Below are 115,343 nucleotides of genomic sequence, written 5' to 3'. Positions count from 1 at the left end.
AGCCTGGATGTTTCACGCGAAACATCCGTCAACGGGGCAACGGAAGAGCGCAGACAGGGAACCGGGATCGAGGGATCGGGATGGGGAGCCGGAATCAACAAGCTGGGAGCCGAGATCGAGGGATCGGGATGGGGAGCCGAGATCGAGGGACCACGGTTTTGAAAGTCGAGCCCGGGAAGCCGGAGTTCGAAAACCGAGATCGAGGGCCGGGGATCTGAGCCGGAAACCGGGGTCGAAGGCCAGGATCGAGGGACAGAAGCTCGGGAGCCGGGATTGGAGGGAGGTCGGAGCATCTCCCCACACAAAAACGAACGGCCCTCCCATCCCTTAGCGTTGGCCCCAAGAAAGCGCGGCGAAAGGACCGAGCATGTCGACGCCGGCCGCACGAGAAGCCGCGAAGGTGCGCCTCTTCGCAGATCGCCTCCCAGTTGGTCGAGAACGCGAACCGAAACGCCTTGCCCAAAAAGGAGTCGAGGCGGTGGGGGTTGCCCCCCACCGCCTCGACTCCGTCGCCCGCTGTCCGTTCTTGCGTCGCGCTCGCCTCGCAAAAGACCACTTGCCCGCCCGCACCCCGCTTCTGCCTCGGCAACACCTGCAGAAAGCAACCGGCAGAAGAGTTCGACTCATCCGGAAACGCTAGATCAGCTTCATCTGGGAGAGCGTGGCGCTGAACCAGTGATCGGCGTTCGGCGGGCAGTACTTCGTAGCGGACGCATAAGTGATGGAGTAGCCGTAACTGGATGCGAGCCCCGCCACGTGCGCGTTGATGGCCTCTTCCCAGCTGCTCCAGCCCGAGCCGCCCCAGCCCCAAGCGTTGTAAGGGGCGAAGCAATGCGCACCCTTTGAACTCTCGGTGTTGGATATAGCGGGCGACCATCGCGGATCTACGCCGTTGTTCCAAGCGGCCTCCGCAAACGTCTTTCCCTGCCCCGCCAATGGCGACCCCGCGAGATACGCATCGATGCGGGCCGTCCACGCCGACACGAATTCTTCCTCGCCTACGCTCCAATCGACATCGGGCAATCCGGCCAGCGCATCCGCGGCAGCCTCTCGCGCCGCTTGAGCCTGCTGCCGGGCTTTCGCAGCCTCAGCAGCAGCAATGCGCGCCTCCTCTTCAGCGCGGGCAGCCTCCTCGGCGGCGATGCGGGCGGCCTCCTCTTCCTCCTCAATGGCGGCGATGCCCTGGGAGATATCGCGAACGGAGGCGCTTGCCAGCACATTCGCCTCACGAGAAGCCTCCTCGGAAGGCTCTGGGTCGGAAGCAGCCTCGTCATTTTCGATGCGCGTCATGTCGATGCCAAACGAATCGACATCGGAATCGGCAGCGACGCCTGCGGAGGCGATTCCGATCCCGATGCATCCGACAACAAGGCATGACGCGCATCCAACCGCTAGCGCTTTCGCGGCAAGGCTCGTGTTCCATTTTACTGGACGCTTGGCGACCAAAATACCGTACCTTTCGTTTCGCAGCACACGACTCCATACCGCCGAAGCGGTTGACAGCGTGGTTGATTGTTAGAGGGATTGCTGCCGGAAGGGCGTTATGCTGTTGTGACCGCAGATATTCTAGCGGAGAGTGCCCCTTTAGGGCAAAAAAGTGTGAAGAGGCCCTTCATGGTTTGTTCGCTTGACAGATGAATTCATTTTGTTTCCGCAGATCGTAACACCCTCAATGCAGCAGCCGGAACAGCGAACGAATTGTGCAGATCGCCTCGCGGCAAACGCACCTGAAACAAAGGAGGGCGACCCAAGCCGGCCGGCGGCCAAAACCAGGCCGATCATCTGCTCCTCGAGCGCTCGCGCACCGCTCTCGATGCTTCGTCACCCGGACGCCGCCTTGCCGCCCTCACGCATCGAGCGTGCATACGACGAGCGAAGGCGCGTCTAGCCCGCGCACGATGCCATCCCGCCCATCCGCACGCATTCAGGGTGGATGTCCTTTCCGCCACGACGTCCAAGTTTAGCGCAGGGGACCGAGACTTCAGTCAAGCCACGGGAGAATATCAATGTAGTAGCTGCGACCGTATGGCGCAGAGATCACGATCTGCTCAGTCGCACCGGGCACCGCATACCAGACGAGACCGGCCACGCAAAACGCCGCGAAAAACGCACCCGCAAGCAACGTGAGCAGGGGAGACTTAAGCGCGCATCCCAGTATGAACAATCCCGCCACCATGAGCAGCACAGGCCATAGGCCCACTAGCATTAGCCCGAGCGACTGCCACCCTGCCACGCCGAGACTCATAGGCAGCAACGTTCCGCCCACGCAGAAGCACACCAAGCCGCCGACGAAATGCCGCGCCCGACGCCCCGGCTTGGCCGGCACCACCATGCGCACGATACCCAAGATGACGAAGATGAGCGGCCAATACTGCCACCACGACACGCCCTCCACGAACGTGACCACCAAAGATGTCACACCGAAGAACAGCAGGAACGACCCCAGCCACAACGCCCCCTTCACAGCTGCCGCCGATGGCTCCTTAGGAGGAGAAACGGGCCCCGTCGGGGCCGCAACGGGCTGAGGAGGGGCGCCGACGGGGGCTGTTGGGGCGCCCGTCGGCTGCGAGGGCGTCACCGAATACGGCATCGCGCCCGCAACGCCACCACCCGCAGGTGGCATCGCCCCTGCGGAGATAACTGCAGGAGGCGGCGGGGGCGACACGTGCGCGGCGCTCGTGTAACGCCATGCGGCCAGCTGAGCCGGACTCATCTCCTGCGCGTCCGTACCTTGATCGGCACGGCCGCGAGCAACAGACGCATCAACCTCTCCGTACGTTTCGGAGCGCACCGACTGCGGTTCCACCTCAACCGGAGCAACCTTCTCGGGCTCCTTTGGCAAAACCGCCCACATCGCCACATACGCCACGCCCAGAACTCCGGCCGACGCGATCGCGAACACCACCGCGAGAATGCGGGTGACCACCGGGTCCACGTCGAAGTACTCGGCCACGCCAGCGCACACGCCTCCCAAAAGCGCGTCACGCGAACGATAGAGCCGTTTCTCCTGAGTCACTCATCCCCCCGAACAACCGCGTCATCATCAGCGCATGAAGCATCTGGGCAGCTCAAACGTTCCACGCGCACCGTCAGAATGCGGCGACGGCGCATGGACTGGATCTTGAAGCAGTATCCACCGATACGAAACTCGTCGCCCATCTGGGGAACCGAATCGAGCATGCTCATGAACCAACCGGCGATCGTCTCGTAATCGGGCGATTCCGCAACGGGCCATCCCAGCTCTTCGGCGTCCTCGACGGCAAACCTTCCGTCCACCACCCACGCCGTGTCGCTCACTTGCTTGACGAACGGGCTTTCGCGATCCGTCTCGTCCACGATCTCGCCGACGATTTCCTCAAGGATATCCTCGACGGTAATTAAACCATCGGTGCCGCCGTACTCGTCCACGACGATGGCCATCTGTTGCCGATTCGTTTGCATCTCCGCCAGAAGCGGGAATATGTCCTTTGTCTCGGGCACGAACATGGCCTCGTAAGCATGTGCCGCAACCGGCTCATTCTCCCGTCCGTCCATAAGCGGAGCGATGAGATCTTTGTAGGTGACAATGCCCACGATGCGATCGATATCCTCATGGTACACGGGAAGGCGCGAATAGCCCGTGCCGCGCATGCGCTCCATGGCTTGGCGCACCGTTTCGACGTCCTCGACGAGGATCATGTCCACGCGCGGCTGCATGATCTCGTGAACGGACATGTCGCCGAGATCGATGATGTCATGGATCATGCGCTTCTCGTCGTCGAGCAACTCGTCGTTGTCGGTGACCATGAACTTGATCTCCTCTTCGGACACGCTCTGGCGCTCGTCGGCATCTTTGATGCCCAGCGCACGCGCAAGGCCGTTCGCCGAAACCGAGGTGAGGGCCACCAACGGAGAGGCGATCTTTTGGAACACCATGAGCGGGCCGGCCACCGTTTTGCTCACGCGTTCGGCGTCGGCCAGCGCGATGCGCTTGGGCACGAGCTCTCCCACGACGATGCTCAAATACGACACCACGAGCGTGATGAGAACAGGTGCCAGCCCAGGAGCGATGACCGCGAGCCACTGCACCCCCAAACCTGACAGCCAAGCGGAAAACGGTTCGGAGAGGTTCGTGGCGGCAGCAGCCGAGGCGAAGAACCCGACGAGCGTGATGGCCACTTGAATGGTTGCAAGGAACTGGCCGGAGTCGGCTGCGAGCGAAAGCGCGCGCCCTGCCCGCTTGTCCCCCTCCTCAGCCTCGTGCTGCAGCAACACCTGCTTGGCGTTGACCAGCGCCATTTCCGACATCGAGAAGTACCCGTTAACCAAGACGAGTACGACCGTTACGACGATGCTTATCCAAATGTCCATGAGCGATTCGTTCATCTCCTTCGTGAGCGGACGGAGCGCCCCCTTCGAGCGCTTACGTCGCAGCGGCCCCCTGCCTCTGCGACGGTCGTGGGGCTGTCATGCCCGCGCGCTTGCGCACGCACCCGCTCACATAACGTACAACGCGATGGCCAAAAACTGCAAGATGCTTCCGGCCAGAACCCAGAGATGGAATATGGAATGCATGTAGGGAAACCTCTTCAACACGTAGAAGACGCACCCGATGGAGTAGCACACGCCGCCAACTACGAGCAGCCACAACCCCGTCGCTGGAACAGCCTCCAAAAGCGACGGCAAGAACCACACGACGCACCAGCCCAGGAGCAAGTACAGCACGGCCGATATCCAACGCGGGCGGAACACCCAGAACGCCTCGCACGCCACCCCTGCCAGCGCAAGCGCCCACACGATCAGGCACAGCCACCCGCCGCCGTACGGAGCGAGCGAAATGAGGCAGAACGGCGTATACGAGCCTGCGATAAACAAGTAAATGCAGCTGTGGTCGAGCACCTTGAACACGCGCTTCGCCTTGTCCGCCGCTATGGCATGATAGAGCGTGGACATGGTGTACTCGAGCAGCATCGTGAGCGTGTAGACAAGCGCGGCGAACAAGTAGACACCGCCCCCGCTTTCCAAGGAACGCACCACGAGAACGGGGATGGCGGCGATGGCCAAAAGCGCGCCTAGGCCATGCGTCACGGAGTTAGCCACCTCTTCGCCCAACGTGTACTCGCGCACGTTGCGCTTTTTGTTCGCAGCGCTGGCCGAAGCGCTCGCCGTCTCGCGGCCCGCCGCGCGCATACCGGCGCCGTCGCGCGGCTTGAACTGGGAAGGCGTCCAGCCATGCGCAAGAGCGGGAGACGACACGGAGGGAGAAGGTTGCACTGTCGCAGCGGATGCGGGCGAAGGCGCGGAACGTGCGAAGACCTCAGATGGGGAAGAAGCCGCGGAAACGACCGAATCAGAGCGCAGAGCGCCGGACGGGCGCGCGCCCGTCCGGCGTCGGTAGGATGCTGCGGCGAGATGGGCGCTGGGAGCGTCCGGCAATGTGTCTGCTTCTTTCATGATGCTACTGTATCACATTTCCGCGAGGCTTCATCCACTCCAACCACGCACGCGCGTCGTCCTCCGTCGCATCGATGAGCCTGATGGTGGTGCCACCGATGCCCGCTGCAGTGCGCACGTTGATAGTCGCCGTTCCCGCAATGCGTTGGAAAGGATTTGTCTTCGTGTAACCGAACTGTATCTTTCCGCGCGGAAAGCTCACCGTCTCACGCGAAAGACCGCCGTTGCTCACCTGCATGAAGCGACGATTGTACGAGAATCCAGAGCCCCGATACCACAGCACGGCACCCACGACATCGGCCACGAACAACACAAAAGCGAATGCGTATCCAACGACGGCGCACGCATTCATCACGCCGAAAGCGAACGGATCGTCGAACGCGTGCGCCGCGTACATCAGATGCACCACCACCTGGAGTGCAGCCACGAACACGGCTAGCCAAAGGCCCAATCCCTGAATGAGGCATCGCCGAATGAAAGCGCGACGCAAGGCGACACGGGCCACCGGTTTGTTGTCGGCGGGAACGTCGGCGAACTCCGGCACGAGACCTGCGAGGATCTCGGGCACGCGGTTAAGCTTGACGAAGGGATGGACGACGATGCCCTGGTGCTTAACACCCTGCTGCTGCCCTTCTTGGCCTTCGGCCGCCGCATCGATCTTGCCAAGCGACACCTCGCAGTATCCCAACAGGCGACGGATGAGGGTCTGACGCACCACCACCGACTGCACGCGATCGATGTCGACGCCTTGGAACTGGTGCTGGAGCAGCCCACGCTCCACTTCGATGCGGCTGTCGCGACGACGAGCGCGAAACCCGCCGTACGCAACGCACGTGCCAATCGCCGAGAGCGCCCAGAGCACAACAGACGCAAGGACGAACACGACAATGCCGGCTACGACCGCGTTGCCGCCAAACAGGCCGACCCCCGTTGACACAAGCGAGTTCATCATCTGGTCGGACGAACCTACGAACAACGGAAGGATTCCATCAACGAACTGGGAGAACGCACCAATAAGACCGATCATGACCACCAGGAAGGCAGTGTTGTTGGAAAGACCGGTGAGCACGAGCTCTTTGTTGCTCAGCCCGTACTCGTACGCGACGCGCCCCGTGTCGATGAAAACGCCGCCAAACACCCCGCGCACATCATCCCAGATGTCAGCCGGCACGTCGAGGACGTTGCCCGTTTCCGGCGCGCCGGAAACGGAAGGAGCGCCGTGAGCGACCGCGGGCGCGCTACCGGGGACAGGAGCCGCCGGCGCGCCAGTCGATGCAGAGGCCCCTGCCGCGACGGCAACGGCGTGCTGTTTTCGGGCAAACAGCTCACGACGCAGCTCTTCGGCCCTCGTTTTCTGCATGTAAGGAATTTGCACAGCCTTGTTCGAAGCGCCCCCTGCGGTGTCGATGCTCACCGTGCACACGCCGAAGATGCGCTGCGGCAACGTCGCACGCTGGTCGACCGATTGAATACGCTGATAGGGCACGTGCACGCGCTTCTTGTTGAAGATTCCGGAGTAGAAGTTGAGCTCCTCGTCCCCCAGCTCGTAGTACAGATGTCGATACGACCACCACTGCACGAGGAACACGAGACCCACCAGCGCGATAAAACCAAGCACCGACACGACGACCACCAACAGGACGCCGGGCATGCCGTCGATAGCCCGCGGAGCGTCGCCATCGACAAGCGCCCCCGCGAGCGACGAACCACCGGCGAACAGCACAACCACGAGCGCGGTGAAGGCCGTCTGAATGCCCCCTAGCCAGATGTAGCTATGGTGCACGCGATGGCGCACGAGCTGCCGAGGCGACTGGCCGTCGGCTTGCCGGGGCGTCACCTGAGATTGCCGAGGCTCAAAGTTCTGCGGAGCGTTCGTCATCACACATCCTCTCGAGCGAGACGGGCCAGTTCGGCCGCATGGTCGCGCAGCTGCTCGGCCACGTCGAAAGCGAGACCGGGAATCTCATGCTCTCCTGCAGCCGTAGCCACCGTCACGCTGGCCAGACCGAACAAACGCAGGATGGGCCCTTGGCGCGTATCGGTGTTCTGCACGCGAATGAAGGGGATCACAAAGCGCTTGCGCCACACGATGCCCTTCGCGATGTCCAAGTAGTCATCAGACAGCTCGTATCGCCACCGAGCAAATCGGATGACCGGCAGCACGACGAGCCACAGCACCAACGCGAGCACGTACACAGCAAAGGTGATCGCCGCGCCAACAACCGCCGCCGAATTCCCGCCCGCCGCGAGAATCGCGCAAGGAGCGAACGCGCACACGAACGCAACGGTGAGCCAGATGGCATCGTTGATGCGCCAAACCATCTTGATTCTGGGATTAAGCTGATGCGCCGGAAGTTCTTTCATGACAAACCTCATCATCGATGGATTTCGGGCAATGCGCGTACATCATACCAAAGGAACGCACCTCCCTCTCCTGCGCTTTCCCAAGTACGCTTTTTGCGCATCCCTGTTTTCACGGCGATTCCCAAACCGCGCGGCACTCGCCGGACACCTCGATCACGCCCCCAACGAGCCTGCACTTCAACTCGAGGCAAGCCGCACCTCCCGCTTGCCTCGGCTCGTGCCAAGACGGACTCGCCCGGCACGCTGCAACTTAGCTCGAGCCGCAGTCCGTCCATGCCACGCAGCTCCAACCAAGCCGCAGATCGCCCCAGCTCGAACCCGGTAGTGATCGTTTAGCCCTGTTGCCCGAACCAAACCGCGGCCCAGCACGCTAGCCTGAACCTAGCTGGAAGTTGCCAGTTCGCCGCAGGTTGGGACAGGCCGCGGATGCAAGCTTTCCGCAGCCCAAACCGAATCGCGATCCGAGAACGCGCCGCAGCCTGCGTCCCGCACGACCCGCCAGTTTTCCGCAGCATGGGATGGGCCTCCTTGAACCGCCCTGCATGCTTTACAGTAATGTGCCCATACGTTTTACTTGGCATCGCTTCGCAACCATCGCCAACAATCCTTAGGGCGGTCTTTCGGATGCGCTTCGACGATGAGCGAGTAAGATTTCGCCCATCTTTAGCCTCCGCTCCCTCCGAAAAAGATTCCTACCGATCATCTCGGTGCGAGATCGAGAAAATCTCTCACGCGCGTTACCGCAGAGCCGCGAAACATCGCCAATGAGCAAGGAGGCGCGTTGACGAGCGCGCAAAGATCAAATCGTTCGCAGTTTCCGCGCTTTCAAATGCTGTGAAGATCGGATGGCGGTATACTCGCACCACGTTGGCATTCAAAGCGAAAGCGAGGCCGCATATGAGATACGATGAGTTGAAAGACGAGATCAAAGCCGCTCTGAAGGCGAAGGACAAACCGCGGCTGTCCATTTTGCGTCAAGTGCACGGCGAGATCAAGAACATCGAGGTGAACGAGCGCCGCGAAATCACCGACGCCGACGTGGACGCCATGCTCAAGCGCCTTATCAAACAGACGAAGGAAACCCTCGACGGCTCCATCAAAGCCGGCAACGACCAAGAGCGCACCGACACGCTGACCGCACAGGTTGCCATTTTGGAAAGCTACCTGCCCAAGCAGGTGTCGGGCGACGAACTGGCCGCCCTTGTGGACGAAGTGCTGGCCGAGACGGGTGCGTCGACGAAACGAGACATGGGACGCGTCATGGGCGCACTCGCCCAAAGAACCGGCGGTAACTTCGATAAGGCAGAAGCTGCGGCTTTGCTCGGTCAGAAGCTGGCATAACGCTCTCAAAGCAAGCTGTCGCACGTCCTGATGCGTGCGTTAGCCCGTAGCAAAGCCCCGTCGGACCCCCGGTGTCGGCGTTTACGCACGACCCACACTGAACGAATGGATGATCGAAAAAAGGGAAAAGGGAGGGAGGTCGCTCCCCCCTCCCTTTCCGAATCGAACTGCGCTCTCATCGACTCCCGCCAAGGCCTGTCCGCAGCTAGTTCGGTTCCCGTTCCGACCGAATCGAGTCCGGCTCAGGCGACGATCGGTCGTTCGCCAGGTTCGATCCCGCGTTCAGGCCATCCCCGCACCCGAGTTGCCACCCCGAGGCCTACGGACATCCGTCCGACGCGAAATTAAGGCGTTCGGGCCATCTCCGCACCCGAGTTGCCATCCCCGTCCGAATCGGATTCGAGTCCGACCCCGTCATTCCCATCCCACCCGAACCGCCCCCTATCTGGATCGAGCCGCAACCGCCTCGATCCTCTCTTTCTTAGATCGGGCTGCGCCCTATCCCCACGGCCGTCGTCCATTTGGGCCCCAGGCCAAACTGCGACCCACCAGCCACCCCACTCGGATCACCCTTCCCCCAACTTGGCCGGGCGCTCCCAGAGTGCAGCTGCCGAACGCAATGATCGACCCTTGCACCGCACCGCGATCATGCAGTCCCACCCGTTCGACGCAGGACAACCTGGTAATCGATTGCGTTTTGCATACCGCATTCGACCCGCCGCCCCCCCCTCGCCCCCGGACGACAAGCATGTCCGCACGGTCCGCCACAACCACGAGGAAAAGATTCGGCGCTTGGGGAAGAGCGCGCATCGGCCACACCCCGTTCGGCGCATTCATGTAATTCGCGAAAACACCGGAGACGCAGAAGAACAAGGCTCGATCAGAACGCCCCTTGTCGGACAATCCACATATGCGAATCGCCGGCAACGTACGAAACGCGAAGGCGGGTAACGCGAGAAGGGCCGCCGATCACTCGGCGACCCCTCTCGCTTTCGGTACGCAGCATCGATCAGCCGCGCTCTCTCGCAATCGAACGATCAGCGCATCGCGCAAAAACCGGCCTAATAGTGGGCCAGATCCTCGTCCTTCACGCGCCCACGGAACATGCGATAGATGATCACATGGTAGGCGAGCACGAGCGGCAGGCCCACGCACGTGATGATGGTCATCCACATGAGCGTGAGGTCGGACGACGCGGCGCTCATCGCCGTGATGGCAGGACCCGCGCTGTCAGCCGAAGCCACCACAAAGTTCGGGAACATCGAGGCTGCGAGCAGCAAAACGAGCATCATGCACGACGCGGACTGCGTGACAAACGCGGCTAGGTCGCTACCCTTCGCCTTCGCGAAGTACATCGACGCGACCACGGCGACCACAAACAGGATGGCCAAAAGCCAGCGCGCAATGTTAAGCGCGGGATCCATCGGCGTCTGAATGCCAAGGAGCGCGTACACGCTCACAACGACGAACAGCGCGAGCGACGCCACCTGCAAAGGGAGGCGCAAACCGGCCGCACGCTCCTGCACCTTGCTCGGCTTCGGCGCCTTGAGAGCCAGCCACGTCGCGCCCTGTGCCAGGAACATCGACAAGCCAAGCAGGCCACACAGCAGCGTGAACGGCGTGATGAGGCCCAGAAGCGGAACGCCCGCGTAATCGCCATTGGCATCCATCGGAATGCCCGCATAGACGTTGCCCACCGCAACGCCCAGCAGAAGCGCCGGCAGCAGCGATCCCACGACAAAGCATGCGTCCCACGCCTTGCCCCACTTGGGGTCGTGGCCGCGGTATTCGACGGAAACCGCTCGAACGATCAGGCCGAACAGCACCAGCATGACCGCCAGGTAGAAGCCCGAGAACGTGGTGGCGTACGCTGCCGGAAATGCCGCGAACAGCGCGCCGCCTGCGGTGAGCAACCACACCTCGTTGCCGTCCCACACCGGACCGATGCTCGTACGCACAATCGCCTTCTCCTTGTCGTCCTTCGCGACGAGGGGATAGAGCACGCCAGCGCCCAGATCAAACCCATCGAGCACGAAGTAGCCGGCAATGAGCACGAAGATCAGAAGGAACCAAAGTCCTTGGAAGAACGTGATATCCATGACTACTTCCCTTCCTTCGCAACGGCGGCCGCACCGACAGCGCCAGCGGTCGTCGCGGCGTTCTCAGCTTCGACGACGGGCCCTTCCTTGATGAAACGCCCCATCGTGCGCGCCCACGCCACCATGAGGAACGTGTACACCACCAAGAACAGCACCATGGTGATCATGAGCTCGGGGCCACTCACAGACTGCGACACGCCGTCGTTCACAAGCAGGTTCACGCCCTCGGGGCTGGTGGTCGAGGGATACACCACCCAAGGCTGACGGCCGAGCTCGGCCGTGAACCAGCCGCACTGGATGGCGATCAACGGGAAGACCGGCGAGATGAGCGCAAGGCGCTGCAGCCATTTCATGTTCTTGATCTTGCCCCCGCGCAGCGTGAACACGAGCACGAGGATCACCGTGAGGGCGATGAGGCCGAACATGGCCACCATGAGGTGGTACGTCTGGAACACCGCGTTCACCGGCGCCGTCTCGGGATCGAGCGCGCCGTACTCTTCGGTTTGGGCAAGATCGTTGAGGCCCTGATACTCGGTATCCCATGTGCCCGTGGCGAGGAAGCTCGTGCCTCCGGGAATGGAAAACGGCGTGATGACCTCTTGGCTCTCCTCGTCGACCCAGCCAAACAGGTACAACGGGGGAACCTCGGAATCGTACATGCCCTCCATCATGGCCAGCTTCGAGGGCTGCTCCTCGGCCACGGTAACGGCAGAGGAGTGCGCGGTGGCGAGCATGACCACAGTGGTCACGACACCCACCACAGCGCCGATCTTCATCGTCTTCATGGCGAAGTCGGTGTGGCGCTTCTTGATGAGGTACCACGCCGACACGGCTATCGCCACGAACGCGCCCATGATGAGCAGCGCGACCACGGTGTGCGAGTAGCGCGACCACACCGACGGGTTCAGAGCCGCGGCGAAGAAATCAGTGATAACAGCCTTCGAACCGTCGGCGGAAAGCTCGGCGCCGGCCGGCGTCTGCATCCACGAGTTCGCGATGAGGATCCACAGGGCCGACAAAGCCGAGCCAAACCACACGAGCCACGCCGACACCATGTAAACTTTCGGCGAGACGCGCTTGCGACCGAACAGCAGCACGCCCAGGAACGTGGACTCCAGGAAGAATGCGAGCAGCGCCTCGGCGGCCAACGGCGCACCAAAGATGTCGCCGACGAACCTCGAGTAGTCCGCCCAGTTCGTTCCGAACGAGAACTCCATCGTGATGCCCGTGGCCACACCCAGCACGAACGTCGCGGTGAAGATCTTCACCCAGAACTTGGTTGCCGCCGCGTCCTTGGGATCGCGCGAACGGTAGTACCGTGTCTCGTTGATGGCAAGGATAAGTCCCAACCCGATGGTCAGCGGCACGAAAATGAAGTGGTACGCCGCCGTGCAAGCGAACTGAATGCGCGCCAACAGCACGGGATCGGAGAAAATATCCATCGCACACCCCCTTACTCTCGTCTAATCTAACAAATTCTCACCGTTTTGCATTGTAGCACGCTGCAAAACAAAATGCTATGAAATCGATACCAATTTTGACGATACCGATTTTTGACGAGAGAGGTCGGTTAATTACACAGAGAGGCGGGACGGGGGTTCGAAGATGCGCCTCGCCCGCTTCGCACATCACGCGACGCCGACTCAAGGTGCGGCAAGACCGCGGAAAACAGAGCGCCGTGACGCCGACCACGCTCAAAGCAGCAACCTCCGTAGAGCCCCCGGCCTGCAACAGGGCAGGGGCTCCCAAAGCTCAGAGGGCAAAGAGCTCAAAACGCAGGGGCGCACGATACGGAAGAGCGGCGCGGGACGAGGCCAGCCACGGCACTCGGCGATCAGGCCTGCGCTCCCACGTCCTCCACCGCGCCAAATCGACCATGATAATCAGAGCCGCCTGTGCATATCAGGCCGTACCGCTCGGCCAGATCGGCGCAGCGCGCATGGTCGTCGGCGGTATGATCGGGATGGAATCGCTCCACACCGCCAAGCCCGCAATCCACGAGGTCAGGCAGAAGATCATAGCTATCAAGCTGGCCGGGATGCGCGAGCACGGCCACGCCTCCGTCCTCCACGATAGCGCGCACAGCATCGCGGGCGTCCACGTACTCGATATCGCGATCGCATATGCCCCCGTTCTTGAACAGGCCGCGATACAGCGCACGATAGCGTGCGCTCGAGAACGGCTCGTCCGTGAGAGCCGCCATGAGGTGCTGCTTGTAAAGGCACGTCGATGCGCGCCCCAGCTCGAGCGCACGCTCGACGTCCACCTCGTAGCCAGCATCCACCAACCGGTCGAGCTGCCACAGCGTGTTCGCGTTGCGGCGTTCGAGCAGCGGCTCGCATAAAGCCGCAAGCGCAGAAGCGCCCTCCTCGACGCCCAAGCCCAGCACGTGCACTTTGCGACCGCGCTCGAAATCGAAAGCGCTCACCTCGATGCCACCCACCACCTGCACGCCAAAGCGCTCGCCCAGCGCGACAGCCTCGCCCAAACCGCGCGTGGTGTCGTGGTTCGTGAACGCGAGAAGCGCGACACCACGCTCGCGCGCTCGGTCGATCACCTCCTCGAACGTGTCCGATCCGTCGGACATCGTCGTGTGCACATGGAAGTCGACGCTGCCAACGCGCTGGGCAACAGCCCCGGCGTCAAACACCCCATGCATGTCATTCATCGCGCTCCCACCCCTTCTCCGACTGGTTTCGCGCAGCTGCAGAGCGCCCGTGCGCAGCGGCCTTTTCCGGAAGCGCGTGATCGCTTTGCAGCCCTCCCGACGAACCGAAAGAACACTTCGTCACGGCCGCTAAACACGCGCCGACCGAGGACCCCCCCTTCCCCATGCGCCGCGTTACGGAGCCGCCGACGGCACCTCCCCGTCGAAACACGCCGCGCATTCGCAGCCCTTTCGCGTCCCGTCGGCCCGCCCATCAACCCCGAAACAGCCCCCTTCGAGCCTCCAAGCGCATCCGTCACGCCATCATCCCTTCCTGCATGTTGAACTCATGATCGCACAACCCTTCCATGAATTCGAGATCGTGGAAGATGCCGAGCATCGTGGTGCCCTCGGCTTTCAATTGTTCGATAAGGGCACGTACCTTGAGCTTCGACGCGTTATCGAGCGAAGCGGTGGGTTCGTCCAAGAGCAAAAGGCGCGGATGCTTGATCATCGCCGCAGCGATGTTGAGGCGCAGCTTCTCACCTCCCGAGAAGGTACGCGGATACAACTCCCATAGGTTCTCGTCGAGATCGAAATGGCGCAGCATGCGCTCTGTTTCGCGCTCGGCGCGAGATCGAGCAGCGCAGCCGTGCGTCTCGAGCGCGCTTTTCAACACGATATCGTAGGCCGTCTGGCGAGGCAAGGCGTTCAGGAACTGCGATACATAGCCCAGCTCGTAGGTGCGCAGGTACAGCATCTGACGCTGCGTGGCCTGCGCCAAGTCCAACATTCCGAAGCGCGCCGAATCGTAGAGGATGCGACCGCGCTCGGGAAGGTTCGTGCGCCAGATGCAGCGCAAAATGGTGGACTTCCCGCTGCCGCTGCGCCCGGTGATGCCTACGAACTGGCCCGACTCGAGGGATAACGAGATGTCGCGGCACCCCTGCACGCGGCGGTTCACACGATGGAGCAAAAACGACTTCGACAGGCCGTCTATCCTGAGAAGCGGGGGCGCCATCGACTTCGAGCATGCCTCGCTGCGGTTTTGCCGAACGTCAACCTCGGAGCAGAGCGCCTCGACCATGCTACCTCACCTCCACAGCGCCTGGATAAAACGCGCTAGTCGCAGGCGCACCGCCGAAAGCCCGCGCTTCGTCGGCATCTCGTCCGTAACCCAACGGTTGGTCGGGGTAGTGCGATCGGAACACGGAGTGGCCGCCCACGAACGCTCGCGTCACCGTGGGCATCGTGCGCTCGCCCACAGCACCGGCAGCGCCTTGCGAACCACGCGCGCCGACGGAGTCCGCAGGCGCCTCGTCGGTAACGCCGCACGATATCTCGCGCACCAAAAGCACATCGGCTCGCTTGCCCACCGCGAGCGACCCCACCTCGTCGGCGATGCCCGCAGCCTTCGCCGGGTTTACGGTGACCAGCGCAAAGGCCTCGGCGATATCCAAACCGCACGCATCGCGCAGCGCGAACACGGCGTCAAGCAGCGCCGCCGGGTAGTAATCGCTGCACAGCACGTCGATCGCACCGGCGGCCACCGCCTCGCGCGCCGAGAGGTTGCCCGAGTGGCTGCGGCCCAGCATGACGTTCGGCGCGCCCGCGACAGCGTGCATCCCACGCGCGCGAGCCTCGCGCGCAATGTCAAGCGAGATGGGAAACTCCGAGATCGTAGCTTGGAGACCATCCATGAACGCAAGCTTTTCGGCGCTGTCGTCATCATGCGAGGCGATGGACACGCCACGCTCGCATGCGACATCGGCCAGCTTCGCTATTTGAGCGTAGGAAAGCTTCGCGCTCTCCTGCTGCTGGCGAATGATCTCGCGCACCTCCTCGTCTGTCACGTCGCGATATCCCTTGATCGTTTCACCGAACACCAGAAGATCGCGATATTGTCCCTGCCCCGGCGTATGGTCCATGAACGACACGAGGTCCACCTTGCCGGAGCGCAAATAGCGTTCGATGTCGTCGTACAGGTCGACCGAGTCCAGCTCGACGCGCATGTGAAGACGATGCCGGATGAGATGGTCGCGTTCCTCGCCGCCTCGCATGGCCGCCACGCGGTCGATGAGGGCGCTCACGTTGCCGAAATCGCGAATGGGCTTGTGGTCGAAAACGCGCGCACCGTACACCGAAAGCGAGTGGAAGATGGTGGTTATGCCATGTGACACCAGCTCGCGGTCAGCCTTGTACAGCGACGTGTTCAGATCCATCACCACGCTCGGACGCGGAGAGGCCACGTTCTCAACGTAGTCGGAATGGATGTCGATGAGACCGGGGGTCACGTAGGCGCCGCGCGCGTCCACCACGGGCAGCGCGCCCAGCGCAGCGTCGGGCTGCACGTCGAAATCGCATGCGCCGACAGGCTCGATGGCGGCGATGCGCCCGTCGACGACCACGACGTCGTGATCGGGCAGCACGCGGTCGGCGCACACCACCGTGCCGCCGCGGATGATGCAAGAGTTGTCGTTCATGAGGCGGTTCCTTTCTCGGGTTGATCGGATAGGAGCGAAACGGCCTGTCCATGCCGCTAGGCGGCATAAGGGGCGTACCGGCTGGCACAGCAAGTCGACAAGGGGCGTTGGGACGTCCCGAATTCGCGGGATGACGAAGGCGCCGCACGCTTCGGCACGCAAGCCTTCGGCATCGCATGAAAGCGCGCTGCCCCAACGTGCCGTTGCGTCGACGTCATTCGCTGATCGTCAGAGCAGCGAATACACCAGCTGCTGGGTGTAGGCATGCTGGGGATCCTCCAGAATCTGGTCGGTCAGACCGCTTTCAATGACGCGGCCGTCCAGCATGACGAGCGTGCGGTCGGCCAGCATGCGGATGACACCAAGGTCGTGGCTCACCACGAGCATGCTCACGTTGAAGTCGCGACGAATCTGCTGGATGAGGTCGAGCACGGCGGCCTGCACGGACAGGTCGAGCCCCGTGGTCACCTCGTCGAGCAGCAGGATGGGCGGATTGTTCGACAACGCCTTGGCAATCTGGACGCGCTGCTGCATGCCGCCGGAGAAGTTGCGCGGCGGCTCGGCGGCGCGCGAGAGCGGGATGTTCACGCGTTCGAGCAGCTGCTCGCCGCGGGCGCGCATGGCGCCCACGCTGCGGCTGCCGGAGGCGATCATCTGCTCGGCGATGTTCGACAGGCTGGAGAAATCCATGCGCAGTCCCAGGTAGGGATTCTGGTACACCATACCGAACACCGTGTTGCGCACGGCGCGCCGCTGCTGCGAGGACAGCTCCAAGAGGTTTGCCGCACCGCCATCGTAAGGAAGGGCCCGCACCTCGCCTTCGGTGGCCTCCTCGTCGAAGAACAGGCACTTCATGAACGTGGACTTGCCGCTGCCCGATTCGCCGACGATGCCGACGATCTCACCCGGGAACACCTCGAGGCTCACGTCGCGCACCGCATGCACGGTGCCGCAGCGCGGGCACACGTTGCGGTTCAGCGACGCGCCCGGCTCCGCGCATTGCGGACAGGCGGTTCCGAAGCGCTTCGACAAGTGGCGAACGGACAGGCACGGCGCCTCGTCAGCACCGAACCGCTGGTCATCGAGCATGGGAGGCTCCTTCCCGGTCAGAAGATGGGTCGCCGGTCGTTCGTAGAGTCAGCGAGGGGGCTTCTGGTGCCGAAGATTGCGGTGAAAGGCCGACGAAGCGTGCTTCCGCACGTGAGGAGGCCTTGGAGCCGCTAGATTCGGCGCCAGAAGCCACCGCAGCGTCGGCTGGCTTCGTCGGCTGACAAGCCGACGAAGCACAATAGCTGGTGTCGTTGCACTGGTAGTACGTCTCGCCGGTGGACTCGTCCACCAGCTCGTCCAAATAAACCCCCTCGGCTCCGCACAGGCGGCAGCGCTTTCCGTCGAAGCGCTCCACCGCGAACGGATGGTCCTCGAAATCGAGCGGCACCACGTCAGTGTAAGGGGGTACGGCGTATATTTTCTTCTCGCGCCCCGCACCCAGAAGCGTGAGGTGATCGGCCTGGTTCAGCTTCAGGTTGTCAAAGCGCGGAATGGGCGAGGGAGCCATCACGTAGCGGCCGTTCACAAGCACGGGATGATCCGCCCCGGTGGTCGTCGTGCCGTGACGCACGATCTGGTCGAACAATTCCAGCCACGCGCCGGTGTAGTCGGCCTCGGCGTGCAGGCGCCTCGTGACGGCCTCCCGAGGCTCGAAACTGCGCAACGGCTCGGGCGTGGGAACTTGCAGCACCAGAATCTGGTCGTCGCGCAACGGGCACTCAGGAATACGATGGCGCGACTGAATGAGCGTGGCCTCCTCTGTGGCCTCGGTCACCTCCACGTCGGTGGTGTCGGCCACGAGCCTTTTGATGTTGACCGCGTTCACGCTATCGTCGCTTCCCTGGTCGATCACCTTCAGCACGTCGCTTCTGCCGATGAGACTGAGCGTGATCTGCAAGCCGCCCGTGCCCCAGCCGCGTCCGATGGGCATCTCGCGCGAAGCGAACGGAACCTGGTAGCCTGGAATAGATACGCCCTTGATGATGGCGCGTCGAATCTCGCGTTTCGACGCCTCGTCGAAGAACGCATAGTTATAACGTTGCTGCATGGGAGGCCTCCTTCGGATCGGCTGCATCGCAGGCAGAAGGGGCGAGATGGGCGGAATCGCCATCGAGGCGAACGCTTTCGCCATCGCCATCGGAAGCGTCCTTGCAAGCGCCATCGAGCCCATCACCGCAAGCGGCCACCCGACGCGTCTCGCGAACGCTGGACAGCTTCGATTGGAACGTCACGTAGTGCGGAAGCTTGAGGTGCGAGATGAAGCCCGCAGCCTCCACGCCGTCCACGTGATAGAGCACGAACTCCTCGTCTTCGGTAGGGAACCGCGCGTCTCCGTGCTCGAGGCAATGATCGAGCACGCTCATGGCGATAGCCTTCGTCTCGGCGCGGCCGAACACGAGACCATAGCCAATGGTCAGCGCAAGGCCCGCACCGCCCCCGACAGAGCCGCCGCCGACGCCCGCTTCCGCGCCGTCTTCCCCCTCGAACACGCTCTCCACCTCGGTCACCGGAACAGATCCCAGGTAGTAGGCGTCCTCCGGGCCTCCCGTCTGCAGCGGATGGTCCACCGCCACGGGCACGCGACCTTGCCGCAGTTCGCCCACCGTGGGGTGCGCGGGGCCGAAACCGCGGATGGCGGCGTAACCCAGCGCTTCGACCGCTTGCGTCATGCCGCGCGCAAGCGTTTGCAAGCGCACCGAGCGCGGAGCGGGAAACGACAGCGGCGCCATCGTGGCGTCCACCGGCTCGGCATCGTCGTTCTCAACCTGGGCGATGAGCCCCTGCGCACGCAGATGGTCCAGCACGCGCGGCATGACCGCAGGAACGCCATCACGCCCGGACACCTCGACGGCCTCGTCGAAATGAGCCTCCAGATCGGCGCGCTTTTCAGCCAGCTCCTCGGTGCCTTCGGTTTCCAAATCGAACGCGAGCAGCCGGTGACTGTAGTCGCGCGTAGCTCCGAGCACCTGACCGCCGGGGACGTCCTTGAAAGCAGCCGATACGCGGCGCGCGACGCGCATCCGGGCCGTGTCCACCGGACGAGATACGTAGGGACGCTCGAGCGTGGAACGGAACGCCCGCAGCAGGAACACCGCCTCGTCAGGCGAACCCTGGGCCTGCTTGAGCGCAAGCGCGGCCAAACGCGGCGCGTATAGCGAGGCTTCGCCCATCACCTGGTCAACCAATTCGGGGAACGTGCCCTCGATCTCATCGGTGCTCCACGCCGCCGACGCACGCACACGCTCTCGCTCGAGCAGCTTGAGGCTCTCCTCGATGGCTTTTCCGCCACCGCGTACGGCCACGTAGCCCATTTAGCTCACCTCCTCGTCCATAGGGAAGCACGACGCCTCCTCGCGCAACGGCTCCCCGGAGCGCTTCGCGTCAAACGCCCGCTCTCCCAACGTGCTGCGGCGCAACGATCGCCTTTCGTGAACCAGCGGCGAGGAATCGCCGAGGAGGGTTGCGCTGGCGCTGCGCGGCACGGCCACCACATGGCCATCGGGATCAACCAGCACGATCTCGATGCCGCATGGAAACTCGTCGCCACGCTGTGCACGGGCATTGAGCCAATCCACGCGATCGACCGCGAAGCTGTTCACGTCGCGCACACCCGGCCCGCGCAGCGCCACGACATGAACAGCCTGCTCCGCGATCTCGCCGAGTTCTCCCCTGTCACCGGCCATGCCGACCCCGCCGCTCTCGGGCGCTTCAGCCAGCCGAGAGCAGCCGACAAGCACGGTCGCCCCCTTCTCCGGAGCGATCAGCGTGCCGCAGCACGCCTCGACCACCGCCTCGTGAGCCGCCCGCGCGTCCGCACGGACGGGCACCACCACGAAGTCGGCCTCACGCAAAGGCGCACAACGCGCACGCGTCTCACCCGAAAGGTAGGCCGTAACCGCATCCGTTTCGGAATCGACGACGCAAAACGTCACCGCTTGGTCTACAAACAACCGCGCCACTTGCTCAAGCGAAGCATCGAGAGACGCAGGTCGACCGGAATTCTCCGGCGCCAACTCCACCTCGTGCACCACGCCCGGACGGGCAAATGCGTCGAGGACGCTCCGAAACGCGCGTTGAGCGCGATGCGGCTCCTCGGAACCCCGCATCATCGTCCCTCACCCCCGTCCGCAGGTTGAGGCCGCTTGATTCGCGCCTCGTCCACCGCGCCGTTCGTCGTCCTCGACGTTCCGTCCAACTCCGAGCAGGAGGTCAGGACGTCCATCGTCGAGAAATCGACTTTCGTCGTCGCGATGCGGCGCGCATCGAGCTCGTCGCGAGCTTCGATGCGGGCGAGCTCCGTACGCAGCGCCGCGTCCCAGCGAGAAGCCCATGCGTCACCATCCGCGCCGGAGAACGCCGCATCCACCACAGCCAGCTCGTAGGCGCGGCAACGGTCGCTGCCCAGCACGAGGCCGAGGCCCACTTCGTCGCCCACCCGCACGCGGCACGACGTCATGAGCGCCTCGCCGAGGAAGAACAGGCTACCCTGCGCCGTTTCGCGCGCCTGCACCATTACCAGTTCCTCGCGCGGCTCGTCGAGCACGACGAGCGCTTCGGCGCCCTGTTCGCGCTCCACCTCGCACACGATGGCCCGCGCCAGCGCGGGATCGCCCTCCACGAGGGCGCGCGTGCGTTCGTATCGTTTCAACATGAGATCCTTTCTTCAAGGTTCGATCAGTTCATCAAGAGCGGCGTCTCGCGGACGGCGCGGGACGAATGGCTACCTCTGCACGATGTAGCGCTTGCGCAACTTGGTGGCCACCACCTCGAGCACAACGGCCACCGCCAGGCACAGGTACACGATCAGGCCCACCTCGTGGATGTTGTAGTAAAAGCTTCCCGCCAAGAACAGCTGGTAGCCGATACCGCCCGCGCCCGCCACGGCGCCCACGGCCACGGCGTTCACGAAGTTGATCTCGAAGCGGATGAACGTCCACGACAGCATCTCGTTCACCTTCTCGGGCACCACGCCTTGAAACACCACCTGCCACCACGATGCGCCGCTGGCGCGCAGGGCCTCGATCACGCCGGGGTCCACTTCCTCGAAGCTCTCCGAGTACGCCTTCACCAGGTACGCCACGCTGTGGAAGAGCAGGCCGGTCACGGCCGCCTCCGGCCCCAGCCCGATGGCCACGCTGAACACGAGCACCCACAGGATGGTGGGCACGGCGCGCGCCACGCTCATTAACACCTTGATGGCGTTGCTCGCGGCGCGGTTCGACAGGTTGGACGCAGCCACAAGCCCCAGCACGAACGCGATCACAGCGCCGATAAACGTGGTGAGCAGCGCCAGCGCCAGCGAGACGAGCAGGCCTTCGACCACATCGGGCAAGGTGAAGTGGCCGCCCAGCCCCGGTTGCGTCATCATCGTGACGAAATCGCCCGTCGCTGCGGCCATCGCCTCCGGAAACGGAACCTTCCCGTAGTCCATCGTCGCAAGCGCGAACACCGTCACCAGCGCGAACGCGCCCAGCACCGCGTACAGCGACACGTTTGACCTGGAGGCGACATGCACCTTGATCCTTCCCGACCGCGACGTGCGCACGCCGCGCGGCCCGCCCGCTACGCTAGAGCACGCCTCCGCAGGGCCGACGAGCTCAACCTTCGGCCCATCCGTCATAGAATCCTCCTTCTCACGAAGTTCGACACCAGCTCGCAGACGATGACCACGAGGATGATGCACAGCAGTACGAGGCCCGCGACGTCGTAACGGAAGCTTTTGTAGTACACGTCAAACACAAAACCGATGCCGGTGCCGGTGAGGATGCCCACGAGCGTTGCGTCGCGGATGTTCGTCTCGATCATATACAGCACCCAGCTGACCACCGAGGTGATGCTCATCGGCACCACCGCCTGGGCCACAATCTGGCCGTAGCTCGCACCGCATGCGCGCAGCGCTTCCACCGGCCCGGCGCTCATCTCGTCGACGCTTTCCAAAAAGCAACGGGTTAAGTAACCGAAACTCGTGAGGAACAGGGCGAAGAACCCGGTGAACTCGCTCTGCTTGAACGAAAACAGCAGGATAAACGCCCAGGCCACTACCGGGATGTTGCGAAACAGCGACGCGATGCCCCTCACGAACTGGGGAAACGGTCCCCCCACCCCGACGGTCCGCGACCCCAGCACCGCGCAGACATACGCCAAAGCCGCTGCCGTGCAGCTCGAGGCGACCGAGGCGAGGACCGTCGAGCCTAAGGCGGGCAGGATGGCGTCCAGCTTTTGAAGGGAGGAGGCGGAGGGAACGAACTGGGTTGCCATCCATACGAACCCGCCCGGGACATCGAGGATCGCCTGAACGAAATCGAAGCCGACGTACACGCCCGACAGCACGCCGAGCGCCGCGACCGCAAGCGCCGCCGCCGCGACGGCCAAAGTGCGTCGAAGGAAAAACGAGCCATCGTAGGAGCCGCGCGGGGCAGAAGAGCGAGCGTGCAGTCCTTCCGGCAGCCCCACCGTCCGCGCCACTCGCTCCGTCATGCCGCCACCACCCCGGAAGCCGTCGGGCCGTCGGAGGTTGCGGCCGGACCGGCCGCGGCGACCGAAGCGGGAGCGGCGGACGGCGCGCCCGGGCGCTCCGCAGAGCGAACGGCGCCCGCGGCAACGCCGAAGCCCTCGGCATCCTCGGCATTCGCGCCGTAGATACGCGCGATCATGGCCTCGTCCAGCTCGTCGGGCGCTCCGTCGAACACAAGCCTGCCGCCTGCCAGCCCCACGATACGATCCGAGAATTCCAATGCGAAATCCACCTGATGCAAGTTCACGAGGCACGCCACGCCCAGCTCGTCAGCCGCCCAACGCAGGTGCTCCATCACCGTGCGCGACGACTTCGGATCGAGACTGGCGATGGGCTCGTCGGCCAGCATGAGCAGCGGGTCCTGCACGAGCGCCCGAGCGATGCCCACGCGCTGCTTCTGACCGCCCGACAGCTGATCAGTGCGGGTATACGCGAAGTCGGCGAGACCCACCTGATCGAGAATCTCGAACGCACGGCGCTTTTCCTCTTCGCTGAACAGGCCCAACATGCCCGCAATGGTGGACTTGTAGCCCAAACGCCCTTGCAGCACGTTCTCTATTGCCGTGGCACGGTGCACGAGGTTGTAGTGCTGAAACACCATGGCTATGCGACGACGGCATGCGCGCAAAGCGCGCCCGCGTGCACGCACCATGTCGTCTCCATCGAACGCAACCGACCCTTCCGTGGGGTCGACAAGGCGATTCACGCAGCGCAGAAGCGTCGATTTGCCTGCTCCCGACGAGCCGATGACGCTGACAAACTCGCCGCGGCGCACCTCAAGGCTCACGTCGTCAAGCGCCCGTGCCCGGCCGTCGTAGCTTTTCGACAACCCGCGCAGCTCAAGCAGCACGCCGCCCATCATTCGGCTCCGTTCAACTTGCGCACAGGCTCGTACCACGCGTCGTCGACCTCCACGAAGCACGTCTTCTCGGAGGCCTTCTCGAAGATGCCCTTTGCACCTTCGTCCTCGGGATCAACGAAGATCTGCGGATCGTCCGCCACCGCATCGGAACAGAAATACTCGACGATCTTCTTTCGATCCTCCTCAGAGATGGCCTCCTCGTTGAAGCACACGGGAGCGTTCAGCACCGGCGTGACGGCAATGATGACGAACTGTTTGCCTCGCACGGTATCGAAGGGAGCCTCGGCGTCCGTCCTCACCTGGTACACGGCGCCCACAGAGTTGGCATCGCCCGACACGAGGTCGAAATACATGTCCACATCCACATCGTCGAACGCTGCCGCATCGGCGTCGCCGGACAGCAGGTTCACCGCCGAGCCCTGGTGCGAATTGCCGAACAGCACCTCGGAGAAGAATGCGCCTCCTTCCAACAGCTCGTCTGAGCTTTCGAGGCCGAACTCGCTGACGATGTCGTTCGAAGGCACCTTGAATCCCGAGGTGGACGTAGCGGATACGAACGAGAACGATTTGCCCCTTATATTCTTGATGGAATAGGAGTCGCCGTCTTTGTACTGATCGGCATTCTCCGCAAGAACGCTGATACGGCTGTAGTAGCACGCGCCGTCAAGGCCACCCTCCTCGTCGCTGTTCGTGAACGCGGCCAGAACCATCGGATTCTTCTTGTTGGCCTGCACATAACCTTCGGCCCCCAGGTACGCCATCTGAGCTTTACCCGACGCAATGGCCTCGATGGCCACGTTGTAGTCGGTGGTGGTCAGAAGCTCGACCTCGCGTCCGCACACAGCCGTGATGGCTTTGCCCATAGCCTCTCGGGCAGCACTGAGGTCGGCCGACGAGTTGTCGGGCAGCCACACCATGGTCAAAACATCGGACGGGGCCGTCGAAGAGCTCGTGCCTGAGCCAGACGCGCTCGCCCCAGCCGGCGCACCCGAGCCGCTTGCTGTGCACCCCGCCAAGGCGCCGCATACGCCCGCCATTGTCAACGCAGCCGCACCAGCAACAAATTGGCGCCTGCTCAAAAAGCTTTCTCTCATGCTTGCGTTCCTTCCGTGTCCCCGGTGTCGTTCGCCGGGATCGCGTGCGTTTCCGCATGCGGGCCGCCGGTGCGACCTGCGTGCGGAAACCATCGTAAGAAAGGAAGGTAAGAACGAGTGAAAGGACGGGTAAAGATGCCCCCAAGTTTGGGAAAAGTCGAGATCAGAATGATGAAAGGAACACGTAAAGCCAGATCAGAGCGAGGTAAAGCCCCTTTATGAACGCATGCGGCGCTCGATCTCGACCGCGTCGATGACCTCTTGCTTCGAATGAACGCCCAACTTCGCGTAGATACGTTTCGCATAGCCTTTGACGGTGTTGCGGGCCAGGTACAGCTCCTCGCAGATAAACGCCACATCGCGCCCGCGGGCGAGGAGATCGAGGACCTCCGTCTCGCGCTTCGTCAACCCGCAGCGACGCCCGATGGCCCGGCACGCTTCGGCGTGCTCCTCCTCCGAAGCGTCCGCCAACGCGCGCCTAAGCCGCTCCTTCTCCTCGCGCTGGCGGTTCAAAGCCTGCTCCATCTCGCGCAGCTCGCGCTTGCGGCTTCGCTGCGTGACGAACAGCAGAGCCGCGAACACCACATAAGCCAAAAAGATGACGAGTGGCATCGAGTAGTGGAACGCATCGTAGGAGCGGACGCCGAACGCGCCCGGCACGTACAACCCCGCCAAGAACGCCGCATGCGAAAATGCGTACCCGACCGAAATGAGCATGATGGCGAGCGAACGCCGGCTCGACAGCTCGTCGATAACAAGGGAATAGAACAGAAGACCGCATACCTGGTATCCAGCTCCCATGAAGAATATGAGCGCGTCGAAAGGCACCAGCACGAGCACAGCCGCGATCAGGCAGAGCACCACTTGCAACGCGGCTGCGTAGCTGCGGCGCCTGCCGAACCGGGCCCACAGGAGAAACGCGCACGCTCCCACAGGCGCACCCCAGCTGCTCGCAAGCCCGCCCCAAGGAGATCCCTCCGGGGCCATCGCAATGGCCACGAGCGCTCCGTGCAGAAACGACACGACCACGAAACCCGCCACGGGAAGCGCGACAGCCTGCAGCGCGTCCGAGATGCCATCCGACGCGCCAAGGCCCACGCGCGCTTCGCCTTGGAAGAAGGGGCGCTCCTCGCGCGACCATGTCATGCGACGGACAACCACTGCGCACAGGCACGATGCCGGCACGCACATCGAAAGAACCGCCTGCCCTGCACCCGCCGCCATCGAGAACACGGCCGCGAACAGACTCCCCCCGACCAAGGCCTGCCACCCCTGCGCAAACAGCGCGCGCCGCTCGGGCAGGAAGGTGAGCATGCCAAACCAAAACACCATCGCCGGCGCAAGGCCGACCCCGCTCAGCGCGCCCGCCACGCCCGCCAGCACAACCCCTCCCCCCTGTCCCGTCGCGAACGCAAGGGCCAGTCCGCACGCAAACACACCGTATCCCGCCATCGCCCCCGCGAAGTACACCTCGTCCACGGCGCGGCGAGAACGTGCGACAGCCGCGCCGTAGCACAGCGCCGACGCCGATGTCGCAACGCCGAGCGCCATATTGAACGCACGGTACACGTCGCTAGACGCCTCGTTCGATATGAGGAAGTTCGGGAAGACGCACGCGACGCTCGCACAACACAGCAGGCCGAATCCGACCAGCATCACCGCGAAGCGCCCACCTTCGCCCTTCCCCTGACGCATCGAACTCCCTCCTTTCCTTCCGCAGCAGTATACCCGCACCATGCAGCAAAATCGAACGGGAGGCGCATCCCTCATCTGGCGATTTGGAAAAACCCCACCGGAGGGGTCTAGCCTGCGGCGCGCCCGGACGGCAAGATCGCCGATGCGCGCCGCGCGCCGGAAGCGCCGCAAGGCGAAGGCGGCGAGACGCCGAACCGCAAGCCACAAGCAACGGCGAAACGACGAGCGGAAGAACCGCGGGCGGCGAGCGCACGGTCGAACATCCGACGCAAGGGAGGACCAATGGAAGAAGGAATCATCTCGAGAAGGGGCTTCTTGGCGGGAGCAACCTCGGCAGGAGCGCTGGCAGCGCTCGGTCTGGCGGGCTGCGCGCCGAGCGGGACCCCTGCGGCCGACAGCGACAACGGCAACGCGGGCGAAGCGGAGTCGTGGGCGCAGCGTCTCAACATCGACATCGCCTCCGCGCTCCCCGGCAACACGCGCGAGGAGGTGGACGTGCAGGAGACGAAGACGTGCGACATTGCAGTGATCGGCGGCGGATGCTCCGGAACGAACACGGCCGTGCGGGCGGCTGAACTGGGGCTGAACGTCATCCTTGTGGAAAAGACGTCGTCGATCGGCGGTGCGAGCCTGAAGTCGTGGGCCCCCTCGGCCCCCAACAGTTCGTACGCGAAGGCGGCCGGCGTCGTCACAGACACCGACCCCGTCATCGAGCAGTGGGTGGCCGACTCGCACTGGCGCGTTGACGCGGCCGCCATCCGCCAGCTGGTGAACAGCTCGGGCGAAGCCATCGACTGGATGTCCCAGAACGGCTGGGAGTTCACCTACCTGGGGATGGGCTCCGACATCACGCAGCTGCCCGACTACGACCAGCGCGAGCCCCTGTTCCAAGCCATGCTCGAAAAGCACGTGGCGCCGAACGGCGAGGTTCTGCTCAATACGACCGCAAAGAGGCTCGTGACGGACGAGACGGGCGCGGTCACCGGGGTCATCGTCGTCGACGGCGACGGAACGGGAATCCAGATCGACGCGAAGGCCGTGGTCATCGCCACCGGAGGATATGGCGCCAACGCAAACATGGTCAAAACCGCGTTCGGATTCGAGGGCGTGTTCGCCGGACTGCCCCAGAACATCGGAGAAGGCCTCGAGATGGCCTGGCAGGCAGGCGCGCAGAAGCCGCAGAACTTCGGCGGGCAGATGCTCCACCAGACGCTCGCGCGGACCACGGATGCGCTCGTGGGACAGTTCGACGACTTCCCCTGCAAATACCCGATGATCTTATGCTACGTGGCGAACCTCCTCAACGTCGAGGCCACGGGAACCCGCTTTCGAAACGAGGCGCTCGTGCTGGACGCGGTTCCTGCCGCGAACTCGAGCGCCTACCAAGGGTCGTTCCATTACGTCGTCGTCTCGCAGGACATCATGCGCGTCCTCGAGCAGGAGGGCCTCGCCGGCCTGGGAGTGGACTACAGCCCCGGCCTTCCCCCCGAGTACAAGCCCGTCTTCGAGCTCAACACGCCCTGGGCCGGCATCGGGGAGGTGTTCGATGCCATGGTTGAAGCGGGCGGCGGCTACAAGGGAAGCACCCCTGAAGAGCTGGCCGAGGCCGCAGGGATGGACGTCGAGCTGTTCGCCGACCAGCTCGCCCGCTACGAGGAGTTCTGCGCATCGGGCGCCGACACGCAGTTCGGCAAGAGTCCGAAATACCTCAACGCTCTGGGCGAAGGCCCCTACTATCTCATCATCGCGGAAGAGAACAACCTATGCTCGTGGGGCGGCCTGCTTGTGAACACCGACTACCAGGTGCTCGACGACAGCCGCATGCCCATCGAAGGCCTGTACGCCGTTGGCAACGAGGCGGGCGGGAACCTCTACAACGACACGTACGTGGGCTTCGGCTACGGCATGGCGAACACCATCACGTCCGGCTACCTCTGCGGAACGAAGCTGGCCGAAAGGTTGTAAGCCCTTCGAAGCTCGCCGCGAAAGAGCGGATCTTGCGATCAGGGGATGCTCGGATGGAGGCGCGAGGCGTCTCTCCATCCGAGCCGAGGAGGCGCTCCGTGCGGATCCCCTCCTCGAAAGCTTCGCGAACGCCACCCGCAAGAGAGTTTCAAAGCAGATCGTCGGCACCGCGCTCAAACCGTCCGGATGTCGCGCCCTCCCCTCCGGACGTGACATCCGGACGGGCGCTCGGCCATGCGGCGGGCGCCCGTCCGACGCTCGGCCGGCCGCCGCGGCCCTCAGCCGGCCGACCGCCGCGACCTCGCATGCCATCGCCTCGGCAAAGTCCGCAGACTGCCGCCTCCGCCGAGCGGCCCGGCAAATCCGCACTCCCGTCCACGGCGTCTGCGGAAAACAAAGCGGATGGCACGTCCTTCCGTTTGCCGAGCGAAGGCTCCAACGGCTACTCGAAATGCTCGGCAGCCACTCCGAGCTGATGGATGATGTCGATGCCCTGAGGGCACATGCTCTCGCACGAGCCGCATGCAACGCACTTCGAAGCGGGCCCGGGAGCGGCCTGCCACGAGTAGAGGCCCTTCGCGAACTCACGGTTCTCGGTCATGAGCTCGAGGTTGATCAGACCGAGGATGGTTGGGATGACCACGCCCTGCGGACAGTCCTTCACACAGTAGCGGCAGTTCGTGCACGGAACGTTCGCCATGCCGCGCAGCGTCTCCACAGCTTCGTCGAGGGCGCGTTGCTCTTCGGGCGAGAAGGGACGGTTCGCTTGGTAGTCGGCCACGTTCTGACGCACTTGGTCGAGGCTCGACATGCCAGAGAGAACGGTGAGCACGTTCGGAAGGTTGTAGCAGAAGCGGTACGCCCACGAGGCCAAACTCGCATCGCCGTTCGCGGCGCGGAGCACATCGGCCGCGCGCTCGGGCAGCTCGACGAGGCGACCGCCGCGCGCCGGCTCCATGATGACCACGGGGACGTCGTGCTTCTGCGCCACCTCCATGCAACGCCGCGCCTCCACCACCGGATCGTCCCAATCGAGGTAGTTAACCTGCAACTGCACGAAATCCATCTGCGGATGCGCTGCCAGCAGCGCGTCGAGCGCGTCGGCCCCATCGTGCATGGAGAAGCCCACATTCCTGATGAGACCGCGTTCCTTCGCTTCGAGGGCAAAGTCCCACATTCCGTACTCGTCGAACTTCGCGGTGCGCTCGCCGCCCACGTTGTGCAGCAGATAGAAGTCCACATAGTCCAGCCCCATTCGCTCAAGCGATGTGGGAAGGTTGGACTTCGCCGTGCGAGCATCGGGCGAGGCCCAGGCCAAGCATTTCGTGGCGACGGTGAAAGCGTCTCTCGGGTAGCGCTCCACGAGCGCTTCGCGCAACGCAGCCTCGGACGCACCTTCGTGGTAGACGAACGCCGTGTCGAAATACGTGCCGCCGCCGGCGATGAAGGCATCGACCATCTGCTTGAAATGCTCGATGTCGATGCTCTTCTGGTCGTTCGGATCGATAAGCGGCAAGCGCATGCAGCCGAAACCCAGCTTGGGCGTGGACGCGAATTCTGACCTCATGGGGAAACTCCTCTCGATAGATTCGCGTGCTATCATAAATGCTAGAGCATGCTCCAAGTCAAGAGGTCCATTAGCGAAGGACGGGATTCTCGACGGGTTAGCCGGGGCCATCAGCCCATCCCCTAAAGCCCATCGAACAGTGCCTGAAACTCCCGTTCGAAAACGCTGCCTTTCAGGCGCACAAAGGAGATGTCATGCTCGATCGGCGGACCTTCGAACTCGACGATGCGCAGCGTGCCTGCGGCCACCTCGCGCGCGACGGCCGCCTCGTATAGAAATGATATGCCCAAATCGTGTTCGACGAACACCTTGATTACATCGAGGCTTTCCACCACGCTCACGTTCGCGAATCCCTCCACAGCGAGGTTTCGCGCCGCCAGCGCGTGCTCGAGCACCGCACGGGTGCCCGAACCCAGCTCGCGTACGATGAGCCGCTCGGCGAGCACATCCTCCACTCGCATGGGCTGCGAGGCGAACTTGTGGCCGGCAGCGCACACGCACACAAGACGCTCTGTGCGGAACACATTCCATGCGTACGCGTCCCTGTCGAAAAGGCCCTCCACGAACGCGCAGTCTATCTCGCCCGCATCGAGCAACGCCAGAAGATCGTGCGTGCCGCCCGAACGCACCGCTATGCGCAGTTCGGGATGTCGCCGCAGATAGTCGGCCAACGGCGCGGCCACCAGATACTCGCCCGCCGTCAGCGTCATGCCCACAGCAAGCTCCATGCCCCCGCCCGAAGCGACGTTGCGCACGCGCTCACGCAGCAGGCGCTCGTCATGGGCCATCGTGGCAAGCGCGTCGCGTAGCAGCGCTCCTGCGGCCGTGAGCGAGAGCCTCCTTTTCCGATAGGCGAACAGCGGCGCGCCGTATGCTCGCTCGAGATAGCCGATATGCTGCGACACCGCCGGCTGCGTGATGTTGAGCTCCTCGGCTGCACGTGTGTAGTTCATCGTCCGGCATACGGTCAGAAACGTCTCGACGCGAAAATCCTGCATGGCTCCAGCTTTCCTCGTCCATAAAGTATAATTTCAATTTATTGAAACATAATAATTCATAAGTTTTCTTTTTTGCTTGAAAATGGAAGAATAGGTTGCGCGCCGGAAATCCGGCGGTATCCTCCGAAGCACCCGACAGAAAGGCAGCGCCATGCGCGAACTCGTCAAAAAAGTTCCCATACCCATCGCAGGAGTGGCGCTCGGCCTAGCCGCACTGGGCAACCTGCTCCAGCCCTCCTCCGAGGTCGCGCGCGCGGCGTGCGGCGTCTTGGCGCTGCTGCTCGTCGCCCTGCTCGTCGCCAAAATCGCGCTGTTCCCGCGCCTTGTTCGCACCGACATGCGCAACTCCATCATGGCAAGCGTCAGCGCCACGCTGTTCATGGCAGTCATGCAGTTGACCACTTACCTGGCCCCTTTCTTGTACGAACTAGCTGAAGCCGTCTGGGCGCTCGCTGTCATTGCGCACCTCGCGCTCATCGGATGGTTCACCACCCGTTTCATGGCGCGCTTTTCCCTGCGCGAGGTGTTCCCCACGTACTTCATCTGCTACGTGGGCATCATCGTCGCATCGGCCACCGCGCCCACGTTCGGCATGGAGTCGGTGGGGCATACGTTGTTCTGGCTCGGATTCACCTGTTACTTCGCGATGCTCGTCTTGGTGACGTACCGCTATGCCAAACACGAGGTTCCCGAAAGCGCCCGCCCCTTGTTTTGCATCTACACCGCACCCATGAGCTTGTCCATCGTGGGCTACTTGGCCACGGCGAGCGAACCGAACGCCCTTTTCGTCGGAATGATGCTGACGTTTGCGCAGGCGATGTTCGCGTTAGTGCTGCTGCGCCTCCCCTCCTTGCTCAAGCTGAAGTTCTATCCCAGTTACGCAGCTATGACGTTCCCCTTCGTCATCACGGCCACGGCGCTCGGAAAGGCACTCGCGTTTTTCCAGTCCAACGGAATGGCCATCCCCGACGTGCTCTTCGCACTGCTCTTCGTCGAGACCGCGCTAGCGACGACCCTGGTGGTCTACGTGCTCGCACGCTACACGCACTTCCTTTTCAGGCGCACCGAAACGCCGCGAGCCGCTACGACCTCCGCACCCTCAACCACGTCGTCGGACACGGCGGCCTTCGAAGCGACCATCCGCGAAGGCGGGCAGATCGCACGCCTCTCGGAAAGCCTCGAGCACTAGAACGCAGTTCCTAGAACCCGCCGTCCTGCTCGAGCGCGCGGGCGAGGATCTGCATGCGGGTCTCCACATCCTCGATGATGCGGCTGCAATCCTTGAGCTCGGCGAACGAGTCGATGCCCTCCACCTCGCGCACCGCCTTGTACTTCAGATCGTGCTCGAGGCTGGCCCAGAAATCCATGGCCACCGTGCGCAACTGCACCTCGACGGGGATGAGCTCCTTTTTATCGAGGAAGTACACGGGGATGCGCACGATGACGTGCAAGCTTCGGTAGCCGTTGGGCTTGGGATTGGCGATGTAATCCTTCACTGCGACGATCTCGAGGTCGTCTTGGCGCTGCAGCAGCTCCAACAGGTTGTACACGTCGTGGATGTACGAGCAGATCACGCGCACGCCCGCGATGTCCATGATGTAGCGCTCCATGTTCTCGAGCGTGGGCTGCTTGCCGTAGCGGCCCAGCTTCTCGAAGATGCTCGCCGGCTTCTTGATGCGCGACTCCACGTGGTGGATGGGATTGCGGTGTTTCTTCAGATTGAGGTCCTGGTCGAGGATCTCGAACCGCACCTCCATCTCGCGCATGGCGGCCTGGTACTTCTGGATGATCTCGCGCGTGCGCGCTTCGACGCTTCGCAGCTTCCGCAAGCTATCGTCGATCGGTTGGCATGCATCGTCGTGCAGTCCGAGCGAGGCCTCCACACCCCGCTCAGACAGGCCCTCGCCGGCAGAAAGCCGATGATCGAGCGGCTGTTGCTGGTCATTCGGTCGCTGAGGGCCCTCACCCTGCGACGACCGATGCTGCTGCGACGCAGATGCGACGTCGGACATACCTACTCCTTGACGTAATGAGTGCGTTTCGCGCTCATGATACCGCGTCGGGCGGCTCGTGATCGTGCGCCGGCACAATCTCGCCCAAATAGCCAGATGTCGACTTGCACCAAGTCCCTCCGCCCGCTCCAAACCGCATCCCGCGTCGTGTGATATGCTCCGGGAAGGGGAAGGAAACGGGCGCAAACTCGCCAAGGCGAAGGAGGGTTCGCATGTACCGCATCAAAGAGTTCGCGGCGATGACAGGACTGCCGCCGTCGAAAATTAGATTCTATGAGAAGCACGGCCTTCTGGCAGCGCGCAGGGAGGAGAACGGCTACCGCGTGTTCTCGCCGGAAGACGCCTTCCGCTCGAATGCGTTCCGCGTGCTGTTGCAGTACGGCTTCACCGTGGAGCAAGCCGTCGCCATGTTAGACGCCGAGCAGGGTGCCGAGGACTTCAAGCAATCGCTCATTGAGCAGCGGACGAAGCTGCGACGCGAGGCCGACCTGCTACGTTATCGCCTGGCAAAGCTCAACAGCGCCATCGAGCTTGTGAGCACGGGAGACCAGGCAGCCTTCACCCTTGTGGCAGCGCCCGACCAGTTGTACGTGAGCGCATCAGTGGGCCGCGATTTCAGCATATCGACGCACCATGAGCGAGACCTCGCGCTGCTCTACGACCTGTTGAGCGTCACAAGCTGCGCACGCATCATTTCCAAACGCGATTTCGACGCGCCGGGCGACACGGTGGAGCCCAGCTACGTTATCGCATTGCCCGAAAGCGAGGAGCATCGGCTGAAAGGGGTCGATATCGCCCATGTGGAGCGCTTGCGTCTAGGAAAATGCGTGCGTTTCCGCCGACGCGTGACGCGCGAGGAAAGCGTGCGCAAAGAGACTTTCGCAGATTTGTTCGCATACCTCGACGAACACGACCTCTCGCTGCGGGGCGATTTGATCCTGTTCCCATCGTTTCTGAACCTCGATGGGAACGGCAGCGACATCGAAACGCTGTTCGTGCCGGTGAGGCAAGGAGAGGCCGACGCGAACGCGCGAAACGAAAGGGCCGGAAACGCCCTTTGACGAACCGCTCATGAAAGGTGCTGAAAGGGCATGCGGAAACCGCGCTCGAAAGGGTGCGGACCAGCGCTGCGCGGGTGAGGCCGTGCGCGGGAAGACGTCCGAAGATTCACCCTCCCATCTGGACGACCGCGGCCGCAAGCCGCGAGGGAGCGCTCTTCCGCTTCCATCGCTTTGGGCCCTCGATGAGCCGAGACGGCATCGAGACGCCGTCCGCCAAGCGAAACAAGATTGCCCCGCCGTTGGAGGGAGGGAAGACGGCGGGGCGTTCGGAAAGGGGGTCCCTCGGCACGGGGGAGGATGCGCTGAGGGGAGGGTGTTCGAAGTTACTAAACCCTACGCCTTGAGCGCGGCCACGGCCTCCTCGGCTGCGATGTAGCCGGAATCGATGCACAGGCCGTAGCAGTAGCCGGGGATGTCGTAGTAGGGCGAGTAGTACAGGCTGCCCGCGTCGGTGCCCGCGGCGTAGAGGCCGGGTATCGGATCGTTCGTCTCGGCGGACAGCACGCGGCAGCAGTCGTCGATGCGCACGCCGCCGAACGTGCTCCACGCGCTCGGCTCGTTCTCGGTCACGTAGAACGGCGGCGTGGCCACCTTCGAGAGGTACCACGGGTTCGCGCCGAACTCGGCGTCGGCGCCGGCGTCGCAGAACTCGTTGTACCGTGCCACCGTCTGGGGCAGCTCGTCCAGCCCGAAGTGCTCGGCCAGCTCCTCCAGCGTGTCGGCCTTGAAGCACCAGCCTTCCTCGATGCCCTCCTCGATGTCGGCGGGCAGGTTCTCGAGGATACGGTCCTTGAAGTAGTTGCCGATGAACCACGTGTCCTCGGTGGCGCCCTTCGCCGTGGTGTAGTTGTAGAGGCCCTGCGTGCTCATGGCGTCCACGTAGGCCTGGTCGACCACGGCGTACCACGGGGAGTTCCTGAGGATCTGCTCGGAGCCGTAACTCATGGGATAGTCGCACAGCAGGCCCTCGTTGATGAAGCGCTTGCCCTCGGCATCCACCAGGAGGCAGCCGTACAGGCCGAACTTGAACGCGGTGTTCTGGTCGAACTTGTCCTGCTTGGCCGGGCGCGAAGCGTTGGCGTGCGTGCCGCCGTACTCGCAGGGGCAGTAGCCGTACGTCTTCTCCAGCGCAGCACCCGCCTTCTCGGCCGCGAGGATGGTGTCGCCCGTGCAGATGGAGTCGCCGCCGCGCGCCACGTTGAGCTTGCGCGTGTGCAGGAAGCGCTCCTGCAGGTCGCGGTTGCCCAGGTAGCCGCCCGCCGCCAGAATGACGGCCTTGGCGTTGAACGTGATGTTCTTCTTGTCCTTCTCGACGGCGTTCACCCCGGTCACGGAGCCGTCATCACCGGTGGCCAGCGACACGAGGGCCGTGGAGAACCGCACGTCCACGTTGTGGTCGGCCAGCGCCTGCTCCCACAGCTTCGCGCGCTCGTCGGAGACGTTCGTGATGGCGTGGAAGCCGCCCTTCTCGCCCATGAACGGCGTCTCGAAGCGGAAGTTCTTCTCCTCGAACGTGTAGCCGATCTCCTCGAGCTGGGCCACGGCGTCGGCCGACGTCTCCAGGCAGCGGCGCATGAGCGCGGGGTTCGGCGTCCAGTGCGAGTACTCCATGACGTGGTAGAACGCGTCGTCCACGGTGAGCGTGGTGCCGCCGGGCTTGTTCTGCAGCACGTCGGTGCCCACGGCGAACGGGCCGGACACGTAGATGCCGTTCGGGGCCGCCATGCTGTCGCCCTTCTCCAGCACCACCACGTTCGCGCCGCCCTTCGACGCGCGCAGCGCCGCCATGAAGCCGGCCGCGCCGCAGCCGACCACCACCACGTCGGCATCCACCGTCTCCTCGGCTTCGAACGGCTGGTCGTCCGCTTGGGACGCATCGACTGCGCCATCGGATTGAGACGATTGGCCAGATTGCTGCGGCGCACACGCCGCGAGCGCGCCTGCGGATGCCGCACCCAGCGCCGACAGCGCCGCGCCTTTGAGGAAGCTGCGACGGTTCATGCCGCGCGTCGCCTTGGCCCCAGACGCCGAAACGCCCTCGTCGACCATGCTCGCTCCGATGCCCTCTTTCTCCGACTTTTCCATGAATGTCCCCTTTCTGACCCGCATCCCCGAACCAGGACGTCGTCTTTCCGTCCTTGCCGAAGGGAAGCGGCTCGTTCCTTGCCGATTGAAAAGCCGCATCCCACGGTACAGCTTGAACCATGTCGAAGGTCAAGGGGCATGCACGGCGTTTTCCACGGAGAGGAAAGAGGGTTCGCGCTGGAATCGGAGACGCAGCTGCGGGCCGCAGCCCCACCCTCCTCGATCGCATGCAAAAGGACGGGTTCCTCCATCCGGCAGAAGCACGCTCGAAGCCGCATCGCCGCAGATTACGCGCGATGGGCAGGCCCCACCCGCACGAATCGCGTCCCGCTGCGAACAGGGAACGGAAACGGCGGCGTGCCGATCACGCAGACCCCTTCGATCGTTTCTCGAGCGATTCGAAAGCGGTCTGCCCTCTCGCTTTAAAAAATACTTATCGAAAGACTTATGGACGAAAAGCCGTGCTTTCTCCGATCATCGGCGAACGTTTTACGAGAAACCCCAGGTCGTGTTTCCATCGAGCGGTCAATCGCCGAATCTCTACGATGGAATCCGCAGAATGCGCGCGTTTTTGTCCAAAGCTCTTTCGCGCAGGCCGCCCCGCTACCGCCGACCTGGGCTGCAGCGGACGCGCCGCGTCGGCTCTGACCGAAAAGCCCTCCGCAACGCAGCCCATCGAAAACGTCGGAGGAAGCGGCGAGCGGCCTTCCGAAACGCAAACGGCGACACTGCGTCCGCCCCTCTCCGGCCGCCGTTGCGCAACGGCCCCCCGACCGCCGCTCGCGAAGCGCCTAGCCCCTTCGTCGCGCCAAGCCATGTGCGAGCCTCAAAGGCGCCGCTTGGCGTCTTCCCATAGAGACTCCTGCTCGCTTGCGGAAAGCTCCTCGATGCGACGACCCTGCGCAGCGGCGGCGGCCTCCATGGCGGCCCAGCGGGAGCGGAACTTCGCGCACGTGGCGCGCAGGGCGCTTTCGGCATCCACGCCCATGCGGCGCGCAACGTTCACCAAGCTGAACAGAACGTCCCCAAGCTCGAGTTCCACGGCGGCGACGGCGTCTGCGGACGGATCGGGGGAGGAAACCCGGCCGAAGCCGAATTCGACAGCCGATTCGGAGCCGATGGCAGGATCCTGATCGGAACCGACAGCCGAACCGAAGCCGAGCTCGGCATCGGCAACACGCCCGGAGGCGGAAGCGACGGCGCAGCCGGAAGCTGAGACGGGATCGATCGAAGCGCCAGCATACCCGGATCCGGAAACGGCAGATGCGGGAGCCGACCCATCGCGCTCGCCAGCTTCCACAGAGACATGCGCATCCGATGCGCGCGCAAGCGCAACGCTCGCGTCCACTTTTCCGTTCGCGGCCTTCGGCGCGGCCGCATAGGCCTCTTTCAGTTCGCCGATCTCCTCGAACACCTTCTCCCACACGTCGTCGAGCGCATCCCATTCGAACCCGGCGGCTGCGGCTTTGCGCGACACCTTCTGAGCCTGCATGAGCGCCGGAAAGCTCGTCGGCACGCCATCGAGCAAGCCCTCTCGCCGCGACGGCCCGTTCGCGCCGCCGCTCCCGTCTGCCTCGGCCGAGCCGACGGCGCCTGCACCAGGGTCGGCGGACCCGGCGGATCCTCGCTCCGCCAGCTTCACCTTGTCCCACAAATCAAGCACCTCGCTCGCGTTTGCGGCGGTTGCCTCGCCGAACACGTGGGGATGGCGGCGCACCATCTTCGCATTCACGTCGACGCAGACGTCGTCGATGTCGAACTCGCCCGCATCCGCGGCGATCTGGCTTTGCAGCACCACCTGCAAAAGCACGTCGCCCAGCTCCTCGCGCAGGTGGGCCGTATCGCGGGCCTCGATGGCATCGACCGCCTCGTAAGCCTCCTCGATCATGTTGTGCGCGATGCTCTCATGCGTCTGCTCGCGATCCCACGGGCACCCATCCGGAGCACGAAGCGCTGCGATGGTTGCAACGAACTGGTTGAACGCTGGATGGTCGGTCGGCGACGCAGCCCTCTCCCTCGCCGACGCGCCGCGCCTTTCAATCCGGCAGCTTCCCTCAACTCCACTGGGATTCTCCACCTCCGCAGCACCCGCGAATCCGCCGTCTCCCCCGGCCACGATACCTGCGGAGCTGGCGAAACCAGCGGCTACCTCGACGTCATTCACTCCGTTCGAGCCCGCAGTCGTCGATGCGCCCATGTCATTCGAAGCGCCCTCCGCGCCCGCATACGCGCCGATGCCCTCCGCAGCGCTTGGGCGATCCAAGGCTCCCCCGGCATCCCTCCTCGCATGCGCGCTCGCGAAAAAGCTTTCTCCTCCTGTTCCTGTCGTGCATTCCATCTGAAAGCGCTCCATTCATCGATCCTTCCTCTATTTCGGTCAATATACCCTCTCAAAGCCGTCGAGAAGCCATTCTCTGCCAACAAGCCCCCGTTCGCTTACGCTGCCCGCACGCCATCGGGCACCCCATTCCGGCGAGCGTCTCCTGCGCGCCCTTTTATGCCCTCGCGCGTGCGCCCATGCGCGCCTGCGGCTCCGCAGCCCGATGGCACCTGCTGCGACCTGCGATCATCGTCGTGAGTGGCATCTGCTTTCGGACATCATGTTTAGAACATGATTCTCCTCCCAGCGCCAACATACAGAACTTCATCAGATGCGAAGCGTCCCGCCAACCCGTGAAAATGGACGAGGCGCTCGCAACGTCAGGCGCGCAGCCTTACCGCGAACGTCTTTGGAAAGCAGGCCGGAGTCGCACGCTCGCACGGCGACGCACCGCACGAGCGACCCATGGCAAACGACGCGCGGTCCACGCAGCACAATAAACCGCACATCGTCCGACCGGCATCGTCATCGTGCCTTGCGCGGCTTCGAACCGAGGAAGAAGGAGGAAGGAAGGTTATGGGACAGAAAAACGCCCGAGCAGGAATCTCCAGAAGGAGCTTCCTGCTCGGAAGCGGTCTTGCAGCCGCCACGGCAGCAAGCGCCGGACTCATCGGATGCGCACCCAAGCAGGCGGCCGAAACAAACGGCGCCGGCAACGCAGGACCGGACGCTGGCGCAAACGCGCAGTCCGCGCAAGGTGGCAACGTCTATCAATCCATCGCCGCACAGCTCAACGTGCAGGATTACGACTATCGCCAGAATTCCGGCGATCTATCGCACGTGCTTTCGCCGTGGAAGCTCGGCAACATGGAGTTCTCGAACCGCATCGTGAAGTCTGCGGCCGGCTCCAACTACGAGAACGGCGGCTGGGACGCATTCGTGGAGTACTACCGTCGCTTGGCTGCAGGCGGCACCGAAATGATCTGGGTGGAGAACTTTTGCCATATTTTCCTGCCGTACAAAAACACCATCAACGGCAACATCGATGAGTTCACCGACGAGCAGGTAAAACAGCTCACCGACACCATCCATGCCGAAGGCGCCAAATGCGGCACCCAGACCGACATCATGGGATCGGCATTCTACACGATGGTCGTTGGGCGCGGCGGCCATGACGCCAGCCTCTTCACGCTCGACGAGATCGACTTCATGGTGGACTGCTACGTGGCAGCCGCCAAGAAGTTCAAGGCATGGGGATTCGACGCCTGGGAGCTCAATTGCGCTGGCAACAACCAGACCCAATGGTTCTTCTCAAGGTCGCGCAACCATCGCGACGACGAATACGGCTCGCAGACGTTCGAGAACCGCGTGCGCTTTATCGGCCGCATCATCGAGGCCGTGAGGGCGGAGGTGGGCGAAGATTTTCCCATCCAAGTGCTTCTCGACGCCATCAACGAAAACGACCTGAACATCGGGGAGAACGCCGAGTTCAACACAGTCGAAGACAACATCGAGATCGCCAAAGAGCTTGAGAAAGCGGGCGTTTCCAGCCTCCATGTGCGCCTTGGACCCCAAGAGCAGCATGCAACCCAGTTCTTGGGCGACCTCTACTTCGATACCCGCGGGGGCATCGGCTCAACGAGCTTCGGCGGCCAGTTCGACTTCTCTCGCCACTTCCAAGGCAAGCTCGTAGCCAATCACGACGGCTGCGGCCTCATGCTCAACCTATCCAAGATGTTCACCGAGGCCGTGAGCATCCCTGTCGGCACGGTCACTTACCTCGACCCCGCGCATGCGCCCGACTTCATCGACAAGGCTATTGCCGACGGCATGGTCGACTTCCTTATGATCAACCGTCCGCTCACCGTCGACAACCAGTACGTGAACAAGCTCAAAGAGGGGCGCATCGACGAGATCCGTCCGTGCACTCGCTGCTGCCATTGCTGGAACGACACCGTCAAGGGCGATCCCTACACCACCGAGGGCTTCGGCGGCCAATGTTATTGCTGCCGCATCGACCCCATCCGCGACAACGTCGGCCAAGAGGAAAAGGGAATGCCAGGCTGGTTCGATCCGCCCGAGGGCGACGGCGAGAAGAACGTCATGGTGGTTGGCGCCGGCCCTGCCGGCATGGAGGCGGCGCGCATCGCGGCCGAACGAGGCTACGCAGTCACCCTTTACGACAGGAAATCGTCCACAGGCGGCCTGCTCAGCTTTGCCGCAGCCATCAAAGGCCCGCATCAAAACCTCGAAGACTACAGTTCGTGGAGCCGCGCCGACCTTGAGCGCAAAGGCGTGAATATCGTCACCGGACAGGAAGTGGACGCCGCATTCATCAAAGAGCAAGCCCCCGACGTGGTCGTCCTCGCCTTGGGTGGCAAACGCGACACGCTGGGAATCGAAGGCGATGACGCCACCAACATCATCTCCATCGACGACATCGTGAACAAGGCCGACCAGATAGGCCAGAACGTCACCATCGTCGGCGGCAACCTGCAGGCGATCGATGTGGCAGCCTATCTGATGGAACAAGGCAAGCACGTGAGCATCGTCACGCCCGAAAGCGCAAGCATGCTCGCGAAAGGGCAGTCCATCTGGTGCAAGCGCTTCGCCTTGCCCATTCTGTACGCCCACGGCATGAAGGTGTGGCAGGAATCCGAGCTCGCAAGCGCCGGCGGCGGCACCGCCACGGTGAAGACGAGCACGGGAACCGAGACGCCCTATGCCTGCGACACGGTCGTCGAGGCCATGGACATGCTTCCGAACAAGGATCTGCTTGACGAGCTTGACGGCATCGAAGCCTACGCGGTGGGCGACTGCGACGAGCCCTACAATATCGAGTACGCGGTCCGCGCCGGCAATTTCGTGGCACGCGCCATCTAGAACCGCGTCGTCCGATCCGTTGCAGCGACGGCCGGCCGTTGCTGTCGCGCAGAGAACCGATGCGGCCTTTCAACAACCCGCATGCACCAACGCGGTGGGCAGCACTCGCAACAGCCGACCCGCCCACCGCGTGCTGCGTTTCACGCAAGCCGACCGGCCGCTCCTTCGGCTTCGGTCTGAACGAAGGTCGAAGCGCCGATCGGCTCCTGCGCCGCAGAAAGCGCGACAAGGAAGAAGACGCGGAAAGCCGCCCTTCGCACGATGATCACGCGATTCTCATTCCGTTCCGAACACCCTCTCGCGGCCCGGTCCTCCTTGCATCCGCAGCATTTAGGAAAAGTCCGCTTCGTTTGCGAAGCATCGTCGCCACGCGCAAGCACGGCGCTGCCACGCTTACGCCAACGCCATGCAGAGCCTCCGCATCGTGTTGGCATCGCATTCTGCCAGCATCCGGCAGCGCCGCAAGCGCACACAACGACACCGCGGGCGACGCGAGAAGCAATCGAAACCTCTCGCTGAGGCGAAGCGAGGAAAACGAGATGCCGCGAGCACCTTCACCTCGAGAACGCTTCGAACAAATCGATGAGATCCTGCTGCTTGTGCACATCGGTCTTGCGGTAGATATTCGAGATGTGCGTGCCCGCCGTACCCTTCGAGATGGTGAGCCGATCGGCGATCACCCTGAGGGTGCGTCCCTTCGCCAAAAGCCCCATCACTTCCGTTTCGCGTTCGGTCAAACCGTACGCTGCCGCGAACAGGCGGCATCGTTCGGCGAACGCCTCCCCTTCGGCGCGCTCGTCGTCAGAGAGGCGCAGCGACCCCTCGAAAAGACGCACCTGATCTTCAGGGAGGACGACGAAGGCGATCACCACCAGCACTACGACGCACACCAGGCCAACGAAAGCCGCAGCCGTTCCGGCAACGGGCGCAAGCGAATAGCTCAGCGCTTTGCCCGCAAGCATGGACAGATACGTCACTGCAGCGTAGAGACCGAAATAGCGGGCAGGGGCGGCGGACACCTTAGCGGCGTACGATGTGAGAACCCATGCAGTCAGGTTGATCGATTCGTAGCCCACCCCGACCAAAAACACTGCGAAAAACGACGAAGCGGGAACGGAGGCCAGCGGCAACGCCAGCAACACGAAACCTGCGCCCGCGCAAGGGAGCGCGAATCGATAGAACAGCGATAAATCACGGCTCCTCGTTTTCATGCCCACGAACACGACCATAAGAACGGCAGCCACGATATGGCTCGAGAACAACGCAAGGCTCGAGAACAATACGCCCGTATAGCTAGAAAGCGAGAACGCATCGCATCCGCGCGAAACGATGCCGAACAAAAAAACTGCCAGCATGAGGCGCAAAAACCGCCCCGTGCTCCCGTCTTTCGCCCCCACCGAACCCGAACAGCCCGCCCCAGTCGGAACGCTGGACGAGGCTGCCCCAACCGGCGGCGACGCCCCTGCCCCAAAGCCGCCAAAACGCCCTTCCAGCGAATCTTTGAGCAGCAGGTTCGAAAGCAGCTGCAGCGCAAGCACGACAGCCGCTTGGGCCGCAATCGGAAACGAGCCGACGCCGGCCAAAAGCGAAAGCAGCGCCACCGCCGAAGCCACCACCGTGGCGAGCGAGATGATGCGCACATAGCTCGCTTTGGAAAACGCAAGGGTGGCCAGACCGTACGAACAGTGCAGAAGTCCGCACAACACACCGCCCACCACGCAGCACGCCGCCGAAGCGGCCACGCCGGGAACCGCGACCGCGACGAACAGGCCGCATGAGGAAAGAACGAGGAGCACGTCCCTGCCGAAGAACATCAGACGGATGTGGCGTTGGGAAACGAACGCACCCAAAAGCGCGCCTCCCGCACCCCCTATCAAAAACAGCCCTGCCGGCAGCGCGCTACCGAATCCGAAGGAGGGCACACCGAAGTAGGTGAGCATGGCGATGAGCCATCCGTGGAACAGGCCAAACCCTATGGCGAGCCGCATTTCGGCAAGCGAGGGCAAGCGAAAAGCCTCGCCCGACGCGCCCCGCATTCCCTGCATTTCCTCCATCGATCCTTCTCCTGCGTTGCAGCAAGCCCTCAATGGCCAGTTCGGTTTCTCCCCTCGCGACTATCGCGGCACGATCAAAACATTGTACCAAGGAGCGTGCTTCGAAGAAAACGGAAGGCGTCGAATGAGGGAAACGCCGCGTTTCTGCGATACTATGCGCAACGCGAGATACGCGCGAGATGCGCTCAGGAAGCGCGAACGCAGCATGCGACCCTTTCCCAAAACCGCCAAGGAGGCGAGAAGTCGATGACACGGGAGAACGTCATGGCACGAGAGAACGTCAATTCTTGCTCTCCGAGAGCAGCATGCGTCGCAGTGCGCATCGCGTTCGCCGTCGTGTTCGCCATCAATGTGCAATGCGCTGTGTCGTTCGTGCTGTGGCCAGAGTCGTTCGCCGCGGCTTATGAGCTTTCGGGCGTTGCCGGAAACGTCGCGGTTCAGGGCCTCGGCGTGGCCTTCCTTATGTGGAACGCTACTTATCCCGCCGTCATCGCGCAACCGAGCAGGTTTCGCCCCCTTGCCGTAGTGGCGGTCTTGCAGCAAGCGATCGGCCTGGTGGGCGAGTCGTGCATACGTGCAGGGCTACCCGCCGGCCATGACATGCTCGCTGCGAGCATCGAGCGCTTCGTCATCTTCGACGCGGCCGGCCTTGCCCTCATGGCTGCTGCATTCGCCTGGCTGATCGTCGCCGAGCGGAAGGGCACGGTATCACTTGACATGACGACCAGCCCACAGAGACGGTGACGCGAAATCGGCTCGCGGAAAAGGATCCGGGGAATGCGCCGAGAGGCGCCCGCGCCGACCCGTCCGCTGCACCGACCAGCATCTGCGCCGCCCGCGCCTACGGCTGGCGCGGCACGAGGAGAAGCCCCTCCCGGTCGAAACGACGTCGAAGCCGTGTGCGCATACGAAGCGGAAGGCGAGCCTCACGCGCCGCGAAACGCGTTCGCCAGCGTTATAAGCTCCTGGCGCTCGTGGACACCCACTTTCTGGTAGATATGGCGCACATGTGTCTTAGCCGTGTTCGTGCTGATGTAGAGCGTCTCTTTGATGTACGGGATGCTGCGGCCCCTCAACAGCAGGGCAAGAACTTCCCGCTCACGCTGCGTCAGACCGAACGCCTCAGCCAGCAACGCCGCCTTGCGCGACGCCGAATCCGCCGAGCCGCCGTTCGCGGGAACGACCTCCCACAGAAACCGGTTGACGCTTTGCTCGCGAATGAAGTACATACCTGCGAACGTGAGCAACAGCACCTCGAGCGACACGAGATAAGGCAGGATCTCCTCATGCGTCCCCGCCGCGATGGATAGGGCGATCACATTGCCCGCCGCAACGCCCAGAAGCCCACCGGCCCGCAGAGCCAGCTGGCCGCATGCGAGGATGCGCACAGGCGGGTTCGTCGCATGCTTGGCCGCGTACACCGTCAACAGCGTCATGGCGTTCTCGGCCACGAACGAAGCCACGATCACCGCGACGCAGAAACATGCGAACCGACCCTCGAACGGCAGGATGAGGGAAAGAAAGCCAACGGCTGCGACGAGGATGGAAACGCGAAACAGCACCTCGAAATGGCAGTCCTTCGCGAACCGCAACGCCACCGCCATGACCGCGAACGTGAGGAAACGGCCCAAAACCGAAGTCTGCATGCCCAAGGCGTACGTGTTGTCGATCCCCGACAGCACGTTTTGGAATCCTGCTTGCGAGAAACTGAAACCGAAGCACAGCAGTGCCACTCCGATGCCGATAGGAGCAAACTGCCTGAGCAGTACGGCACGCCACGGCTTGGCCTGAAAGGACGCGCCTTCCACATCCCGCCGCAGCCAAGCCCGCCGAAAACCGGCCAGGCACAAAAACGGAAGGAGCACCAAGATCATGAACGCCGAATCGAGGGGAATGGGGCTCATGACCAGCGCGCAAACAGCGTCGACTCCTATCTTGGCCAACATGACCGTCTTAACTTTGCCGAACTCCATCGACACGAACAACTCGCTCCACAACAACCAAAACAACTCGATGCCAACGCCGCAGAGCGCCGATCCTGCCACCAGCAAAACGAAGCTGGGAATCCAGCCGTTCGCCGCGCATGTCGCGAACAGAATGCCGAAGCTCAGCGACGCCGCCGCGCACATCGCCGCGACAGGATGCGAGCCGAGCGACGCAACGCGCCGTGCCAAGGCAACCAGCGCGGCATCAGTGAGGAACCGCGAGACCATGATGGTGGTTACCAGCACCTGCATGGCCGAGACGGCGCCGTCGGTCGATCCGATGGTAATATGAAGATTGACCGCAAGGGTCATCCACACCCTCGTCAACGCAAATGAAACCGCTCCCGCAGGGACGACGAGCGCAATCCCCCGTGCGAACCCCCTCGCCACGCGCGAACCTTCTTTGGCATATCCCCACATGAAACCCCCTCACTCGAAACGGATGACGTCCGTCCGGCCGGATTTTAGCACGGTGCGTGCGATGCTCTTTCGCACGACGGTGCGGCACACTTCGATCTCGGCGGGACGGCGTCCGAACGCAAGGAGGAGACGATACTTCGCAAGCATCGATCTTCGCATAGACGACGTCGGCCCGTCAATCGGAACTACGCGCGATGCGCTGCAGCAAAGGAGGTCAAGGATGAAAGACGTCGATCACAGCAAACCGCAAGAGCACGCCCAAAGGCTCACCCGCCGCGCATTCCTCGTCGGAGCGGGCGCGGCATGCGCAGGGCTGGGACTTGCCGCCTGCGCGCCCACATCTCCCGACGGCGCAGCGGACGCCAACTCGTCCGCCCAGACGCCCGACAGCTGGGATCACGAGGTGGATTTCCTCGTGATCGGATCGGGAACCGCAGCTATCGGAGCTCTCGCGGCAACCGAGGCTGACGGCTCCTCCGTCATGCTCATCGAGAAATCCGACGGAATGTTCGGCGGCACGTCCGCCACATCGGGCGGAGGGTTTTGGACCCCTATGAACAAGTGGCAGGCCGACGTCGACGTGAACGACAGCCGCGAGGCCGCCATATCCTACATCACCGGCTGCGGCGGCGGGCGCACCGACCAGGCCACGGTCGAGGCATTCGTGGACACGGCCCACGTCATGATGGAATGGCTGAGCGACACCACCGGCGTCGAGTTCGCCGTGGGAGGCGCCCACGACTACTACGACAACGTGGAAGGGTTCCTCGGTTACGGACGCAATTCCAAGGTGAAAAGCGGCAAGGCGGGAGACGTGTGGAACGCGATCCAGGCAAAACTGCAAGAGCGCGGCTGCGAGATCCTCATGGGAACAGCCTTGAGCGAGTTCTACACCGACGCCGAGGGCGGCGTCATCGGCGTCAAAGCGCTCCAAGGAAGCAAAGAGGTCAACATCAAAGCAGGTGCGGTGCTGATGGGCACCGGCGGATTCGACCACGATCCCGTCATGACGCGCGAGAACCTTCCCGCGCCCATCTTCTACACGAACGCCGCGCAAACGAACACCGGCGACGGCCATCGCGCCGCCAGTCGCATCAACGCAAAGCTCGGATTGATGAGCTTCGTCTGGGCCATGCCGAACTTCTTCCCTGGAAAGCCCGACGAGTTCGACCCCTCGGCGCTGGTGCAATTCGACATCGAGGGCAACGACTTCAACCGCTACCGCGGCTATCCGAACAGCATGATCGTGAACAGCCGAGGCCGTCGTTTCGGCGACGAGTCGGCCACATACCCCGTCTTCAACATGAGCATGCAGAACTACAGCTCCGACACGCTATCCTACGAGAACGTCCCCGCCTTCTTCATCTGCGACGCGACCTACGCCGAAACGTACGACCTTCCCGGCATGGACAAAAAGGATGCATCGTGGTTCGCATCGGCCGACTCCGTTGAAGAACTTGCGGAGAAGCTCGGCATCGACGCGGCCGGGCTAGCGGCCGAAGTGGCGAAGTTCAACGGCTACGCGCAAACCGGCGTGGACGAGGACTACCATCGTGGCGAGAAGGAGTCGAGCAAGAGCGCATGGCTCAAAAACATCGACCGACCCGACCTCGCAAACCCGATGATCGGCCCGCTTGAGACGCCGCCGTTTTACGGTGCAGTGTACCTGCCCGCCATGACCGGCACCGCAGGAGGCGTCAAAATCAATGAGAACGCCCAAGTCGTTGACAACGACGGCGAGGTGATCGCCGGGCTATACGCATGTGGCAACTGCACGGCGTCCATCGCAGGCGGCGCCTACCTCGGCGGAGGAGCCACGCTGTGCCCAGGCGGAACAATGGCCTACCGCGCCGCGCGACACGCGCTAGGCATCGCGTAATCGCCGCATGCCCCACGTCGCCGGGGTCGGACCCACGATGCATGTCCGACCCCGGCAATTGGCGAAAAGATCGCCGGAAGCTCGAATAGGCGCAGGAGCCCGAACCTTGGCCCCGCCGCCAAATCGAAACCGACACGAATCGGCGGCATCGAATTGTGGATCAAACCTCCTTGCGACCGGGCAAGGCAGGGACCTTTTTTTGACTTTAAATAGCAGGTCTTTTTTGGACGAGAAGCCCTCATAAACGTCGGCGGGACTTTTCTCGGAAGGCTTGCACGACCTCCGCCGATCTTGGTTTAACAGCGGAGCGATCCCGAATTGGCACTGATCGCGTCTTGTGCACAGGTTCCGACGCGCTCTCGGTCGCCTTTTCCAGAGTTTTCCCAGATGAAAATTCATCCTATCCGTCTTCATAGCGTTTTTCGAACAAAAATCTATGCACAAGACGCGATCTATGCCACTTTGGACAGCTCGTGCGCGCAGCATACTCCGCTCCTTTCGGGTTGGCAAGCGTTGCGCAAAGCGCAGCAGTAGACCACGCATGCGACAGAATCCGAGCATGCCCATCTGCGCAACAACGGTCGCAGGCCAGACGCACCCGCCCATCAGAAGCCATTTGCCGCATCCCCCGTTCGGCAGGAAAGGCAGCGCCCCTTGTCTCTCGCACGCTTCGCCGCCGGCCATGCGATGCGCGCAGCCGATAGGCAAACGCGCTCTCCGCCACACGTAGCCACTGCCCACGAATGCACTCGTCGCCGCTCCGGCATGGCCTCCGCATCATGATCCGGAACGTCTGTCGAGCTCGCGCACAGGCGGGCTCGAGACCAAATCGTCTTGTGATCGAGCCCACGAGAGCTTTCTCACCGCGCACGCCGACCGCACCAGCACAGCCCACGCATCCAGCCGTTCGCTCGCATTTAAAGCAGGGCATCGCATTCACGTGAAGCCCCTTCCCTCGTCGTTCTCGCACAACGCGCGCAAGCGTCATGCGCCACCGCATGGCCTCCAGAGCCTTCGACCTCGCCACCCTGCGGTCAACCGCCCTCGTTTTCTTCGAAGCACTCGATGCCTCATGGCCTGCAACGACCCGCGCAAAGCGCAACTCGCAATGGCTCGCAACGCACGACAGGTTTCGCAGCGGCATTTGGCCCACGACACATCGCGAAACCCGGAAACGACCGTGCAGCGCCTCAAGCATCCTCCCGCATCGCTGCTCACAGCATCCGCCCGCGATAACCACCGCTCGGCAGACGGAACCGACAACGAAAGGCCGACATTCACGCGCCCATCGTACGTGCCGCATGCTCGACATTCGCCTCGCTGACGCGGTCGCTGAACGCGCCGGCCGCTTGCGCGCCCGATGCGCACTCCACCTACCATCCGCAACGCATGGCGCGCTTTCGCCGAACGCGTGCGCGGTTTCCCTTGCATGGCGCCTTCCACCCTACGATACTGGCACCGAGATTCACGTTGCATTTGCAAAACGAAGAGAGAAGAGAGGAGGAAACGCATAACCACGCCCGGCCTTCATCTGCCGTTCATCGGCCGTTCGCACCACTTCGATGGCGCCAATGCGGAAGACCTCAAAGCCTTGCCCTCCTGCCTCGGCGCCCGCATGAGCGCGTTTCCCGAAGGATCGACCGTGCCGCATGGGCAATGCCCCCACGTGCACGAGGATGATGCCGGAGGGCGCGATGAGGATAGAGCGCGTCAGCGACCGGGGAAACCGCAGCGTCGTCGCATTCTTTGGATCAGGGAAGTCGTCCGCCGAGGCGCGCGCATGCAAACCAGGCCTGTCGCTCGACGTCGACGCGGCTGCTACGGGCGACGCGCTCGTGCTGTTCCTCGATGCGGAATGCGCCACCACGATGCACCCGACATCGTGCGCGTTTCACATGCGGCTCATCCGCAGCCCGCTCGGCCTCGTCGCAAAGCGAGCCGCACCCACGCGCGCAGGATCGAACACGTTTCGAAGCGCGCCACGAGCGCGAAGCTGCTGTCGCACCTATCGGTACAAGCTGTGTTCGAAGGCTCGAGCCGCTTCTCCATCCCGCTCGACCGCCGGGAGCTGGCCGATCACCCATTCATCGACCGCAGCTCCACATACGCCGAGCACTCGCGACACGAAGGGCGACAACCTCGTTGACTTCCATAAGAACCGGTTTGAGATAGCCCGAAGGAGCATCCCATGATACGTCCAAACGCCGCTGCGTTCCTCATCATCGACATGCAGCACGGCTTCGTCGACCCGTCCTCAGCGTTGTGCGTGGCCGGAGCAGCCGCCACAGTGCCCGCATGCTCGCGCGCGCTTGACAAGGCGCGCAAAGCGGGCATGCCCGTGTTTCACATCATACGCGAGTATGCCGAGGACGGCTCCGATGTTGAAACCACGCGTCGCGCCACTTGGATTGCAGGTGGCAAGCCGCTCTCGCGCGCGTGCGCGAGCCCGCGATCGCTGGCAGAAATGGAACCGCTCGCGCCCCAAGGGAGCGACCGAGTGATCGTCAAACCGCGTTTCTCGGCGTTCTTCGGCACGCAGCTCGACCTCGTTCTGCGACGCATGGGCGTGAGCACGGTGGTTCTCGCAGGCACTACGACGCCCAACTGCATCCGCACCACCTGCTACGACGCGCTTTCGCTCGACTACAACGTGGTCGTCGTAGAAGACTGCACGTCGTCGCGCACGCCTCAAGTGCAAGCCGCCAACATCGAGGACATGCGCCATGTGGGCGCTTACATCCTCTCCTGCGATGCATTCTGCGAGCGAGGACTTGCCGACGTCCCCGACATCGCGGCCGAAGCCCGCGCAGCATGCCACGCCAGTCAAGGAACGTCTCGATGATCGTTGAGATCTTTTCGCTCGACGACCCGCGGCTCGACGCGTACGCACGGCTGACCGAAGCGCAGCTGCGCAGCAAGTTGGAACCTGAGCGAGCGTTGTTCATCGCAGAATCCGGCAAGGTGATCGAACGCGCTCTCGCAGGCGGCATGGAACCGCTGTCGCTGCTCATGGAAGCGAAATGGCTTTCCCCGATGCAACCGCTCATCGACGAGGTGGCCGCGCGATGGGGCGACGAGGTGCCCGTGTTCGTGGCCCCTCACGACGAATTGGCGAAGCTTACGGGTTTCGAACTGACGCGCGGGGCGCTCGGCGCGTTCCGTCGCCCGCCCCTGCCCAGCGTCGCCGAAGTTGTGCGCGGCGCGCGGCGCATAACCGTGCTGGAGGACATCACGAACCACACGAACGTGGGCGCCATTTTCCGCTCGGCTGCGGCGCTTGGCGTGGATGCCGTGCTCGTGACGCCAGCCTGCTACGACCCGTTGTACCGTCGGGCTGTCCGCGTGTCGATGGGGACCGTGTTCCAAGTGCCGTGGACGCGCATCGGAACGGAGGGAGAGACTCGCGCGACAAGCGCAAGCGGCTGGGCAGCCGAGGGCGTTCCGCTTCTGCACGCGCTCGGGTTCAAAACGGTGGCCATGGCGCTGACCGACGAGTCCGTGCCCCTCGACGACCCCGCCCTCAACGCCGAAGAGCGCTTGGCCATCGTGCTGGGCACCGAAGGCGACGGCCTCGCGCACGATACGATTGCGCGCTGCGACTACACCGCTCGCATCCCCATGGCCCGCGGCGTGGACTCCCTCAACGTGGCGGCCGCGAGCGCCGTGGCTTTCTGGCAGCTGAGAGCGTAGGGGCGCCGAAAAGCCGGCCGGCACCGTTTGCGACGCGTTTTCCCTCAGACAGAAGGAGGGAGGAGTTCGCGAGCGACCGTGCCCCGAAGCGGCATGGTCGCTTGCGAGCCCAACACAAGCTGGCATGCAAGCCGCGTTTTGCAAGATGCCCATCACCAGGCAGAACGACAAGCAAGTGGATCGGCTCATCGATCGACGCTTCAACCGCTCCGTCGGCACCTCGGCTTCGCCAATCGACGTTTCGGCAGACCCATCAGCCTCTTGGCCAACGTCACTCAACTGACTGCGGAGATAAGAGGCAACGGAACGAAAGCGGCGATCCGTGGCAGGAAATGACGGAAAACCGCCATCCGGAAAAGGCTGCGGCGAGAAAACGGAGAGACGGCCCTTTTCCCTGGCAAGCGCATCGACTTGTTTTTGGTCGAGCAGAAGGCGTCCAGCGCGAACGCAGTTTTCCGTCATTTCCCGCCGCGAAAAGCGCCCGCCAGCGCGCCAAGAGCTGCCAGATCCGCGCTCGCTCGCACACCCGCCAAAGCCGCCGAGCCTCATGCGTCACAGCGGCCCGGCAGAGAACGGAAAACGGCGACGACCCCAAAGCGACAAGGAACTGCAAGCCTTCCGAGAGCGAAGCGCCGCCTCATTCCTTGTCGCGCTATGCGACCCTCTCGAGGAAACGCCTGAAGCACGGACTCGAAACCCCTACCACACTTGGAAAAGGGGCTGGTAGAATACGATGGGCAACCACGAAAGGAAGCACTATGGACGAAGGCTCGGCAAGCGCCCACGACAGGCAGCGCACGCAGGGGGCGAGCGCCGTCGGCTACGGCATCATATGCGGCCTCACGTTCCCTCTCATGATCTCAAGCACATTTTTGCAGGAGATGAGCCTGTCCCACGGCGCAGGCGACGCGTTCGGAGCCCTGTTCTTCCTCGCGTACTCGCTCACAATGGCGCTCACCGCACTCACCTCGCTCGCACGTCCGTCCCGCCACACGCGGAGTCGCCGATTGCGCATGGCCGGAGCGTGCGCGGCGGTCTTCATCGGCAACCTCCTCATGCTGGGGCGCACGACCGGCGTCATCGAAGGCGGTTGGTCGTACGCGTTCTTGGCTTCCGGAGCCATTGGCTATGGACTGGCAACAACCGAATTAGGCTGGATGGCGCGTATCACGACATTCCACGAAAACGGTCAGCTTTCGCTCGCACGCACGGTCCCATTCGCCTTTCTGTGCGGAGGAGGCATAGCGGCGCTCATCTTCTACGCCTCGGGAGCGACCGAGATCCTGTTCGCCCTCGCCATTGTCATCGTCTCAGCGGTGCCGCTTATGCAGCGGCAAACGCTCGAGGAAACCGATGAGCGCACAGGCTTTTTGCGAGGCAGCGTGAGCGATTTCGTGAAAGCCGTGTCATACCTGGCGGTGTTCTCGTTTGCATTCGGCACGGTGAGCCAAGTCGCCACGAAAGCGGAGGGCGCCATGCCCATCGAAGCACAAGCGGTCGCAGGCATCCTGACGGCCGCCGTGGCCATGCTGGCGCACGCGGCACGGCGCAAAAAGGCCTTCGCGGCAAGCGACCTGTACAACATATTGTTCCCCGTCGTAGCGCTCGCGCTCGTGGCACTGCCGTTCATCACCTCTCCCGAGTTGCATGTGATAGCCACCACGCTGGTGTTCATGGCGTTTTATCTGACGGGGATGAACGCCCGCATCTCCGTGTGTCTGCTGGGCGAACGCGACCGCGCGTCCGTTTGGGTGTATCTGGGCGCAACGTTGGCGATTTCTGGATCGCTCATCTTGGCGGGAGTGCTGTTCGGCTCGTTCGTGTTGGCGCGGGAGGAGCCAGCTGGAGGACTTGCGCTCGTGTCGCTTGTGTCACTGTTCGTCCTGGCTCTCAGCCCGGTACTGACCGCGCGGATCGAGAGGCGCCGCGCACAATCCGCTTCGATGCCGAACGAGGAACGCGAACCCGCCGCCGCGTCGGCCCCGACCGACGCCACGACCGCTTCGATGAAACCCGTCGGCTCAACCCCAACCGTAGCACCCGTTTCGACCTCCGACATCCTCGCATTGCAAACCGGCTTGCTGCGCCGCTTTGCCGAGCATCACGGCCTCACTCCGCGCGAAGCGGACGTGCTCGTGCTTCTTGCCCAAGGCCGCACGCGCACCTACATCGCTGCAGAGTTGGATCTGTCGCCAAACACCGTTAAAGGATACATCCGTAACATCTACCAGAAAAGCGACGCAAAAGACAAGCAGGACCTTCTCGACCGCGTGGAATTGTTCGAGCGGCGAAGTCAATCATAACCCCAGTTCAACGTCAGAAATTAAGGCGTCGCACCGAGAAACCACCCAGAGTGGAGGGTCGCGCGAAAACGCCGAAACGCGCGCCCGTAAACCCCGCCCACCCACTTTGGGGCTGACGAACGCGCCGACTCTCACCGATGATGCCTCCCGTAGGCCGGGCCGCTCCGAAAGAGGGGTTGCGCTCAGCCAACCGCATTCCGTTTTCCGAAAGGGAGGAGACCACATGACCAATCAGGGGAACAAGCAAGCAGACAAGCACGCTGCGCGCCCCGAAAGTGCCGCGCGCCCGGGCCTGAGCCGCCGCGCCTTCGTGCTGGGCCTTGGCGCATCGGCCGCCTTCGTGGCCGGAGGAAGCCTCGCCGCATGCGCGCCGCAGACAAGCAAAGACGCGAGCGATACCTCCGCCACGGGCTCGAGCGCCGAAGAGCGAAGCGACGCGAACGGCGGCTCCTCCGCATCTGAGGAGGCTCCCGATACCATCCAGGCCGCAGCGGAGAAACCGGCCGACAAGCAGGAGGCCAAGGAAGCCGACCTCGTGGTAGTGGGCAGCGGCATCGCCGGCATGAGCGCGGCCGTGGAGGCCTCGCGTGCGGGCGCCAAGGTGATCGTACTTGAAAAGCACACCGTCACCGGCGGCGACTCGTCCATCTGCTCCGGCAACTTCTACTGCTGCGGATCGAAGAAGCAGGACGATCTGGGCTACACCGACTACGGCACGCCCGAGGAGGTCGCCCAGTTTTACTTCGACCAGTCCGACGGGGACGCCAACATGGACATCTGCCGCCTGGTGGCCGAGCACGGTGGCGAGGCCATGGATTGGCTCGTCGAGTTGGGCTGCGATTTCGACAAGAAGCCCGAGGAAGGCGCCACCGACCGCTCCATGCTGTCCACCACCGGCGGCAAAGGGCTGGTGGACAACCTCATCGCCGAGGCCGAGAAGAACGGCGTCGAGCTCATGATGGAGACACGCGCCGTCGAGGTGATCATGGACGGAAGAGCCGCGGCCGGCGTGAAGGCGCGCCAGGGTTCCACCGAGTACATCATCAACGCGAAAGCCGTCATGCTGGCGTGCGGCGGCTTCGACGGGCAGGATTGGTCGAAGGAGCTCTACGCTCCCGGCGCGGTGGGCTGGCACACGTTCTCAAGCCCCGGCAACACCGGCGACGGCATCGAGCTGGCTCGACAGGCGGGCGCGATGGTGCTGCTCAAAGGCGGCCTGTCGCAGATCCACCTGGTGGGCCATGATCCGCTGCCGCTCAACGACGAACTGAGCTCGCTGCGCATGGTGAGCACCGGCGTGTTCGTCACCGACCTGGGCTACCGCTGCGCAAACGAATCCATGACCAGCCAGTTCGACTACTTCACGCCCTTCGTGCAGAGCGGGCGCAAGAAGTTCTTCATCATCTGCGACTCGCAGCTTCCCGACAAGCGCCTGGAACTTGTCAAGAAAGGCGTGGAGAAGGGCGTCGTGAATACGGCAGACACCATCGAGGAACTCGCTGAGGAAGCGGGCCTGCCCAGCTATCCGCTCGCGAAAACCGTCGAGAGGTACAACGCCCTGTGCGAAGCCGGCGAGGACACCGATTTCCACAAGAAGCCCGAAGACCTGCAGGCGCTGACGCAGGCCCCCTTCTACGCCATTCAGATCACGCCGAACACGAACGACTCGTTCGGCGCGCTCGCCATCAGCACGAAAGCCGAAGTTCTTGACGAGAACCGCCAGCCCGTGCCCGGCCTGTACGCCGGCGGCACCCTTGGCAACGCCGAGCTGTTCTACCTGCGCTACGCGGTGAGCGGCGCGTCGCTGTGCATGGGCACCGTCACCGGTCGCATCGCCGCGCAGTCGGCACTCGAATCCGCTGGGCTGTAGGGCGGTCAGCCGGACACGCCTCGTGCGCCCCACGCCTCCTTGGACGCGTCTGGCACGAGCAAGTGGCCCGATCGGCCTTGCAAGCCCTATGCGCTCTTTCGCCCTGTTCGCTCAGAAGGGCCCCTCGCCGAAGGGCCCTTCTGCGTATGCGAAACCGCTTCAAACCCGCAATGCCGTCGGCGAGCTTTCGAGCACGCGGGCGACAACCATGCGAGCATGCGGCGCAAGCCAACCGCCGTGCGCCCAAGACCCTTCGGCGTCAATACAGCGAAGGACATCTTGCATGCAGGGGCAATCACGACCCTTTCAAAGCGTACCGTGTCTTGGGCGAGCAGCGAAGGGCTATCGCGCAGGCAAAAGCTCCCTGTCGCGCGCCTCGGCAAGGAACGATCGCTCCTGCGACGCGCTTTAAAAATGCCGCCGAATAGACGAGGCTTTGCTCGATTTTCATCCTCCTGGTTTAGAGCAACCCTTCTATCACCTGCAATTTTAAAATATTACCAGGAAAGTACCAGTATAAAATCAGGCACAATTATGCTAGAATGCGAGCATCCATCAACTCATCATGCGAGGCGCGGATCATGGCAGAGGAAACCATCCGAAGCAACAGCGAGGCAGCAAGATCGGCCGAATCGAGCATCTCCTCGGCATCGTATACGCTCGAGCTGAGCGCTGTTGAATTCGGCGTCTCCACCACGTTGACGGCCTCGGAACGCGCCTCCCGCATCCACGCCGCAACGGCATCGTCGATCGTACAGCTGCGGTCGTCGCTCGAGGCCGACGCAGCCCGCATCGGGCAAAGCGCGCAGCTGTTCGAAGAAGCTGACGCGCAGTCCGCACGAAATTTCGGATAGGAGGCGGCCATGGGACGTCGCATCGATCCGGCAGAACTTGACGCCCTTTCCGCTCGCTTGTGCGCGTCGTGCTCTTCGTGCCGGGAGCACTTTCCCCCAGCATCCTCGACCATCACGGCGCTCTGCGACAACCCGCACCTCGACAGCGCAGGATGGCGGTCGGCGAAACAGCAGATGAGCGATTACACGGTTGTCATGGCCGGCATCGAAGCCGTGCTCCTCTCCATTGAAAGCGACTGCGAAACCCTCGTCAGATCCGCAGGATTTGAGGTGCTTGACGAGAACGATCTGCTGTTCCAAATCGAGCAGCTCGAAGACCAGAAGCGCTATTGCCGCGACGCCATCGCCGACCTCTCGGAACGCATGCGCAACCCCCTGTGGAACGGCTTCGTCGGAGGCTGGACGAGCATAATGGTAGCGAACCTCAACCTTGCCATAGACAACTTCTCAGCAATGCAGGAAGTCCTGCGGCAGAAGATTGCCCGCATCGACGAGGTGGAGACGCGTACGGCTCTCCTGTTCACCGAAGCCGAAGGAGTGCTGACCAATGTGGCGCAGGGGCTTTCCTCGATCGCCGCCGCTTGGACGGGGTCGGGCTGGGCGCCCACCAAAGATCGCTCATGGGTCGAGGCGCTTGTCAAAGCGTATTGGACGCAGCGCAACCGCGCAACCTTGGAAGAGTACTTCGACCTCGATGAGAAAGGCCGCATCGTTGGCATCAAGAAGGAGGCGGCCGCAAAGACGGCAGAACTGCTTGCGCGGCTGGCGAAGTACCTCGACGACGCCGACGTGGGGGCACTCGAAGCGGATCTCACGCCGGAGGAGAAGTACGTCGTCGCGTATTTGATGATCATGTACGGCGATCAGGTGTTCCAAACTGAGAAAGACTTCGCCCGAACAGCGAAAAACGCCGCAGAAGATCACCTGGGCCTCTCGCTCGAAGGCATTATCAACGAGCTTTCGAAGGTGCTAGACGGCGAGTCCATCCCCTTTGTCAGCGACCTGCTCTCCTTCACCTTCCAAGACGGCAAGCTCACCTCGCTCGACCAGCCCACCAGCTTCCAGGCGCGCGGAGGCTTCAGCGACCTGTACGATTACGCAGCGAAGCTCGCCGGCATGAACATCGACACGGATACGACGGTGTTCGTGTACGGCGACAGGGAGTACCGCTTGCAGCGGTGGGATGGCGAGTATATGGCGGGACTTTTCTGCGGAGGGGAGATCGGCCTGTACGCCCGCCCCCTCAGCGAGGCGCAGGCGCGCCCGTACCATGCGAAGGACCTCGAGGAGTACGCGTCCCGCGTGGACTCGCTCACCGCAAGCGAGGTGGACAACCTCTTCATCAACTACGACTCGCTGTTCTCCGAAGAGGATCAGATACGCATGGTGATGAGAATTCGCGACAAGAGCGGCAACGTGATCTTGGAGAACGATACCGCAGATTATGCGAAAAACGGAACGCATTACTGGAACTACGCCGCGGTTTCGAAAGATAAAAACTACCTGAAAGAGGATCTTCGCGTCGAGGGTGAACTGTTCATCGAGGACGACGGTCTGCGCGATGCCATGAAAGAGGCCTTGATCGATGACGGCATCAAGGTCTCCGAAAGCGGAGATGCGCTCACGGTAGAATGGGAGCAATCATGAGCCGGCGCGCGGCGGTGGCGGCGCTCGCGCTCGCGGCGGCGGTGGCGACGGGAGGGTGCAGGATGAACGAAGAGGGCGAGCTCGTGATGCCGGTGCCGACGCCGGAGGAGATGAAGCAAACGCACATCGACTCCCTGACCGTGAGGTCGGAGGAGGAGGCGCGCGAGGCGCTCGACCAGGGGCTGCGCGAGCGCTACGGAGAGGAGTTCGCCCTCGTCGGCGACGGGCCGCGCGCGGTCGACTGGCTCTACGACGGGGAGGTCCCATTCGTCTTCCTCGCCGAGTACGCCCCCGCCTCCGACCCTTCCAAGGTGTTCAGGGCCGACGTGAGCGCGCGGGGAGACGTCCAGGACGACTACGCGCAGTACCTGTTCAAGGACGAGGTCGAGCGGCGCTGCGGAGAGGCGATCGCGGGGTCGGGCTTCCAGGGCTCCTTCGAGGCGGAGCTCGCGCCGCTGCGGGAGGCGCGCGTGTGGCGGGAGGGCGACTCCCTCGAGGAGTACATGGGGGGCACAAGCCTCCTCGACCCCTGGGTGGACGTCTCGCTCTACCCGGCGGGCGGATCGGAGGAGGAGCAGGCCGCCGAGGTCAAGAAGGCCCTCGACTCGCTCTACGACGTGGGGTTCTGGATGGACGTCCGCGCCTACGACCCCTCCCAGAGCGAGTGGGAGCTTTTCATCTACCGGTTCGAGGCGCACACCGAGCACCGCCTGAGCGAGGAGCGGGTTATCGACAAGATCAGAGGGGAGAAGCGGTCCTGGCCCAGACGGGACGAGCTCGCCGCCGAGGGCGCCGCAGAGGAGGAGGCCGCCGGTTCCGGGGAGGTGCCGGAGGGATGAGCCGGCGCGCGGCGGTGGCGGCGTTCGCGCTCGCGGCGGCGGTGGCGACGGGAGGGTGCAGGATGAACGAAGAGGGCGAGCTCGCGATGCCGGTGCCGACGCCGGAGGACAAGCCCTTCTAGAATCATCCCTGCGAAGCAAAAAGGAAGCGAGAGACATGGAGCACCTTTCTCCAGCCTATGCGGCAGAACGCGAACGCCTCGATAAGCGAATCGCCGAGCTGCAACGCAAACGCGAAGACATCACCGCCCTGCAAAAGGACATCGTCGATATCGGAGAAACCCTCGAATGGGGTCTCAGACGCATGAGACGAGCCATCGATGAAGTGGCCGAGCGATGGCCCGCCGACCCCTCCTTAAACGCACGGGCGATCGCAGGACACGACAGCGTCGGCTTGCTTTCAGAACAGGTCAATGGGATTTTACTCGAAGAACCCGAGGAATTCGCCCGTCAGTTACGCGCACTTGAGCAGGAAGAGAACGAGTGCCATGCCGAACGCATAGCGTTGGAACGCCGCCGACAGGAATCCGAGAACTCGACATCAAACTCCCAGCGCAACGACATGCGTTGGTAGGCATTGGCGGCAATGCAAGACAAACGGACGGACGCTCCGGCCTCTCTCGCAGTCCGGTTCGACGGAAAATGCCGGAAACCTAGCGCTGTCCCTGTTCGACCCCCTTCGAAAGAGCGACGGGCAGAGATCTGCACGAAGACAGGCGGATGTACGTCAGCAGAGCTAGGCGCGAAAAGCGTGATCCGTGGCAGGAAATGATGGAAAACCGCGTTCGCGCACACCGACTTTCGCCCAAATGAAAACAAGCCAATGCGCTGAATAGGTAAAACGACGAGCCACGCCGCCCCCATGCCGAAGCCCCTTCTGAAGGGCGGTTTTCCGTCATTTTCCGCCACGAAAAGCAGCCCGTGCGCTAAGAGTTGTCAGGCCCGCGCTCGCACACCCGCCAAACCGCCAGCGACCCATGCCCGGCCAGCCCACCGCGCGCGGCAACGCTGGCACCGCGCACGGCCCCTTCGCCCAACGAAGGCCTTCCGCCGGTCCTAGCCTCGAAGGGGCTGGCCAAGGTCGAACGGACGAGGACCCGTGTCGATCTTGACTCAGCATGGGCAAGCTTGCCCGCTCTAAGGTCAGCGAGGGCACCGGGCACGACCGCGCGACCGGGCACCATGGCAGCCCGGCAGGTGACGGGATTGGCAGCGCCCCCGCCCCTTCGCCGCGCTCTACTTCACCACGAGAACGGGAATCTTCGAGGCATGCAGTAGCTTATGGCTCACGCTGCCCAAGTACTCCTTGAAACCGCTCAGACCACGGTTGCCCACCACCACCAAATCGTAGTCGCGTTGATCGATGAGCTTGATGATCTCGGTTGCGGGGTTCGTGCCCGTCAGAAGCAGCGAGTCGGTGCGCTCGGCCACAGGCCCCAAGTCTTTGGCAGCGTTGGCCAGAAGGTCCTCACCGTCGGAAATCATCATGTCAAGGATCTCCTTGAAGCTGGTCATCTGGCTTTCATCGAGCAGCGGGATGGGAACCACGTACACGATGTCCATGCGGGCGTCAGGGTTCGGTTCGATCAGACCAGCCGCCATTTCGAGCGCACGCTTCGCGCCCTCGGATTCGTCGAACGCAACGAGCAGCTTGTTCACAGCCATTCTCTGCCTCCTTGTCGACCGAGGCGGGCGGGACCGCACCGCCTCAATGCAAATCTAGCACCTGCGCACTTCGATTTCGCATCTTTAGTATAGGACTTTTGAAGGCGGCTGGCCACGGAGGAAACGAAAAGCGGCGAGCACGTTGCCCAACCTATGCCCATCCTGTTGATTCTCGCAGATCGCGGCGAAGGTCCTTTTACCGCTGAAACACGCGTCGTATGACTTGCGCGCATCCTTCTAGACGCGAGCGGGCAACTGCGTCACCCGCAAAAGACCAACCCCTCTCAACCACGCCGTCGAAAAAAAGCGAACCGCGTGCGCCTTCGCGAAAGGGGCGAGAGCAGGTTCTTCGGCAACGTTTTTCCCACGGATCCCTTACCGCTACAGCGCGGTTTTCGTACGCAGACGCACCCGTTCATGCTTCCTCCTACCATGATACGCGGCGTTCGCACCTCGATGCGAACGTCACCCCCCCCCCAAGCGGAAGGACGAACCCATGGAGCATTACGATGCGGCTGTCATCGGATTCGGAACGGCCGGACGAGCGCTCGGCGCAGCGCTTGCCGACGCAGGGCAGAAGGTTGCCGTCGTCGAACGTTCCGATGCTATGTTCGGCGGCGCCTGCGTGAACAACGCCTGCATCCCCACGAAAGCCCTCGTTCAATCGGCGCGCCTATCTGCGGCCGAGGGCGGCTCGATCATACAGCAAGAGCAGCGCTACGAAGCGGCAGTCGAGCGTATGGACCGCATGCGCGCAAAGGCACGCGAACGCAACTACCGCTCGCTTGCCGACCGCGACACCGTGAGCATCGTCATGGGGCACGCCTCGTTTTCAGGGCCGCGTCAACTTGTCGTCGCCGCAGACGGCGGAAAGCGCCGGATTTCAGCCGATCGCATGTTCATCGACAGCGGCTCGGTGCCGAGGCTGCCATCCATCCCCGGCATCGACAGCCCCCGCGTCTACGTGAGCAGCTCGCTCATCGAGGTACGGACGTTGCCACGTCAGCTGATCATCGTCGGCGGAGGGTTCGTCGGACTTGAGTTCGCCTCAATGTACGCCGATTTCGGCGCGCAAGTGACCGTGCTGCAGCACGGACCATCCGTCCTCGAGGACGAGGACGAGCAGACGTCGAGCGCTGTGCGCGCCAGCCTAGAAGAGCGCGACATCGAGATCATCTGCAATGCGGAGGTCGAGCGCATCGACGACGAACATGATCGCGTACTCGTGCACGCGCGCATCAACGGACAGGACGGCGAACGCGATGCGGGCACCCGCCGCGAATTGCTCCTCCCCGCTCACGCGGTGCTCATCGCCATTGGGCGCACACCGAACACAGACGACCTCAACCTGGAGGCCGCCGGTATCGCACGCAGCGAGCATGGCGGCATCGTGGTGGACGAGCATCTGCGCACGAGCGCGCCTAACGTGTGGGCCATGGGCGATTGCACTGGAGGCATGCAGTTCACCTACGTCGCCTACGACGATTTCCGCATCGTGCGCGACGACGTGCTGGGCGACGGCGCGCGAACCACCGAGAACCGCGGCGCCATTCCCCGCTGCACGTTCGTCCATCCTCCCTTCGCCCGCATCGGCATGACCGCCCGCGAGGCTCATGACGCCGGGTTCTCCGTGCGCACAGCCACGCTGCCCTCGAAAAGCATCTCGCAAGCGAGCATCTTGCAAGAGGAAACGGGCCTGATGAAGGCTGTGGTCGATGCGCGATCCGACCTCGTGTTGGGCATGGACTTGTTCTGCGAAGACGCCCAGGAGCTGGTCAATCTCGTAAAGATCGTCATGGACGCGCGCATGCCCGCGACCGCGCTGCGCGACGCGGTGTTCACGCATCCCTCCATGACCGAGGCGTTCAACAACCTGTTCGCCGCCCTGGGCGATCCTTCGTAACGACCCGGGAGAACCCGCCGCGCCACCTCGCGCGGACGGCAAACGCCCTTTCGGCGTTTGCGTCGGGCGCAAAGCCCGTTTCGAAGCATTGACGCAGAACTCTTCGCGAGAGCGCGGAAACGTCGAAAACGACGCGAAGGATATTAAAGGCTAAGGAGGAAAAGAACATGAGCATCGAAGCCTATTGCATGAAGTGCAAGGAGAGGAAGACGATGAAAGACCCCGTCGAGGGCACGACGAAGAACGGCAAGCCCATCACGAAGGGCTCGTGCCCCGATTGCGGAAGCACGATCTGCAGGATCGGCACCATCCAATAACCTCAACGGCGGAGGAGGAAGCCTGCGCCTGGGACGTCGTCTCCGAAAGAACGCAGGACGACGGAGCTCGGCACGCTCGTGCGGCCCGGCCGCGAAAAGTCTCCGAGACGGACGCGCTCGCGAAGCCGACACGCGGTTTCGGCCCGACGCCTCCGGCAGCAGAGCCCTCCCTGAAAGCATCGTCGCGCCATTGCAAAAGAGGGTCCACGGGCGGCCCCTCGAACCTTTCGAGCATCCTCGGCATCGGCGCGCCCTTGAATCGGCAGCATCTGCCGAACAACGTTGAGTCCGCGTGCCGTCCTGACGCACGAGCGAGCCGCTTTGCGGTCCCCCCCCCAAGGTCGGCAGGAGCCTTCGAACCGCCCGCACCTTCATGGATCGCTCTTCGACGACCGCCGACAAGCCGTCGCGACAGGGCACGGAAAAGAACGTTTGACCCGCTTGGCAGTCGGAGCGTCCGCATCGAAGACCTCCGCCGATCATCTCGCCATCTTCGAAATCCCACCGATCCCGCCGTACGCCACTCCGGCAACGCGCCCTTCGCGCATCCTTTCGACGAGCAACGGTCAAACGCCAATGCGTATTCGCAGTTCAACCACGCCTTTCGCAACCTCGCGCCGCAGGCGCCCTCACGGAGAAACGATGCAGCCCGCCGTGCCCGCATTGCGGGCGTGCTATGCTAAGAAGTCGCGGGCAAACGCGAGGACGGAGGACGACGAAACGCATGGGATCGCCAGTGTTTCCCAACAAAGCGACGCACGAGGGGGTGCGGCGCATCGGCATGCCGCGCGCGCTCCTGTTCTATCGGTACGGCTCTCTGTGGACGGCGTTCTTCGAATCGCTCGGATGCGAAGTGGTGCTGAGCGAGCCCACCGACAAAGGCACGGTTGCACGGGGCGACGCGCTCTCAAACGACGAGTGCTGTCTCGCCTCGAAAGCGTACCTGGGGCACGTAGCAGCGCTTCTGGAGTCAGGCGCATGCGACGCGGTGTTCGTGCCGAGCATCGCCAACGTGGGGCTGCATCGCGGATTCTGCACGAAGTTCCAAGCACTGCCCGACCTTGTCGCCAACACGTTTGCCGACAAGCATGTGCGCGTGCTGTCGTGCTTGGTGAACGAGCGGGAAGAGAAAACGGGCATGAAGGAGGCCCTCATCGGCGTCGCCTCGCAACTCGGCATCGGTCCACGTGAAGCGAAGCGCGCTTGGAAAGCGGCAGCCCACGCGCAAACGCAAGCCGAGCGCTTCGCAGTGGCACGCCAGATGAGGGCGCTCACCACGCTCGAACGCGCCCGCGAAGCCGCCCACATCGGCAGATCCACGACCTCGACATCGCACAATGCAGAAGGCGAGGCCGGCGCAGCACGGGCGAACGGCCCAACCGCCATGATCGGCGGAGGCGGGGCAGGTCCGCGCATGGCCGCCGCCGCCAACGCGCGCGCAGCGTTTAACAAAGGTCGCGTCCGTGCGTCGAAAGAGCCCTTGGGCATCCTGCTTGCCGCCCATCCTTACGTGGCGCACGACCCGTATCTGGGCGGCGCCCTCGTCGACCTGCTCGAGCGAATGGGCGCCACCGTCCTGTTCACCGACGAAACGGATCGCAAACGTGCCCTGCAAGCCAGCTTCGGCTTTTCAAACACGCTGCCATGGATCGTGAACCGCGAGCTGGTGGGCTCGCTCATGCTTCTGCACGAGCGTGTGGACGGGATCGTGCTCGTGAGCGCCTTCCCCTGCGGCCCCGACTCGATGACCGACGACGCCATCGTGCGCTGCATCCAGGGAAAGCCCATCCTGAATCTCACCATAGACGCGCAAAGCGGCACAGCCGGACTGGAAACGCGTGTGGAAAGCTTCGTTGACATCCTGCGCTACCAGAGGAAAGGGGGCTATGTCCATGCCGCAGACGACTGACCGCATGCCCGAGCCCGCATCAAACCGCACGCCGAGCCCCGCAACCGCCCACACTGCCGAACCAGAACCTATCTCCGCTTCCGGCCGTGCGGCAGAGCACCCCCGAGAGCGCGTGGACCCCCTGCGCACCGTCGGCGATGCGCGTAGCACCGACGAGGTGCGCGGCGCCCGCGTGGTGCTGGGAGACGGCGGACGAGGCCCGTTCAAGCTGCTGCCGTCACGACCCCGGCGGGAGCGGTCGGCCAAGCGCGACCGCCACGCCCGTACGCGCGTGGCGTTCTTCCGCTACAGCTACTACGACATCGCGTTCAAGTTCTTCGTAGAGCACGTGTTGGACGCCGACTTCGTCGCACTGCCGAAACCCACGCGACGCACCATCGAGCTGGGATCGCGCCACTCAAGCGACATGGTGTGCGCACCCTTCAAGCACATCTTGGGCGATTACATCGAGGCGCTCGAGCTGGGCGCTGACGTTCTCGTTCAATTCGCGGGCCCGTGCCGTTTGGGCTATTACGGCGAGCTGCAGGAGTCCATCCTGCGCGACATGGGCTACGAGTTCGAGATGCTGAACTTCGCTACGGTGACGGGCAAGCCACTGACCGAGTACATCTCGATCTGCAAGAAGAAGGTGAACCCGAACGTGTCGGTTCCGCATGGCGCTCGCAACATGCTGGCCGTGTTCAAAATGATCGAATGCCTGGACGAGGCGAACGACTTCTATCTGGCAAACGCCGGATTCGAAGTTGAGCCGGGATCGTTCGAGCGCGCACGCGAGGCTTACTTCGCCGACATGCGCGAGGCTACCTGCGAGCGCGACATCGCCGAAGCGCAGCGCCGAGGACTCGATGCGCTGCGAGCGCTGCCGGTGCGCAAACCCGCGCAGCCCGTCCGCGTGGGCATTGTGGGCGAGTACTTCACCGCAGCCGACCCCACCAGCAACCTCGATCTCGAGCGCAAGCTGCTGGCAATGGGCGTGGAACTGCACCGATCGCTCACCATGACGAACCGCAACCTGCGCCACAACGAGCGCAACCTGCGCGCCAGCATCGCCGACTACGTGACCTACAACATGGGGCCCACGTCAAGCCTCACCATCGCCTCTGCGCTACGCTACGCGCAGGAGGGATTCGACGGCGTAGTGCACGTGAAATCGTCGGGCTGCACGCCCGAGGTGGACTGCGTGCCGGTGTTGCAGCGCATCGGCCGCGACACGGGCATGCCCTTGCTCTACCTCAGCTACGATTCGCAGACCAGCGACACCGGCCTGGACACGCGCCTCGAAGCGTTCTACGACATGCTGGCCATGAAGAAGGAGAAGACGAGATGACAGAGCAGAGGACGGCTCGTCCGGACAACGACCTCGGTGGGAACGGAATCGACGCCCAAGACCGCTGCGAAAGCCCGTCGCCAAGTACGTCGGCAACGAACTCGAAAACCGCTCCGGCGCCCGACCAGGCTCGAATCAAGGAAGGGCCGGCTCCGCAGGACACCCCGCCAAAACGCCCCGTATCATCGAGCGCCTCGTCCCCTTCGACAAGGAAAGCGGATTGCTATTTGGGCATCGACATCGGCTCCATCTCCACGAAGGGCGTGATCATCGACGCCGGACGGAACATCATCGCGCGCACGTACCTGTGGACCGAGGGCAACCCCGCCGACGCCGCGCGCCGCGTGGTAACCGACCTGGGATCGCAGGTGGACCGCGACGCCGTGCACGTGCGCGCCGTGGGAACCACGGGCAGCGCACGGCGGCTGGTGGGCGCCATGTGCGGCGCCACCGTGGTGAAGAACGAGATCACGGCGCATGCCGTGGGCACGACGTTTTTGCATCCCGACGTGCGCACCATCTTGGAGATCGGCGGACAGGACTCCAAGATCATCTGCGTGGAGAACGGCATCGCCGTGGACTACGCCATGAACACGCTGTGCGCCGCGGGCACGGGCGCGTTCCTGTCGAGCCAGGCGCACCGGCTGGGCGTGGAGGTGGAGGAGTTCGGCGAAATAGCGCTGACCTCGAAGAAGCCGGCGAACATCGCGGCGCGCTGCACCGTGTTCGCCGAGAGCGACCTCGTGCACAAGATCCAGGTGGGCTACGCCCGCGAGGACATCATCGCGGGCCTGTGCCGCGCCGTGGCCACGAATTACCTGAACAACGTGGGCAAAGGCAAGCAGATCGTCGCGCCTGTGGTGTTCCAGGGCGGCGTGAGCAAGAACGCCGGCGTGGTGCAGGCGTTCCGCGACGAGCTGGGGATGGACGTTCTGGTGGATGCCGACGGGCATCTCATGGGCGCGTTCGGCGTGGCGCTCCTGGCGGTAGAGGCCGCATCGCGCGAGGGCGCCGGCCAAGCGACGTTCAACTTCGACGCGCTGCGTTCCTTTGAGTTCGCCACCCGCGAAGTGGAGTGCCAGAAGTGCGCGAACCACTGCGAGATCATCTGCGTCTACCGCGACGGCACTATCATCGACTCCTGGGGCAACCGCTGCGAGAAAGGCGCCGTGAGGACCGAGGCGTGAGGCCGGTCTTCTAACGTTTCCTGACAAGAGAGATCAGATCCTGCTTGCTGTGTATCCCGAGCTTTTGATACACGCGGTTAATGTGGCTTTTTACCGTTGCGTCCGAAATGACCAGCTCTTCTTGAATGAACGAGCGGCTTCTGCCCTGGGCGAGCAGCTTGAACACCTCAGTTTCACGCGGGGAGAGGCCGTGCTCTGCGGCGATGCGCCCGCAAAGGTCCTCCAAACCATCCACGTCGAACGTCTTGAGCGACGACTCGCGCATCTTCCAAAGCAGCATGAGCGCGATGACGATAACCCCGTACATGGCGGCACCGACGATCATGCGCCCTAAGCCGGAAAATCCCTGAAGAGCCAAGCCGAACACAAGCGCCGCGAAGCTCATCACCAGCTCCGAGACGGCAGCCGAACGCACCGGCGGCCAATCGAGCGCGCGGATGGCCGCAACAGCGATGAGCCAGAATAGGAAGTGGGAGAACAGCTCAACCGCCGTCATAAGCGAATCGATGACCACAGTCGCAACCCCGAGGGCCGCGAGGGTCTGCTCGTCGAGAAACAAAAAGCATGCGAGAAGCACGAGGAGGGCCCGGACGAATTGTCCGACGATCCCCTCCTCCTGGCAGCGGGAAAACGCGAAATAGACGAAAGCGGCAAAGAGAATCGACGCCGGAAGACTAGAGGCGATGCTTGCACCGTCGATGACGTTGGCGCTACCCCAAAAGCCTAGATTGCTGAGCGCCCGCGCCACGGCATTCAGCACGGGATACATGATCAGAAAAGCGATCATGGTGGTCCGGTCGACGCGCGGAACGCCGCTCGGCTGCGACGAGGACGCACCCGCAACAGCCCGGCCTCCCACAATGGAGAGAAGTGCCCCGATGCCCACCGGCATCAGCGCATCGACAGCCACCTGGGCAACGGCATCGTAGGAACCCAAGATCGCAACGACGACGGTCTTGATGATGCGACTCGCCGCAAGAATCCAGACGATGTCGACGAAGCGCCCCACACGTGCCGCCTCGCAGAGGAACCTCATTTCGAGCCAGCCGTAGCAAACACCGGTCAACAAAACCGCGCCCATGCCCATGCCTGCACCTGCACTACCAAAAACAGAGAAGCTCGCCGCGTACGCGAGCGTTCCGGCGACTGCCAGAAGGGGAACGACGACCCCGAGCACACGGACAGCCCTCTCGACCTTTTGAGGAACCAGAACCATGAGCCCGCAGCAAAAAACCAGCGAAAGCGACCAGAAAACCCGGCTGTTCGTGAAAACGTCTTGAACGAGCTGACTCGCCGATGCCATCGCCGAGCAATGACCCAGCATGTCGCACCACACATCGAGCAGGGCAAGGCCCAGCACAAGAAAGACCGCCGTCGGCCATCCGGCCAATCCGTGCCCCGTATCGCGCGGAGAGTCACCGACCGCGTTTGGATCTAAGGTTTTCTGGCAACTTGCCGGCATTCGCAGCCCTAGGTTCCCTTCGTTACACGTCTTCACCCACACAGTATAGGCACGACCGTCCGGCGTCGCAAGCAACGCCGGACGGCTCACCGGAGGGAAAGGACAGACGCTCGCGCAGATGCCGCTCAGAAAACGTTACGCTTAGGCGAGTGGGTCGCTCAGGGCAACCTGCTGGCCGGCAATGCGTCCGTTCACCAAACAATCGAGCGTGCCGTTGCAGCCAAGACGGCACGCGCCATGCACACCGCCGGTCGCCTCACCTGCAGCGTACAGGCCCGAAATGGGCTGTAGATCGTTTCCGATGACTCTGCAATTATCATCGGTTTTCACACCGCCCATGCAATGGTGCACCTTCGGCTGCATCTTGGCCACGTAGTAAGGAGCATTCTTCATCGGAGCGCTGTCATCGTTGAACAGTTTGCCGAATTCCGTGTCAATGCCGGCTTCTACGCAGGCGTTGTAGCTATCGATCTGAGCTTTCAGCGCTTCAAGCGGTATGTCATACTCACTTGCAATGGCATCGAGCGTGTCGAACTCCACCACAGCGCCGTTACCGAGTCCTGCCTCCAGGCTTTCCCGCGCCCATTCGGGAGCGTTATCGATGCAGCCAATCTGCAATGCAGGATGCCCCAGCTCGAAAATTGCATCACTGAATCTTTTGCGATCGGTCAGCTCGTTCACAAAGCGCTTGCCCGTCGCCGGATCGATGACGGGCGCATAAGCGCATTCCGCCTCGATCCACGTAGCCGACGACCCAAACGAATTCTCAACCGGACTCGTGTACGGATAGCATTGGATCTGGTCGAGCTGCATGCCAAAAGCCCCTGCATCGAGTGCAACGCGCAAACCGTCGGCATTGGAGCCTTCCCGGTTCGTACAGCCCACCGTTTCGTCAAGACGAGGATCTTGAGCGCTGCGAAACGCCACGTCCAGGCCGAAGCCGCCCGTCGCGAGCACAACGCCGCGCGAGGTTTTCACCGTTTTGGTTTCCTTGGCGGTAGACAGGTCGTAATCCCTGCATCCGAGGGCTATCTGCACGCCCACGACACGGCCTGCGTCGTCTTTGAACAACCTCGCAAGTTGAGTGTCGGTCTCCACTTGGATGCCCTGCTCGGCAAGCTTCGCTGTCAAAGGCTCGGTGATGCCCGATCCGCTGTTCGCCTGAGGGGGAATGCAGCGCATGACCGTATGCCCGCCCTGGGCGATGAGGCGATCCGAGCCTGTCTCGGCGTCTTGAGCCCACTCGACCCCTATCTCATTGACGGTCCATTCGAATGTCTCGTTCGATTTTTCTGCGATGAGCCGCACTTTGCTTTCATAGTTGAGATTCAGCCCCGCCGTCAACGAGTCGCTGACGAAAGCCTCAACGCTGTCCTCGATGCCAGCCGCCTTCTGGGCGGCCGAACCAACGACAGCGATCTGGCCATCGGCGAACGCTGAGTTGCCACCGCCAGACGCACGTTTGTCGATAATGCGCACGCCTGAACCCGCCTTTGCAGCTTCGTATGCAGCGGCAAGACCGGCATAGCCCGAGCCGACCACCAGCACCTCCACTTCCTCGTCCCACATTTCAGGCAGACCGCTCGACGCGGCCGTTGCCGCTTGGACGGTTTCCGCAGACTTAGGCGCACATCCAGCAAGCATGGTCGAGCCTGCAAAAGCGGCTCCCGCAAGACCTGCGGCTTTGAGAAAATCCCTTCGCGCGATTGTTGCCATAGCACTTGTCCTCCCTGAGTTGAAAATGTTTCCGATAACTAGAACCTTATCGATGCACACCACGCGCCGCACCCTCCAAAAGGCTCGAATCGCATCCCCCAAAAGGGTTGAAGAGGCATTCCCCGCTCTTTTTCCACCCGCTGCCATGCCCGAACCGCCACCTCCCCTGCGGAGGCCCTTGACAACCTGAAAAACGCGAAGAGACTACGCGTACAAGCCTCACGAAAGCGAGGACGAGTTTTTCGCGACCTTAGGACTTCAAAAAATCGATCCGCCAGCTCCCCTATGTCCTAGAAGACATGAGAAGCGGCTGGAGCCTCTCTCCCTGAAGCAAGGGTCCCCTTCGGGGCATCGCGGGTTAGGACGCAGTCACAGATGTGCCCGTACCGCATTCATGAGGGGGCTCAGCCATGTCGTATCGTACCAGCATCGGTTTTGGACGTGCACGCCCACCCGATCGACGCCGCGTTCGTACCGGAGACGGGGGAGATCGCGGAGCGCTCCTTCGGCTACGCCCCTGCGTCCGTCGCCGCATGGGCGGCGGAGCTGCCGCAGCTGGCGCGTGCCGTCTACGAGTCGGACCCGACCGGCTTCGACCTCAAGCGCTCGCCTTCGGCGCCGCCTCCCTCAAGGTACTCGCAGAGTGCCCGACGCCGTCCGAAGTCGCCCGCAAGCGCACCTCCACGATCGCCAAGCTGCTCTCCGAGGGGTCCCGCGGCAGGCTCGGCGAGGCCAAGGCCGCCCAGGTCAGGGCCGCCGCGAAGTCGTCGGTCGGCATCAGGCTCGGGGAGGACGCCGCCTCGTTCCGGCTCAAGACGATGGTCTCGCAGGCCGAGTTCCTGAACCGGACCATCGCCAAGGTTGAGCGCGAAGTCTCCTCGCTGCTGGCGAAGCTCGAGCCCAACATCACCACCGTCCCCGGAGCATCGACCACGACGGGCGCCCAGATCGTCGCCGAGATCGGGAACGTCAGGCGCTTCAAGGGCGCCGCGTCGATCGTCAAGTACGCGGGCCCCAGCTCCGGAGTGGACGAATCCGGCAGGTTCTCGGCCCAGGGAGTCCCGATCACCAAGCACGGCTCGCCCTATCTGCGAAGATCGCTCTGGCTGGCCGCGAACCGCGCCAGGCGGCACGACCCCAGGCTCAAAGCCTTCTACGACAAGAAGCGGCGCGAGGGCAAGCCCCACAGGGTCGCCGTCACGGCGGTTGCCAGGAAGCTGCGCCACGTCGTCTACGCGGTCATGCGCGACGGGGAGCCCTACGACCCGGCCAAGTAGGCGCAAACGGCATATCCTCGCTCCACGCCGCCGATGCGGCGCGCTCCATTGCGCCCAAAAGCATTCGATATTCGGCTATCAAGACGCGGATTCGGACAATTCTAGAAACTTCGACTTCCTACAGTTTTGCCCTTGACTTCATATAGCCGATCTCCTTCGCAATAGCCAGCAGAGACCGCCGCCTCAGCTGGGAAAGCGAACATGTTGTCGATTTCGGCTTCAGAAGAACCAGGAAATTCAACATATTCGATGGCAAGCAGAGCGACGGTGCCGCGAATCTGAGCGGCGCAGCCCTCCTCCGAAATGGGCGCGCCTCCAACTTCATCGAAGTCCCTTGTTTTCCAGCTACCGAGCGAATCCCAACCAGTAGCCCCGCTCCACAGGTTTTGAACAGGTGCGCGTTCGATATCGTTCGTCGCCACGAACATATCTTCCGCCTCGCGATCGCTGCGCACCGTCTGCGCAGTGCCATCTGCGCATGCGAGCAAGGAGATGTTTTACCTCGAATCCCTCCATTCAAACCCATTTTCAACGCATCATGCGAGTTCATCCGCTTTATCCGCTCAGCATAAACCATTTCTCTCATTTTTCACTTATAGTTTGCAATCAGTCTACATGCTCGCCCGGTCTTATGGCATGACGGCTTTGAAGCCGCAGTTCGGGCATCGCAACAAAGATCTTCGCGAACAGCGCGGATGGCCTCAAAAAGAATGCGCTCTCGTCATGAGCGCGGGCAAAACGAACCTTGGTAACATAGGGTTCGGGAAACGCAATCCGGCGCTCGGCAATATCGAGAAGATTGCAAGAGGATTCGGCATATCTCGGGTCAGCTCATGAGCGACCCTTAAACGGACCCACCCCGCTACATCGCAGCAGCATGCCCGCGCATCTACAACACGGGATAGATTTGCATCCCTCGAACCAGGCTTTCTGCCCCCCCCGAATGCACAGTTTTCGCCGCTCTGAAGCTTTTCGAAGCCCCCAAGGCTCCTTCGCGCGCCGGGCAGCGCAGTCCGATCGCGTTTTCCCAGGTCGCAAAGGTCGGGATCTCGTCGTATCATCCGGTTGGGCTTCAGAACGGCCAAAACTGTGCATTCGGGGGCAGGGCGAAGAAAGCGACGAGGATGTGAGATTCGGCCATACGCCGAGCACAACCGGCAAACGCAAACAGCGTCTGCACTGCGTTGCGACCGTGCCGCGACCATGTGAAACCGACACTTCCGGCCCGCGCGCCGCACGCGGTATACTGAAGAGACTACGTGCTCGCGTTTGCTTCGAGGAGACATCCATGACGAACCCGCCCGTTTGCCGCCCCTTAACCCGCCGCTCGTTCTGCACGCTGTCCGCCGTGGCGCTCGCCTCGTTCGCGCTGCCCGCTCGAGCGTTGGCCGACGAAGCGGCCACGGCTGCGGCAGACGCGCCCATCGTCATCGTGCACACGAACGACGTGCACTGCGCGGTCGACGAGAACCTGGGCTACGCGAAGCTGGCGAACTACGTCGAAACCGCACGCGCCGCCTACGGGACCGACCGCGTGACGCTCGTGGACGCCGGCGACGCCGTGCAGGGCAAGGCCATCGGCACGCTGACGGACGGCGAGTACCTCGTCGACATCATGAACGAGTGCGGCTACGACCTAGCCATTCCCGGCAACCACGAGTTCGACTACGGGATGACCCAGCTCAACACGCTCGTCGCCCGCTCGAAGGCGAAGTACCTCTCCTGCAACTTCACCGACCTTCGCACCGGCAACCTCATGTTCGATGCGTACGCGCTGCGCGAATACGGCACGGGCGCCGACAAGAGGACGGTGGCGTTTTTGGGCATCTGCACGCCCGAGTCGCTGACGAAGTCCTCCCCCGCCCACTTCCAAGAAGGCGGGGAGTTCCGCTACGGATTCTGCGAGGACGATTCCGGCGCAAAGCTCTACGAAGCCGTGCAGGACGCCGCCGCGCGGGCGCGACGCGACGGGGCCGACTACGTGGTTGCGCTCGCGCACCTCGGCCAGAAAGGCGTGACCCCGCGTTGGACCAGCGCTTCCGTGGTGGCGAACACGAGCGGTATCGACGTGATGATCGACGGGCACTCGCACGAAGAGTACGTGCAGACGCTGGCGAACAAGGACGGCGAGCCCGTGCTGGTCACGCAAACGGGCACCCAGCTCGTCAGCATCGGCCAGGTGGTCATCGACCCCGCCGCGAACGCGATCACCGCTTCCACGCCGAACTGCACCGGAACTCTCGTCAAAACCTGGGACGGGGTCGATGCCGGCACGGCCGCCTACATCGCCGGGCTGCAAGCGAATCTCGCGCAGATCACCGGGCGCGTCATCGGGACGTCGGACGTGCGCCTCGTCGCGTTCGAGGACGACGGCTACACTTGGGCCGTCCGCACGCACGAGACGAACCTCGGCGATTTCGTGGCCGACGCGTACCTGGCGCTGGCCTGGCACAGCGGAGTGACGGCTGATATCGCCTTCGCGAACGGCGGAGGCATCCGCGCGAACATCGAGCCGGGCGACGTGACGTACGGAGACCTCATCAACGTGCAGCCCTACAACAACCAGCTGGCCTACGTGGACACGTTGGGCCAGAACATCCTCGACGCGCTGGAAGCCGGCACCGCGAACCTGCCGGAACCGAGCGGAGGGCTGCAGCACGTATCGGGCCTCACGTACACCGTGCGCACGGACATCCCGTCGTCGGTGCAGATGCCGGGCGGCAGCTTCGGCGGCGTGGCGGGCGAGTACCGCGTGCGCGACGTCCGGGTGAACGGCGAGCCGCTCGACGTGAACCGGCGCTACAAGCTGGTGTCGCATACGTTCCTGCTCGTGGACGGCGGCGACGGTCTGAACATGTTCATGAACGACGAGGCCGTGCTGCTCGATTTGGACAACAAGGCGCTCATCGAGTACATCCAGTACGATCTGAAGGGGACGATCGGCGAAGAATACGCCAATCCCGCAGGTCAGTCTCGCATCGTGATCAAGAACGGCCCCGATCCGGAGCCGACGCCTTCACCGACGCCCGAGCCTGACCCCAACCCCGAACCCGGACCCGCCCTCGAGCCGACCGCAAAGCCCGATGCCGATCTCGGCGGCAAGCCGTTGGCGAACACCGGCGACCCGCTCAATGCCGCAGCCGTTGGAGTTACTGCGGTCATCGCAGCAGCAGGAGCCGTCGCTGCGGGCGCGCAATGTCGAGAAGCCGACGCCTAAAGACCTGAAGCCGAGCAAAAACAATCGACGTGAAGGTTTTCGAGATTCACTTCTCGACAAACGTCCACTCGCCACCTGCGCTTTTTTGCTTGTCTTCCACGAAATTGTCCAATTGGCCTTCCTCGATCGATTCCAAATCCTACACATGGGGGATTTTTGCTCAAAACTCGGCCATCCATACGTGATAGACTGCCTACAACCAAAGAGCCAGTGCGAGTGCCCTTCCAACGAAGCGGCCCATTGTGGAAAACGTGCCCGACTTTCCCCTCCCACACCCGCAAGATCCTCTTAACCCAGGGCTTAGAAGGAGGCGCAATGAGCGCACTGTCTAAGAAAACCCCGAAATGCTCCGATGATCGTTGCATGGATGGGCGGCGGTCCCGATGAGCGTTTCAACGATTTGCTTCGGCTATAAAACCGCCTATCAGATATTGCGATCCATCGGGCCTGAAGCTCGAACCGCGCCACACGAGGCCATGCGCGCATTGCCGCCCCACCCTCCCTCTTCGAAGGAAGTCAGACGAAGAATTGAGATGCTGGAGAAGATGTACCCCCAGATGCCCATCTCGCAACCAGCGCATGTCCTTGCCGCCGACGCCTCGTTGAGGCGCACCTCCTCTTCGTGCACGTCGCACGTTTGCTCTTTGCATCTTCGCGGAAAGCCGCTGATCAACTTGGGGAATCGTACATACGTCAGCACGGCGACTCTCACATTCGCGCTTACCGCCGCTCGCGAACCGGACAAGGTTTCTCTGCTCGAATTGGGCTACGAGCTGTGCGGCTCGTACCAAACCAGGCGCACAGGAGTGTCGACAGCGTACCAGACAGATCCCCTGACCTGCACGAAGTCTTTGCGCACCTTCGTTTCGCACAACCCGTCACTGCGCGGCTCGGGGAAAATCGAGGCAATCTTGCCGTATCTAGCCGACGGCTCCGCATCTCCGCGAGAGACGAAGCAAGCGCTCGTTTTGGGCCTGCCTCTGATGTACGGCGGGTACGGCCTGGGCATCCCTCGCATGAATTACGAAGTCGAAGCGTCTGCAGCGGCCCGGGCGCTCACCGGAAAGAGAAGCTTCAGGTGCGACCTCTGCTGGCCCGAGGCGAAGCTTGACATCGAGTATCAAAGTCGGGAAAACCACAGCGGAGAAATGAAGCGCATTTCTGATTCCAGAAGAACGAACGCCCTCGTGGCTATGGGCTGGACCGTCATCGGCATCACGAACGACGAGCTGGACAGCTTGTCTTCGACAGACGCCATTGCCAAAGCTATTGGCAAAAAGCTCGGGAAGAGATCGCAGGTGCGCGTCCGTAACTACCACGCTAAAAAGCTGAAGCTCAGACGCCAGCTCGGGCTTCCCGTAGGATATGACTAAACCGAGCGCCCAACGCCACCACCGCGCAGTATCGGAGCACGGCAAGGAGCCGACGACGTCGGCACGCCGTTAGAATCGCGCGATCACGACCGATTTCGCACAAAAACCCTCAACGTGTAGGTTGTCGGCGAGAAAAATTCAGCATGACGCTCGCTGGCAAGAGAAGATAAGCAACTGAACTGGTATTTTGCAAAGACCCACTTGAAGAGAGTGACTGTGAATCCGAGCCAAACCTACATATCGAAACATTTTGTGCAAACCGACGGCGATTAGCCGTCGATGCCGCGATCACGACCTTCGGCCCCCTCGAGCAACGAGGGAGCCGAAGGGCAATGCGAAGGCCCAAACCCCAACTGGGCCCCGATCATAAGGAACCGCAACCCGGCCGTCGCCCTCAGCGACCCCCGGTCGTCACGACCCGAAGCACCGCGCTCACGATACCGCGGCTAGCGCATCCTCCTTCGCAGTGAGCCAACCCGACGGCGTTTCGGCATCGGCGTGGCATTGCGAGCAGTAGTTGACCGACGCGCGGTGGGCCTTGTGGCACGACCCGCACGAGATGTCGCCGTGATAGGCCAGGTGCGGGTTGCGCACCATGTCGGCCGTGGCGTTCGCCAGGTCGTCGCGCGTGAGGTTGTGGCACGAGTCGTTCAGGCAGAACGCGTCGGGCTCCAACCCGCGCGCCGCGGTGAGGTCCTCGAGCGTGGCCTCCTGCAACGGCACGCCGTAGCCGCCCGCGGCCCAGGCCGCGCCCTCGGTCATCTGCTCGCCCAGCGTGGGCACATGGCAGTCGAGGCAGGTCTGCCCGTCGGCTTTGTGCGTCACCGCAAGCATGCTGGACGTGTCGGTCACCTCGTTGCCGTACTTATCGACACCCGCCTCGCCCAACAATTGATCGTACGTCTCCACGTACGGGTCCATCGGCGTGTGGCAGATGGCCGCGCAAAAGCTCGGCTGCTCGTGCCACACCCAGAATCCCATGCCCGCCACCACGAACACGAGCGCGACCGTACCGGCGACGATGGGCCACTTCTTCGGCTTCATGGCAACCACCTACGCCCGCTCGACTTGGCACAGGCCCGACTTGAACGGCGGATAGCCCGTCACATGGTCGAACTCGCGCTCGGTCAGCTTGTTCACGTTCGCCTTCTCCCAGCCGTGGAAGATGTCCACCACGCCCGGCAGCACGAGGTTCGTCACCTCGAGCTTCACCTCGATCTCGCCGAGATGGTTGAACACGCGCACCTGCTCGCCGTCCTCCAATCCGCGCTCGGCCGCCGTCTTCGGATGCAGGCGCACGATAGGCTCGGGCATGAACTGGTTGAGCCAGGGGCAATCGCGCAGCTTCGAGTGCGAGTACATGGGCACGCGCGAGCCCGTGTTCAGGATGAGCGGGTAGTCCTTCGCCAAATCCGGCGTGCTGATGGGGCTGCTCACCGGCTCGTTGTACAGCGGAAGACCCTCGAGGCCGCACTCCTTCATGATCTCGGACACAAGCTCGATCTTGCCGCTGGGCGTGTTGAAGCCAGGTTGCCCGTCCTTGCGGATCTTGCCCGTCTCGTACTTCTTCGGCTCGTAGGGAGCGCCGCCCGGCACCGCATAGCCGTCGGGATTATCGCGCAGATCCTGCATGGTCACCTCGAGCCCCGACGTGCGCAGCACCTCGGCCAACGCCTCCTCGACGCTGCCGCCGAAGCACTCCTCCTCATAGCCCAGGCGGCTGCCCAGCTCCATGGCCACCTGCCAGTCCTCGCGCGCCTCGCCGCGCGGTTCGATGACCGGTTCGCGCAGGTATATCTTGCGCCCGAACACCGCGAAGGGGGCCATGCGCTCATAGCACATCGCAGCGGGCAAAATGATGTCCACGTAATCGTGCGTCCAAGGGCGGATGTAGTAGTCGACCGCGCAGGCGAAGTCGAGCTTTCCGATGGCCTCCTGGTAAAGGTGGCTCTGCGGCCACATCATGGCGTTGCCTCCGAACATCACCATGGCCTTGATCTTGCCTTCGTCCACGTACTCGGGGAAGCGGTTGGTTTGCATCTGCTTCACGTACTTCGTCCATACAGGGAAATCCTGCAAGTCGTATCGCTTGTCGGCCAGTTCTGCGTCGTAGATGTCCTCGCGGTTGAAACCGGTCGTGCTCGCGAACAGGTCGAATGGCAGACCGGGTTCGATCTGCAAGCCTCCGGCTACGTCCACGTTGCCCGCCAGCGCCACGAGCGACGCGATAGCGCGCATGTTGTTGCCAGCGTTGGTGTGGTGCACCTGCGGGCTGGCGCTGGTGATGAACGAGCCGGGCGTCTCCTCGCCCCACAGCTTGGCCGCCGCCTCGATCTTCTCGGCCGGCACCCAGGTTATCTCGGCCACCTTCTCGGGCGTGAACTCCTGCACATACTCCTTGAACTCGTCGAAGCCGTGCGTCCAATTGGCGCAGAACTCCTCATCGAAATAACCGTCGCGCAGCATGACGTGGGCGATGCCCAGCGCCAGCGCTCCGTCCGTGCCGGGACGCAACTGCAAATGGATATCGGCCAAACCCGTCACCGTCGGCGTGACGCGCGGATCCACCACGATGAACTTGCAGCCTTTCTCCTTCGCGTCCATCAGCTTGCCGAAGCGGTTCGGCAGCGACCACGCCGGATTGAGCGACCAGATGAGACACGACTTCGACGCGTCGGAGGGGTTCGCGCCGAGCGTCTGGAACCCGTAGACGAGGCCCGTTCCGATGAGCGTGGCGTAGGCACAGGTGGAGCTTTCATTGCCGTACGTGGGAGTGCCGAACAGGTTGGCCAAGCGGTTCACCGCACCGCGCGGTTCCTTCGGGTCGCCGCAGTAGAAGAACACGCCTTCGGGACCCATCTCGTCCTTCACCTTGTTGAGCGCGTCGACGATGGCGTCGTACGCCTCGTCCCAGGTGATCTGCTCCCAGCCTGCGTCGCCCTGGCCTTTCGGCTTCGTGCGCTTCATGGGATGCAGCAGACGATGCGGATCATACAGCTCCTGCAGGCTGGACAGGCCCTTTGCGCACAACGGACTGTTCGGGTAGTTCTCGCGCGACACCACGCGCACGATCTTGTCACCCTTCACCGTGGCAGTGATGCCGCATTTTGGTGTGTGGTTGCACATGTCGCAATACGTGCGCTTCGTCATCTCGGGCGCGTTCTCGTCAGCGAACGCGTCGTCGGGATAGACGAATTCGTAACCGCCTTCGATGGCGGTGATGCCCACGGCCATGGCCGCCGCGCCCTTGAGGAAGGTGCGGCGCGACAGGCTCGTCCCGCCCGCCGTGCATGCGCCGGCCACTCCGGCCTCGCTCATGTGTTCGTTCGCAAGCTTACTCATGGCCCTCGCCGCCCTTCGTCTCGACTTCTGCCTTGCCCTCGCGCTGGTTTTTCACGCCCACGGCGATGCCCGCACCCGCAGCACCCGCCACGGCTACAGCACCGATGGCCACCGGCAGAGGAATGCCCGGGTCGGCCGGCTTCGAGTCAACGCCCTTGTTCGCGACCGCCTTCACCTCGGCGCGCGGCAGCAGTTCTTTGGGCATGCCGTCCACCGGCTTGTAGTAAAAGTGCGTGTTGCGAATCTGGATCGGGTCATGCTCCGCGATAAACGCGCTGACGGAGCTCTCAGGATCGTCCAAGTCGCCGAAATAGCGCGCGTTGCCGGGGCAGTTCTGCACGCAGGCAGGCTGCAGTCCCGCATCGATGCGGCCGGCGCAGAAGATGCACTTCTCCACCACGTGCGTGCGCTGGATGCCTTCGGCCTCGTAGGGCGCTTGCTCGTCGGCGTCAAAGAAGTTGGCTTCCACGTCGTTCTCGATGCGCGCGCCGTACGGGCACGCATGCACGCACGACCCGCAGTTGATGCACTCGTTGTAGTCCACCATCACGATTCCGTCGTCACGAACGTACGACGCGCTGGTGGGGCACACGTTCACGCACGGCGCATCCGCGCACTGCATGCAGGCATGCGGCAAGTAGCAACGACGGTTGTCGGGGTCCTCGCCCCACTCCCGTGCCTCAACTTTTCCCCAAGCCACACCGGGTTTCGTGTTGTTGTGCATCTGGCACGCCACGACGCACGCGTAACACCCCGCACAGCGTCGCAGATCGATCGCCATCCCCATGTTCGCCATCGGTTCCTCCTCCTTTTGCTGGATTTTCAACCTGGCTCAACTCTACGGAATCGGTTGGGATTCCGGTAGAAGCGCCGGCACAAGTTGCCGCTCGCGTGCGCAAGCAAGGGATGTTGCGTAGGAAAGAATCGGCTGGCGCAGTGCGCCATGGGATACAATAGGCGCGTCCGCGGCACACGACGACAGGAGGGGCTCGTGACCACGACGCACGACTACGACGCCATTCTCATCCCCACGCTTCCGTTCAAGAAGCTGCGCTTCGCCGACTACATCGACCAGGCGCGCAAGAGGAAGCTGTTCAAAGGCGAGTACATCGACCACCCCTGCACCGACAAGGACGACCGCTACTTTTACTACATCGAGAAGGGGCAGCTGAAATGCTGCTTCGAGAACGAGGACGGCGCGCAGATCGTCCTGTACTACCGCAACGAAGGCAATGCGTTCCAAGCAGAGTACCACCGGTTCGCCTCGATCGGGAAGAACCGCATGAAGTTTATCGCCACGAAGGACACCATCGTGTTCGCGTTCACCATGCAGCAGCTGTTCGACATCGTGCGCGACGATTTCGAGCTGTTCGACGAGCTCATGTACGTGGTGCACATGAGCTTCGCGCAGATCGGCCATCGCATAGGAAACACGGGCATCCACTCGTCCAGCAAGCGCATCCTCACCTGGCTGACGAAGCTCTGCGAAGTGCGCGAGCCCGATGCCGGCGGCGTGTACCGCATCGAATGCAACCTCACGCTGCAAGCGCTGTCGGACATCCTGCTGGTGCACATCACCACATGCAGCAAGCTCATGAGCGCGCTCGAAACGCAAGGCGTGGTGGAGCGCACGAAAACGCATCTTCTGGTGAAGGACTACGAACGGCTTTTGGCGTACCGCAACGAAGAAAACCCCATGCTGTATTAGGAAACGGAGCAGGTTGCATAACGGCTGGGGCCGCCGTCGCAAAACGAGGGCCGCCGTGGATGAAACGGCGATCCTCGTTCTTTCAGCATTTCGCCGAAAGAGCCTTATCGGCTATCCGGCAGTCTGCTGGCCGCCGGAACCTTTACCCGGAGTTCTTGCCCGCAATCGTTACGCCATCAGCTTCGTGACCGCGTTCGCGTACGCCACCGGGTCCTCAAGCGGCATGCCCTCGACGAGCAGCGCCTGGTTGTAGAGAATCTCCGCGTACAGCTTCACTTTGTCGGCGTCACCGGCCTCCTGCGCGGCGCGTAGAGCCTCGAACACGGGATGTTTCACATTCAACTCGAGCACGCGCTGGGACTTCACGCCCTGGCCATCAGGCGCCTGCGCCAGAATGCGCTCCATCTCAAGCGATACCGGGCCCGCCGCGGTGATGCACGCCGGCGCATCGGTGAGCCTCGACGACACGGCCACCTTCTCCACCGCATCGCCGAGCGCGTCCTTCATGGCCGCGAACAGGGCCTCGTTCTCCTTGGCGGCCTCTTCGGCCTCCTTCTTCTCCTCCTCGGAGGCCAAATCCAAATCGCCCGATGCCACGTTCTTGAGCTCCTTGGGACCGGTGCCTTCCACGGGCTTGTCCTCGGCGTCCAACTCGGGTTCGGGGCCGTAAGTCATCATGGCCTGGAAGCAGAACTCGTCCACGTCGCGGGTGCACAGAAGCACGTCGAAGCCCTTCTCCAGCACCGTCTTCACGATGGGCATCTTGGCCAAGCGGTCGACGCTCTCGCCAGCGGCATAGTAGATGGCCTTCTGATCGGCCGGCGCGGCCTCAAGGTACTCGTCGAGCGTGACCAGCTTCTGCTGCTTCGCGGAATAGAACAGCAAGAGTTCGGCCAGCTCGTCTTTCAGCATGCCGTAGCTAGTGTAGATGCCGTACTCCAACCCGCGGCCGAAGTTCTCGAAGAAGCGCTCGTACTCCTCGCGGTCGTTGTCGCGCATCTTCTTCAGCTCGGAGGTGATCTTCTTCTCCACCTTCTTGGCGATGGCGCGCAGCTGGCTGTTGTGCTGCAGCGTCTCGCGGCTGATGTTGAGCGTGAGGTCTTGGCTGTCCACGACGCCGCGCACGAAGTTGTAGTGGTCGGGCAAAAGCTCCTCGCACTTCTCCATGATGAGCACGTTGGAGCTGTACAGCGCAAGCCCCTTCTTGAAGTCCTTGCTGTACAGGTCGTACGGCGCGCGACCGGGGATGAACAGCAGCGCGTCGTAGCTGAGGGCGCCCTCAGCATGGAAGCTGAACGTGCGCGCGGGGTCGGAGAAGTCGTGGAAGTCGGTCTTGTAGAACTCGTTGTACTCCTCGTCGGTGACCTCCGACTTGCCGCGCTTCCAGATGGGGATCATCGAGTTGATGGTGTCCAGCTCGGTGTAGCTTTCGTACTCGGGCACGTAGTCGTCGCCGGCGTCTTCCGGCTTGGGCTTCTCGCGGGTCTTGGACACCTCCATCTGCACCGGATAGCGCACGTAGTTGCTGTAGCGTTTGATGAGGCTTTTCAAGCCGTATTCGCTGAGGAAGGTGTCGAAGCTCTCGCCGGTGCCATCGCTGGCCGCGGCGTTGTCTTTGAGCGTGAGGACAACATCGGTGCCGTGGCCTTCGCGCTCGGCCTGTTCGATGGTGTAGCCCTCCACGCCGTCGCTCTCCCAAGCCCACGCCTCGTCGGAACCGAAAGCTCGCGACACGACGCGCACGCTCTTCGCCACCATGAACGCGCTGTAGAATCCCACGCCGAACTGGCCGATGATGTCCACGTCGTCGCCTTGGGCCTCGGCGTTGTCCGTCTTGAACGCCATGGAATCGGAATGCGCGATGGTGCCGAGGTTCTTGTCCAGCTCGTCTTTGGTCATGCCGATGCCGTTGTCGCTGACCGTGACGGTGCGCGCGTCCTTGTCGAAGCTCACGCGGATGGCAAGCTCGTCCTTGCCCAGCTGGACGCTTTTGTCGGTGAGGCTGCGGAAGTACAGCTTGTCCACCGCGTCCGAAGCGTTCGAGATAAGCTCGCGCAAGAATATCTCGCGATTGGTGTAGATGGAGTTGATCATGAGGTCGAGCAGCTTCTTGCTCTCGGTCTTGAACTTGCGCATGGGATGCGTCGCTTCCTTTCCTCTGTTCCGACCTGCTACGTTGGCAGTCGCATCATTCGAGTGCTAACTTGGGATTGTAGTACGGTGACAGAGGTTGTCAAGAAGGGCCGAGGGTTCCTCGCGAAACATCCGGCACGACGCGTTCGCAGGAGCGGAAGGCTAAACAGGAAGGACAGAGTTGAGCGAGAAAGCATGCGGCAAAGGGCCGAGGGACAACGCGAGATGCGGTCCGAAGGCAGACGCAGCGAGGCGCGGTCAAAGACTCCGATGCAACGGAGAGCGCATCCGAAAGGCGGGCACGGCACAGAGGATGCAGTTCGGAAACGACAGGGGAAGGCGCGGCAAGATGCGAAAACCCGCACCGCCCATGCTTCACATGGAGCATCAGGAGGGGCGGACGCAAGGGAGGAGAAGGGCAAAACGCGCAGCCTCGACCCCTGCGGCCGCGCGCTCGCGATCACGACGGCCACACGCAAAGCGAACGTCGCCACGGAAAGGCAGGGTGCCTCCGCACCAAATCCCGTTCCTTCTGGCGGGTTTTGACGGAAAACCGCTATCCCTTTCGAGCGCTTTCGCAAACGGAAAACCTCGACCAGGCGATTGCAGCAAAGACGCAAACCCCCCGAGAGCCTCGTCGAGGACCGCATCACCGTTTTCCGTCAAAACCCGCCAACAAAAACGCTTTGACGGACCCATGCGCCCGCAGTCGCCCATGCAAGGTATCGCCGATCGCCCTTGCAAGATGCGGTCTTGAATGGGGGCGAAACGTAGCTTCGCAGCTCTATCGATCTGCACGCAGCCCCATCGACCAACGCACAATCCCGATCGATTTGCACGCAGCCCCGTTGTTCGCAGGCGCCCTCACACTCCGCCGCCGGCCCTCAGAACTCAAGTCTCGCTTCCCTCTCTCGCAACTCCTTGCATCGAGCTTCCACGACATCGATGAGCTCTTGCTGCGTGTGCACTCCCAGCTTCTGATAGATGTTCGACATGTGCGTCTTCACCGTGTTCTCGGATACCACGAGGCGCTGCGACACGGCTAGGCGATTATGCCCTTGAGCCAACAGCAAGAACACGTCTTTCTCACGCGGAGTGAAGAACTCCTCTACAGCGACGAGCTCGCACGCCTGCTCGAGCACGTTCGTCTCGTCGGACTCGCCAGGTCGCATAATGCCCCAGCTCTCATAGGGGTTTTTGCTGGTCACCGAATACAAGCTGAACGCCAGCAACGTCGCACCCGCCACCACGCACACCTCGCGCTGAAACCCGACGACCCCTCCTCCATCGGCCACGCCCAGACCAACCGCCTGCGCAAACGATGTGACGCAGCACAGAAGCGCGAACACCCAACGCCCCACTCCGCGAATCTGCACGGCCAGATAGATGCAGAGTATCCAGAGGCATAATTCGGTGAACTGGTAGCCTGCCAAAGAGAACAGGTAACCGAAAAACGAGCTGCCGCCCACGGCCACCACCAAAAATCCGAGCGCCATGAACGGAAAACCCACCTGATAGATAAGCCGGTTGAAGTCCATTCGCGCAACGAACACCGTGATCAGGCACAAAACGCTGGCCACTATGAACCCCAGAGACGAAAGCGGGTTGAGATCGCTTCGCTCCGGAATGGCGGCCGTGAAAGCCGTGAACAGCCCTTGCATCATGCCGAGAGCAAGGCCCAGCACCAGAAGCGTCAGCACGAACTTGACGGGAACGCGCGTCTCGCGGTCGGGCGCGCAGTCCTTGAGCACGAAGGCTCGACGCAAATAGTCGATCATGGGGCAAAACGACGCCAGGAACAGCAGCACCATCGTCTCCCGAAACTCGCCGTGCAAGTACCATGCCGCCAGATGCAGAGGAAGCGAGCACACCACCGAGACGATGCAGCACGCCACGCAGAAACGGAAACGAGCGGCTCCCAGCGCGCTGAACAGCTTTCCGAACTCGGTGTACACCAAAGCTCCGAGCAGCCCCCACAGCACGAACGCCGCGAAGAACGGCACTCCCGCGAAATCCCCGTCGTACGCACCGTCGGCCACGTCGAGAACCGCAAGCAGCACCGTCGCCGCCACGCACGTTCCATAGAGCACGACGCGCGCGGAACGGCCGGACTTCCGCGCTCGCCTCCGCGCGCGCACCAGCAGTCCGACTCCACCAAGGGCCATGGCCAAAAGCGACACGAAACGCGCCGGAACGGCCGGCACGCCCTCGAACGGCGCAAGCGGCAGGTTGGTGGGGCTTTGGAACGTCACCCACAAAAACATCCAAAACAGCGCGAGCATGCTGCACAGCACGATGTTCGGCATCGTCGCCAAAGCGCGCAGCCGCTTCGTGCCCATCCGTCTTCTCTCCATGGTCCCTCCTGCCGCCATTGTAGCAAGCGAGCGGACGAGCTTTCTCCAGGAACCTCGACTTCGCAAGGCATGAAAGAGGCCGTTCGCCCGATTTCACCCGACACGGGTGAATCGAGGAGTATCCAACAAATGAGCCGCAGAGGGTGAACCGTCTCGCATTGCGCAAGAGGATGCTGAGATCAGCCGACCAGGTCGCTGAATTGCGAAAACGCATGCGGGGCGCCCCTTGCGACAACGCGTCGCATCGCAAGCGATCGCAAGGCGCCTTCAAGCGGGAGCTCCATGCGTCCGACGAAGCGACAGGGCGCATGCGCGCTGCGCGATGAAACGCCACACGGCAGCATGCGACAACGCGTCGCGCGATGCACGGCATCGAATGCGGCTCACGCAATGCGGCAGCCTGCCGGTTACAGCAAGGCGATCGGCTGAGACAAGGAACGGCAAAACGAACGGAAGGGGATCCACCATGAGCGATGTCTCTCGCAGAAGCTTCTTGAAAGGCGCTGCGGCAACCGCAGGCGTGAGCGGCTTGGCCGCGCTCGGCCTGTTCGGCTGCGCCCCGGCAGCGAACGAGAAAACCGGCGCGCAGTCCTCCTCCGTGGAGGGCTCGAGCTCGAGCACCGCAGCTGAAAGCCGCACGCCCGGCTACTGCGGCCCTGGCGACTGGCTGGGCGAAGCGCCCGTCGTCGACGACGCCGACATCATCGACGAGAAAACGTTCGACGTCGTTGTCCTCGGCGGCGGGCATGCCGGGCTCATGGCCGCATGCGGCGCGGTTGACGAAGGGGCCACGGTGGCCGTCGTAGAGATGCAGCCGTGGTCGAGCTACGTCGACCTGGACGGCAGCGGCACGAACATGGCCGGCTGGTACGGCGAAGACATCGGGCACGTGAACTCCCGGTTTCTCATTGAGCGCGGCTTCGGCCCGTTCAACACCGGCGAGATCACAGCCGAGTTCTGCAAGCGCGCGGGCGGGCGCGTCAACCCCGACATCATCCGCGCCTTCGTGCAGAACTCCGGCGCCATGGTGGATCGCTACAAGGAGATCTACGACAGCTACGAGGAGGAGCGCAAGGCCAACGACAGCGCCGTGTTCATGAAGGGCACGCAGGTGGTCATCCCCGGCGTGGACGTGCCCGACGAGGGCACCTTCGACATGTCGAACATGTTCGAGTACCCCCTGTGCAACACGCAGGCGGCATGGAGCGGCGCGAACGTGAGCTACCCCATCGAATGCGGCGGGTACAAGACGTGGCCCTGCAACATCCAGTTCTACGGCTACCAGGGCAACAACATCGAGTACGTGCACAAGTACATCGTGCAGCACACCCAGGAAAACGGCGCCGAATGGTTCTTCGAACACACGGGCGTGGTGTTAGAGCAGAACGACTCTGGCGATGTGACCGGTCTCATCGCGGAAGGCCCCGACGGCTACGTGCGCTTCAACGCCTCGAAAGGCGTCGTGCTGGCGGCAGGCGACTTCATCGGCGATCCGGCCATGTGCTGGGCGCTTTTGAACGAGGGCATGGAATGGGCAGAGCGTTCAGGCATGACCAGAGACGAATGGGTGCAAACGGGCTTTCGCACCGGCATCGCCCACAAGATGGGCTGCTGGGCCGGCGGCATGATCGAGCCCACGCCGCGCGGCTGGATGGGGCTGGGCGGCGGCGCGGACGGCCCGTGGGGCGTGGCGCCCTTGCTCATGCTCAACGTGAACGGCAAGCGCTTCATGAACGAGGGCTCCATCGCGCAGTACCAGCCCACGTGCATGCGCCAACCTGCCGGCCTCGCTTGCTGGGTGACGGACGCCAACTGGAAGAACATCATCGGCAAGTCGCCGCTCGACCATGGCGGGCCGAACTTCGGCATGGACGACTACATGGAGCGCCTCGAGGCCGACATGGCCGCCGTCGAGGTGGGAAACCCCGAAGGCAGCCAGGTCATCCAAGCGAAGCTGGCCGAGCGCAAGATGATGCAAGGCACCGTGTTCGCCGCGAACACGCTCGAGGAGCTTGCCGGGCTTCTGGGCTACACCGGCGATGCCGCCTCAACGTTCGTCGAGAGCGTCCAGCACTACAACGAGCTGTGCAACTCCGAGGACGGCGACACCGATTATGGCAAGGACAAGGCGTTCATGCAGGCCATCGACACGCCGCCGTTCTACGGCGGCACGAGCGAGCTGTCGCACGAGACGAAACCCAACATGGTGACCATGTCCGGCCTCATCACCGACGAGACGCAAAACGTCCTGCGCAAGGACAACTGGACGCCCATCAAGGGTCTGTACGCCGCCGGCAACTGCCTCGGCGGGCGCTACGGCTTCGGCTACAGCACGCCGTTCGCGGGCAATTCCATCGGCATGGCGCTCACCCACGGCTGGCTGGCCGGTCGCACGGTGGCGAACCTGTAGCTGCGATTGCGACGCCTCTCCCTCCCCTCTCCTGGAAAGGCCCCGCATGCGGGGCCTTTCTTCGCGTTTGGGAGGCGGGCGGTGATCGCCACACGCCGTCCCGTCACCGCGCGCCGCGCCGCAGCCCGTCCAGCACGACGATGCGCTATCCCTTATGTACGCGTCAGAGCGCCCAGCCCTCCCACTGCCAGGCAAAGCGCCCTTCCGAAGTGAGCCTCCATCGATCGCCTTCGCATACGACCAGCCCATCGGCCTCCCACGTGGACAGCTCGCCAACGGCGCCGGACGCGCATCCGGCCTCCACTCCCTCGGCCAAGCAGAGCGCGCGGCGAACAGCAAGCACGGCGCGCGCCTCATCGTCAAGCCGAACCGCATCGCGCACGACCCGTTCGGGATCGTCGCTGCCCGCACAGTACGCCTCGAAGTCATCCGTGTTGCGCCACGCCATCCCATCCACGCACGACACCGCTCCCAAGCCGACACCCGCAGCATCGGCCCCAAAGGCCAGCGCCTTCACGTACGCGCTCTCGCCAACGGCACGCGCGAACCGCCCGACGGCGTACTCCGCCAGACCATGCTCCTCCAGCAGCGCAGCGGCAGTCTCGTAAAGCGCACGTTGCCGCCTTTGCGCAAGCCCCTTCCCATCAGCGGGCGAAACGGGCGACACCACCACCTCGTACGGTTCCAGATCGAGCGCCTTGCGCAGCGTCTGCCGCCAGCTCGCCTCCGTTTGCCCCGGCAGCCCGTACACCAGCGAAACGGACACGTTGTTCATGCCGAACTTGCCCAAGAACAGCACAGCGTTCTGGATATCTTGGACGCGGTAAGGAGGATGCAGCTCATTGAGGTCGCGCAGATGGATCGCCCCCACGCGCAACTCGATACGGCTCGGCTTGCCCTGGCCCCATCCGGTGAGGCTGGGCACGCCCACCGTGTTCGGAATGGCCTCGAGCGCCATCTCGGCCCCATGGGCCATCGGAAGTTCGGAGCGGATAAGCCGCATAAGCGCGCCCAGCTGATCGGGGCTCACGACACTCGGACTTCCACCGCCGATGCGCACCGCCACGACGCGCTTGCCTTCGAGCACATCCCCAAGCGACGCCACCTCGCGCATGACCGCTTCCAAGTACTCGCGCTTGGCCGCACCGTCTCCCCTGAGATAGCGTCCGTGCGCGTAGCGCGGAGTCTCGATGCAAAACGGCACATTGACGAACAACGTCGCGTCTTTCAACGACGCGCCCTCCCCCTCGATCAGAGATGCCATGGCGCGATCCTCTCTCCCTCTTCACGTCGCCCAAACGAGCGGCTCGAACAGTCCGCGTCCATCATCCTCCCAACCGGCGGAAGAGTGTTCACCCCGAGAGGGTGAACCCAGGCCATTCGCCCCTACTCCGATGCAGCCGCCATGCATGCGCTCATCGCGTAGCGCAGCACATCGGAGCGGTTGACCGTGCCTACGATGACGCCCTCGCGCACCACCGGCACCTTCTTGAGGCGGCGAGTGGCCAGAAGCGCGCACGTCTCTTCGAGCGTGGCGTCGGCATCGAGCGCGACAAGCCGCTCCGTGGCGATGACCCCCACCGGCAGCGCGATAAGCTCGCGCAAACGCTCGTCGAACGTCTGGCCGCGCGCCGCCTCCATGAGCGAGTACGCGCCGGTGATTACCGGATGCTTATCGGCCAGATAGCGCATGACATCGCCGTCGGACACGAAGCCCGCCGGACGCCCCGCATCGTCCACCAGCGGCAACCCGCCCACCTTGAGCTCGACGAACACGCGCATCGCCTCGCCCACCGACGCCGAGGCGGGCAGCGTGTAGGGGTCGGCCTCCATCAGCTCAGCCAGCACCGACCGCGGCGCGGCGGCCCGCTCGGCAGCCTTCGCGCGGACCCGCGCGCGAGCGGCGCGCGCGTACGCGAACGAGAGTGCGAAGCCCAGCGCGGCGATCACAGCCGCCACCGTCATCGCCAGCGCGAATCCATCGGCGGCGGCACTTGCGCTCGACGCGCCGCGCGCGAGCGCCGAGCCCTGACCCGACGACATGACGCCCGTGTACAGCGACGGCCCGACGCATCCTGCTATCTGCACGAACGTGGTCATGAGCGCCACGCCGAACGGGTTTTGGTCGGGAGGCAGCACCCGCAGTCCCGCCGTCTGCGACGGCGAGAAGATGAATCCCACCGCAGCGTACATGAGCAGCGCCGCCGCGAACACGACGGGTACCGACAACGAAGGGCTCACCATCGCCAGGGCGAAGAAGCCGATGGCGATGCCCGCGAACCCCAACGGCAGCAGCGGCCACTCGCCGCGCCGATCCATGATGCGACCGCCCACCAGCGTCGCCCCGGCGTTCGCCAGCACCGGAACCAGCATCACCAGCCCCGCCGCGAACGCGGTCATGCCCGCCGCCCCCTCGAAGTACAGCGGCAGCAACACGCTCATGGAAAACGTGCTCATCATGGCCACGGTCGCCAGCAGCAGGGCGGGCCAGAACAGGCGGTTTTTAACGGGCGCAAGGTCGATGAGCGGATGGTCGCAGCGCAGCTGGCGCACAACGAACGCCGCCGTCAGAACCACCGTTGCCAGCAGCGCCACCGCGGCGGCTATCGGATCGATGGTCAGCTGCGACAGCCCGAACGACAGCGCCGTCAGCACCACAGCCGACAGCGCCACCGATGCCACGTCCAGATGCGCCTTGCTCGTCTCGAGGTTCTTCACGAAGAAGAAGCCCATGACCGCAAGCACCGCCATAGCCGCCACAGGCACGACGAAGATGCTGTGCCAACCGAACGCCGTCACGAGCGCCCCGCACACCACCGGGGCGAAGGCCGGCCCGAACGTGATCATGCACCCTCCGATGGACATGAACGAGCCCAGCCGGTTCTTCGGCGTCACCACCAAGATGGCGTTCATCATGAGCGGGATGAAGATGCCCGTGCCCACCGCCTGCACCAGCCGCGCGACGAGCAGCACGGCGAAGCTGCCGGCGAACAGCCCCGTCACCGACCCCGCTATGCTCAAAGCCGCCGCAACGAAGAACAGCGTGCGCAGCTTGAAGCGCCGATAGAGGAACGCCATGCACGTCACCACCACCGTCGCCACAATCATATAGCCCGTGACCAGCCATTGCGCCGTCACGGAGTCCACGCCGAAATCGCCCATGATGGACATGAGGGCCATGTTGACGAGGTTTTCGTTGAACCCCGCCAAAAACGCGCTGCCGTACAGCACGGACAGCAGCATCACCAAAGAACTTCCCTGCATACAGGAATCGTCCTTCCCTGTTCGGTTGCTTCAAAAGACCCCATCGAACCTAGGCGCGCACGCGCCTTTCGGGGTAACGAGACGTGCCGCGCGCGACGAAAGGCGCACGCAGCACGTTCGATTCTAGCGAAACGGAGGCGGCTTCGTAAGCGTTTTTTCGTGCAAACCGCAGCGCGAATCGGAGCGCACGCAAACCGCAGTGCGAATCGTCCTCGCAACATCTTTTTCGCAGAGCGAAGCGCCTCGGCGCAAACCGAGCGCCCACGTAAAAGCCCCGAGTTACCGTGCGCCGAAACGCTTGCAGAGCGCCTCGTTCGCACGCTCCTCCACAGAGTCGTCAAGCGCGGCGAGAGCGCATGCGGAGACGCCCGTTCGGGCCGCATTGCGCTCGAGGGCGCGGGCGAGCAGATGGTCAGCCACCTCGGGGTTCTTCGCCAGAAGCGGCCCGTGCAGATAGGTGCCCACGAGGTTTTTATAGCGGACGCCGTCAGCTTTGTCCGCCTCGTTGTTGCCGTGACCCGTCGACGACGCCACCGATCCGAACGCCTCGACTCCCGATCCGAGACGCGTGCGGCCTGCATGGTTCTCGTAGCCCACCACCGGACGCGTTGCCAGAGGCGAGCGCAGCACGATGTTGTCGATCAGGCGGTCGGACGAGCCGCCCGCAGCGCGCTCGGTGGTCATGTCGATGATGCCAAGCCCCTCCACCACCTCGTCGCCGAGCAGCCACTCTCGCCCGAGAATCTGGTAGCCTCCGCAGATGGCCAGCAGCACGCCGCCCTCTTCCACGTACGCGAGAAGGTCGTCGCGCATGCGCATGAGCTCGCTCGATGCAAGACGCTGCTCGCGGTCGGGGCCGCCGCCCAAAAACACGAGGTCAACGCCGGTTAGGTCGATAGACTCGCCATGATTCACACGATGGACGTCCACCGGGATGCCGCGCCAGCGCAGCCGTTGCGCCAGAATGCGCACGTTGCCTCCGTCGCCGTACAGGTTGAGCAAGTCGGGGAAAAGGTGCGCGACGACAACACGGGAGACCGCCGTCGAAGCGACTGGAGCCGCCGACGCCCCGGGAACGACGGCCGCACCATCGTCGGATGGACAATCCGCGAGATCGCCCGTCGGCGCAGAAGAGGACCGACGGCCTTCATGCTCGCCGTCCGCGTCAAGAGCGGGGGCGACGACGGAAGCGGACGCAGGGACGTTGCTGGGCGCAGCATCGTCGTCGGACGAGGAGGGCATGTCATCGCCATCGTCAGCTGCGGCTTTCGCAGTGAGGACCGCATGCACCGAGGGCAACGCTGTGTAGTTTGCAATGAAGTAGGCATTCTGCTCTTTCGGCAATCCGGCGATGCGCGCCAGAAGATCGCCCGCATCGGACACCACCGCAGAGGCGATATCGGCATATTTGAGACGAACTTGCACGTCGTTGCCACGGATGCCGCCGGCGAACACCGTCATCTCGCCTGCTCCGGACAGCTCTTCGAAGTCGATGTCCCACAGCCACGACACGTCGCGCCCGTCGCCTTCCTTGTCGTTCACGAAGAACGCGACCACCTTGGGGTTCGGGTCTTGCGCGACGATCTTGAGGTTTTGGTTGAAGCCGGTGGGGTTCTTCGCCAGGTTCAGCAGCACGCGGCGACCGGCGATGCCGAAGGTCTGCAACCTGCCGTTTTGCGGGTCGAAACGATCGATGGCGCGGCCCACTGCCTCGGCCGAGCACCCCGCAAGGTCGGCGGCAGCTGCCGTGGCCAGCAGGTTGTACACCATGTAAGCGCCGGTGTAGGGCGCCCCCACGGAGAAGATACGCTCTGCGCCTCTGTCGCGCCCGGGCGCAGCGCTTTCCGCGGCATTATCCCCCGCGCTCTCGGACGCGACGACTCCTTTGCCTTCGGCCGCGAAGACCTCGTCACTCGCAAAGGCGGCGCGCATAACGTCGAATCCCAAACCATCTGCGCCCAGACGCACGCCTGCAGCCGCATAGTCGAGAGCCGGCCGGGCGAACCCGCAGTTCGGACAGCGATATGCGCCCAACTGACCGTACTGGCGGAACTCGTACTCCATCATGGAGGAGCATTGCTGGCACATTTGCGCGTCCGCCACCGTGTTCTGTGGCAAGCCCATGCTTTCGGATAGGCCGAAGGCTACCGATGCGTTCCTCACACGGGCGGCGATAGCGGCGCATAACGGGTCGTCGGCGTTGTACAGAAGCACCGTGTCCGGCGACGTCTCGAGGGCGCGCGCGATGCTGTCCTGGATGCGATCGATCTCTCCCACTCGATCCAGCTGATCGCGGAACAAGTTGAGCAGCACGACGTAGCTCGCTTGCAGATGCGGGAGTATCTTCGCCAGCCACAGCTCGTCGCTCTCGAACACGCCCCAATCCGACGGCTTTGCATGCAGCAACGCCGTTGCCACGCCGGAGTCGAGGTTCGCGCCTGTGCGGTTGCACACCACGCGTTGGCCCGCCTGCTCGAGGATGTCGGCCAGCAGGTTCGTCACCGTAGTCTTGCCGTTCGTGCCCACCACCACGAACGACCCTTTGCGAACCTTCGGACGCAAGTCGGCGATGAGGCGAGGGTCTATGTACAGCGCCATCTTGCCGGGGAAGTTCGCGGCGGGACGATGGAAGACGTTCTTCAACCCCCAGGTGGAGACGGCGCTGACGGCACGAGCGGCGGCGAACTGAATGCCCATGAGCGATGTTCCTTTCGATCGACGGAACAAGTATAGCTGCAACCTCAGCCCGAAAGGCGCGCCCCGAAGGGCGCTCAAGGCCGCCCTCCATACAATTTTCAGCAAGCGAGCGCCCCTGCGCACGAGCGAGGAGGCTTCGCGCGGTCGCGCATCGCGCACGGAGCGCCCGCACTCGAACCCGGCACCTTGCCGCGCTCCTTTGAAGACAGGGTGGCCGCCAAGCGCCCCCGCACGTGCGCGACCTGCCCTTGCACGACTATCGAGCCCTGCCTGCCGATTGAACAACGCGCGTGCGAGGGCCCCGCACGCGCCACACGTCCATAACGCAAGCGCCCAACCATCGACAAGGTCAGGCGACCTTCCGGTAACGACACGAAGACGGCGTTTTAAAACATGATAAGGTGATGTGGGTTCGCAGTTGTGCCCTGGCCGCCAGCGCGCAACGCAACGAGAAGCCGCATGAGGGGATCATGGCGCACGAACGTCAGAACAATCGAACGACACCCGAAAGAGGCCACGATGCGCAGCCTCGCCGTCGCGCACGGGCCACGTCGACGCGATGTGCGGCAACCCCTGCCGCGCATTCCAAGCGCACCTCGAAATCAAGGCCCTCGCCCATGAGGTCCGCGCGCAACGAGCGCGGCGCGAGTTCGCGGGGCGCGGCGCCTGCCAACAACTCGACCGCCACCAGACCCACAGCGAAAGCCTCGTCGAAGCTGCAGGACCGGCGGTTCGACGACAAGCGTCCGCGACGGCGCACGACGGGACGCCCGCACCCCACGAGACGCCCAACGCAATCGCCACCCTGCCGCCTTCCCCTCGCAGCCATAGGCGTCGCAGCGATCATGGCCCTCGCGATCATAACTGGGGCGTTCGCGCAAAGCCTACCCGTCAACATCATGTTCAACGGCCAGCCGCTTGAGGTGAGAGGAGCTCGCACGCTCGCCGACGCTTTGGAAGCCAGCGGTTTCGAGCCGCGCCCCGGCGATCTCATAGCCGTGGACGGAAGCATAATCGAAGCCGGCAAGGGCGAACCGTTCCGCGCCTTTATCAACGGGCAGACAGAGAAAGACCTCGGCCGCGTGCTTTCCAATGGCGACACAATCGAAGTAAGCGACGGTGGTCCGACGGAAGAGCCTTCGGACATCGAGGAGGCGCCCATTCCCTACACGATCTCTTCGGAAGGCAGCGGGCCCATACACGTGCTCGAGGACCAAGGCTCCGACGGACTGCGACGCATCAAGACGGGGCGCGTCTCCGGGCTTGTCGTGGAGATCACTGTGCGCGAGCCGCACAACGCGACCCGCCGCAACGTGTCGCCCGACGTCGGTGACGACAAGGTGATCGCGCTCACATTCGACGACGGCCCCTGGCACGACACCACCGGCGAAGTGCTCGACGTGCTGCGAGACCACGGCGCGAAGGCCACGTTCTTCACCGTGGGCAATCGCATCGAAGGCGAGGGCGCCGACGTTATGAAGAGGGCAGCGTCCGAAGGCCACCAAATCTGCACGCACACTTACAGCCACGCCTCCGGCAGCGGAAAAAGCGTGGACCTTGGGCTCATGACCCCCGAAGAGCAGGCTGACGAGATCGACCAGGGTCTCGCCGCCATCGAGAGCGCCATCGGCGGCGAGGCGAGTCGCATCGTCCGAGCACCGGGGGGAAACTACGGCGACGACGTCGTACGCGCCATCGGCCCGAAGATCACGGCCGAGATCGGATGGGACATCGATGCGCAAGATTGGCGACGCCCCGGAGCCTCCGTCATCGCTGACGAGATAAAAGGCGCATGGCCCGGAGCTATCGTCCTCCTGCACGACGGAGGCGGCGACCGCTCGCAAACCGTCGAAGCGCTCAAAGAGGCGCTGCCCTACCTCAAAGATCAGGGATACCGCTTCGTCACCATCGACGAGCTCATGCGCTACCCGCTCGTCTAATCGACAAGCGGCCGCAAACCACGCCCATGCGCTCCGCAGCGCGCTCGCCGGACATAGACCCAAGGCGAGAGGACGCCATCGTGCTTGTCGAGCTCCTCTTCCGACACAACACGGCAGAAAGGGGGAAGCGCACGCACGTCTTCGGCAAGCCATGCCGCGAACGCCTCGACGATGCGCGCGACGACCTCCGACGGCAAGCTGCGGCAAACAGCTCCTGAAGGCGTCGCCCCTTCGAACACGCCCAGACCAAGGGCGTCGACGAGCAGCGCACCACGCGTTCTGCCAGGCTTGTTCAGCACCACGAACGACGATGGAGGCCTTCCATCCGAGAACAAACCCCCTGGCAGCGAGATGACGGCGCTTACCAAACCGCTGCGGGCAAGCGCACGGCGAAGCGCCGCCTCCCGCCCGACGCACGTGTGCAGAACGGCATTGGCCACAAGAAGCACAGCCGCGCCACCGTTCTCCATGCATGCCAGCGTTTGCTGCACCCACGCGAAGTTCGCCCTGCTGCGCGGAGGCGCGCCGAGGAACCACCGGGCATCCGCCTCGCACACAGCCCGATCAGTCCACGCGCCTTGGTTCGGCGGAGGGAAGCACACGCAGAAACGCGCCGTGCGAGGAATGTTCGGATCGGCAAGGTTTTCAGTTGCATCCACCACGTCGAGCAGCTCCGACCCCGAAGCCCCCAGCGCGTCGAGCAATCCGTCGGCCACGGCGAGCACATCGTCGGAATGATCGACAGGCTCCTTTATCAGGCAGGGTTGAGGCAGCGCGGGAACGTTGGAAAGCGGCCCTACGCTGCGAGCCGACTCGAACCACGCTCTCATAATATGCCGAGCAGAGCGCTCGCCCTCCTCGCCAGCCCTCCCGCATGCTGCAAGAGCCTCGACGAGCAGCGCCCGCACCGACGCTTCGGGCCAGGGCAGGATCATGCCGCGCAGGGCGGACAGCTCCACAACGCGAACCGCGCTCGTACCTTTCGCAAGGCGTCCCGCGTCGACCGCCGACAGCACCGCCTCCACATACGCCGCATCGCATACGTCGGGCAGCACCACGTGATAGAGCTCGGAGACCGAAAACCTCCCCGTAGCCCGCACGACGAACAGCTTGCCCTCGCGCGTGGAGACGGCGCCGCACGCCCCCACCAACAGCGCATCGCCTTCGTAAGCATAATCGTCGATTCCCACCCTCTCGTCACCGCGTACGTACAGCGGATAAGGCCCTTTCCGCTCTTGACGCTCGCGCGCCGGCAAATGCGTTCGACCCGCATCGGTCACCACCGCACACGAACTCAAGCGCCGTGCTGGCAAACCATGAGCGCACGCCTCCAGCACTCGCGCGCACGCCTGCTCGAATCCCTCCCTAGAGCTCGCTCTGCCGTCCATAGCCCCTCCTTCCGCGCATCGACCTCACCCCGAGCGCAGATCGCTCTTGGCGCATCGCCCAGCGCTCGTCGCGTCGGCACCGCCCTCGATCTCGTTTAACACCTCGATGAGCTCTCGGCGATTGTGAACGCCCATTTTCGCGTACAGATTCTTAAGGTGCGTCTTCACCGTGTTCACCGACAAGGTGAGAATCTTCGCAATGTCGGCGGAATTGTATCCCGCAAGCAGCAGCACGGCGACATCGACCTCGCGATCAGTCAATTTGAACTGCTGACGATACACCGGATTTTCCCGAAGCTCCTTCTCCGTCACGCTCGCCACCGAAATGATCACGCGGCGCTCCTCCGGCCCCCCGGCATCCCCCGGACCCGACGGCTCCATCACGTTGCCGCTTTTCACCATTTGGCGAAAGAACAATCCCGACGAGATGGCGGCAAGCGCAACTACGTACAGAATGATCACCGACACGATGAGGATGCCCACTGCGTCCGTGCCGATGTATCGGGACACTGCGTTGCACACCGTTCGGCCGAGCTGAATAGAGAAATACACAACACCGCACACGACGCCTCCCACAAGCAGCGGATTGCGCAAGAATTCGCGCGCCGCCTTTAGAGCCGTAACGATCATGCACATAGACACGATGGCGAACGCGATGTTGTCGACGGCGTACAGAACCGCCTGCACCGGCACGACTTGCACCGACGAAAGCACGCCGCACGTCGCCATGATTACAAGCAAAGTCGAGTACACACCGTAGAGGTCGCTGCGCCCCCCTTGCACTTTGCTCGCCATCCAGAACGCAACGGCACCTCCGATGTAGCCTATAGAGAACAGCGACTGAACCGCCGCCTGCGGAAGAAACCATTCGAGCGATATCACGCGCTGAGCTCCGCACACAAACGCGATGGCCACAAGGCACAGAAGGGAACGACGCTCGAGGAATATCCACGAGCGAAGCAGAGCCTTGCCCTCCTTGCTCCACCCATCGGCGCCACCGTTCAAAACCCCATCACCCTCCGAGGTCGTCGCCACCGATCCAAGGCAAAAGTACGCGAACGCGCAAGAGCCGGCCACGACAACGGAAAGCGCGCTGAACAACATGACCGTATCGGATATGAGCCCGATTGCCAGCAGCATGAACCCCGAAAGGACCGTGCTCGCAACCATCCCGCGCATCACGTCGTCGGAATCCAAACGAGCGTACACCATGAACCAGCACAGAAAGCACACGCCTTGACCACCGCCAAACAAAGCCCCCGCCACACTCGAAAGGGCCGTGGATGGTGCGTCTCCCACCGCCTGGTAAAGCGTGAGGGCGTACCCGCACACCAGCAACGCAAACGCCGCATGTGGGACGATGCGTTCGGCCAAGCGCCGATGAAAGAGCGCGAACGCCGCGACAAGGAACAGGCAGCATACCTGCCCGATCTCTGCAGCATGGGCGTACGTCGAAAATGTCCGCGTCGCCCCGTCTCCGAAGAACAGCAGGTTCACCCGCCCAGTGAACAGGCCGAAGAAAACCAAGAGCAGTGCGTAACCCCATACCACCGCCCCGAAACGTCTTGATCCGCTTCTCATACCGCCCTCCCTGCTTCACCTTCGCGCGCCCGCCCCTACGACATGCGACAGAGCGCGAAATCGGAAGCCATGTCGCAGGCCTCCGATTTCGCCGAGACTAAGGGGCGTTCAGTATCCCATACGTCGCAAGCGCGCCCCGGATCAGTTCCCCGTCAACTGCTTGCCAAGCAGGTAGGGAAACGTGATGCATGTCATTCCCAGGTTCTGTCCCGGCACGCGGAAGTTGTAGAACGTGCCGAACGTATCGCCCATCATCGAGCCCACGTTGTACAACCCCTCAATGGGCTTGTTGGCTTCATCGAGCACCTCGCAATCGGGCGATGTGCGCAGACCGCCCAGCACACATAGGAACTGTGCCGGACCAAGCTGGCTGTACTGGCCGTAAAACGGGCCCTTCTCGATGGGAAAGAGGTATTCTTTGCATTTGCGATACTGGGTATCGACGCCAGCGGCAACATCCTCGTTGTAGCGAGCGATAGTGGCCTTCGCCGCCTCAACATCGATACCTCCCTGCTCGGCGAGTGCCTGCAACACCTCCTCGACAGTCTCGCCCTTCACGTAGGTTTTCTCCTCGACGCCAGCTTCGAACTCGGCGGCCTTCTCGTCGGACGTCACCGGCACGATGCCCAAATTGTCCATGTTGTTGCCCAAAGCCTCCCACGTGTCGAACCGATATGCAAAGTCGGAGTCCCACACCGCGAACACCTTCTTTTCCGTCTGGCCGCTGACGGCATAGCCCGCGTATGCGGCCGAAGTGTCCTCGTTCATGAAGCGCTCTCCCTCCACATTGAGCAGGATGCCGGGATGATTCTGATCCGAGCATGGAGCCGGAAAACCGTACCATCCGATCATCGGCGCGCTAGGCGTGGTGTTCTGCCACGCAGCCCCCACCCACAACCCCATCTTTTGCCCATCGCCGGGCATGAGGCCGCCGAATTGGAACTCGGCATCGTAGTCGCCCGCCCCCTCGGACACCCAATCGGCGAAAGCGCTGCAGTATTTGGCCATCATATCGGGGTTGCCCGAGAAGTCGCCCGTGGCCATGACGATGCCCTTGGTTCCCTCGTATTTCACGTAGTCTCCATCAGCATTCGTAGCCACCACGGCGCTGACTCGGCCTGTGTTGTCGTCCTCGCGGACAAGGTACTCCGCTTTAGTGTTATACGTAATCGAGCCGCCGTTGTCGAGGACGTATCGCTCAAGCGTGGCCGTAAGCAACGGTTCCCCGTCATTGGCGCTGTTCTGGATTTCGGAACCATAGAAGTTGTGCGCGCCGCTTGGAATGGAGAACGTTCCGTTTGGGTCCTTGAAAGGAAGCTCGAGCGTCGTGACGTAACCCGCCTCGCTCATAATGTCGGTGATCCAATCCATGGCTTCGCCCGAATGGTTGATCCACTTCCACCATTTGCGCGAATCCATGCGATAGCCCTGACGCGCGATCTCGTTGTTGAAATGGGCGGCTGCCGTGTCGGGAGTGTAGTCCAAGCCAAGCCGTTTCTGCGTCTTCGTCCCCACGGCATGGTTTGAACCGCCACGACTCACCGCCTTGGTTCCTGCCGAAAAGAGCGTGCAGCTGCCGCCATGGCCCACAATGGAAGCAGCAGTCACCAGGCCCGACACGCCAGAACCGATGACGATAAAATCGTCGGTTACAGTCTGCGCGATTTGGCTTTCATCCACCGGCTCAGGCGGCACTTCGAAACTCCACGTGAGCTCTTCGTATGCGTCCGCAGTCATGGTCGCGACTCCGTCGCCACCCAGACCGGCCGTGTCCGACCGGCCGTGTGGGGCGCACCCCGCGAGCATCGCCCCCGACGCCGCCCCCGCTCCCGCCGCGAGCGCGCCTTTGAGAAAACTCCTGCGATCAAACATTGCGGTTCCCATCGTTGCCTCCTTGCCTCGTGCCACTTCGCTCGAGCCTCGTCGATTTCGGCTCTCGCTTGAGAGCCTCCTTCAGCCCTCAGTGTACGGAGGGACCAACGAGAACCCTCACACCAGACGGGTGAACTTGGAATTTCGCACCGCCCTCTTGCGACGCGCAGAGCGTTTCGGTATACTGCGTATTCGCTTCGTTTTGAAGCTATGCGCCAACGTGGCTCAGCTGGTAGAGCAACGCACTCGTAATGCGTAGGTCAGCGGTTCGAATCCGCTCGTTGGCTCCAGAAACAGCAAGGTCAGAGGCTTGTTCCTCTGACCTTTTCTGTTGTGTATCGCATTCCGTGGGAAAAATATGGGAAAAGACAGGCGTTTTCTCCTTTAGGCGGACATGCCGAGAGACGAGAACGGCATTACGACCGCCGTTGTACTCGCGTTGCCATAAAGCACCCCGCCAAGGGCCTTGGTTGCCCGTACAACATTGTCAGGCACCACGTGGGCATAGACTTTCGAAACCATCGCCGTATCCGAATGGCCCATGAGATGCGCAACTGTCACGAGGTCGATTCCGCTAGCAACCAACAGGGTTCCGAACGTATGCCTTAGCTTGTGAAGCCCGCATCTGCCGAAAGAGTTCTGGGCGACGAAGCCCCTAAACCAGCGCGACAAGTTCGAGGGTATCATGTACTCGCCAACCCCGTTCGAAACTACCGGTGTGCTATCAACCTGCTCTACGCCGATGTCTTGAAGTTCGGCCTTCTGCCGTTCCTTCCATTCGCCAAGGCGCTTAGCCGTGTCGGGGTCGAGGGGGATAGCGCGAACGCTCGCCTTGCTCTTAGGGGGCTTGGGAGCCTTGTCGTGCTCTGTAACGGCTTGTGCAATCCGAACGCATCCAGCTTCCGCGTCGAAATCCTTCCACCTCAAGCCGCACACCTCTTCGCGCCTCAGCCCAGCGCAAAGAGCAAGAAGTGCGCCTGTACGGTTCGCATCAGGCTCTCCTTCGCTAAGAAGCTCGATCATGCGACGGGCCTCATCACGTGAAAGGGCCTCCTTCTCCTCGGTATCGGTTTTAGGAGCCTTCACGACCTCGCAAGGATTCGATGCGATGAGGCGATGGTGCGCCGCGTCCTTCATCATGTGATTGAGCATAACGAATACATCGTGAGCCGTAGTGCCGGACAAGGGCTTTCCTCCCCGGTCACTGCGCAGCTTCACGAACAGGCTGGAGATCGTCATGCTGTCGATGTCCAAGAGCCGAACATCCCCGAGGTAGGGCATGAGCACGCGAAGCATATACTCGTTCTTTTTTATGGTGTTGACTGAGTAATTGCCGGATTGCCGCCTCTCTTCCAGCCACGTCTTTGCAAAGTCGGCAAAGACCAGCTTCTTGTCGGCGCGCAAACCGCTTTCCAGCTCATTGACGAACAGCCTTAGGGCGCGCTCCGCCTCTCGGCGGCTACCGCGAACAACCCGTCTCTCGCGCTTATAGCCTTTGTCGATGTGATCGCGCCCCAAAGACACCGTCAACCTCCAACGGTTAACACCATCCTTGGTGGTGCCAAGATGTTCGATGCTTCCTTTGCCGACAATCTCCAACTAAACCAACCCCCCGTGATTACTTGCCTTCGTCCATCGAAGCACGTCTGGCTTCCTCGCTCTTTTGAACACGGCAAGACTTCGAGCACAAATCCTGCCTCTTGGTGTTCGAGAAGAACACCTTGCGGCAACTGGCTCGCTGGCATACCCCTACGTGCTTCTTCAGATAGCGTCGAACCAACTCCTCATAAAACTCGGCTATCTTGTTGCTGGGCACAACCACGTCCTCCGCGCAAACGCCCCCACCTTGAGCAAAGATGCCCCGAAGCGTGCGAACGTTGCCCAGCCGATTCAGGTTGATAAAGTTTTCAAGCAGCGAGACATTATCAAGCAGAGGCTGAACCACCAGCCATATTCTCTCGTCGGAAACAGCTATTCCCCCGGTTAAGACCCTACTAGATTCGAGCGCCTTCAGCATCTTGGAGTAATGGCTAAACTTCGGAAGCCTTTCATCCAAGACCAACCTGCCGTTCGCATGCAATAGGCACCCCATGTCGTCGCTGGTAGCCTTACCCGCAGCCAACGCGAGCACACGTGCCGTGTGCCGAAATGCAGCGGAGCATGCAAACCAGTCCAAGACAGGCTCGACGATCAGCTCGCCAATAGATTCGAAACTTTCGACTCCGTTCTCGTCTTCACGGCAAACGATCTTGTGAACGCTCTTGTCAATACGATCAAAACCGAAACTCTTCAAAGAGTTCTCAATATCGCGCTTCACGGTCGCCGCAGAAACCGATGCCCCGAAGTCGTCAGTGTACCGGCCATGCTCGATTAGATCATTCGCAAGGCCCTTTGCGTCGGCGGCACCTAGGAGATCGTACTCTCCATAGGCGTAGTCGCCAAAATACTCGTTGCCCTCAACAAGCACCGCCGGGGGGCCATACGAGCCCTTCTGGAGCGAGGCAAAGAGCGGGCCGATGGTCTCGGCGCAGCGTGCGAGCGTATACAGCCTGTCGGCATTTGCAAAAGCCTGCGTTATATCATCAAGAGGCTTGTCCTGCCTATTATTCGGGGCCACGTGCACGATTTTGCTACCCAAGTCATGAACGTCTTTATTAGCGCGCGAGAACACGAATACGTGCTGTTCATACGTCTCGTGGTATGCAATTGCCACGGTGTAGTCAGAAATCTCCAAGACTTCTCATCTCCTCAAAACTTAGCGCATGTGAATATTGAGAAACAATATTATGCATCATATACTGTTCCAAGGATTTGTACAAGTCTTATCCTATAAGAAATTTTAACATTAAGGAGTGAAAAATGAAAGCTATCCGCCTAAAAAAGGAGCGTCTGGCTCGCAACATGAAGAAAAGCGAGCTGTCACGTGCCTCCGGAGTCCAAGCCGGAACCATTTCGTGGATTGAAGAGGGTCGCTTCAAACCGTACCCCTCCCAGCTGGAAAAACTCGCCACAGCGCTCGACATGGACGAACCTCAAAGCCTTCTTGAGGAGGTGGAACTGTGATGAAGGAGTACGAAACCGCAACCCCACCCTACCCGACGGCCAGCTTTTCGAGGACTTATCCGAGCTGCCACCCGTCCTGAAGATCAGGCAGGCCGCTTGGGCCTTGCAGCTCAGTGAGAGATTCGTTCGCGAACTGTGCGCGACGGGCACAATAGAGGCGGTAAAGATCGGAGCCGTGTGGCGCATTCCCCGACATTCTCTCATCGCCTTCGCTGAAGGGGCGCGCAATGGACAGCAGCGACCTACCATACCTTGATTATATCTACCACAATTCAGCCATCGCAGAACGTTACCGTTGCTACCACGTAGAGGACGCCGGGGACGAGAGAACCATCGTTGAGATGACCTTGCCCCCGCCCCTCACACGATGTACTGACGGAAGATGGCTGGTTTCTGAAACGGGGGAGCTGCTCGACGGCAACCCCGCCCGAAAGAGCAAGCAAGAGCGCAAGTGCACAATCGGGGAAGCCCGAAGCGTACAGAACCTGAGGAGAACTATGCGGCGAATGCAAAGTCTTCTCTGCGCTAATTATAGGGGAGAGAAATGGACATGGTTCGTCACTCTCACCTTTGCCGAGAAGGTATATGATCTTGAAAAAGTTCATCGCCCACTGAGCAACTTCTGGAGGAGGTTCAGGCGCTTGTCCGAGCAGAACGCTGGCGCTCGATACTTATGCGTCCCCGAACCTCATCACGATGGCGCATGGCATCTCCACTTGATTGTTTTCTTCGAAGTAGAGATGCCCGAGCCTCAGCCCGAGGAGATCAGGGCGTGCTGGAAGCTCGGAAGCGTACGTGCGCGGCGCGCTGATGATGCCTACGGGTTAGGTTGCTACCTGAACCCCCTGACAGCAAGAACGGAAAAGGCTGGAGGCGAAACAGGTTCAAAGCGCGACCGACTTGGTTTCTATCCTCCCAACAAGCAGCTTGTCTGGCACAGCAAAGGCATGAAGAAACCCACTGTACGCCGTTACGCGAAAGAAGATTGCGAACTTGATGATCTGCTTGAAGGCTATCGTCTCAGGGCGCAGTATCCGCTGCTGTCACCCGATGGACACGTAGTAGGAACATGCACCACGGCAACCCGGCAAACCCTCAATAAAATAATCGAGAAAGGGCGTGGGCGGCGCGGGCATGTGGGTGCGAGGAGGTGCTGAGCCAAGCGGTTCGAATCGGCTCAAATCGTACGCGAATCGGACGCTACGGCAAAGACATTAGTAGCGCCGACCTAAAATGCGGGCATTTCGGTAGGCGCTAGTGGCAGCAACAGGGTGTCGGGCATCGCTTATGGCGACGCCCGACGAGAGCCTGGCAATGCTACTTGCGCCTCGCCTCTTCGCGTAGGCATCGGATGAACGCCAAGACCGCGCGTGCCTCGTTCTCGTCCAGCTCCTCCACCAAGGCGAGCAAGCGCCTCTGGTCGTCGGTCAGCGCCTCTTCCGTGCGCATGGGGCCGTCGCCGCCGCGAAGCCACTCTCGACGGATGCCGTGTACCTGCTCGACAAGCACGTACACGCGCTCGGTGCCATCGACCCTCCCGTTCACGATGCGCGACAGGTAGCCTCGGTCAAGGCCGATGCTCTCGGCTAGCTCGCGCTGAGTCAATCCCAACGCCTTTAGCATTTCTCGCCAGCGGTTCTCTTCCACGTGCGCTCCTTCCACTCGGTTAACCATAAGGCAGTCAGTGCCTTCCGGCAACGACCGAATTGCATGGTTGCGTACTTTTTTCATTGACGATATGCCTAGGAGCAATTTATGATTGGCTTAATGGCAATTTTTAGCAATCGAGGGAAAATGAGCGACGTGCGAGAAGAGCTGAAGAAGGAAGTCTGCGGCATCGAGGACGCAGCTGCGCTCGGCAAAGTCGAGGCGTTCGTTCTAGGCATGAAAGCCGAGAAGGCAATCGCCGAACGGGCCGACCGCGAGGAGCTGAAGCCACCCTCTTCGCCATCCAGCCCCGAGAAGAAGAGGAAGACCCATGCGGATTAAAGCACTCGCCCTACTCTTGGCCGTGCTGTCCGCCTTCGCCTTGACGGGCTGCGCACCGCAGAACGCGCCGACGCAGGAAGAGCAAGCGGAACCTGCCCAGAAATCCCTAGAGAAGACCTTAGACGAAGTGGGCAGGGAGCACTACAACACCCCCTGCCCCGTGTCAGGCAGCGTTGCGACCGTCACGTACTATAAGGGGAGCACCAGATGGCAGGCGCTCGACGGGAGCGTCCACAGCGGAGACGCCCTCGACGCGCCGGTGCTGCTCTCCGCGAGCGGCGCAAGCGGCCTCGACACAACCAATCCCAGCAATGTGATCAAGCGAATCGAATACGCCCTCTTCTTCAAGGACAAGAGCGGCGACTACATCGGGTTCGTCACCGACGCAGCCCAATCCGTCCCAGCATACGGCGAGGTCAGGGAGACATTGGTGGACGGGTTATCCTACTACATAAGCAACGGCACGCCGAGCAGATACGAGGCCTACGTCTACCACGTCGTTCTGCAAGACGGGTCTGAATGGGGCGCTGGCGACCTGTCGGAACTCGATGCAGAGACCCAATACCAAGTTGTTTTGCAGAAGGGCCATAAGATCGACGAGGGCAACGTTTCGGTTCTCGGATAGCAACGCAAAGCAGAGAGGAGCACCGTGTCCGACAACGACGAGAAAACGGCCACAAAGCCGAGCGCGGCAGACGGTCAGAAGACACGCCGCTGCGCCGCTTGCGGTGCCGCCCTGCGTTCGCAAGCCCGCTACTGCGCGGAGTGCGGCGCTCCCATTGAAGAGCCTCTTTCGAACAAGGGCGGCGAAACGAACGCGAAGCCTGCCGCGAAAGACAAGACGACGGCTGCAACCCTCGCCCTTTTGCTCGGCGGAGTGGGCGCGCACAAGCTCTATCTCGGCTACAAGACCGAAGGCCTCATCATGCTCGCCTTGACCGTCTACGGCGCGGCGGTGGGCTACCTCTGTGGCTTCGCCCTCATCAACATCTCAGTTGTGGGCGTGGCGCTGGTCGAGGCGGTCATCTACGCCACGGCGACCGCCGCGCAGTTCGAGGAGACATATATCGAAGGAAAGCGCCCGTGGCTCTGAGCGCGAAGGAAGGACATACCATGCATTGCATTCATTGCGAGGGAAGCGTCGCCGATGGAGACCGGTTCTGCCCGAACTGCGGGAAGCCGATGGAAGCCCCTGAGAACCGCCCTGCGGCCTTTCAGTCCATCGATACGCAGGAGGGGGCATCTGCCGACGCTGCGCCCGTAGGCGCGTTCACAGGCGGTCACAAGAAGAAGCGCGGCAAGCGGTTCAAGCTCGTCACAGCGGGCGTCGCGGCGTTAGTCGCCGTCATTATGGTCGGTGCACTCGCATGGGCTTTCGCGGCCGGCCCCTTGCAACCGGTGGAGGCTCGGGGCGAAGGGCAGCTGCCGAACGTTGCGCGAGCCATGACCATGTGGCAGGACGCCGACAAGGTGGAAGCGACGCTGGGCGTCTCGGACGACGAAGCACAGAGCTACGCCGCTGGCACCCTTCTGTACTATCCCGCCGACCTTCAAGGCTACGACGGCTGGGATTCGCTTTACATCGACACGACCGAAGGCCCTGCGAGCAGCAAGGGAGCGTTGGACGAGGTATGGGTGGGCTTCGGCGGCGGGCCGCAGGGCACCTTGGCAATCATTCAGGAGGACGGCAAGATCAAGATGTACTCCGGCCCGGCCTACGGCGGCACCTACGGAACCGGGCCGGGCGCTGAGAACCCGTACACGTACGTCGGAGACTTGGGAGACGCCCCTTCCAATATGCAGAGCTGGGAGACACCCACCCTCGACGGCCCGACCATCGCTGGTTTGGAAAGCGCGCTCTTACAGACGGGCAACAAAGCGTCCTATGTCAGGGAGTTCTCCTCGGACGACGCGCGCGCCCTGCTCGAAAGCCTTGGATTCCCAGCGGACGGGCTGACCGAGGATTCCTCCCTGTACTGCCGCCACTCCCTCAACACCTCCATCGTCGAAGCCGTCAGCGAACTCGCGGGCGGCGATTCTTCGAGCGGCGAGCCGATGACGTACGGCTACCGGTGGCGCGGCAAGGCCGAGATAGGCGGTCGGACGATCTACCTCGCCGTCGATGCCAGCAGCAGCGCCACGGTGTCTCTGTCATCCAACATGTCGGGCAACGGCTTCTACATCCCCGCGCAGTACCTCCTGACGCCCTATGCTCCAAGCGTCGTCGCGCGGTGCACCTTCGACGAGGCGAGCTACAGGGCATGGTGCGAGGTTGAGGAGGGCCTGGAGCAGAGCAGCCAACCCTTCAAGACCGACGCGGAGCTGAGCGTCGAGCAGAGCGACGGCAAGGCGGAAGTCGGCATTGCAGACGGCGAGCGGGACAAGGAGAGCATCGGGGCGGACGAGGCCGCACCTGCCGAAGCCTTCGTCGGGAAGTGGCGCATCGACGGCGGGGGCTACATCCTCGAAGTGGGAGAGCCTGCCCAGTCCGACGGCACCAACGCGGGGCAGTCCCAGTGCAGGATGGTGAGGGAGAAGGATGCTACGATTTACGAAGGGATATGGGGCTACAACCCCGAGGGCTTCGAGTTTCAGGGCCAGACGTACCACTGTCTTGTCCAGATGCATGACAGAGACGGGGAGGTCAAGCTGTACCTGAGCGTATCGAAAGACCGCAAAGCGATGTCGATCATTCGGGAGAGCGACGGGGCGTTCGCCACGTGGTATGCAGTCGAGTGAGCCAAGGGACATGCGCCGCTGCCCTCGATTAAATAATCGACTACCGCAACACCGATGACTGCACCGAAAAAAGGACATGCGAGAGGCACAGGAGGAGGTATGCTTTACACGGCGGGAGCCGATGGCGCAAGAGGTCGAGGAGGACGCACGATGGACGCAGCAAAATGGGTAAGGTTCAAACGGTACACTCACAACTGCCGTCTGGCCCGTGGAGCGTCGAAAGACCCCTCAATGACCGAGAAGCAATGCGAGCGCCTGCGCGCGGCCTATGCAAGGCACCGCGCGGGCGAGATGACCAGAGAGGAGTTCGAGGCATGGTGCTCAGGCTTCTGGGCTGACAAAAATAGGGTTAGAACGCCACGTTAAATTAGCCGCACGAGTCTGATGCGACAAGAAGATTGACGAACGCCGCACAAGAAACAACCATATACTTTGCAGTGGCGAAATCAATGCATGCATCTGCACCTGAGAGAGCATGTCTAATCCCGTCTTCGTCGCTTGTATATCCGTACATTTTTGACCACGCGCTTTTGAGCGCCGGATGAAGGTGGCCTTGACTTTCGAGAGCGTTCAACGCCTTTCCCAAAGTTGCACCAGCATCCCCCGTGATGACGCATGCAGCACTCTCGACTGCGGAGATCGCCTCTTTCACCGCGTTGCGCAGATCGGGTTCAGGTCGTTGAGCAAGCTTCTCCAATGCCGAACAAATATGAGTACGCGCACCCGAAAAACCATCCCCAATGACAAGGCTCTCCTCAAGCACCCGCAGTTCGCACTCATCCGAGATGGGAACCACCTCTTTGCCCACAATCCTATACCCCGACATTTCTTTCTCAAGAGCATAATTCAGGGCTTCAGCAAGAAGGCTGGAATCGTAATCATCCAGCACGTATTCAATTAAGTCATAAACCCTGTGCCACGGTGATTCCATTACATATTCCTTCAAATCGTCCAAGAAATACGTTCGGACACTGGGCCATTCGTCCATGGGATTCTTCCAATAGTTCGCCCATACGCCAATGGCAGTATTGCTTGCATCTGCATATCCATAGCGGCCAGACGCTTCTAGGGGTATATACGGCAACGCGCCTTCCCATGTAGAATTGAAAAAGCCGTATAGGCAGTTGAATAGTGCGGTTCTGAGGTCTTTATCCATGCCATCAAGCTGGAGAATGCTGCGCGGCTCAATAATACCCATACGTTCCGAAAAGCTCACGACAATGCCCCCGTATCAAACGACCTCAACTTCCTCTTCGGCATTATAGCAAGGACAAAACTACATCAAGATTCGCTTTGATTCATCTGCAATAATCACGCACCTAGTATTGTGGCATCAGACCGTACGACCTAGGCGAACGCGCAGCTCGCCAACCCGCGAAGCAGCGCTTTTGATCATGCAGATTATGTGGTTAAAAAGGACATAAACACTCAGCTAATCTCAGTTTTCCACAACAATGCCGACTATAAAAAATACAGAACGCATGTTTTATCTAGAGAAATGTCGAGTCTGTATAGTTTTCCACCATTTCCACAATATACTGTAGTTGAAAACTACTAATACAACTACATATTGACTACAAAAATGGAGCACTCTATACTGCTCGCCATCAGCAAGCATTCATAGCAGAAACGGAGTACTAATATGAGCAACCAACATGTAACACCGCGTCCCGATGGACAGTGGCAAGTAAAAGGTGCGGGCAACAAGCGAGCTACCGTGGTAACCAGCACCCAAGGAGAAGCCATCGAGATCGCAACCGGGATAGCCAAGAACCAAGAATCGGAAATGTTCATCCACGGAAAAGACGGTAGGATTCGAGAACGAAATTCTTACGGCAACGACCCTTATCCCCCTCGGGGTTAGTGAGGAACCACCATGGGACTATCTGGAATCGATGACTTCAGCAATCTACTTGACGACCTCGACAGGAAGGCGCGCGAACTCGACGGTAAGCACGAGGTGCCTATCGAAGAAATACTGACACCGGACTTCGTATCTTCATACTCAAAATACGCGTCCATTGATAGTTTTTTTGAAGCAGGTGGATTTAACTTTGAGTCGCAGGAAGAATTCGAACATGTTCCGGATGAAGAGCTAGACGCTCACGTGCAGGCCACAACAAAGTTTGGAAGCTGGGACGAAATGTTGACTGAGGCCGGAGAGTAGTACGCTCTTAGACAGCTCGGCTTTTAGCCTCCAGCTCTTGATGAAAACACCCACTAGCTGTCGTATTTCTGTCATGGGATAAAAATGGGAAAACAGCCGGTGCTAACCATGTCAATATATGCCACCTATTCACATTATGATCAGCAGTGATTTCCGCCTGTTCCTACGCATTCCTAACCACCGGATACACTCGTAATGCGTAGGTCAGCGGTTCGAATCCGCTCGTTGGCTCCAGAAATGACAAGGCCAGAGGATCGCCCCTCTGGCCTTTTTGGCTGTTCCTCGCTCCGCGGAAAACCGTCGGCTCCTTTCCGAAAGTCGTCGACGGTTTCTCAACGCGCTCGGAACACGAAGCGCGGCAGGCAAAAGGGCCTTTTGCGAAAGCCCGGCATGAGGATACGCGAAGCTTCGCCCCCGCCAGGACGAGGCTTTGCGGAATGGCATCATGCTCGCGGACGCACGACAGCCCGCCCCGGCCCCCTCCGCCCAACGCACCTCGACAAATGCAAGAACGGAAAGGGAGGCCCTGCCATCCGCCAAAGATGCCGTCCGAAGAAAGCTCCGCCCCTCCTCGACCGCCTAAGAAGCCGCAAACGCTACATAGCAAGGGTCGGCCCGCCACACCCCCATCAGTCTGGCGGACGATGACATGCTAGATCTTGTGCATCATCTGGAACACGTCCTCGCGCTGGATGATGATCTGCACGCCTAAGCCCTCGCCCACGCGCTCAAGGCGCTCTTGCACGGAGTTGAAGCCGGCCGCTTCGGGATCAAGCGTCGTAAGCATTGTCATGGAGAAGATGTCGTCGAGAATGGTCTGGCTGATGTCATCGATGTTCGCACCGCACTCGGCAAGCGCCGTGGCGACGGCGGCCACGATGCCGCTGCGATCCTTGCCCAAAACGGAAACCACGCACTTCATGTTAGTCCTTTCGATCCTGCGCGGACGCGCTCACGTAGCGTTAACGTACATAGTACCTCATCACGAACGAATGTTTCACGTGAAACATTCAAAAGACGGGAAGGAGCTCTCGAAAGCCCAGGGTGCGCAGCTCTGAGCCCGATTGGCACGAACCTGAGCAACGGCGCTCCGGGAACAAAAGCCCTCCCTTCCCCGGCGAGCCCGCGTCGAGAGGACACCCCTCACATGGCGCAGACGAGTGCTCTGAACCCGGCCCCCTCCCTCGGGTTCCGGGGCGACCGGCTTTTCAGGCGCCTCTCCACATGGCGCAGACGAGGGCTCTGCACCTCTTCCGAACACGCTAGGGAAACCGCGTCGCACAGGTCCTCGGCACCCGGCATCCCGCCAATCGCTCATCACCCCACGCCGCAGCCGTCCCGCACGCCTCAGTCACGCCGGGCGAAGATGAGCGACAGCGCTTCGGCGCGCGTCGTCTGGTTGCGCTCGAGCGCGCCGCGCACGGCGCTGGTGGTGGTGCGGGTTCCGGGCTTCTTCACGCCGCGCATGCTCATGCACAAGTGCTCGGCCTCCAAAACCACGATCACGCCCCGCGGATGCAGCTGTTCCATCAGGGTGTCGGCGATCTGCGAGGTCAAGCGCTCCTGCACCTGCGGCCGCTTCGCAAAGGCGTCCACAAGGCGCGCGAGCTTCGACAGCCCGCAGATGCGCCCGTCTGCCGCCGGGACGTACGCCACATGCGCCACGCCGAAGAACGGCACGAGATGGTGTTCGCACATGGAGTAGAACGGGATGTCGCGCACGAGCACCATCTCCTCGTGATGCTCGTCAAACGTCGTCTCGAAGTGCTCGGCGGGGTCTTCCGCAAGGCCCGCGAACACCTCTTCGTACATCTTCGCCACGCGCTCGGGCGTCTTGAGCAGCCCTTCCCTATCAGGGTCCTCGCCCACGCCTTCCAAGATGAGGCGCACGCCCGCTTCGATCTTCGTTCTGTCCATGACCGTCCTTCTATCGCAACACAACGCCCGGCATCATACCACGGCGCTCGCGTGCGCACCGCGTCGCGCCCCGCAGCCCCATGCAGCCTCCAACCCCACGCATGTCCCGCGAGGCCTCCGGCCTCCCACGCATCTCGCGCAGAGCTGCACGCCCCCGCGCAAACCCCATTCCGGCCCGTCTCTGCAAAAAACGCGTTGACCCGCCAGCGCGGCGGGTCAACGCGAGAGCATCATCGGTGCGCGACGGACAGGCCGCCTTGCGCCCCTTCTACTTACGCCCGCCTTGACGGCGTAGAGCCAAGGCGAGAACGACCAGGGCGGCAAGAGCCGCGCCACCAAGCGCAAGCGGAACGATCGGCGAGGCATCGCCCGTCCTCACCAACTCCTGCGCTTCAGAGGGCTGCCCCTCGCCGGCCTCGGTTCCAGGAGTAGGACCGGGCTCAGGCTCAGGCTCAGGCGCCGGATCGGGACCGGGACCGGGCGCCGGTGCAGCGTACGCCGACGCCTCTATACGAATATCGCCCGTCACAGCAGCGATGGACACCGCTCCCGTTTCCGCGTTGTACACTTCGTTCGTCACGTCGACTCCACCCATGGTCACCTTGACAGACCCGATGCGGTATCCATCAACGGGCGAAAGCACCGTGTCGTAAGGCTGGTCGTGCGCGATCTCGACCGCCGTATTCGATGAAACGACATGATCGAGCCCGCTCAGATCGACGGGATAGGAGACGGCCTTCCATACAGCGTACAGCGTCACCGTGGAGCCCTCTGCCACAACGACTTCCCCCCGTGCCGCGTCGGCTGAAAACACCACTTCGCCGTCGGGTGCCGTCGCCCACCCTTGGAACGCATAGCCTTCACGAGAGAATTCGTTGCTCGGCAAGGCCTCGGTCGAACACACCTCAACCCCCTCGAGCGCGTCCATCGTGCCCACGCCGCCGTTCGCATCGAAGGAGATGGAGCCCGTATCGGGGGACCACGAACCCTCGAAGGCTACGGACACCGACAACCCATCCCTCGCAAGATCGACGAACTGGGCGGTGTCGAGCAAACCGGAGGAAACATCGACGGCATAGGTCGACCCGCCGTGCGAAAACTCCCACACGCCGTCGCGATTCTGTCCGCGAACCTCCTGACCGTCAACGACCAGCACAGGCTCCCAACCGCCGAAGGTGTGCCCTTCGACACGCGTTCCGGGGGCAAGGCCGGATATGGTGCCCGTCCGACCGACAACCACCTGCGCGTCTTCGGGAAGCGCAGGAGCAGCGTCGGGAACGTGGTTCGCCGCGCAACCGGGTACATATCCGTGACGCACACCAACCCTCGGTGCCGCCTCCTCGTCGATGGACCACGTGCCAGTCAGGATTACGTCGCGTCCGGGCATCGTGAACGAATCGCCTTCGATGACAACGTCTTCGCCGTCGCCCGTCCAGCCGTCAAAAGCGTACCATGCGTACGTCGTCGTCGGAGAAGGCAGATCCACCACATCGACCACATTCGCAACTTGCGCCGAAGGCACGGACGCATCGGGCGGGACCTCGCCCTCGTAGCGATACTCAACCCGATAGGACCCGCTCGGAGGCGTGCCGCCCTCGTTCCACCAGAAGCGCAGCGTGTTCGAGACGGCAGAAGCGCCGGGATCGGCAGCCTCGTACGCTGTTACGTCCCAAAGCTTATAGCCACCCTGCATAGCGACATCTTCCAGCTGCACGCTGAAGCCAACTTCCACCTCGGTGCCAGCGTACATGCCCCGCACCGTGGCGCGCAGCGTCGGCAAGCCGGTCTGCGAGTCCGTTTCGACGCGGGCATCCTCGACGAAGTCGCCGCCGATGAACCCGGTATCAACCGGATCGCCGCTTTCGTCTGCGGAAGCGTATCGCCAGTCGCCCACAACCACGGTCGTGTTCTCGGGATTTTGCACCATGCCCTCGGGCAAAGGGACGCTCAATTCAACGTCGCCCGAGCGGGCACCCGTGTCACCCGCATAACCGATGGTGGCGCGCAGCCCGACAACGGCGCCGGGGGCCGTCGGATCGGGATGAACCACCATCGAAGAGCTGTTCGCCGAGGCGTCTGCCAACGCGCCATCAGCATCCTGCACGGAAACGACATCCGTAGGCAGCATGACTTCGGAATCCTCAACGGCCGCGCGCGCCTCGAGGTCAAGCGCACCCGCTTCCGTCTGAGAGCGGTCAATCGCAGTCACAGCGTCATTGGAAGCGAAATCCGGCTGGTCAAGGGCCAGCGGAGCAACGCCCTGCTCGGCAATAACCTGTGAGGTGGCAGCCGATTCCAAAGCCTGCTTGATGGCCGATCCAATCTGGTCGTTGGACACAGTCAAGCTCAAGTTCTGAGCTACGCTCTGATCCATGCCGGAAAACAGGTCGGACAGCACGGTCGCATCCATA

The 115,343-nt window shown here is 62.5% G+C and carries 87 protein-coding genes and 1 tRNA gene (1 of these 88 cut by a window edge); 38 read left to right on the top strand and 50 right to left on the bottom strand.

Translation table 11 applies throughout. From position 1 onward, the window contains the following. Nucleotides 1–636: 636 nt before the first annotated feature. The 6 genes from B5F40_RS01045 to B5F40_RS01020 form a co-directional block, all read right to left on the bottom strand. The gene (locus B5F40_RS01045) at nt 637–1,473 is read right to left on the bottom strand and encodes a CMP-2-keto-3-deoxyoctulosonic acid synthetase (RefSeq protein ID WP_446718584.1); all 837 of its coding nucleotides are present in this window, start codon (nt 1,471–1,473) and stop codon (nt 637–639) included. Nucleotides 1,474–1,981: 508 nt separating this feature from the next. Continuing rightward, entirely contained in the window at nt 1,982–3,016 is a 1,035-nt protein-coding gene (locus tag B5F40_RS01040) for a PspC domain-containing protein (protein WP_087192512.1), read from the bottom strand. Beyond that, nucleotides 3,013–4,350: a hemolysin family protein gene (locus tag B5F40_RS01035; RefSeq protein WP_087192562.1), complete on the bottom strand. Its 1,338-nt coding sequence runs from the start codon at nt 4,348–4,350 to the stop codon at nt 3,013–3,015. Before B5F40_RS01035 ends, B5F40_RS01040 begins: the two co-directional genes overlap by 4 nt. 126 nt (nt 4,351–4,476) lie before the next feature. Further along, entirely contained in the window at nt 4,477–5,169 is a 693-nt protein-coding gene (gene trhA, locus B5F40_RS01030; protein ID WP_087192511.1) for a PAQR family membrane homeostasis protein TrhA, read from the bottom strand. 268 nt (nt 5,170–5,437) lie between these two features. Continuing rightward, a complete protein-coding gene (locus B5F40_RS01025; protein WP_087192510.1) occupies nt 5,438–7,312 on the bottom strand; it encodes a PH domain-containing protein in 1,875 nt (624 codons plus the stop codon). After that, nucleotides 7,312–7,797, bottom strand: coding sequence for a PH domain-containing protein (locus tag B5F40_RS01020; protein ID WP_087192509.1), 486 nt, complete (start codon nt 7,795–7,797; stop codon nt 7,312–7,314). The genes B5F40_RS01025 and B5F40_RS01020 overlap by 1 nt, the downstream gene beginning before the upstream one ends. An 897-nt stretch (nt 7,798–8,694) precedes the next feature. On the opposite strand from B5F40_RS01020, the gene B5F40_RS01015 reads away from it, so the two are divergent. Continuing rightward, the gene (locus B5F40_RS01015) at nt 8,695–9,138 is read left to right on the top strand and encodes a GatB/YqeY domain-containing protein (RefSeq protein ID WP_087192508.1); all 444 of its coding nucleotides are present in this window, start codon (nt 8,695–8,697) and stop codon (nt 9,136–9,138) included. 1,061 nt (nt 9,139–10,199) lie between these two features. Here B5F40_RS01015 and cydB read toward each other — a convergent pair. From cydB to B5F40_RS00935, 15 genes are all read right to left on the bottom strand, one after another. Continuing rightward, nucleotides 10,200–11,237 (bottom strand): cytochrome d ubiquinol oxidase subunit II, encoded by a 1,038-nt coding sequence (cydB, locus tag B5F40_RS01010; protein ID WP_087192507.1) that lies wholly within the window; start codon nt 11,235–11,237, stop codon nt 10,200–10,202. A 2-nt stretch (nt 11,238–11,239) separates the two neighbouring features. Continuing rightward, nucleotides 11,240–12,679, bottom strand: a complete 1,440-nt coding sequence (locus B5F40_RS01005) for a cytochrome ubiquinol oxidase subunit I (protein WP_087192506.1) — start codon at nt 12,677–12,679, stop codon at nt 11,240–11,242. 392 nt (nt 12,680–13,071) lie between these two features. Further along, nucleotides 13,072–13,905, bottom strand: a complete 834-nt coding sequence (phnPP, locus tag B5F40_RS01000; protein ID WP_239442831.1) for a phosphoribosyl 1,2-cyclic phosphate 1,2-diphosphodiesterase — start codon at nt 13,903–13,905, stop codon at nt 13,072–13,074. Between the two features lie 295 nt (nt 13,906–14,200). Further along, nucleotides 14,201–14,971 (bottom strand): phosphonate C-P lyase system protein PhnL, encoded by a 771-nt coding sequence (locus B5F40_RS00990; protein WP_239442830.1) that lies wholly within the window; start codon nt 14,969–14,971, stop codon nt 14,201–14,203. Nucleotide 14,972: 1 nt separating this feature from the next. Further along, on the bottom strand, nt 14,973–16,367 hold the full coding sequence (locus B5F40_RS00985; protein ID WP_087192504.1) for an alpha-D-ribose 1-methylphosphonate 5-triphosphate diphosphatase: 1,395 nt from the start codon (nt 16,365–16,367) through the stop codon (nt 14,973–14,975). A gap of 228 nt (nt 16,368–16,595) precedes the next feature. Further along, complete coding sequence (locus B5F40_RS00980; RefSeq protein WP_087192503.1) at nt 16,596–17,456, bottom strand: ATP-binding cassette domain-containing protein; 861 nt, start codon at nt 17,454–17,456, stop codon at nt 16,596–16,598. Then, nucleotides 17,446–18,465: an alpha-D-ribose 1-methylphosphonate 5-phosphate C-P-lyase PhnJ gene (locus tag B5F40_RS00975; protein ID WP_087192502.1), complete on the bottom strand. Its 1,020-nt coding sequence runs from the start codon at nt 18,463–18,465 to the stop codon at nt 17,446–17,448. Before B5F40_RS00975 ends, B5F40_RS00980 begins: the two co-directional genes overlap by 11 nt. Next, nucleotides 18,449–19,729, bottom strand: coding sequence for a carbon-phosphorus lyase complex subunit PhnI (locus B5F40_RS00970; RefSeq protein WP_087192501.1), 1,281 nt, complete (start codon nt 19,727–19,729; stop codon nt 18,449–18,451). The genes B5F40_RS00975 and B5F40_RS00970 overlap by 17 nt, the downstream gene beginning before the upstream one ends. Next, a complete protein-coding gene (phnH, locus tag B5F40_RS00965) occupies nt 19,730–20,527 on the bottom strand; it encodes a phosphonate C-P lyase system protein PhnH (RefSeq protein WP_087192500.1) in 798 nt (265 codons plus the stop codon). Next, on the bottom strand, nt 20,524–21,069 hold the full coding sequence (gene phnG, locus B5F40_RS00960) for a phosphonate C-P lyase system protein PhnG (protein ID WP_087192499.1): 546 nt from the start codon (nt 21,067–21,069) through the stop codon (nt 20,524–20,526). The genes phnH and phnG overlap by 4 nt, the downstream gene beginning before the upstream one ends. A gap of 69 nt (nt 21,070–21,138) precedes the next feature. After that, nucleotides 21,139–22,038, bottom strand: coding sequence for a PhnE/PtxC family ABC transporter permease (locus tag B5F40_RS00955; RefSeq protein WP_239442829.1), 900 nt, complete (start codon nt 22,036–22,038; stop codon nt 21,139–21,141). Then, nucleotides 22,035–22,895 carry a PhnE/PtxC family ABC transporter permease gene (locus tag B5F40_RS00950; protein ID WP_087192498.1) on the bottom strand — a complete coding sequence of 287 codons (861 nt, stop codon included), beginning with the start codon at nt 22,893–22,895 and terminating at the stop codon, nt 22,035–22,037. Before B5F40_RS00950 ends, B5F40_RS00955 begins: the two co-directional genes overlap by 4 nt. Beyond that, on the bottom strand, nt 22,892–23,794 hold the full coding sequence (gene phnC / locus B5F40_RS00945) for a phosphonate ABC transporter ATP-binding protein (protein ID WP_239442828.1): 903 nt from the start codon (nt 23,792–23,794) through the stop codon (nt 22,892–22,894). The genes B5F40_RS00950 and phnC overlap by 4 nt, the downstream gene beginning before the upstream one ends. Continuing rightward, the gene (locus tag B5F40_RS00940) at nt 23,791–24,888 is read right to left on the bottom strand and encodes a phosphate/phosphite/phosphonate ABC transporter substrate-binding protein (protein ID WP_087192496.1); all 1,098 of its coding nucleotides are present in this window, start codon (nt 24,886–24,888) and stop codon (nt 23,791–23,793) included. Before B5F40_RS00940 ends, phnC begins: the two co-directional genes overlap by 4 nt. A gap of 216 nt (nt 24,889–25,104) precedes the next feature. Beyond that, entirely contained in the window at nt 25,105–26,583 is a 1,479-nt protein-coding gene (locus B5F40_RS00935) for a LuxR C-terminal-related transcriptional regulator (RefSeq protein WP_162610837.1), read from the bottom strand. Nucleotides 26,584–26,865: 282 nt separating this feature from the next. Here B5F40_RS00935 and B5F40_RS00930 point away from each other — a divergent pair, with 282 nt between their 5' ends. Continuing rightward, nucleotides 26,866–28,548, top strand: a complete 1,683-nt coding sequence (locus tag B5F40_RS00930) for an FAD-dependent oxidoreductase (protein WP_087192495.1) — start codon at nt 26,866–26,868, stop codon at nt 28,546–28,548. Between the two features lie 442 nt (nt 28,549–28,990). Here B5F40_RS00930 and B5F40_RS00925 read toward each other — a convergent pair whose 3' ends face one another. Together B5F40_RS00925 and B5F40_RS00920 are read right to left on the bottom strand one after the other, a co-directional pair. Beyond that, nucleotides 28,991–30,115: an aldo/keto reductase gene (locus tag B5F40_RS00925; RefSeq protein ID WP_087192494.1), complete on the bottom strand. Its 1,125-nt coding sequence runs from the start codon at nt 30,113–30,115 to the stop codon at nt 28,991–28,993. 122 nt (nt 30,116–30,237) lie between these two features. Further along, the gene (locus B5F40_RS00920) at nt 30,238–31,113 is read right to left on the bottom strand and encodes a LysR family transcriptional regulator (RefSeq protein WP_087192493.1); all 876 of its coding nucleotides are present in this window, start codon (nt 31,111–31,113) and stop codon (nt 30,238–30,240) included. Between the two features lie 151 nt (nt 31,114–31,264). Here B5F40_RS00920 and B5F40_RS00915 point away from each other — a divergent pair, with 151 nt between their 5' ends. Then, entirely contained in the window at nt 31,265–32,302 is a 1,038-nt protein-coding gene (locus tag B5F40_RS00915) for a TDT family transporter (protein WP_087192492.1), read from the top strand. A 10-nt stretch (nt 32,303–32,312) separates the two neighbouring features. Here B5F40_RS00915 and B5F40_RS00910 read toward each other — a convergent pair whose 3' ends face one another. Further along, entirely contained in the window at nt 32,313–33,125 is an 813-nt protein-coding gene (locus tag B5F40_RS00910; protein ID WP_087192491.1) for a GTP pyrophosphokinase, read from the bottom strand. A 212-nt stretch (nt 33,126–33,337) separates the two neighbouring features. Between B5F40_RS00910 and B5F40_RS00905 the strand changes: the two genes are divergently transcribed. Beyond that, nucleotides 33,338–34,186 (top strand): MerR family transcriptional regulator, encoded by an 849-nt coding sequence (locus B5F40_RS00905; protein ID WP_087192490.1) that lies wholly within the window; start codon nt 33,338–33,340, stop codon nt 34,184–34,186. Between the two features lie 333 nt (nt 34,187–34,519). On the opposite strand, the gene B5F40_RS00900 is transcribed toward B5F40_RS00905, so the two are convergent. After that, entirely contained in the window at nt 34,520–36,271 is a 1,752-nt protein-coding gene (locus B5F40_RS00900) for an FAD-dependent oxidoreductase (RefSeq protein WP_162610836.1), read from the bottom strand. An 826-nt stretch (nt 36,272–37,097) separates the two neighbouring features. Next, on the bottom strand, nt 37,098–38,624 hold the full coding sequence (gene mazG / locus B5F40_RS00895) for a nucleoside triphosphate pyrophosphohydrolase (RefSeq protein WP_239442827.1): 1,527 nt from the start codon (nt 38,622–38,624) through the stop codon (nt 37,098–37,100). A 543-nt stretch (nt 38,625–39,167) separates the two neighbouring features. Between mazG and B5F40_RS00890 the strand changes: the two genes are divergently transcribed. Beyond that, nucleotides 39,168–41,474 (top strand): oxidoreductase, encoded by a 2,307-nt coding sequence (locus B5F40_RS00890; RefSeq protein WP_087192488.1) that lies wholly within the window; start codon nt 39,168–39,170, stop codon nt 41,472–41,474. Nucleotides 41,475–42,028: 554 nt separating this feature from the next. On the opposite strand, the gene B5F40_RS00885 is transcribed toward B5F40_RS00890, so the two are convergent. Further along, nucleotides 42,029–43,528 carry a helix-turn-helix transcriptional regulator gene (locus tag B5F40_RS00885; RefSeq protein ID WP_087192487.1) on the bottom strand — a complete coding sequence of 500 codons (1,500 nt, stop codon included), beginning with the start codon at nt 43,526–43,528 and terminating at the stop codon, nt 42,029–42,031. 246 nt (nt 43,529–43,774) lie between these two features. Between B5F40_RS00885 and B5F40_RS00880 the strand changes: the two genes are divergently transcribed. Beyond that, the gene (locus tag B5F40_RS00880) at nt 43,775–44,272 is read left to right on the top strand and encodes a hypothetical protein (protein ID WP_239442826.1); all 498 of its coding nucleotides are present in this window, start codon (nt 43,775–43,777) and stop codon (nt 44,270–44,272) included. 182 nt (nt 44,273–44,454) lie between these two features. On the opposite strand, the gene B5F40_RS00875 is transcribed toward B5F40_RS00880, so the two are convergent. Continuing rightward, complete coding sequence (locus tag B5F40_RS00875) at nt 44,455–45,903, bottom strand: response regulator transcription factor (RefSeq protein WP_162610835.1); 1,449 nt, start codon at nt 45,901–45,903, stop codon at nt 44,455–44,457. 250 nt (nt 45,904–46,153) lie between these two features. Here B5F40_RS00875 and B5F40_RS00870 point away from each other — a divergent pair, with 250 nt between their 5' ends. The 10 genes from B5F40_RS00870 (at nt 46,154) to B5F40_RS00825 (ending at nt 59,589) form a co-directional block, all read left to right on the top strand. Further along, nucleotides 46,154–47,812: an FAD-dependent oxidoreductase gene (locus tag B5F40_RS00870; RefSeq protein ID WP_162610843.1), complete on the top strand. Its 1,659-nt coding sequence runs from the start codon at nt 46,154–46,156 to the stop codon at nt 47,810–47,812. A 2,188-nt stretch (nt 47,813–50,000) separates the two neighbouring features. Then, nucleotides 50,001–50,654 (top strand): cysteine hydrolase family protein, encoded by a 654-nt coding sequence (locus B5F40_RS00860; protein WP_087192484.1) that lies wholly within the window; start codon nt 50,001–50,003, stop codon nt 50,652–50,654. After that, nucleotides 50,651–51,502, top strand: coding sequence for a TrmH family RNA methyltransferase (locus tag B5F40_RS00855; RefSeq protein ID WP_087192483.1), 852 nt, complete (start codon nt 50,651–50,653; stop codon nt 51,500–51,502). The genes B5F40_RS00860 and B5F40_RS00855 overlap by 4 nt, the downstream gene beginning before the upstream one ends. Nucleotides 51,503–52,260: 758 nt before the next feature. Further along, a complete protein-coding gene (locus tag B5F40_RS00850; protein WP_087192482.1) occupies nt 52,261–53,805 on the top strand; it encodes a helix-turn-helix transcriptional regulator in 1,545 nt (514 codons plus the stop codon). A gap of 223 nt (nt 53,806–54,028) precedes the next feature. After that, nucleotides 54,029–55,675 carry an FAD-dependent oxidoreductase gene (locus tag B5F40_RS00845; RefSeq protein ID WP_087192481.1) on the top strand — a complete coding sequence of 549 codons (1,647 nt, stop codon included), beginning with the start codon at nt 54,029–54,031 and terminating at the stop codon, nt 55,673–55,675. Between the two features lie 581 nt (nt 55,676–56,256). Beyond that, the gene (locus B5F40_RS00840) at nt 56,257–56,529 is read left to right on the top strand and encodes a TIGR04197 family type VII secretion effector (protein WP_162610834.1); all 273 of its coding nucleotides are present in this window, start codon (nt 56,257–56,259) and stop codon (nt 56,527–56,529) included. A 9-nt stretch (nt 56,530–56,538) separates the two neighbouring features. Continuing rightward, nucleotides 56,539–58,176 carry a DUF4474 domain-containing protein gene (locus B5F40_RS00835; RefSeq protein ID WP_087192479.1) on the top strand — a complete coding sequence of 546 codons (1,638 nt, stop codon included), beginning with the start codon at nt 56,539–56,541 and terminating at the stop codon, nt 58,174–58,176. Then, on the top strand, nt 58,173–59,015 hold the full coding sequence (locus B5F40_RS00830) for a hypothetical protein (protein WP_087192478.1): 843 nt from the start codon (nt 58,173–58,175) through the stop codon (nt 59,013–59,015). Before B5F40_RS00835 ends, B5F40_RS00830 begins: the two co-directional genes overlap by 4 nt. Beyond that, entirely contained in the window at nt 59,012–59,137 is a 126-nt protein-coding gene (locus B5F40_RS16785) for a hypothetical protein (protein WP_255396397.1), read from the top strand. Before B5F40_RS00830 ends, B5F40_RS16785 begins: the two co-directional genes overlap by 4 nt. Before the next feature lie 35 nt (nt 59,138–59,172). Then, a complete protein-coding gene (locus tag B5F40_RS00825) occupies nt 59,173–59,589 on the top strand; it encodes a DUF3958 family protein (RefSeq protein WP_087192477.1) in 417 nt (138 codons plus the stop codon). Between the two features lie 662 nt (nt 59,590–60,251). Here the strand turns inward: B5F40_RS00825 and B5F40_RS00820 are convergent. Next, the gene (locus B5F40_RS00820; protein WP_087192476.1) at nt 60,252–60,680 is read right to left on the bottom strand and encodes a universal stress protein; all 429 of its coding nucleotides are present in this window, start codon (nt 60,678–60,680) and stop codon (nt 60,252–60,254) included. A gap of 496 nt (nt 60,681–61,176) precedes the next feature. Here B5F40_RS00820 and B5F40_RS00815 point away from each other — a divergent pair, with 496 nt between their 5' ends. The 5 genes from B5F40_RS00815 (at nt 61,177) to B5F40_RS00800 (ending at nt 67,323) form a co-directional block, all read left to right on the top strand. Next, nucleotides 61,177–62,583: an FAD-dependent oxidoreductase gene (locus B5F40_RS00815; protein ID WP_087192475.1), complete on the top strand. Its 1,407-nt coding sequence runs from the start codon at nt 61,177–61,179 to the stop codon at nt 62,581–62,583. A gap of 167 nt (nt 62,584–62,750) precedes the next feature. Continuing rightward, nucleotides 62,751–62,900 (top strand): DUF5679 domain-containing protein, encoded by a 150-nt coding sequence (locus B5F40_RS16380; protein WP_204217282.1) that lies wholly within the window; start codon nt 62,751–62,753, stop codon nt 62,898–62,900. Nucleotides 62,901–63,624: 724 nt separating this feature from the next. Continuing rightward, nucleotides 63,625–64,809: an acyl-CoA dehydratase activase-related protein gene (locus B5F40_RS00810; RefSeq protein WP_087192474.1), complete on the top strand. Its 1,185-nt coding sequence runs from the start codon at nt 63,625–63,627 to the stop codon at nt 64,807–64,809. Then, nucleotides 64,793–66,136, top strand: coding sequence for a hypothetical protein (locus B5F40_RS00805; protein ID WP_239442825.1), 1,344 nt, complete (start codon nt 64,793–64,795; stop codon nt 66,134–66,136). The genes B5F40_RS00810 and B5F40_RS00805 overlap by 17 nt, the downstream gene beginning before the upstream one ends. 227 nt (nt 66,137–66,363) lie before the next feature. Beyond that, entirely contained in the window at nt 66,364–67,323 is a 960-nt protein-coding gene (locus B5F40_RS00800) for an acyl-CoA dehydratase activase (RefSeq protein WP_087192473.1), read from the top strand. Nucleotides 67,324–67,333: 10 nt separating this feature from the next. Here B5F40_RS00800 and B5F40_RS00795 read toward each other — a convergent pair whose 3' ends face one another. Together B5F40_RS00795 and B5F40_RS00790 are read right to left on the bottom strand one after the other, a co-directional pair. Further along, a complete protein-coding gene (locus tag B5F40_RS00795; RefSeq protein WP_162610833.1) occupies nt 67,334–68,500 on the bottom strand; it encodes a helix-turn-helix transcriptional regulator in 1,167 nt (388 codons plus the stop codon). Nucleotides 68,501–68,926: 426 nt separating this feature from the next. Then, nucleotides 68,927–70,501, bottom strand: a complete 1,575-nt coding sequence (locus B5F40_RS00790; protein WP_162610842.1) for a flavocytochrome c — start codon at nt 70,499–70,501, stop codon at nt 68,927–68,929. A gap of 533 nt (nt 70,502–71,034) precedes the next feature. On the opposite strand from B5F40_RS00790, the gene B5F40_RS00785 reads away from it, so the two are divergent. Further along, nucleotides 71,035–71,778, top strand: a complete 744-nt coding sequence (locus B5F40_RS00785) for a transposase (RefSeq protein WP_087192470.1) — start codon at nt 71,035–71,037, stop codon at nt 71,776–71,778. Between the two features lie 101 nt (nt 71,779–71,879). On the opposite strand, the gene B5F40_RS15765 is transcribed toward B5F40_RS00785, so the two are convergent. Then, nucleotides 71,880–72,206: a hypothetical protein gene (locus B5F40_RS15765; protein ID WP_140396366.1), complete on the bottom strand. Its 327-nt coding sequence runs from the start codon at nt 72,204–72,206 to the stop codon at nt 71,880–71,882. A 64-nt stretch (nt 72,207–72,270) separates the two neighbouring features. On the opposite strand from B5F40_RS15765, the gene B5F40_RS15760 reads away from it, so the two are divergent. The 3 genes from B5F40_RS15760 (at nt 72,271) to B5F40_RS00775 (ending at nt 76,368) form a co-directional block, all read left to right on the top strand. After that, complete coding sequence (locus tag B5F40_RS15760; protein ID WP_140396365.1) at nt 72,271–72,615, top strand: helix-turn-helix domain-containing protein; 345 nt, start codon at nt 72,271–72,273, stop codon at nt 72,613–72,615. A gap of 451 nt (nt 72,616–73,066) precedes the next feature. Continuing rightward, nucleotides 73,067–74,995: a bifunctional metallophosphatase/5'-nucleotidase gene (locus tag B5F40_RS00780; RefSeq protein WP_087192469.1), complete on the top strand. Its 1,929-nt coding sequence runs from the start codon at nt 73,067–73,069 to the stop codon at nt 74,993–74,995. A gap of 533 nt (nt 74,996–75,528) precedes the next feature. Next, nucleotides 75,529–76,368 (top strand): endonuclease domain-containing protein, encoded by an 840-nt coding sequence (locus B5F40_RS00775; RefSeq protein WP_239442824.1) that lies wholly within the window; start codon nt 75,529–75,531, stop codon nt 76,366–76,368. 432 nt (nt 76,369–76,800) lie between these two features. Here B5F40_RS00775 and B5F40_RS00770 read toward each other — a convergent pair whose 3' ends face one another. From B5F40_RS00770 to B5F40_RS00760, 3 genes are read right to left on the bottom strand one after another with little or no spacing between them, the layout of a single operon-like run. Further along, nucleotides 76,801–77,412, bottom strand: coding sequence for a cytochrome c3 family protein (locus B5F40_RS00770; RefSeq protein ID WP_087192554.1), 612 nt, complete (start codon nt 77,410–77,412; stop codon nt 76,801–76,803). Between the two features lie 9 nt (nt 77,413–77,421). Further along, nucleotides 77,422–79,710, bottom strand: coding sequence for a molybdopterin-containing oxidoreductase family protein (locus B5F40_RS00765; protein ID WP_239442823.1), 2,289 nt, complete (start codon nt 79,708–79,710; stop codon nt 77,422–77,424). Further along, nucleotides 79,703–80,506 carry a 4Fe-4S dicluster domain-containing protein gene (locus B5F40_RS00760; protein ID WP_087192467.1) on the bottom strand — a complete coding sequence of 268 codons (804 nt, stop codon included), beginning with the start codon at nt 80,504–80,506 and terminating at the stop codon, nt 79,703–79,705. The genes B5F40_RS00765 and B5F40_RS00760 overlap by 8 nt, the downstream gene beginning before the upstream one ends. 195 nt (nt 80,507–80,701) lie before the next feature. Between B5F40_RS00760 and B5F40_RS00755 the strand changes: the two genes are divergently transcribed. Then, entirely contained in the window at nt 80,702–81,418 is a 717-nt protein-coding gene (locus B5F40_RS00755; RefSeq protein WP_087192466.1) for a Crp/Fnr family transcriptional regulator, read from the top strand. 168 nt (nt 81,419–81,586) lie between these two features. On the opposite strand, the gene htpG is transcribed toward B5F40_RS00755, so the two are convergent. Then, complete coding sequence (gene htpG, locus B5F40_RS00750) at nt 81,587–83,554, bottom strand: molecular chaperone HtpG (protein ID WP_087192465.1); 1,968 nt, start codon at nt 83,552–83,554, stop codon at nt 81,587–81,589. 881 nt (nt 83,555–84,435) lie between these two features. Then, nucleotides 84,436–85,905 carry a response regulator transcription factor gene (locus B5F40_RS00745; RefSeq protein WP_162610832.1) on the bottom strand — a complete coding sequence of 490 codons (1,470 nt, stop codon included), beginning with the start codon at nt 85,903–85,905 and terminating at the stop codon, nt 84,436–84,438. A gap of 466 nt (nt 85,906–86,371) precedes the next feature. On the opposite strand from B5F40_RS00745, the gene B5F40_RS00735 reads away from it, so the two are divergent. Beyond that, a complete protein-coding gene (locus B5F40_RS00735) occupies nt 86,372–88,315 on the top strand; it encodes an FAD-binding protein (RefSeq protein WP_087192462.1) in 1,944 nt (647 codons plus the stop codon). Nucleotides 88,316–88,478: 163 nt separating this feature from the next. Here B5F40_RS00735 and B5F40_RS00730 read toward each other — a convergent pair whose 3' ends face one another. From B5F40_RS00730 to B5F40_RS00720, 3 genes are all read right to left on the bottom strand, one after another. Next, a complete protein-coding gene (locus B5F40_RS00730; RefSeq protein ID WP_087192461.1) occupies nt 88,479–89,579 on the bottom strand; it encodes a hypothetical protein in 1,101 nt (366 codons plus the stop codon). Between the two features lie 122 nt (nt 89,580–89,701). Next, nucleotides 89,702–91,579: an MFS transporter gene (locus tag B5F40_RS00725; RefSeq protein ID WP_087192460.1), complete on the bottom strand. Its 1,878-nt coding sequence runs from the start codon at nt 91,577–91,579 to the stop codon at nt 89,702–89,704. A 279-nt stretch (nt 91,580–91,858) separates the two neighbouring features. Continuing rightward, a complete protein-coding gene (locus B5F40_RS00720; protein ID WP_087192459.1) occupies nt 91,859–94,276 on the bottom strand; it encodes a MurT ligase domain-containing protein in 2,418 nt (805 codons plus the stop codon). Nucleotides 94,277–95,121: 845 nt separating this feature from the next. Here B5F40_RS00720 and B5F40_RS00710 point away from each other — a divergent pair. Then, the gene (locus tag B5F40_RS00710) at nt 95,122–96,216 is read left to right on the top strand and encodes a polysaccharide deacetylase family protein (RefSeq protein WP_087192457.1); all 1,095 of its coding nucleotides are present in this window, start codon (nt 95,122–95,124) and stop codon (nt 96,214–96,216) included. Here the strand turns inward: B5F40_RS00710 and B5F40_RS00705 are convergent. The 3 genes from B5F40_RS00705 to B5F40_RS00695 all read right to left on the bottom strand — a co-directional run bounded on the left by B5F40_RS00705 (nt 96,213) and on the right by B5F40_RS00695 (nt 101,069). Further along, complete coding sequence (locus B5F40_RS00705) at nt 96,213–97,604, bottom strand: N-6 DNA methylase (RefSeq protein WP_087192456.1); 1,392 nt, start codon at nt 97,602–97,604, stop codon at nt 96,213–96,215. The two genes, B5F40_RS00710 and B5F40_RS00705, sit on opposite strands and share 4 nt — an antisense overlap. 24 nt (nt 97,605–97,628) lie before the next feature. Then, nucleotides 97,629–99,185, bottom strand: coding sequence for a helix-turn-helix domain-containing protein (locus tag B5F40_RS00700; RefSeq protein ID WP_087192455.1), 1,557 nt, complete (start codon nt 99,183–99,185; stop codon nt 97,629–97,631). 141 nt (nt 99,186–99,326) lie between these two features. Continuing rightward, the gene (locus B5F40_RS00695; protein WP_087192454.1) at nt 99,327–101,069 is read right to left on the bottom strand and encodes an FAD-dependent oxidoreductase; all 1,743 of its coding nucleotides are present in this window, start codon (nt 101,067–101,069) and stop codon (nt 99,327–99,329) included. Nucleotides 101,070–101,271: 202 nt separating this feature from the next. Between B5F40_RS00695 and B5F40_RS00690 the strand changes: the two genes are divergently transcribed. After that, a tRNA-Thr gene (locus B5F40_RS00690) sits at nt 101,272–101,347 on the top strand. A 94-nt stretch (nt 101,348–101,441) separates the two neighbouring features. Here B5F40_RS00690 and B5F40_RS00685 read toward each other — a convergent pair. Then, nucleotides 101,442–102,656, bottom strand: coding sequence for a tyrosine-type recombinase/integrase (locus tag B5F40_RS00685; protein WP_140396364.1), 1,215 nt, complete (start codon nt 102,654–102,656; stop codon nt 101,442–101,444). A 19-nt stretch (nt 102,657–102,675) separates the two neighbouring features. Next, nucleotides 102,676–103,791 (bottom strand): hypothetical protein, encoded by a 1,116-nt coding sequence (locus B5F40_RS00680; RefSeq protein WP_087192452.1) that lies wholly within the window; start codon nt 103,789–103,791, stop codon nt 102,676–102,678. A 125-nt stretch (nt 103,792–103,916) separates the two neighbouring features. Between B5F40_RS00680 and B5F40_RS00675 the strand changes: the two genes are divergently transcribed. From B5F40_RS00675 to B5F40_RS15755, 3 genes are read left to right on the top strand one after another with little or no spacing between them, the layout of a single operon-like run. Further along, nucleotides 103,917–104,120: a helix-turn-helix domain-containing protein gene (locus B5F40_RS00675; protein WP_087192451.1), complete on the top strand. Its 204-nt coding sequence runs from the start codon at nt 103,917–103,919 to the stop codon at nt 104,118–104,120. Beyond that, nucleotides 104,101–104,376 (top strand): helix-turn-helix domain-containing protein, encoded by a 276-nt coding sequence (locus B5F40_RS16895; RefSeq protein ID WP_162610831.1) that lies wholly within the window; start codon nt 104,101–104,103, stop codon nt 104,374–104,376. Before B5F40_RS00675 ends, B5F40_RS16895 begins: the two co-directional genes overlap by 20 nt. Beyond that, nucleotides 104,348–105,277, top strand: a complete 930-nt coding sequence (locus tag B5F40_RS15755; protein WP_140396363.1) for a rolling circle replication-associated protein — start codon at nt 104,348–104,350, stop codon at nt 105,275–105,277. Before B5F40_RS16895 ends, B5F40_RS15755 begins: the two co-directional genes overlap by 29 nt. 160 nt (nt 105,278–105,437) lie before the next feature. On the opposite strand, the gene B5F40_RS00665 is transcribed toward B5F40_RS15755, so the two are convergent. Further along, on the bottom strand, nt 105,438–105,767 hold the full coding sequence (locus B5F40_RS00665) for a helix-turn-helix domain-containing protein (RefSeq protein ID WP_162610830.1): 330 nt from the start codon (nt 105,765–105,767) through the stop codon (nt 105,438–105,440). Between the two features lie 108 nt (nt 105,768–105,875). On the opposite strand from B5F40_RS00665, the gene B5F40_RS00660 reads away from it, so the two are divergent. The 4 genes from B5F40_RS00660 to B5F40_RS00645 are packed head-to-tail and all read left to right on the top strand — an operon-like array spanning nt 105,876 to nt 108,848. After that, nucleotides 105,876–106,109, top strand: coding sequence for a hypothetical protein (locus tag B5F40_RS00660; RefSeq protein ID WP_140396362.1), 234 nt, complete (start codon nt 105,876–105,878; stop codon nt 106,107–106,109). Next, complete coding sequence (locus tag B5F40_RS00655) at nt 106,099–106,734, top strand: hypothetical protein (RefSeq protein ID WP_087192447.1); 636 nt, start codon at nt 106,099–106,101, stop codon at nt 106,732–106,734. The genes B5F40_RS00660 and B5F40_RS00655 overlap by 11 nt, the downstream gene beginning before the upstream one ends. Nucleotides 106,735–106,758: 24 nt before the next feature. Then, nucleotides 106,759–107,202, top strand: a complete 444-nt coding sequence (locus tag B5F40_RS00650) for a TM2 domain-containing protein (RefSeq protein ID WP_204217281.1) — start codon at nt 106,759–106,761, stop codon at nt 107,200–107,202. Nucleotides 107,203–107,222: 20 nt separating this feature from the next. Next, the gene (locus B5F40_RS00645) at nt 107,223–108,848 is read left to right on the top strand and encodes a zinc ribbon domain-containing protein (RefSeq protein WP_087192446.1); all 1,626 of its coding nucleotides are present in this window, start codon (nt 107,223–107,225) and stop codon (nt 108,846–108,848) included. Between the two features lie 367 nt (nt 108,849–109,215). On the opposite strand, the gene B5F40_RS00640 is transcribed toward B5F40_RS00645, so the two are convergent. Further along, nucleotides 109,216–110,064, bottom strand: coding sequence for an AbiJ-NTD4 domain-containing protein (locus tag B5F40_RS00640; RefSeq protein ID WP_140396361.1), 849 nt, complete (start codon nt 110,062–110,064; stop codon nt 109,216–109,218). A 426-nt stretch (nt 110,065–110,490) separates the two neighbouring features. Here B5F40_RS00640 and B5F40_RS16890 point away from each other — a divergent pair, with 426 nt between their 5' ends. Further along, complete coding sequence (locus tag B5F40_RS16890; protein WP_087192444.1) at nt 110,491–110,712, top strand: DUF2188 domain-containing protein; 222 nt, start codon at nt 110,491–110,493, stop codon at nt 110,710–110,712. Between the two features lie 12 nt (nt 110,713–110,724). Beyond that, the gene (locus B5F40_RS00630) at nt 110,725–111,015 is read left to right on the top strand and encodes a hypothetical protein (protein WP_087192443.1); all 291 of its coding nucleotides are present in this window, start codon (nt 110,725–110,727) and stop codon (nt 111,013–111,015) included. Nucleotides 111,016–111,667: 652 nt separating this feature from the next. On the opposite strand, the gene B5F40_RS00625 is transcribed toward B5F40_RS00630, so the two are convergent. The 3 genes from B5F40_RS00625 to B5F40_RS00615 all read right to left on the bottom strand — a co-directional run. Continuing rightward, entirely contained in the window at nt 111,668–111,937 is a 270-nt protein-coding gene (locus B5F40_RS00625) for an ACT domain-containing protein (RefSeq protein WP_087192442.1), read from the bottom strand. Nucleotides 111,938–112,362: 425 nt separating this feature from the next. Then, nucleotides 112,363–112,932 (bottom strand): GTP cyclohydrolase I FolE, encoded by a 570-nt coding sequence (gene folE, locus B5F40_RS00620; RefSeq protein WP_087192441.1) that lies wholly within the window; start codon nt 112,930–112,932, stop codon nt 112,363–112,365. A gap of 268 nt (nt 112,933–113,200) precedes the next feature. Beyond that, a protein-coding gene (locus B5F40_RS00615) for a BspA family leucine-rich repeat surface protein (protein WP_162610829.1) crosses the window boundary here: on the bottom strand, nt 113,201–115,343 show its end. Its footprint extends 2,969 nt past the window's final position; the window shows 2,143 of its 5,112 coding nt (coding positions 2,970–5,112); its start codon lies beyond the right edge, outside the window; it ends in the stop codon at nt 113,201–113,203.

This window comes from Gordonibacter sp. An230, from assembly GCF_002159915.1.
Classification (GTDB): domain Bacteria; phylum Actinomycetota; class Coriobacteriia; order Coriobacteriales; family Eggerthellaceae; genus Rubneribacter.
Note: the sequence above shows the minus strand (reverse complement) of the source record. Positions and strands in the feature narration are given on the sequence as shown.

Coding starts and splice junctions, on each gene's coding strand:
- B5F40_RS00810 (WP_087192474.1), top strand. CDS start 63,625: ATGGGATCGCCAGTGTTTCCCAACAAAGCGACGCACGAGGGGGTGCGG.
- phnH (WP_087192500.1), bottom strand. CDS start 20,527: ATGATGCGGGGTTCCGAGGAGCCGCATCGCGCTCAACGCGCGTTTCGG.
- B5F40_RS00625 (WP_087192442.1), bottom strand. CDS start 111,937: ATGAAGTGCGTGGTTTCCGTTTTGGGCAAGGATCGCAGCGGCATCGTG.
- B5F40_RS00910 (WP_087192491.1), bottom strand. CDS start 33,125: ATGTCCGACGTCGCATCTGCGTCGCAGCAGCATCGGTCGTCGCAGGGT.
- B5F40_RS00700 (WP_087192455.1), bottom strand. CDS start 99,185: ATGAGAAGCGGATCAAGACGTTTCGGGGCGGTGGTATGGGGTTACGCA.
- B5F40_RS00855 (WP_087192483.1), top strand. CDS start 50,651: ATGATCGTTGAGATCTTTTCGCTCGACGACCCGCGGCTCGACGCGTAC.
- B5F40_RS00805 (WP_239442825.1), top strand. CDS start 64,793: ATGCCGCAGACGACTGACCGCATGCCCGAGCCCGCATCAAACCGCACG.
- B5F40_RS00870 (WP_162610843.1), top strand. CDS start 46,154: ATGAAAGACGTCGATCACAGCAAACCGCAAGAGCACGCCCAAAGGCTC.
- B5F40_RS00725 (WP_087192460.1), bottom strand. CDS start 91,579: ATGCAGGGAAGTTCTTTGGTGATGCTGCTGTCCGTGCTGTACGGCAGC.
- B5F40_RS00835 (WP_087192479.1), top strand. CDS start 56,539: ATGGGACGTCGCATCGATCCGGCAGAACTTGACGCCCTTTCCGCTCGC.
- B5F40_RS00940 (WP_087192496.1), bottom strand. CDS start 24,888: ATGAGAGAAAGCTTTTTGAGCAGGCGCCAATTTGTTGCTGGTGCGGCT.
- phnG (WP_087192499.1), bottom strand. CDS start 21,069: ATGTTGAAACGATACGAACGCACGCGCGCCCTCGTGGAGGGCGATCCC.
- cydB (WP_087192507.1), bottom strand. CDS start 11,237: ATGGATATCACGTTCTTCCAAGGACTTTGGTTCCTTCTGATCTTCGTG.
- B5F40_RS00905 (WP_087192490.1), top strand. CDS start 33,338: ATGTACCGCATCAAAGAGTTCGCGGCGATGACAGGACTGCCGCCGTCG.
- B5F40_RS00705 (WP_087192456.1), bottom strand. CDS start 97,604: ATGGACGGCAGAGCGAGCTCTAGGGAGGGATTCGAGCAGGCGTGCGCG.
- B5F40_RS00770 (WP_087192554.1), bottom strand. CDS start 77,412: ATGAAGCCGAAGAAGTGGCCCATCGTCGCCGGTACGGTCGCGCTCGTG.
- B5F40_RS15765 (WP_140396366.1), bottom strand. CDS start 72,206: ATGTTCGTGGCGACGAACGATATCGAACGCGCACCTGTTCAAAACCTG.
- B5F40_RS00990 (WP_239442830.1), bottom strand. CDS start 14,971: ATGGTCGAGGCGCTCTGCTCCGAGGTTGACGTTCGGCAAAACCGCAGC.
- B5F40_RS15760 (WP_140396365.1), top strand. CDS start 72,271: ATGTTTTACCTCGAATCCCTCCATTCAAACCCATTTTCAACGCATCAT.
- B5F40_RS00860 (WP_087192484.1), top strand. CDS start 50,001: ATGATACGTCCAAACGCCGCTGCGTTCCTCATCATCGACATGCAGCAC.
- B5F40_RS16890 (WP_087192444.1), top strand. CDS start 110,491: ATGAGCAACCAACATGTAACACCGCGTCCCGATGGACAGTGGCAAGTA.
- B5F40_RS00935 (WP_162610837.1), bottom strand. CDS start 26,583: ATGCGTCAGGGGAAGGGCGAAGGTGGGCGCTTCGCGGTGATGCTGGTC.
- B5F40_RS00890 (WP_087192488.1), top strand. CDS start 39,168: ATGGGACAGAAAAACGCCCGAGCAGGAATCTCCAGAAGGAGCTTCCTG.
- B5F40_RS00900 (WP_162610836.1), bottom strand. CDS start 36,271: ATGGAAAAGTCGGAGAAAGAGGGCATCGGAGCGAGCATGGTCGACGAG.
- B5F40_RS00915 (WP_087192492.1), top strand. CDS start 31,265: ATGCGCGAACTCGTCAAAAAAGTTCCCATACCCATCGCAGGAGTGGCG.
- B5F40_RS00675 (WP_087192451.1), top strand. CDS start 103,917: ATGAAAGCTATCCGCCTAAAAAAGGAGCGTCTGGCTCGCAACATGAAG.
- B5F40_RS01020 (WP_087192509.1), bottom strand. CDS start 7,797: ATGAAAGAACTTCCGGCGCATCAGCTTAATCCCAGAATCAAGATGGTT.
- B5F40_RS00970 (WP_087192501.1), bottom strand. CDS start 19,729: ATGGGCTACGTGGCCGTACGCGGTGGCGGAAAAGCCATCGAGGAGAGC.
- B5F40_RS00730 (WP_087192461.1), bottom strand. CDS start 89,579: ATGGCATCTCTGATCGAGGGGGAGGGCGCGTCGTTGAAAGACGCGACG.
- B5F40_RS00950 (WP_087192498.1), bottom strand. CDS start 22,895: ATGACGGAGCGAGTGGCGCGGACGGTGGGGCTGCCGGAAGGACTGCAC.
- B5F40_RS16785 (WP_255396397.1), top strand. CDS start 59,012: ATGAGCCGGCGCGCGGCGGTGGCGGCGTTCGCGCTCGCGGCGGCGGTG.
- B5F40_RS00720 (WP_087192459.1), bottom strand. CDS start 94,276: ATGGGCATTCAGTTCGCCGCCGCTCGTGCCGTCAGCGCCGTCTCCACC.
- B5F40_RS00825 (WP_087192477.1), top strand. CDS start 59,173: ATGGAGCACCTTTCTCCAGCCTATGCGGCAGAACGCGAACGCCTCGAT.
- B5F40_RS00830 (WP_087192478.1), top strand. CDS start 58,173: ATGAGCCGGCGCGCGGCGGTGGCGGCGCTCGCGCTCGCGGCGGCGGTG.
- phnPP (WP_239442831.1), bottom strand. CDS start 13,905: ATGAATGACATGCATGGGGTGTTTGACGCCGGGGCTGTTGCCCAGCGC.
- B5F40_RS00660 (WP_140396362.1), top strand. CDS start 105,876: ATGATTGGCTTAATGGCAATTTTTAGCAATCGAGGGAAAATGAGCGAC.
- B5F40_RS00710 (WP_087192457.1), top strand. CDS start 95,122: ATGGCCCTCGCGATCATAACTGGGGCGTTCGCGCAAAGCCTACCCGTC.
- trhA (WP_087192511.1), bottom strand. CDS start 5,169: ATGCGCGCGGCGGGCCGCGAGACGGCGAGCGCTTCGGCCAGCGCTGCG.
- B5F40_RS16380 (WP_204217282.1), top strand. CDS start 62,751: ATGAGCATCGAAGCCTATTGCATGAAGTGCAAGGAGAGGAAGACGATG.
- B5F40_RS00885 (WP_087192487.1), bottom strand. CDS start 43,528: ATGGAGGAAATGCAGGGAATGCGGGGCGCGTCGGGCGAGGCTTTTCGC.
- B5F40_RS00765 (WP_239442823.1), bottom strand. CDS start 79,710: ATGAGTAAGCTTGCGAACGAACACATGAGCGAGGCCGGAGTGGCCGGC.
- B5F40_RS00845 (WP_087192481.1), top strand. CDS start 54,029: ATGACCAATCAGGGGAACAAGCAAGCAGACAAGCACGCTGCGCGCCCC.
- B5F40_RS00785 (WP_087192470.1), top strand. CDS start 71,035: ATGGGCGGCGGAGCTGCCGCAGCTGGCGCGTGCCGTCTACGAGTCGGA.
- B5F40_RS00815 (WP_087192475.1), top strand. CDS start 61,177: ATGGAGCATTACGATGCGGCTGTCATCGGATTCGGAACGGCCGGACGA.
- B5F40_RS01005 (WP_087192506.1), bottom strand. CDS start 12,679: ATGGATATTTTCTCCGATCCCGTGCTGTTGGCGCGCATTCAGTTCGCT.
- folE (WP_087192441.1), bottom strand. CDS start 112,932: ATGGACAGAACGAAGATCGAAGCGGGCGTGCGCCTCATCTTGGAAGGC.
- B5F40_RS00980 (WP_087192503.1), bottom strand. CDS start 17,456: ATGCTCGATGACCAGCGGTTCGGTGCTGACGAGGCGCCGTGCCTGTCC.
- B5F40_RS00735 (WP_087192462.1), top strand. CDS start 86,372: ATGAGCGATGTCTCTCGCAGAAGCTTCTTGAAAGGCGCTGCGGCAACC.
- B5F40_RS00985 (WP_087192504.1), bottom strand. CDS start 16,367: ATGAACGACAACTCTTGCATCATCCGCGGCGGCACGGTGGTGTGCGCC.
- B5F40_RS01035 (WP_087192562.1), bottom strand. CDS start 4,350: ATGGACATTTGGATAAGCATCGTCGTAACGGTCGTACTCGTCTTGGTT.
- B5F40_RS00630 (WP_087192443.1), top strand. CDS start 110,725: ATGGGACTATCTGGAATCGATGACTTCAGCAATCTACTTGACGACCTC.
- B5F40_RS00645 (WP_087192446.1), top strand. CDS start 107,223: ATGCATTGCATTCATTGCGAGGGAAGCGTCGCCGATGGAGACCGGTTC.
- B5F40_RS00850 (WP_087192482.1), top strand. CDS start 52,261: ATGGACGAAGGCTCGGCAAGCGCCCACGACAGGCAGCGCACGCAGGGG.
- B5F40_RS00975 (WP_087192502.1), bottom strand. CDS start 18,465: ATGCAGCAACGTTATAACTATGCGTTCTTCGACGAGGCGTCGAAACGC.
- B5F40_RS00920 (WP_087192493.1), bottom strand. CDS start 31,113: ATGCAGGATTTTCGCGTCGAGACGTTTCTGACCGTATGCCGGACGATG.
- B5F40_RS00790 (WP_162610842.1), bottom strand. CDS start 70,501: ATGGCAACAATCGCGCGAAGGGATTTTCTCAAAGCCGCAGGTCTTGCG.
- B5F40_RS15755 (WP_140396363.1), top strand. CDS start 104,348: ATGGACAGCAGCGACCTACCATACCTTGATTATATCTACCACAATTCA.
- B5F40_RS00955 (WP_239442829.1), bottom strand. CDS start 22,038: ATGACGGATGGGCCGAAGGTTGAGCTCGTCGGCCCTGCGGAGGCGTGC.
- B5F40_RS00775 (WP_239442824.1), top strand. CDS start 75,529: ATGCTGGAGAAGATGTACCCCCAGATGCCCATCTCGCAACCAGCGCAT.
- B5F40_RS01015 (WP_087192508.1), top strand. CDS start 8,695: ATGAGATACGATGAGTTGAAAGACGAGATCAAAGCCGCTCTGAAGGCG.
- B5F40_RS00925 (WP_087192494.1), bottom strand. CDS start 30,115: ATGAGGTCAGAATTCGCGTCCACGCCCAAGCTGGGTTTCGGCTGCATG.
- mazG (WP_239442827.1), bottom strand. CDS start 38,624: ATGGAGCGCTTTCAGATGGAATGCACGACAGGAACAGGAGGAGAAAGC.
- B5F40_RS00820 (WP_087192476.1), bottom strand. CDS start 60,680: ATGGCTGTGAACAAGCTGCTCGTTGCGTTCGACGAATCCGAGGGCGCG.
- B5F40_RS00880 (WP_239442826.1), top strand. CDS start 43,775: ATGACACGGGAGAACGTCATGGCACGAGAGAACGTCAATTCTTGCTCT.
- B5F40_RS00780 (WP_087192469.1), top strand. CDS start 73,067: ATGACGAACCCGCCCGTTTGCCGCCCCTTAACCCGCCGCTCGTTCTGC.
- B5F40_RS00655 (WP_087192447.1), top strand. CDS start 106,099: ATGCGGATTAAAGCACTCGCCCTACTCTTGGCCGTGCTGTCCGCCTTC.
- B5F40_RS00745 (WP_162610832.1), bottom strand. CDS start 85,905: ATGGAGAGAAGACGGATGGGCACGAAGCGGCTGCGCGCTTTGGCGACG.
- htpG (WP_087192465.1), bottom strand. CDS start 83,554: ATGCGCAAGTTCAAGACCGAGAGCAAGAAGCTGCTCGACCTCATGATC.
- phnC (WP_239442828.1), bottom strand. CDS start 23,794: ATGATGGGCGGCGTGCTGCTTGAGCTGCGCGGGTTGTCGAAAAGCTAC.
- B5F40_RS00760 (WP_087192467.1), bottom strand. CDS start 80,506: ATGGCGAACATGGGGATGGCGATCGATCTGCGACGCTGTGCGGGGTGT.
- B5F40_RS00695 (WP_087192454.1), bottom strand. CDS start 101,069: ATGGGAACCGCAATGTTTGATCGCAGGAGTTTTCTCAAAGGCGCGCTC.
- B5F40_RS00930 (WP_087192495.1), top strand. CDS start 26,866: ATGGAAGAAGGAATCATCTCGAGAAGGGGCTTCTTGGCGGGAGCAACC.
- B5F40_RS01025 (WP_087192510.1), bottom strand. CDS start 7,312: ATGACGAACGCTCCGCAGAACTTTGAGCCTCGGCAATCTCAGGTGACG.
- B5F40_RS00840 (WP_162610834.1), top strand. CDS start 56,257: ATGGCAGAGGAAACCATCCGAAGCAACAGCGAGGCAGCAAGATCGGCC.